The organism is Paraburkholderia sp. BL23I1N1 (assembly GCF_003610295.1).
Taxonomy (GTDB): Bacteria; Pseudomonadota; Gammaproteobacteria; order Burkholderiales; family Burkholderiaceae; genus Paraburkholderia.
This window is the reverse complement of sequence record NZ_RAPV01000004.1, coordinates 57672-173014: the sequence shown is the minus strand read 5'-3', so window position 1 is coordinate 173014 and position 115343 is coordinate 57672. Positions and strand designations below refer to the sequence as shown.

Sequence of the window (115343 nt, the reverse complement as noted above, 5' to 3'; positions counted from 1 at the left end):
TCCGGCACCACGCCGTGATGCTCCATCGCGAACATACGCCCGGTTCGACCCACGCCGGTCTGAATCTCATCGGCAATCAGCACGATTTCGTGCTTGTCGCAAATTTCGCGTAGGCCTTTCAGGAACGCAGCGGGTGCGGGCGTATAGCCGCCTTCGCCCTGTACAGGCTCTACGATGATTGCGGCTACGCGATGCGGATCCACCGTGTACTTGAACAGACGTTCGACACTATGAAGCGCGCATTCCGTCGAGACCCCTTCGAGCTCCGACGGGTAAAGCGCCTGATACACTTCGGCGGCCATCGGGCCAAAGCCGGCCTTGTATGGGGCGACTTTCCCGGTCAGCGCCATCGCCATGAAAGTGCGACCGTGGAACGCGCCGTCGAACGAAATGACAGCGGAACGCTTTGTATGATGGCGTGCGACCTTGATAGCGTTTTCCACGGCTTCCGCACCCGTGGTCATGAAGAACGCCTTCTTCTCGAAATTCCCGGGCGCGAGGGCCGACAGTCGCTCTGCAAGCTCGACGTACGATTCATACGCGACCACCTGGAAGCAGGTATGCGAAAACTTTTCCGCCTGCTGGGCGACAGCCGCCGAGATTTTGGGATGACGGTGGCCCGTGTTCAGAACAGCAATCCCCGCGCAAAAATCGATATAGCGATTACCTTCAACGTCCCAGATTTCACCGTTCCTGGCACGCTCCGCAAAAACGGGGTGAGCATTTCCAATCCCTCTGGGCACTGCTTTCGCTCGTCGTGCCATCAGGGCATTGTTAGTTTGCTCTTTACTCGACATTTTCTAGTCCTAAAAGATATTGATCTTGGCTTAACTTGCAATGTGCTTCCATCACCCTCGATTAACGAAGAAAATCGGACGCCGAACATCTTCTGCCCCCTCCGGTAACGGGGCACTGTTTCAGAAAATTATTCATCGACGCGAGAAGCGCGAACCTAAGGTACGCGCCCCTTCACGTGAAGTATCGTTCAGTTCACAGGATCCGAAGCGCCGCCGTGTCGACGAGCCTGATCTGCCGCATATCCCTTCCATGCCTGGGATTCGATGTAAACCTTCAGATCCGAGAGTTCCTGGGCAGTCATATCCGAGAAGGCTGGCATACCGGCCTGCTTGAAAGCGCCATCAATCACGATCTGGTGCATAGCTGACTCCGTACCGGCCGACATCATGCGAAGATCGGGAATGATGCTGGCACCCGGACCCACTGCGTTTAAGCCGTGGCATGCGGAACAACTATTTTTCGAAAAGACCAGCCCACCGCGGGCTGCCGCAAGCTCATCGGCCGGTTTCGGCAAGCTTGGCTTGGGGAACGCGGCAGGAGATGCAATCGGCAACCTCAAAGCACCGCCCAGCCTGAAGGCAAGCAGGCGCGCCGGACCTTGGCTGCGCAAGGTATTCATCAGGCGGGGAATTCCACGCATGCCCGACGCACCTCCATTGCCGCTGGCGATGATCAGGTATTCCGTACCATCCACCGTCACCACGGTTGGTGCAGCAAGCACGCACCCACCGACATCGTATGTCCAGAGCAACTTCCCTGAATCGGCAGCAAAAGCCTGCACCTTACCGTCGCCCGTCCCCTCAAAAACCAGACCACTCGCGGTAGCCAACACACCACCATTCACCGGCAACGGTCGATCAGCCTTCCACCGCGCTGTTTGAGTTTGCGGATCCCAAGCAATCAACTCGCCATGAGTCTTCATCTTGGCATCAGCCCGGAAACCGTAATAGTAGTCAGCAGCAACACCACCGAAAGAATCCTTACTTGGATACATGGAAACTGGCACGATCGAGGCCGGGATGAAAACGAGATGATTCTTGGGGTCGTAAGCCATCGGCTCCCAGCTATGCGCGCCTACATCACCAGGCAAAGGAATCACATTATCTGTCCTGCCGTCCCAGTAATTCCCTTCATCAGACGGGATCGCCCGGCCGGTCTTCGGATCAAGGCCCTTGGTCCAATTCACTGGCACATAGTTCTTGGCGCTGATGAATTGACCCGTCTTGGCGTCCAGCACATAAAAGAAGCCGTTCTTGGGCGCAGTCATCACCACACGGCGACTACCGCCATCCGCAGAAGGCAAATCAGCCAGCATGATGTGCATGGTCGCAGCCAAGTTCCAACCATCGTGCTGGACCGTTTGGAAATGCCATTTGTACTCCCCGGTCGTTGCATCGACGGCAAGAATCGAGTCAGTAAACAATTCGTCGCCAGCATCCGGCGCACGATCCTTCGGCGACCAAGGAGCAGGACCATCCGTCCCGAAATAAACAGTATTGGATTTGTCGTCGTAAGTAATGGCATCCCACGGGCTCGTACCACCTTGGGTATATTTCCAATAATTCGTACCCCAAGTTTTGGCCGCCTTCGCCATGATCTCGCTTTCGAACGGCTTAGAAGGATCGCCAGGCTGCGTGTAAAAGCGCCACAGATGCTTGCCGGTTTTTCCATCAAAGGCATCCAGAAAACCTCGGTCAGTCCCCATATCGCCCGACGCATTGCCGATGAACACCTTGCCGCCACCGACACGCGGAGCGCCGGTAATGCCCTGCATCTTTGTCATATCGCAGGACGGAACGGACCACACCAGCTTGTGTGTAGTGCGGCTGACCGCCAAAAGATTGCAGTAGGCACCAACATACAGATTGTCCCCATCCATCGCCAGACCGCGATTGACATGGGAGGCCCAATATGCGGTCCAGCTACTATTTGCCGGATAGGAAGTCTGCGGCGTGAACGTCCAGAGCGACTTCCCGGTTTTCAGATCGTTGGCGTAAATTCGGCCGGGCGGCCCGCTTTGATAGATAACGCCGTCCGCGATCAGCGGCTGACCGACGAGACCATCACCCGCATCCATGTTTACATACCAGGCCAACCCGAGCTTGCCAACATTTCCCTGATCAATTTGAGCTGCGGAGCTATGGAACTGCTGATCATTACCGCCGCCAAGCAAGCGCCAGTCTGCGGCTGCATCGGTCTCGCCCGCTTTCGCCAACATCGACACACCCTGCAGCGTCGCCAAGGCCACGAATGCGACAGCAACCTTCCTTACTCTCATGCCCATAAAACATCCCCAATGTAATGCAGCGATACTAGGCTGCGCACAAACACCAAAACGATATATTTTTTTCCAAGTTCAATTGAAAGCGGCAGAACCGTTGAGGGCGCGCCTCGCAAAATGCCAAATCTCATCAAAATCCGGCGCCGCCGCTGGCAAGCTCAGGCCTTGGCCAGACCCGAAGCTCAATCCGATAATTGATCGGTCCGCTCCTGTCGATTTGCCAAAAACTCAAAAACACGCTCTGCACGCCCAAGATTTTGATATACCTCCGGCATTGCGCAGCGGAAATAGAACGCAACGAGGCTTCCGAGCGCGAATGCCGCAAGCAGGAAATACGTAACCCACTCATATTCCCCTGGTTTTCCGCCGACTACCAGATCAAGATGGATAACTCCGAAAATCGCGGTCAGCGTAAGAAGAATGGCGGATATTCCGGGTGCAATTAATGTCTTGAAGGCATTTTCTTCTTTCGGCATGCCATTTCTGACAAACCACGCGACGGCGGAATAACTCACCATTGCCATCAGCACGACAACACCGAGCCCACCAATACCCGCAGCCATCCCATACGTCTCCGCACTATTGGCATGGGTAAATACGAGCGATCCAATGAGCAGTAACGCAACGAACGCAATCAGATTGGAAGCCGCATGCGGCGAGCGATGTTGGGAGTGCACACTTGAAAAGTATTTCGGAAATGCCCGGTCTGCGGCCAAATTGAAAACATAGCGGGAAAGCACATTGTGGATCGAGATCAACGAAGCGAGCACAGACATGATCACGAACACTTGAGTCACTTGCGCCATGGTCCGACCAGCATAGATGCCGATCGCATGGGCAAACATCGAAGCCGGATCATTTTTCGCGATATCCCATACATGCTGGCCGTAAGCCGACACGAGCGCATAGCACGAAAGTGTATACAAAAGTCCGACCAAAATTACCGCGCCATATGTAGCACGTGGGATAGTCCGATCCGGCTCGACCAGTTCATCCCTGAACAGCGCAGTTGCCTCGAATCCGACAAACAGCAGAATCGCGTACAGCAAAGTGACGCCGACATCTCCCCGAATAAAGGCTGACGGCGTAAATGGTTCGACCGACAGTCCATCCGCGCCCCCGGAGTGAATCACGGCCACATTGAAAATCATCACGATGGCAATTTCTATCATCATAGAAACTGACAGAACCTTGGCAGACAATTCAATGTGCAAATACCCCAACGCACTGACGGCAATCCAACCGAGCAGCGACCATTCCCACCATTCCGCTTGGACTCCGCCCACACTAACAATTGCCGAACTCACGCTAATTCCGAAAAAGACGTAGCCCCCGAGCAAAAGTGCCACATAGGATATAACAGCCAGAAATGCGGCTCCCAATCCGGATACGTTGCCCAAGCCCGAGCTAATGAACGCATAAAAGTCCCCGGGCTTCGGAACGTGCCGCGTCATGGTTACATAGCCCACTGTAAACAAGAGCAGAATTGCGGTTGTCAAACACAAAGCCAGACTTGCACCGGGTCCATCGGCGACAATCGTAAATGGCAGATATCCTGCGACCACGGCCATTGGTGCAGCAAAAGCAAGCACGGTCAACATAAGTGATGTCGTGCCCATGCGGCCGGAAAGTCGCGCTTGTTTACTAGAGTTGCTTACCGCATCCTCGAGAGCCTGACTGTTCGTAACGTTATCCACAAATACTCCGAATTTTATAAGTGGCCCTCGATGAAGTAGATACCCATCAGGCAATTATCTCCAGCAGAACCGCTTAATCAGAATCTAATGGCTTTCACCACCGGCGAGTCCAACATGCTGCACACGTCCGGCAGCTCGTTTATATACAACCATCGCCAACCAGAGACAAATAGGTGAAGTAACAATCGCTATCAAATCAATTTTCAATACACCCGATATATTGGTTTCAGATACCAACTTGGAGACAAGCATTGGACCAATACTCGACGTCAGCATCTGCACACCCGGAAATAAAATTACCGCACGGTTAGTCGGATCTGCTTTGTTGAGAACCTTGATATAAAAAGCAACGAGGAAATATCCGAGGAATCCATAAATCCCTGTCCACATCACAAAACCGATACCATCCACACCAGCAAGAATCGCAACAATCTGAATGATAGAAATGCAAAGACCAATACTCAGCACCAGAATCGCGGGAATTTTTTCGACGAACAATGCCGATAATGCAGCACCGAAAATCTGGCAGACAAGCGAAATGGTTAGCCAATTTTTGGCCACCGATCCAGGAATATTTTTCGCAATTGGATCAGCATAAACCCAAAAAGTCATCATGAAAAATGACCACATCCCCACACTGCAAAGAATCAATACCGACGATAACGCAAGCTTCTCATTTTTTGAAGCGATTAACGTGGCGTCAGTCGAGTCTTTGACAATATTTTCGTCGGGACAAAACCTTAAGAAAATAAGTGCAACAAATGAAAAGAAAGTGAGAAAAAGGAAAATTTCTGAATACCCAAAAAACGGCACTACGACTTTAGGCAAAACCAGCGACCAGACCACTCCCGTGACCATTAAACTTGTCGTGTACACTGCCACTGTCCGCCCCGGAAGTGCCGACTGAGCCAAGTGAATATATGCAATTGACACCAGTACTCCACTAGCTGTGCCATAAAGAAAGCGGCAAATAATCAGCATCCCCGGTGGAAATTTTGTCATGGCATATGCCATCAACAAATGGATGACGAGGCAAATACCTGCCGTCAACCTGAGCTTACGTTGTGGCAAATATCGCCCCGCCAACAAGAGCGCGGCGCCAAAAGCCAGAAATTCTGCTGTAGCAAAATCCCCAATACTCACATCACGTAGCCGGGCAGTATTGGCAATGGCATCCACAAAACTCGGATAAATCGAGTTGCTCATGTAACCCGCCACAAACAACAGACCAGCAGCTAGCGTTCTGCCGATCTCCCGCTTACTTGATGAAGCACTGACCTGGTTGTCAGAAGACATGCTGTTTACCTTGCGTTCATTAGCGGAAATCGATCCGCGACAGCGGCAAATAATTGACCACCGGCAGATCAATCCTCCAACGCTTTCTACTTCACGAGAACAGAGATAGGCTGTTCAACTTGCGGTGCCAAATCCGAGGTATGCAACACTTTCCGTAAAGGCCTCAAATCCCGCTGCACCAAATTCCTTGCCATTCCCCGACATCTTCCGGCCCCCAAACGGTACCGTGACGTCCAACAGATTCATATCTCCGTTAATGTAGATCTGGCCGGACACAATTCGGCTCGCGACCTGCATCGCAGCATCATGGCGCGCGGAATGCACATACGCAGCAAGCCCGAATTCACTATCATTAGCCATCGAGATTGCGTCCTCAACCGAGTCATATGGAATGATGGATAGCACCGGGCCAAAAATTTCCTCCTGAGCGATGGCCATCTGATTGCTCACATCACTAAAAATTGTTGGCCTAACGAAATACCCACGCTCCACGCCTTCCGGCCGCCCAGTGCCGCCTAATACCAGCCTCGCTCCCTCGTCGATTCCTCGCTGGATCATATGCTGCACACGCTCCCACTGCTGCTTGTTCGCCACAGGACCAATCATTGCCTCAGCCTCCGGAGGCCCAACCTTCATTCCCTTAGCCACTTTCATTGCGATGGCTTCCGCCTCGTCCAGGCGACTTCTAGGAACCAGCAGCCTCGTTGGCGACGTGCAATTCTGTCCCGAGTTCAGCATGACATATTGCACACCCGACGTAATTGCCGTCTCGAAATCAGCGTCTTCCAGGAGGATGTTTGGCCCCTTTCCGCCCAGTTCTTGATGAACTCGCTTGACCGTAAGGGCAGCCTGACGGGCAACTTCAATACCGGCCCTGGTAGAACCCGTGACAGACACCATCGCCACGTCCGCATGCGAGCTGATGGCGTGGCCCACGCAGCTACCGTCACCGAATACCATATTGAAGACACCAGGCGGAACAGCAGCCGCGTCCAGAACCTCCGCCAGAATCTGCGCCGAAAAAGGCGAGTACTCCGAGGGCTTCCATACCACTGTACAGCCCGTCGCAAGAGCCGGCGCGAGCTTGATCATGATTTGCAGAATCGGCCAGTTCCACGGCGTAATCAGACCGCATACACCAACCGGTTGTTGCCGGATTAAAGTGGTACCTTGCGTGTGCTCGAACTGATAGGAATCCAGTAAATCAATGCCTGCTTTCAGGTGCATTTCTGGCAAAGTAAATTGCCCATCCTTGGCCAGCCAAGGCGGACATCCGATTTCTTCCGCCACTGCTTCGCTAAAGTCGTCATGTCGTCTCCGATACTCTTCTGCAATTCGCCGCAACAATTCGATCCGCTCAAGCTTCGAAGTGGCGGAAAAACTCTCAAGCGCCTTTTTGGCAGCACGAACAGCGTTGTCGACATCGCCCGAACTGCCAAGCAATACTTGCCCAGAAAGCTGCTCCGTTACTGGACTGTAGACATCGAACACTTTCGATTCCGACCCGGTCAGAGGGGTGACCCAGTGACCGTCAATGTAGAAACGGGATAACTTACGCATTTAAATCTGCTCCCAGATCAACCACAGTTGATTTTCGAATAAATTGCGCTATAAATATCGATTTACTACTTGACCAGTCAAATTTTTAAATATTTGCTTTATTAAAGACAGTCCAGCAAATGACAAGTCAATGGTCGAATCATTTATGCCGTCAACCAGCCGCCATCAATTACAAGTGATTGGCCGGTTATGTATCCAGCACTTCCTCCTGCGAGGTAGGCCACCAGATCACCAACTTCGCCGACCGTGCCCTGGCGACCAACCGGAACCCATTTTTTCCATCCATCTCCATTCATGATGTCCTGCGACAGCGCGGGAACACAGTTCCCAATAATATTTTTCGTATTGGAAACGATATCCGTTTCAATGATGCCGGGGCATACGCAATTTGCAGTGATGCCATCCTTTCCATATCGGCGCGCAATGTGCTTAGTCAGCCCGACCATGCCGTGCTTGGACACGGTATACGGAAATCCATCAGCACTTGCATTGAATGAAGCAATAGATCCAATATTGACGATTCGTCCCCAGCCACGCTTGACCATGATTTCAAGCGCAGCCTTATTGGCAAGGAAACAACCCTTTAGATTAATATCCATCAGTTGATTCCAAAGCTCTTCGGAAGTATCAGTGCAACCAGCAAGATTATCAAAAACCCCTGCAGAATAGACCAGAATATCGTGCCCTTCCGCTCGCCCTTGCTGCACCACCTCTGTGACCTTTTTGGAATCGCGAACATCCAGATGCACGAAAATCGCGTCACCGCCACGAGCATTGATTACCTCAGCAGTTTCATGACCTTTTGCAGCGATGATCCCAGCGATAGTTACTGACAGACCAGACTTCGCCAGGGCTTCAGCGGATGCACGACCAATGCCAGTTTCCCCGCCGATAATCACTGCACTTTTAGCTTTGAATTCAGTCATCAGCCACATCCATTAAAATATTAGACTTCAGGTAACTTTAGGATTACTTATCTAGCGAGAAAGTAATTTTCTTAATCGCACGTAACCAATCTAAATAAAAACCGAATTACTTACTCGATTTCATTGCAACCGGCCAAAGTAATCTGACGACATGTGTGATTAGCGAAAGATCTCAGCCAATTTTCCGTAAAGCCCAAGCTCGTACTGAAACATTTCCTTAGTTGCTGGCCCTTCGGGCCGCGACGTCTGCTTTACTATTACAACGCCTCGCGTCGGGTCAATATAGATCCAGTGTCCGTAAATTCCCGCTGCGAAATAGGCATTATTTTTATTATTGGTCAGCCACCACTGATTTTTATACCCACCACCCGGAATCCAATCCGCCATGGCGCCAGCCTTCCAAGCCTGACTGTCGGTTCGTTGTATGGTGCGCTCAATCCACGAAGCGGGAATGATCTGGCGCCCATCAATGTTTCCGTCATTACGCATACACTCGCCGAATCGTGCCATATCCCGCAGAGTGCATCCAAAACCACCCGCCGCTCGAGGCGCTCCAAGGCTATCTACCGTAATGTAAGCACTAGACTCAGCCTGAAGAGGCTGCCAGATGTGCGAAGACAACAAAGCGGCCAATGAGCCATTAGCTGCTCGTTCGCAAACCCAGCCTAAAACATCCGAGTTTGGCGAAAGATAATCAAAGGAGCTTCCATGAGGCTGGTTTTTTAGCGGAATTTCTGTCAAAAATGCGTGCATACCCGAATGCGTCGAATCGATCTCAGAACCGCTCCAACCAACCGAACGCCGGTAACGGGCATACGCGCCACTCGGGTCGAGATAAGACTCCGTGAAGTCAAGGCTCACAGTCATGTCAAGCAGATGCTGAACACGGACTTGATCAAATGCCGTGCCCCGCAACTCCGGCACGTAGTGAGGCACAAATTCCGACGGATCGATCTTTCCCTGATCAATAAGGACCCCAACTAGCGACCCCACCACCGATTTGGTCACCGAAAATACTATATGCCTATCGCTATTGGATTGTGTCGGGGTATACCATTCGTATGCGATTTTTCCGCTATGCAAAATCAAAAAACCATCGGTATAAGTATCTTCGAGGAATTTCTCAATACTAAACACGCCCGTGGAATCTTGAAAACTCAAGAATTCCGACGGGATCAAGCGTTGCTCAAAATTCTTTTGCGACGACAGCCCATTATCAATTTTCGCGATCGGCAACACGTCTTCAATTTTACGAAACGCAATCCGGTTCGTCGGTACATCAAGCCAGTCCGCCGATGTAATTGCTTTACCAAGGTGATTCAGTGGTTTCATAAATTAAAAGTACGCAAAATAAAATTTACATGGGACCGCAATGCCACAGATGCTATTTGGCCCCATCAGAATCAATTCGAGCCCTGATAGTACCATTATCAAAGAGCGTCATCGTGACCACGTGCTAACCTCTTTTACCATGGTGAGATAATGCGCAATATATTTTCGCGCATCATCCTCGAGAGGGATTTGATAAGGGCCGGGAACATAAGCGGGCGAATTCACGCCCTGCTGTTGAAGCTCAACGATTTTCTTGTCTTCAATATTGGTCAGATCAGTAAGCTCAATGACCGTATCAACGTCATAATCGACCCCCTCAACGGCATCGGCATGAACCAGCCATCGGGTCCTGAAAAGCGTCTCCTGCGCCGAGACCGGAATCCAGTCAACAACAACAGCAAAGTCCGGCCAAGCACCAACGGAAAAATTCGGGAACCAAGACAATAATTTGGCCGCCTGCGGCTCCGGGCCATCACCCATCAGCCGCTTCGTCACGAATTGACCATCCATGGTCTCGGTCTTAACACCCGGAGCAAATTGCCCGTCGGTCAAGTTGTCCGAAAAAATCATATACTCCCTATCGTTCCCGACCCCCGGCGCCACATCGTCATAAGCCGTATAAGTCGTAATGGGATTGATAATGTTCCCGAGCGTGGCCTTGTGAACAATTGCGCAGTGATAGCACTCCTGGAAAGTTTCGCCATTTATCTTCCAGTTAGCCTTGGTTACATAATCCTTTTCGGCAATAACCTTGGCGCTCTCCAAGCGGTGTCCACGGAAATCAGCATTCTGAAGGTAATCAGCGACCGATTTCGGCTTTTCGGTTTGAAGATTAATGAAAATCATGCCATTCCAAACTTCGCTCCAAACACTCTTCGCGTTATAACATGCCTTATCAAGATCAGGCATGTGGGGAGCTAGGCGAAGTGTGCCGTCAGTGTTGTATGACCACGCATGAAATTGGCATGTAAATACACGCGCATTACCTTTACCCGATTCACGCAGACGCGTTCCCTTATGCCGACACACGTTGTGGAAGGCATGGACTTCACCGGTCTGCCCGCGGGATACGATGATGCTGATTTTTCCCAACTCGAAAGTCGTGTAATCTCCGGAATTTGGCAACTCCGAAATATGACACACAAAGAGCCATCTGCGACTAAACACTCGTTCAATATCCCGCTCATACCACAATTCCGAGCTGTAGAATTCTTGCGTTAATGGCGTCAACGGTAACCCATCGGGTCCAGTCTCCGGATACAGAACAGCATCCATCTCTGCTTTAACATTCATTCCAAGCCTCAATCAAATTTATCATCACGCTATCGCAGATCAGATAGACTCATACAGATCAGATCATTTATTGCTCACGTACTCAGCCACTTGACCAAGCGTCGCGAACCAGACATCATTCCTTGATTTTATATAACTAATCAATTGATCCAAAATGACAAGCCTCGATCGCCGCCCGATGACTTGGGGGTGCAATACAAGATTGAAAATCGTGCCCTCATTGTATGCAACATCAAAATCGCTCTTATAAACATCCAATACAGCCGTCGGCCAAGGCAGAGAACCTTGCCAAAATTCGTCGTTGTGCAGGAAAAGATAATCGGTGCCTTCCCAAGACATCGGGATCTCCACAAGCGAAGACTTCCTGCCCCGCAGAACAAGCTCGTGAGGCTCGTCCCGCCCGGATAAAGTGCTGTCGTAGTGCACACCATGTTCTTCGAGCAATTCCAGCGTGTGCTCACTGATAGCCGCATTAGGCGCGCGATAACCGACAGGCCTGACCCCGCCCGCCGCTTCGGTCAGCACCTCGATAGCTCGAGAGATCATCCTAGACTCTTCTTCCCGGTCTCGAAGATCGGGAGCCCGCTCATGAACCCAGCCATGGAGACCGACCTCATGACGACCGTCAGACAGAATCTCGGGCACAGTCGTGGGATGGATCCTCTGCACCATTCCCGGAACAAAAAAGGTCGCGGGAACTTCGTGCTTCTTCAGCAGCGTCAGGATTCTCGGTAACGCGGTTGTCGCGCCGTACTGGCCCAACGAAAGTATCGCGGGATCCAATTTGGATACCGGAAATTCGTGATCCACGTCGAACGTGATAGCGACCGCTACTCGAGCACCATTTGGCCATGCAGATGGATTCAGAGAATCGCCTGCTCGGACGACCGAGATGGCATCCCGAATCGCATCCTCGGAATCTTCCGTAAAAAGACATCCAGCTCGCAGCTCAGTACTGACGTTTGCCATTGTGTTCCGCTCCTGTCACGTTGAAAACGGACCTACGTTATATTTGTTTAGGCTACGCGCGATCCTCGGAGACTTCGTTATGCAAATTCGAATGTTGAATTTAGCAACGCGACGACCTAGGATAAGGGCTTTCCCGCATCGACTGCGCCAGATCCAATCGCTCTTGCCACACTGAAACCGTGACCGCTAAGGAACCGCTGAACAAAGCGTCAGCGCGCAGCGTTGCCGGAGTGATGCCGATTTTTTTCGTCATCCAACGGCAGATTTGACGACTTGCCAGCTCGATATTTTCATTTTCCGGCGCTTTTACCCCGGTGTTCGTGCCTCATGCCGCCTTGCAGACGGAGTTATCCATTGATTGCAGCAACGCTTTCTTTGCAATCACCAGATCGGCCAGCGCAAACAACGTGCCGCACTGCGCACCATTTTTGGCCAATCCACGGTAGCGAGCCTTCTTGTGCCTGAACAGATTCTTCACCACGTGATACGGATGTTCAACCCGGGCACGGACTTGCGCCTTGACCTTTTCCAAAGCCTGCGTCAATTGCTTCAGCGGCCCTTCGGCAATGCCCTTGAGCCTGGAGCGCTTCATGGCCACCGACCACCGCACATCCGTCTTGACGGCACCCTCTGCCTGCGCCTTTAGAATCTCTCCGCGCTTGTGTACGCCGGTGTAGCCCGCATCGAGAAAGACGTCATCCTCCTGCCCGTGCAGCACCTCATGGGTGTGCGCCACATCAGACTCGTTGGCCGCGGTGTAGTGAGTGCTGTGCACCAAGCCCGATTCAGCATCGGCTCCAATGTCGGGTAGCTCTTACGTTGTCGCCGGAACAGATTCAATGCGGAACCCCAGCCTGGCGGCGCGACGTTTGAGGGCAGCGATACTTCGTTGGCGTTGCTGCTCCTCGTAACGCTGCTGTCCCTGGTCGACGAAGGCCTCGCCGCGTGTCAGCATGAATACACCATGCGCGCGAGCTTGTGCGCCACTGCGGTGTTGGCGCGTGGCTTGTCCATCCGGGCACACAGCCGGCGGTAAAAAGCGCCCAGCGCAGAGTCGCTATGGGAAAGGGTCATGGCCGCCATCTTGAGCGCTTGCCGCGCCCGGTTGGCCGAGCGTTTCGTGCCTGAGGACAATACCTTGCCGCCGCTGATCTTCGTGCCTGGCGTCAGCCCCAGCCAGGAACAGAAATGCTTCACGCTGGCAAAGCGGCTCAGGTCCGGGCCGATCTCGGACAGCAGTGTTAGGACGGTGGACACACCCAGGCCGTTGATGCGCGTGAGATCGACACCCGCCCACTTGGCGAGTCGCTGCCGCTGGTCGAAGTTGCCTCGCAGCCTGGTGCCGGCCCTCGGCCCGGTACCCATGTCAACGTGGTGGCGGCCACTCTCGTCCACGAGCGTCTGCAGGCGGGCATCGCATTCGCCAAGGTGACGGGCGATGTCGTCGTACATCTATAGCGCCTGCTTCAGCACGAACAGGTGCTCTTCGCGCCAGTTGCCTGTCAATGCGCGGGCGATATCGTCGGCACTGCGCCTGATCCGGCCGTGACGGTAGCGGGCCAGAACCTTCGGATCGCGTTCGCCCGCGACGATCGCGCGGATGATCGCCTGTCCCGTCGCCCCCATGATGTCGCTCAGCACCTCGCTGAGCTGGATATTCATCTGCACCAGCGTCTTCTGCATGCGCTGTACCCAGCTGCCCTGCTCGGTAAGCAGCACCTCGCGCTGGCGCGCCACCGCACGCACCACGCAGACCTCGTCGCCGGGGCGCCAGGCCGCCCGCAGCAGCCCTAGGCTCATCAGCTTCTGCAGCCACTGGCAGTCGAGCACATCGCTTTTGCGGCCAGGCACGTACTTCATCTGCCGCGCGTCGACCAGCCACACCGCCAGCCCGCGCCGCTCCAGCACCTCGTATACCGGTCCCGTAGGCTCCGGTCGATTCGAGTGCCACCGTATCGACACCGCACGCCAGCAGCCAGTCGGCCATCGCGTTCAGATCGTCGGTCATCGTGCCGAATTCCCGCACCGGCTTATCGTCCGCGGTCCTGGGTACCGCTACCCAGTGGCTCGAACCACCTATATCGATGCCCGCTGCGTTTGGAAACACTTCGGGACAGTCTTCCCGCTTACGCATCGCCATGGTTTGTCTCGCTATGGTTGATGGATGGCAGCGTCATGGGATGCTACATCGCGCAACAAAAATTTGATGCGCGAAGATATACTGCAAGTAACGAAAACGGAAGTATATAGAGAGTGACAACAGCCTATAGCTGTATATTTTCAAAACTGTATTTTACTCAACTGGTAACGATCCTCGACTCGCTCACGTACAGAATTCGGCACCATGTCATATGAAATCTACCGCGGAGATTCAACATGCAAGTAAGGACTCCACATCAAATATCCATGGTACAGCGCCAGGATCTGGAGGATACCGTTAAAAACCTTACCACCCCGAGTGATTCCAGCGAGAAGCAAATTTGGGTAAACGACGAGTTGACCGAGCAAGAGCGTAGTAATTTGGCGATGCTAAATAATTTCTGGCTGTGTTGGAAAACACTTCCTTTCGACATTAACAGACTTGGCCATTTCTTTGCCCCTGACGTTACCGTTCGCACAGGCTGGCGCGGTGAGCACGTCGTACACGGGCGAGAGCAGGTCCTGGATATGTATGCTCAGGAAATCGAGCGCCAAACTGCCCATGGCGAGATTTCAGATTTCCGGTTTCCGGTGGTAGTGGCGAAAGGGCCCATCATATTTCATACTTGGATTTGGATTGCCCAGTCAAAACAGCTTGGTTACCACATCGAACGACCTATGGCCGCGTCCTATCTGATTACAAATGGACAAATCGAGCGCTGGGATAGTTATTGTACAGGCCTCGAGTCTGAACCCGGCTATACCGGCGGGAACGGGCCTGACGGTCTATGACCGTCCATACGACAACACGGGGCCCAGTGCCGAGAGAAGAAGCTGATCGCGCAAAAGTCCACGCAGTTACAAGGGCTCGCTTCAACGTAAGCGTTGCTCGCGTACCGCCTAGTCTGACTGTGTCATAAACAATATTGGCGATGGAATGATACCTGGTACTATTGAATAATACAAACCCCGGGTGATCGCGATGAGAGAAGATGTCGACGAATTTGATTCGTATCTTAACCATCTGACGCAAGTGCTGGGTCACGCCGATCGTCATGCCGGCCTCAAGGGTTACTGTTCAGGTCTGGTGTTGCCGTTGTCACGCAAGAGCGTCGAGCCAATGGCCGCGCATATTGACCCGCTTCACGCGAGTGCAAAGCACCAGTCACTCCATCATTTTGTGGCCAAGGCTGACTGGTCAGACCGTGCGGTCCTGCAGCGGATACGCGAATGGGTGATGCCCGCGTTAGACGCGCACGCCGCTGAAGAAAGCGGCTATTACTGGATTATTGACGACACCGGTTTTCCAAAGCAGGGACGTCATTCGGTCGGGGTGGCACGTCAGTATTGTGGCCAGCTCGGCAAACAGGACAACTGTCAGGTCGCAGTGAGCCTGTCGATCGCGACGCAACGCGGCAGCCTGCCGATTGCCTCGCAGCTGTATGTCCCCAAGGAATGGATTGACGACCGGGAGCGTGCCTGTCGCGCCGGCATTCCCGACGATCTTGCTTTTCAGACGAAGCCCCAGATTGCGCTGGCCCAACTTCGCGAGGCGATAGCATCCGGCGTTGCGCCGGGCATCGTGCTGGCCGATGCTGGTTACGGCGACGAAACCGCCTTCCGGGAGGGCGTAACTGAACTGGGTTTGTTGTACGCGGTAGGGATCCGGCCGGGCACCTCTGTGTGGGCGCCAGGTACGGCGCCGCTTCCGCCCGGGCCCTGGAGCGGGCGCGGCAAGCCACCGACATTGTTGCGCCGTGGGCCCGGCCACGAACCGATCGCGGTAAAGGAGCTGGCCATGCAATTACCCGTGAACGCCTGGCACACCGTCACCTGGCGGGAAGGCAGCAACGCAGCACTTTCCTCCCGCTTTGCCGCCGTACGGGTTCGTCCCGCACATCGCGACAATGAGCGAAGTACCGTTCGTGACGAAGAATGGCTGCTCGTTGAATGGCCCGATGGCGATACGGAGCCGCTCAAGTACTTTCTCACGACTGCCCCCGGGGAGGCGACACTTGAACAGCTTGTGTTCGTAACCAAGATGCGCTGGCGCATCGAGCGCGACTACCAGGATCTGAAGCAGGAGTTCGGACTGGGTCATTAGTCGGACCTGCAAAATTCAGTTTGCTTGATGCACGACGCCGATGGGACATTTTGTCGGAGCGGGCAGGCTAAGCGGCCGGAAGCATTGCCGGTGCGCAAGCAGCGGATGCGACGGGACTTTGACGATCCAATGGAGCCAGGCGAGGATAAAAAAGATGGGCCGCAGACCCAGGCGAACAATCGCACGCAACAGCCAGCGCAGATTGTAGCCCGTGGCGCACAGCACGGCATGCAGCGCATCGCCGGTTTGCCCTTTGAGCCAGCAACGACGCATACCGTGGTCGTGCTTCACATGGCCGATGATCGGTTCAATCGCCTGTCGTCGCTTGAGCCAGCGACGCTGCGTGCTGGTCAGCGTCTTGTGTTTGCCGCGATGAATCAGGTGTACTGACGATAATTCCGCGTCGACGCCGCGAAACCCGAGATCGACCAATATGGTCTTCGGCTGCGGTGTACCGGGCAGATCCTGCAGCAGAATGGAGCTCTGTTCGAGTTGCTCGGCAAGCGTATGGCCGTCATAGGGGTTGCCGGGGAACGCCCGGGCACCGACGATCAACCCGTGTTTCTCCGTGATCGCGAGGCTCACCTTGACGCCGAACTCGTAGGGCTGGCGTGCCTTTCCTTTCCCAATGCATTCAACTTCAGGCGCATGCAGTGCGTAGAGCTTGTTCTTGTCCTTTGGACGTTGGCGGCAAATGCGCCAGGCCCGCTCAAGCCAGACGCGCAGTTGTGCCTGCCGTTCGTCCGAAGCTCCGGAGAGCTTGCGTTCGATATCGCGCAGCAACCGTCCCAATACTGTGCGCTGACGTTTGAGTACACGACGCAGGCGCTTGAACTGCTTCGCATGGGCATAGCCGCCTGCGCGGCGCCGCAGCCGCTTGCCCTCACGCTCGTAAGTTTGCTTCAACGCCAACCCGGCGCGTTGCGCCAACTGAACGAGTCTGGCCCGCGCCACCTCCAGCAGACGGCTGTCGGTCGGATACGCAATCGCCTTCTCTTGCACCGTGGTGTCGACAATCACGCGCTCGAATTCGACCGGCGTCACCGCCTTCATCTGCACCGCAGCCGCGATCGTCGCCGCGAGCAGCTCCTCGACACCGGCTTCGCCCAGCGCCTGCCGAAAGCGCACCAGGTTGGTCGGGTCGCACGGCAGACGCGGCTGGAAATACTCCTCGCCACAGAAGAACTGGAAGTACACGTCCTGCGCCCAGCGCTCGCACACGGTTTCGTCACTCTCGTTGTAGGCGTGCTTCAGGTACAGCAGACCCACCATCAGCCGCATAGGCAAGCGCGGACGTCCAGCCGCACTGACGCCACCGGCAAATTCCAGCGAGTTCGAGCCAAACAGGTCAAGCCCTTCGCTTACCCGTCCATCGCGTGAGCGCCGCTCGAACAGGGGACCAAGCGTCGCTTCGATTGAAGCCCACGACATCTTCGTTGCCAACACGGCAAGCGGGTGACGTAAATCAATCATCGCGTCCAGACGGCTACGAAAGAAATCAGGCGTGCTCATTGGCGACCACTCCAAAACTCCCAGAATTTTTATCAGATCGATATTCGTTCTGGGAGTTCTATTACCCGCCAACTAGCTGCATCGCCAAGCCAGGCGAGGCCTCATGAACTTCTGCAAGGCCGACTCATTACGAAGGGCGTGGCTGGCGCGGCTTTCACCACCACGCCACACTGAGTATCGCTGCGTATGGGTTTCTGATGGCTCAGCGACTCAGAATGCAATCAGACGGACGCGATAAAAAAACTTCGTTGAACGCGCGCTGCCTTCCCTTCCCCCGGATTACATCCCCCGGGGCAGTCCAGCGCGCTCAACGTCACGTTCCTGATTCCATAACTACGTTGCGCATCCTGCTTGGACTAAGGCTCATGCAACGATGGCTCTCTCTTCCTGCACGGCAATAGAGCGCGCAACCAATTATAAGAGGGTAGCCCCATGTCCTCCCGGACATAGGGCCCCCGAAGAACTGTACGTGCAAGTTTCCCTGCATACAGCTCGTGCACAGCGTTAAGCGTCGTACTGACGCCGGTCTCACAACGGCCCGTGAGACCTTCGCAAGCATCACCTTGTCGATTCGTCTCATCGCTGGGACGAGGGGCGCTGAACCGTAGTGCAACCGGTCTCTCTCAAGCTTCCCCCCAATGAATCTCGAACGTGGACTTGCGACAGCTACACCACGCGGAAGTCTGCATCCTTTCGGATCAGGGCAAATCCTGAACCCTTATGCGGACTATTACTGCCCACCATTCGCTTTCTCCGCGTTCTCATATCCACTCACCCAACAGCTTCCCTCGCGGGTCACCTGCCTTAGCCAGTATGTCGGCGTGGGCGGGCAATTGGACTTACCGTGTTCCGCATGAAGGACACGAGCAGGTTAGGTTCTGCCTCTTCGCCGGCAGCCATTTGTCCGTGTGCCCCGAGTGTCAAGCGGGACATCCGGCTGCTTGCCTTTTGGCTCAAGCCTGACAGCGCCTTTGGCTTGCCTCTTATGACGACGTTTATCAGCAGTTCGCATCCGCTAACCGATACTGCCCAACCTGGCACCCCATCCGCCTCGACGCTGGCAGACAACGCCACCCTCTCGCGAGCGTGCCGTCGTTCAATGAACGGGTACGTTGTTCCGGTGGCTTCACACCAGGCCGTTACCAGCCCAGCATGCACCGGTAGGTTACGATTGACGGAACAATTGGTTCCTCTTCCGGGCGACCCCGGATGGAACAATCCTCCACGCGACTTCACGTCGCACTGACACAGTATGACTAGCAGGCTGCCGAAATACCTCACCCCGAAGTCACCCAAAAGGTCAGTTCAAACGTTGTTAGTAAAGACCCCACAACTGTGAGAAGCGATGCGCGGCGCCGATACCTTTACCGAGAACTTGTTCACATTGCGTAAGCTGGAGGACTTTGTTCCAGCCGATCATCCGCTGCGCTCGATTCGCAAGATGGCCAACGCAGCTTTGGCCAAGATGGATCGCTTGTTTGCCGGCATGTACGAGGCTGATATCAAAGGTGGGCGGCCCAGCATTGCCCCGGAGAAGCTGCTGCGCGCGATGCTGTTGCAGGTGCTCTATAGCGTTCGCTCGGAGCGCCAGTTGATGGAGCAGGTTCAATATAACCTGCTGTTTCGTTGGTTTATCGGGCTCTCGATGGACGATGCCGTATGGGTGCCCACCGTCTTCACCAAGAACCGCGAGCGCCTGATCAAGCATGACGCGGTCATCGAGTTCTTCAACGAGGTTGTGGGCATTGCCGAGAAGAAGTGCTGGCTTTCCGGTGAGCACTTCAGCGTCGATGGCACGTTAATTCAAGCACGGGCCGGCCATAAAAGCTTTGTGCGCCGCGACGATGATCAGGACCCCGAAGACGGTGGGAGCTTCAAGGGCGAGACGCGCAACAATGAGACGCATGAATCGACGAGCGACCCGGATTCGCGGCTGTATAAGGGCAAAACGGCAAGCGAGCTACGCTACATGGGCCACACGTTGAGTGACAACCGCCATGGGCTGATCGCCAGCGCCGTGGTGACGCTGGCCGATGGCTATGCCGAGCGCGAAGCGGCCAAAGTGATGATCGACGATGCCCGTCAAGCGCTTGGCGACCCGACACGCGAGATCACGCTGGGGGCAGACAAAGGCTATGACCCGGCAGAGTTCATCGAGGCCTGCAAGGCCATGAAAGTCACCCCTCACGTGGCGCAAAACAAGTCAGGTCGCCAGTCGGCGGTGCCTGAATCAATCGCCCAGAGTGCGGGCTACGCGGTTTCCCAGCAAAAGCGCAAGCTCATCGAACAGGGTTTCGGCTAGGCCAAGAGCATCGGCGGTATGCGCCAGGTGATGGTGCGCGGCGTGAAGAAGGTCGATCAGATGTTCGTGCTGACGATGGCCGCGTACAACCTCGTGCGCATGCGCACCTTGCGACAACTCCGTCCGTTGCAGCCGCAGTGAACCAAAAACGCGCAAGAGAACGTCATAAACAGGTCCAAAAACTGAAATCAACCGGTTCATATTCCAAACTATGAGAAATCCCCCGCTGAAAATTCTGATCAAGCTCATGGCTCAGTAAAGTCGGCCTGTATTTCCGCAGCCTGCTAGACCGATAAGGCCAAACTGGACACAGTAGCCCCAACAAACGAGTGGTGCACACCACTTTGTCACCCGAGATAGCGACGACAATGGACCTGATCGCCTGTGATTTGCTTGCCCAACAACAATATCAGCAGGCCAAGTAATGCACGCTAGGAGGAGGCTAGCACACGACAATGAACGTCAGTGACAAAAGCTCGCTTTAGCTCGTGCACCATCTGCTTACACAAAGTATTCGAAGCTATCTCGCTCCGAACCACTGCATAATATTTCTGCTTGGAAGCAATTTTGACTCGACGAATTTCCCTCAGGCGTCCAGAGGCCACCCATTCCGCAGCAAAATCTCTTGGCAGCAGCGTGACCCACTTTCCCGAAAGCACCAACAGAAGCCTAGCCATAGCCTGTCCAGATCTAGCCGTCACGCTGAATGAATTCATCGCCGCTTCAAATTCTGAATCCTGATAAGCCCAGAAATCGACCCCTTCGCATTTCGCGAGTTCACTGTCAGTAATTTCATCCTCGTTTTTATGAAAAAGAGGATGCTTTGCACCACAATATAGGGCCAAAGACTCTTCGTATAACAAATAAGCTTTAGTTTCCGGAATCTCCCGTGGCACCGCACCTATACCAATATCCGCCTCTCCATCCGCAAGCATCTTCAGGACCCGCTCCGGCGAGGTGAAATATACTTCAAGAAATTTAGTAGTCGCCCCATTATTAATCTTCTCAAAAACATTTTCGAGTACCGGGAAATGACCATAGATGGTATCGTCCAAGGCAACCCTGAGAACTCCGCCGACAAGCGACGACACGTGATTGAGACGTTCGCGATACCCGTTAAGATCTGAAAATAAATCTTGGCAGATCTTATATATCTGCTCGCCCTCCGGGGTTAATGAAAAACCCGAACGCCCTCGGTGGCAAAGTGTTTTTCCAAGCCGCGCTTCGAGCGTTGAGATATGTATGCTAATTGCCGATTTGCTTTTGTTAAGACAAGCTTCTGCCGCCGTGTACCCGCCAGCTCGTACAACAGATTCAAAAATTTTCAACAGGAGAATATCTTTCTCAGAGAGATTTAACAGCCTATCTTGTTGTGACATGGCATGTACTTCGTAATCAAATATTTAGTCGATTAATTCTAATTAATTATCAGAGCATGAAAAATGTCTCAGCGCTGATCATCCTTCTATAGCCTATACAGTATTTGGCGTCACCAGCTTTTCATACACAAAAATGTCCGAAGCGGGAACACTTACATTTTTAGAACAGTAAGCCAACAAAAAAAAACCGTCAATTGGTAGAGACGCTAGTCGAGGGCCTATACAATTGAAATAGCCTAGCCTCGCTCCCCAGTTGTCAGGCGACATTCAGACGTTTCGGCGAAAGATGCTCGAGCCATGCTCGAATGAGAAGATGTACAGCAATCGGCGAAAGGGTACGCTTGGCGCCGGGCGGCAGTTCCTAGCGATCGCAATTCTGTCGGAGTCGGTCGGCGTTTGTTCGTATTTCGATAATCGTTCAGCGGGTTTCCTGCCGGCACCTTCTGGTCGCAAGCCGCAGGGCGCTATCGTTCGACGCCGCCGAGGCTTATCGATGCGCAATGAACAGGACAAGGTGCAATATGAAACGTACGCCTTAATTTGCGGCGAACGAACAGGCGTAGTCAACGGCTCCAGACCCAACTCGCGAGCAAAGCTGCGCGTGCGATGGTCGATGTGAGCCGAGCCGTTGTCCGAGAGCCATTTGATGGGCGCATCTGTCCGAGTCGTGCCGAAGCGTTGCTCGACTGCTGCGAGCATCACATCACGCACAACGTCGCCGCTATGGCCGCCAGTAGTTGCGGCCCAACTGATGGCTTCCCGGTCATGGCAATCCAACGCGAACGTCACGCGCAACGGCGAGCCATCGTCACAACGGAACTGGAAGCCGTCTGAGCACCAGCGAACAAACGGCTATGCGCCATCATGCCGGCGGGAATCGCGACGCTGGCCAGGACGTCGCAGCAGCAACTGATGGTCGCGCATGACGCGATAGATCCGCTTGGCGTTCACGCATGGCGCGCCAGCCATTTCGTGACTACGTCCCAGCAGTGGCCAGACTCTCCGATACCCATTCGTCGGCAAGACTGCCACATGCTAGTGGATTGCAGCGACCAGTTCGGCGTCGTCGGTATGCCGGGCGCGGCGACCATCCTCCCAGTCCGGGAAGCGGGCTCTTCTGACTGCCAAAGCAGAGCGCGCCACGCCGAGAACATCGCAGACCGTTTTCATCGGTCGTCCCCGGGCAGTAAGGGCGAGCGCGCAATCCAGTTTTTTGAGCGGCCATATTCGACTGCTTCTTTCAGGATTTCCACCTCCTGCGTCTTCTTGCCAAGAGACGCTGCAGTTCGCGGATTTCCTTCATCGCTGTGGCTAACTGCGAGGCTGGCACCACGGTTTCTCCAGCTTTCACCGCCGCCAGGCTGCCGTCCTGATATTGCTTGCGCCACGCAAGCACCTGGTTTGGGTTCACCTCGTGTCGTCGGGCTACCGCTGAAACCGTTGCTCCCGGCTCCAGGGTTTCCTGCACGATGGCCACTTTCTCTTGTACCGAACGCCGACGACGGCGCTCCAGTTCGGTCAGAACTTCAATGCTTTCCACGATTTGCCTAGGCTTGAAACTAGTCACAAGACTATCTCCTATTTTAAGAGATGCCGTGTGTCCTGAGAATCAAGGGGCTACTCCACGGCCCGATAGGATGATTCGCACCCAGTTTCATTCCGGCGTCGATCTCCTGTACACCGGCCAGACCTTCGTGCAGTGCAAAAATCGCTTCGTTAATCGTGGGCACCAGAATCCGGTTCACCACGAAACCCGGGGAATTTCTCACGGTGATCGGTGTCTTGCCCAAGCGCCTCGCAAATTCGACGGTCGCACCGAACATCCGTCTGCATCCGGTCATACGAGGATCGAAGCCGTGAGGTCTTCAACGGAAGTTGCACCAACCATCGCCATGTTTCTATCGACCTCGTCGCGAAGTAGCGTGATCGCGTGTCTGACACCTGATTCACCAGCGACAGCGGCGGCATACATGAAGGGCCGCCCGAGGAACACAAACGCAGCGCCGAGCGCTAACGCTTTCAAGACATCACTTCCGCGACGGATGCCGCTGTCCATCATCACTACGATGCTGTCCTGAACGGCTTCTTTGATGAGGGGCAGAACGGTCAGTGGAGAAACTGCACCATCGAGTTGTCGACCACCGTGATTCGATACGATTATCCCGTCGACGCCCGACAGTGCCGCTCTTTTGGCATCATCCGGGTGAAGGATGCCTTTAAGGACTAACCTTCCTTTCCATCGGCGCCTTATACGCTCGATGTTGTCCCAGCAAAGGTGATCACGCCCGGTTGTATCGCGGACCGCCGATGCTGACAACATTGGCGCTCCGCGCGTCGAGAAGGAGTTTTCGAAGTGAGGCATCCCATGCCGTAGCATGGTCTGAAGGAAAGTCCCGAACAGCCAGCGTGGATGAGTGATGCCATCAAACGCCAAACGCACGCTAGGGCGCAACGGCAATGAAAATCCGGTGCGGATGTTGTTCTCCCGGTTCGCCCACACGGGAATGTCAACGGTGATCACGAGTGTTGAGAATTTCGCGCTCTCAACGCGGTCAATCAGTGCATCGATACGCCCGCTGTCACCGGGAAGATACGCTTGAAACCACGTCGCGGGCGCGGCATCATGAACCTCCTCCATTCGAATGAGAGAAGATCCGCTCATGATGGCCGGGATGTTCAACTTTTGAGCCGCGCTTGCGAGAACGATGTCACCACGATAGGCCGAGATCGCACTAATGCCAACAGGAGCGATTCCAAAAGGGCACGAGTACTTGTGACCGAACAGATCCGTACTTTGCGATCGCCGTGACACATTGATCATCACTTTCGGGCAAAACTCATGGCGCGCGAAAGCGAGACGGTTTGCCGTAAGTGACGTGGAGTCCTCCGCCGCACCTGCAATGTATCCAAAGAGCGGCCGCGGGAGAAGCGATCGTGCTTCGTTTTCGAAGTCGTTTAATGATAGAACCCTGCGGAGACGTTTTGGAAGGTCGGCTCGTACCTCATAGGCCGCTTTTGCGAGCGCTTTTGCATCTGCAGCCTCGTGAGGGTTGATAGCTTTAACAGTACTCTTCATGGGGATCCTGCCAAAAATACGCGACGGCGCGCAAGCGTCGGCGCAGCAAAGCTGAAGTATTAAGAGACCAGCATTCCGCGTATCCGCATGAGCTCACGGTGAAGGGATTCATTACGCTCAAATGGTGCACGACCGTGCAGATAAAAATAGTTGTTCAAAACGACAAGTTCACCGACGGGCAAAGCGACTTCCTTTGTTCCTCCAGACGCTTCCATCGAGTTAGACAGTTCGCGCAAGAAGAGGGCTTCTTCGAGATTCGTCGGCTGCACAAACTGATCGATGAAGGACATTGAAAGACCAAATTCTCCATGGAAGAAGAGAGGACGCTCGATAACTTCGGAGACATTCTTCGACCCAGGGGATTTATAGAGAAACGGCTTGGAGCCGAGGCGATGATAGGCAAACTGATCAACCTCATTCCAGTCGTCGAGATGCAGGAAGCGTGATTCCCCACCGACAGCGTTTTTTTCTTCAAACTTCATCATCAGCAGCCAGTCAGTGGCGTCTGAAACAAATGTCCCGTCAGTATGAAGAGTGAAGAGGCGGTATGCCTGCCGGAGGTACGAGTCGCTATCGTCGGTATGTTTGACGAGGAAGCGGGCGTAATAATTTCCCGACATCGCATCGTGATTAGCCGGTCCCAAAAGGTGCCCGATGGCCGAGCCAAACCGGACGAAATCATCAGGATCTTCTGTCGAATTCTTCAGTCCTACGGTGAATCCTCCGAACCGTCGATCACGGACAAGAGTGAGAAGTGTTGATGCGAAGGTGTCGCCTGCATGTCTAGCGAGAAGCCCTCCCAGGTAAAACCGCATGAAGGGAACGTAGTCGAGGTTCTGAACGTCGACGTGACGGGCTTCGTCCAGAAAGAGGCGAAGTGCCTTATCGTCGATATCGATCACCTGGATACGATGATGTGTCTCGTGCCTACGAACTTCGAAGTTGTCGACTGTGGTCGCGAAGGCTGTTGCGGAAAGAGGAGCGTTCATGGTGGCACCCAGCGTCTGGAAAGACTTCATTGGACACGAATAGTTTGATATGATAAAGCTTCAAAAACCGAATCTTTAATGCATCAGGGTGATTAAATGACTGACACGCGTCAGCTCCGATACTTTGTTGCGCTGGCGGATCATTTGCACTTTGCCAAGGCCGCGGACGAACTGGGCATCGCGCAGTCGGCCCTTAGCGTGCAAGTCCTAAAACTTGAAAAGGAAGTCGGGGCGCGGCTGCTGAATCGCAATAAGCGGCAGCCGGTGTCTTTGACCGAAGTGGGGCGCATGGTGTACGAAGAAGCCACGGCCGCGTTGCAACATGTCACGCGGGTGGGTCAGGTCGGCCGCCTTGCGGCGCGCGGTCAGTTAGGTTTCATCAGGATAGGTTCGGTCGCGTCCGGCGTAAGTAGTGGTCTGGTCAACCGGATGCTGAAGGATTTTCGATCGACACATCCAGACGTCGTGGTCGAACTGGTGGGAATGGACACGCCGCGTCAACTAGAGGCACTTGCTGCAGGGGAAATTGACCTAGCGATCCTCAGACCGAGACGCAAATATCCATCCGGCCTGAGTGCTACCATCATTCATAATGAGCGACTGATGGTAGCGATCGCCGAGGATCATCCGTTGAACTCAAAAGTTAAGCTAAATGTCAGTGATCTGGCGAATGAGACGTTCATTACCCCACAATTGAGGGAAGACGAGGGCTTCAGCTTGACATTAGAACGACTTGCCGTTTCCGGTGGGTTTTCAGTGGCGACCGAGATTCGTGTTCAGGATTTCATCAGTGCGCTCACGATGGCATCCGCTGGATATGGGCTTGTGCTTGTGCCCGAGTCGATGCAATTTCTCATGTCACGCGCTCTGCGATACCGTCCGGTAAGTGGATTGGAAGAGAATGTGTATCTGGCACTTGCAAGACGAAGCCGAGAGTATTCCCCTGCGACCCGTGCGCTCTTGGATTCTGCGCTGGCGAACGTCAAAATTAGTGCGAGTCGTGCGTAGGTTAGCATTAGCGATTTCCTTGGTGTGATTCAAAATCCACGTTTTTTTGCGTTACGCAGCCAAGCTGAATCACCCTGCCCACACAGCTGCAGAATGGGAATGCGAAGCAAAAAGAGGCCTTCTACGCCCCCTTGCATCAGATTTGCTTAGGCTGCAGCGGGCCGAGTTCGAGTAGCGTGGACTCCTCGCGGCCGATGGCGGCATGCAACCGGTTCCACGCTTGCCGGAACGCGAGGGAGGTTTCTCGCTTGCGGTGTAAAAGACACATCTGTCGCACGAAATGCTCTGGGATAGCGGTGGCGCGTGGGATGGCATCGAGCTTCTGTCCAGCACGCACGCGAAGGCGAGCAAATCCTCGCGCTGGTTTTGCGAAGCGATGCGCATCGTACCGATGCGTGATATACGATGATCAACCTGCGGCAATACTGCTAGGTGTCATCGCGGGTACAGGCTGTTGTCCGATGGCGCATCGCGTCATGAGCGGCCACGTCGTTTCAATCTGCATTCCTGATAATAATGCAGACATCGACATATCAATACCCATCAGTTTCCGCAACCATCCATTCAGTTTCGCGTGTTTGCCGATGTTGCTCACTAACCACCGGCTTGCACTGGACTGAAACGCGCAACCAGTTGAATGAAAGTTCTGAAGGCCAACCTCAAACCGGGTTTGATCGAAATGAGAAACTCCCTGTTCAAAGGTGGCTACCTGAAACAGGTGCAAAAATACTGCCCGAGCATCAATAAGGAAGATCTGCGGCGGCCATACCCAGCAGGCGTTCGCGCTCAGGTCGTGTCAAAGGAAGGCAAGTTGATCGACGACTTTTTATTCGTCAACACCAAACGCAGCGTCAACGTCTGCAATGACCGTCCCCCGCCGCCACCTCTGCGATCCCTATCGGTGCCGACCCAGCCAGCAACCGACTAACCGGCTCGCACCGGCTGAGCAAGCATCAGGCCGTGCACGCACTCAGGGCTGACGGACAAGGCTGACAACTCAGGCGCTGTCGTGAGCAACTTCTACCCGCGCGCGCAACGCCTGAACGGCGCACCCCGGCGTGGTCAGCACCCGAACCGAAACCATTGCTCGCACAGCGCTGGCAGCACGCGCCAGCGAGAACTGGCCCAGCACCAACGCATCGACTGCTGTCAAACCTTCGCACGCTCTGGCTGCGAGTTGATCGTGAAGTTCACCCTTCCCACGTTTGAGAGCGTCGAGCGCACCCTGCGCCAGAATCGCCGTGACCTCAATACTGCGACCTCGCGCCCTGCCCATACTGACCAATTCATCTCGCAGGGCGGCCAGAGAAGGTGCATAAGTGACCAGCAAGCCAATTCGGTCACCCCATTCAAGCGCCGCCTCGAAAGCCGCTTCATTAGGACGCAGCACCGGAATCGGCAGCGCCGCCTTGAGCGCATCAATCGCCGGACCAAACGCCGAGCAGGTAAACAGAATGGCCTGCGTACTGCCGGCTTTCCCTGCATACGCCAGGCAATACAGGGCCAAGGTTTCGAAACGAGTTACCATTGAATGTTCAAGCCGCCCTGCAACCGCAAGCTCGATCGCCAGCGAAGTATCCAGTAGATCGAAATAGAAGGCCTCCGGCCAGCCCTCCGCGAAAGCCTCGCGCGCAGGCCCAATCGACTCCTCCAGGGCATGGACCAGAGCAATACGTACCGGCTCAGTGGATGCCATCAGCCACTCCTCGCCCCTGCAGGGCTTTGATCAACAGACTGTCGCGCAGAGACTCCAACTCATTGACTGAACGGCCAGCGGCGGCCTCTTCCACGCCCTTGATCAGCGATTGGCAAACCGTCTCGCTGAGCACCGGCGTACCGAGTGACGCCCAGCGGCGCTCCTGGCTCGGCCCAAGGTGATGCAGATAATGCGAGATGCCTCCCTGACCTCCGCCTAAATGATAAGTCATGTGCGCACCCGTGACTGACCAGCGCAGCCCCGGACCGCTGACCAGTGCAGCGTCTACCTCTGCGACATCAGCAATGCCTTCGGCAACAATATGCACCGCCTCACGCCAGAGCGCAGAGGCCAGCCGGTTGGCAATATGCCCTACCGCATCTTTCTTGAGCCGGACCGGACGGCGACCGACGCTGCGATAAATCGCCTCGGCGCTGTCCAGCACCACTGTTGCAATACCGAACAGCTCCACTAATGGCACCAGATGCGGCGGGTTGAACGGATGCGCGGTAATCAACCGTTCGGGATGGCGCATCCCGGGAGAGAGGTCCGACCAAGTAAGCGCCGAAGTGCTCGAGGCAATGATTGTTTCAACCGCGACGATGGCCTCAATATCGGCATACAGGGCGCGCTTAAGCGCAATGTTTTCAGGTGCATTTTCTTGCACCAGGCAGGCTCCCTGCACCGCCTCGCCCAACGTCTGCGTAAGCGACAAACGGCCCTGCCTGGCCGGGTCACACCCAAGCGAAGCAAGTTGTGCCAAGGGCCGTTCGAGCCGCCCAAGAAAACCGTCGAGTACTGCCTTCGAAGGGTCCCAGGCCTGCACGTCGTAACCATGTGCAAGAAAGAGCGCTGCCCAGCTCTCGCCAATCAAGCCGCATCCCAGTACTGCTACTGAGGTATAACTTCTCATCACCAGCGTCTCCTTAGTATTTTCGAACCTGTCCCGCGCCTGGCACAGATGATCGCCGACAGTTTCTTCCTCTCACTGTATTTCACTAAAACGCCCCAAAAAGGATGTCCAACTTCTTGGGGTAAGTTCATTATGGAATGGACACGCAAACAACCTGGTATGAACCTAGCCTGTTTCACATAGGCGGCTACCCCGGTGTCGGCAGACGTTGGGAAAGGCATTGATCTGGCTGCGCCGATCACGCGCAACCACGACGCTATCCTTGGCCAGCTCGAACGTGGTGAAGTCGCCAGGTTCGGCGATCTCGGAAATATGACATGCAAAGAGCCTGCGACGCCTGAAGACCAGCGCGATATTTCGTTCGAACCATTTTTCAGAGATGTAAAATTCCTGAGGCAATGAGGTCAATGGGAAGCCATCCGAGCCCATTTCAGGAAAGTTCAAGTCAGCATCATTACCCATCATCATCACACTCTTATTTTTGGAATGATCGAGTCACCACAGCCTTTAGTCCAGCTTAGGCTTGCCCAAACCCATTTCCTCACGTTTCTGCAAGCGCACGGCGTAAGCCGGATCATCTTTCCACTGGTTAATGGAATCGATCAACAGCTTGTGCTTGGCCTCAAGCGAAGGGATGTATTCCGGGTACGGGAAGATCCACAGGTCATTGCGCTTCATGCCCATCAGCGTACGCTCGGCCAGGTCCAGAGGGTCAAAACCAGCCTCGAGGTGAACCTTGACTCGGGCAACAGCCTCAGCATCCTCGACAAAGCCTGATTGCGCGTATTTCTGTGTGCGGGTGACACCCACCTCCATGAAATTGGTGTTAACCGAGCCCGGGCAAAGGCAGGAGACTCCGATATCGAACTGGCTTAGTTCGATTCGCAGCGACTCCGACAGCCCACGGATGGCAAACTTGGTGGTGCTATAAAGGGCTGCGGTGGGAATCACAAAGAACGACGAGATCGAGGCCGTATTGACGATATGGCCGCCGTCGCCGTGCTCGATCATGTGTGGCAAAAACGCCTGAATGCCGTTGATCACGCCGCGCAAATTGACGTCGATGTGCCAGTCCCAGTCGTCCGCGGTGGCCAGCTCTAGCGGGCCACGGGCGCTGACGCCGGCGGTGTTCATCAGCACCTGCACCGGGCCAAACTTCTTTTCCACTTCCAGGGCGGCAGCGGCGTAAGCTGTGCGATCGGTCACATCGAGATGCATGATGTGCACCTGTACATCCTTGTCCTTGAAATAAGCGGCTGCCTCTTCGAGATGCTTGGCTTGAACGTCGGCGATTACCACTTTCATACCGGCCTGCTCCGCCAAGACTTTAGCTTGGCCCAGACCAATGCCCGATGCACCCCCGGTGATAAATGCAACTTTGCCTTTAAAATCGAACATCAACTGTCTCCTTGATTGCCCTGAGGTGGGCTTATTCTTATGAAAGCAAAATTATCGTTGTTGTTGGTTTTGCATCTGCCAATGTAGACATTCGACTACTGCAACTGGTTGCGGGTTCTCTGATGGGGCTAAATTCGTCTGCGACCCGCATCAGGACTGGATCTAGCATCTGCGGTGGCAAAGATCGACTCAATGGGATTGGTCGTTCGCAAATGCTGCCGGTGTTCGGCAGGGAGTCATAGAAGGCAAGCAGTTCATCGCTGTCTTTCGTGAGTTTCCCGTCGCCTTTGGATACTTGGCCGAATAAGTGCAGGACAACCCTCATTACACGAAACCCAAGGCCTACCGGGTGCTACCGGGTGCTGTTCACGCGCATCAGCGACCCCGTCTAGACGCTACAAGCTGCGCAACAAAGCCTGCAGTTACCTTCAGCTCTTGCCAAGCTGGAACGATCCGGCCTGAGGGTTTGACTGCACAGATTCCGTTAATTCCGCAGCTTGCCCGAGAATCCCACGGTAGAACGCGTATTCTGCCTGGAGCGCGTGCGCGAGATTCACTTCCTTTCGAAATCCGTGGCGCTCATCGACATAATAGTGCGCCTGGACGGTCACACCGTTCGCCTTTAACGCAGCCACCATGCTGCGCGTCTGGTCGGGCGTCACGACGGCATCGAGTTCGCCCTGAAAGAAGATCACCGGCACCTCGATCCGATGCGCATGCAGCAATGGCGTGCGCGCCAGATAGCGCTCGCGGTCAGCAACCGCATCGCCGATCAGCCAGGCCAGATAATCGGCTTCGAACTTGTGCGTCCGACGGCCGAGCGTGAGTGGATCGCTGACGCCGTACAGGCTACCCCCGCCGCAGAACACTCTGCGAAACGCGAGCGCACAAAGCGCTGTGTAGCCACCCGCACTACTGCCGCGGATGAACGCACGCGCGGGGTCAATGCGCTGCTGCGCAGCGAGATGGGCGACGGATTCGCACGCGTCGTCGACATCGATTATGCCCCAACTCCCCCGGAGCGACTCCCGAAAGTCGCGGCCATATCCGGTGCTCCCGCGATAGTTCAGATTGACGACTGCAAACCCTCGTTGCGTCCAGTACGCAATGCGGGAGTCGAACACCGGATAGCAGGCGGAGGTAGGGCCACCGTGAATGAATACGATGACTGGCGGCAACCTTTGAGCAAACTCCGACGCGTAGAAGTACGCATGCGCCTCACTGCTGCCACTCGGAAACCGCAGGACTTCTGGCTGCGGAATGCGTTCTTCGGGCATCATCGGCGAGACTTCGGCTAGCACTTTCACTTGATGCCCGCGGCGTTCGATTGCCAGCACGGCGGCGGGGCAAGTAGGCGAAGCCGCGATGCAGTAGAAGCACTCCTTGCCGGCGGCGAGACTGCGGAAGCGGCTAAATTTCGAGGCAAGTGGGCGACGTGTGCCGTCAGCGTCGATGTGAGCGAGCATGCCCCAGCCATCCTTTATCCACGCGCCAAGAAAAGAGCCGTCGTCAAGTGCGATCCAGCTATGCTCGCCAAGCTGCCACGGTGCAGAAGCATGATCGGCTTCTGCCGCGGGCAGCGCTTCGAGCACGTCGTCCTGCAGCTGCCAAGGTCGCCAAAAGCCGCTGCGGTCGCTCAGGTAATGGAGTGCGCCCCATGCATCGAAATGCGGTTGCTGTAACGCCTCCACGCGATCGCCGCCGGCCAGCGTACGGGGCGCGGACCAGACCCCATCCGCGTCTCGCTCGCAGCTACGCAATAGCGTAGAGGTCCACGGCTGATGCGGGCGGTACCATTCGATCCATGCAAGCCGCGAACCATTGAAACTCAGGCAGGGCGCCGCGTAGAAGTCTGCCCCTTGCGCGAGCACCTCTCGCGCACCGTCGGCGAGTGCGATCGAGACAATGCGATGTGTGCTGCACTCTTCTTCCACCGCGACGATCAAGCCGTGGCTATGGCGAAGGTCGCCATAGCGGCGATCCCCGTGCGTGAGTTCGACGGGCTCGCCGCTCGCAACGTCGGTATCATCGTGGATTCGCTGGCGATAAAGCTGCTGGTCCTTTTCGTTTACGAACACCACCTGATGATCCGCAATGCAAAACGAACCCCCACCGTACTCGTAAACACGGCCGCGCACACTGAAGCCCTTCGGTGTGACGCAGCGCGGCGGGGACCCCTGTTGCCATTGCCAAACACTGCAAGCGGCATCATTCGGATCGTATGTACTCCAGAACACGCCGCTCAACCCCGCCACGAGTTCCACGAAATTTTTGCATGCCGCGACCGCCTGTTCGGCCGACATGCAGTCAGGACTTGTCGAGCTTTCGCGAGTTTCGGTCATTGCGGAAGATCAGTCGGTTTATTGGTTGGACAGGCTGTGAGGACTCGTTGCGGGCTTGCACTATGATACGGTGCTCAGGCGACTTCCCGCATACCGGGTCAGCGTTGGCTGCGTCGCCAGTCAGCATGAAGGCTTGGCAGCGACAGCCGCCGAAGTCCTTTTCCTTTTCCTCGCAGGAACGGCATGGCTCAGGCATCCACCTGTCGCCGCGAAAGCGGTTAAAGCCGAACGAGTCGTACCAAATGTGGCGCAGATCGTGAACGCGCACGTTCGGAAACTCGATCGGCAACTGGCGAGCGCTGTGGCACGGCAATGCGGTGCCGTCGGGCGTGACGAGGAGAAAGATAGCGCCCCAGCCGGCCATGCATGGCTTAGGGCGTTCCTCGTAGTAATCAGGCGCCACGAAAATGAGCTTGCACGGACTGCCGATCGCCTCCATCTTGGTTCGGTACTCGTTGGTGATGCGCTCAGCCTTTTCGAGCTGAGCGCGTGTGGGCAGCAGTAGCGCACTGTTGAGTTTGGCCCAACCATAGAACTGGCAGGTGGCGAGTTCGACGAAATCCGCCTCGAGCTCGATGCACATCTCGATAATGCGGCCCACGTCATCGATGTTGTAGCGGTGCATGACGAAGTTCAGCACCATCGGATAACCGTGCGCCTTCACTGCCCGTGCCATCGCGAGCTTATGAGCGTACGCTTTGCCCGAACCCGCGAGCATGTTATTCATATCTTCGTCGCTCGCCTGGAAGCTGATCTGTATGTGATCAAGTCCGGCGTGCTGGAGATCGGCGACCTTCTGCTCGGTCAGGCCGATGCCTGACGTAATCAGGTTCGTGTAGTAGCCGAGCCTGCGCGCCTCACCGATCAATTGCGCGATATCGCTGCGCACCAGTGGCTCGCCCCCCGAAAAGCCGATCTGCGCCGCCCCCATCGCACGCGCCTCGGTCATCACGCGAATCCATTGCTCTGTGGTAAGTTCCTCGCCTTGTCGCGCAAAGTCGATGGGATTTGAGCAGTACGGACACTGAAGCGGGCAGCGGTACGTGAGTTCTGCAAGGAGCCAGAGCGGCAGCCCGACCTTGGTTTTATCGGCCGCCCCTGTGGATGCATGCAAGTCGGCGCGCGTGGTGTCTTCGTCAGACAAGATCGATCCAGTGCTTGTCGCGCGCGACCAACATGAACTGTTCAACATCCTCGCCAAGCTCCAGCGCGCCGGGATACTGCATGCTCAGACAGTCGATGATGGCGGCTATGCTGAGCGCTCCGTCGATTAGCCCACCAATCGCGCCTGCGCTTTCATTCAGCTTGATCATGCCCTCGGGATAGAGCACCACGTAGGCATTTTGGGCGATTTCAAACTGAAAGCGGTAGCCCCGCCGCCAAGCTGGCGTTAATTTGCGGTGAAAGGTCACAGTGCAATTCCTTTGTGCCAGGCACGTTTGTCTGTCACCGTATGATAAGGTGGGCGGCCGAGTTCGTATGCCATCGACATCGCGTCGAGCATGGTCCAGAGAATGTCGAGTTTGAACTGAAGGATTTCGAGCATGCGCTGCTGGCTTTCATAGGTCGTGCAATGCTGCAGCGTGATTTGCAGGCCGTGGTCGACGTCGCGCCGCGCCTGGTTCAGTCGCGAGCGGAAATATTCGTAGCCGCGTGGATCAATCCACGGGTAGTGCTGGGGCCAGGTGTCGAGGCGCGACTGGTGAATCTGCGGTGCAAACAGTTCCGTGAGCGAACTGCTGGCCGCTTCCTGCCAGTTCGCACGCCGTGCGAAGTTGACATAGGCGTCCACCGCGAAGCGCACGCCGGGCAACACCAGCTCCTGCGCGCGCAACTGGTCGGGATCGAGCCCGACGGCCTTCCCCAGATGGAGCCATGCGTCGATACCGCCATCTTGGCCGGGTGCGCCATCGTGGTCGAGGAGACGCTGGATCCACAACCGGCGCACTTCGCGATCGGGACAATTGGCGAGAATCGCCGCGTCTTTCGCAGGAATATTGACCTGATAGTAGAAGCGGTTAGCCACCCACCCTTGGATTTGCTCCCGGGTCGCGCGACCTTCGTACATCGCCACGTGATAAGGATGGTGAATGTGATAGTACGTGCCTTTCGCGCGCAGGGCCAGTTCGAACTGTTCGGTTGTGAGGGCGGGTTTTGTCATGAATCTCTCTTGTGGCTTTGCGACAGAATTGCGGCAGCCTGGTAATACGCCGCACGCGTTTGCAGCAAATATCTATAGCACGATGCTCATGCCGTCGAAAGCGACTTCCACGTTGCGTCGTACGAGTTCCGCGCGCTCGGACGAGTCCTCGTCAAGAATCGGATTCGTGTTGTTGATGTGCGTGAGAATCTTGCGCACGTGTGGAAACTGATCGAGCACCTCGAGCATGCCACCGGCGCCGATTTGCGCGAGATGTCCCATTTCGCGGCCCGTGCGTGCGCCTACGCCGCAGCCCCGCATTTCGTCGTCGGTCCAGAGCGTGCCATCGATCAGCAGGCAATCGGTACCACGCATGCGGCCGAGCAGGGCGTCGTCCACCTCGCCAAGTCCGGGCGCATAGAACAGCTTGCCGCCTGTGCGCAAGTCCTCGATCACGAGGCCGATGTTGTCGCCCGGATGCGGGTCGTTGCGATGCGGCGAAAACGGCGGGGCCGCACTGCGCAGCGCAAACGGCATGAAGCGCAGGTTGGGGCATACGGGAATGACGAATGCTGTGCCCGAGACGATCGGGTTCCAGCGCAGGCCGCCGTTCCAGTGTGAGAGCATTGGAAAGAGCGGAAAACCAGTGCTCAGATCCTCGTGAACCGTGTTGGTGCACCAGACCTCGTGTGGGCAGCCTTCACGCAGGCTTAGCAGGCCGGTCGTATGATCGATCTGGCTGTCCATCAGCACGATAGCGCCGATGCCTGTATCGCGCGGCGCGCGGCCTGGCTGCATCGGCGCGAAGCCTGACAGCTGTGCTCGGATGTCTGGCGAGGCGTTGCACAGTACCCATGCCACGCCTTCGTCCGAAATAGCGATCGACGACTGGGTACGCGCAGAGGCGCGTATGCGGCCTTCACGAAAGCCCGCGCAATTCACGCAATTGCAGTTCCATTGAGGAAAGCCGCCGCCTGCCGCGGAGCCGAGAATTTGAATATGCATGCTTGCCCAGAAACTGCGCACGGCGTGAATCAGAGGAAAGCCCCGGCATAGCGGGGCTCTCGCAACCTTCGATGCTACGGATCAACGGTTCGAAATGTACATCGTGACTTCAAAGCCGAGACGCAGATCGGTAAATGCGGGCTTGGTCCACATGGTTGAACTCCTCTAAGTAGATGGAAAGAACGGAAGTACCGTGAAATGCACAAACCACAGACAACAAAAAAGCAAACACGAAGCGCATCGTGCAGCCGTTGGACGTGGTCCAGACAACGCTCAGCATGCACAATTCGTCCCGACTTGACAGTACCACATCTAAAATCGTTCGAGCTATATAGTTAGCAATCCTACTATACTAAATGTTTCATTCCATTCATGCGAGGGTTTGACTACCTAGCGGCGAATGACGCTGTGTGGGACCGCTTATCCTTAGAAAATCGGACGGCACACGAATCAGTCAGCCACGCTCGCTGCGCCACCGGCGTATACGTCAAGTTATCCAACCAGAATGACGAATCGCTTGCTTAGGGCGTCCGCAGCACGCCTTCGTGTGAAAACAGAATCGGATTTCCGCCCGCGCCCAAGAGGGCCGCGGTCAGCGTCGCGCGATCCGGGCGCTGAGAAACCTCGAATGTCGTCGCGCCGGATTTCCGCAACATCAGCATCCCGTCAAGCCCGACGCCCATCAGACCGTCAGCGGTTACAACGAGATCTGTGATTGAATTCTTTGTACCCGTGGCTACCGACGACCAGGTCGCCCCGCCATCGCTGCTTTCGAACAGGCTGCCGAGCAGTCCGCCGACGACGATGCGTCCGTCCGGCATCGCCACCCCGCTCCACAGGGTGCCCTTGCCGCCCGTGGCCAGATAGCTCCAGTTCATACCGCCATCCGTCGACTTGAGCACCATGCCTTGCTCCGAGTCGATATACAGTGCACCTTGGCGATCCGCAAAGACGTGATACAGATTGCGATCCCCATGCGCGCCGCCCGGCGGCTTCGGCACGGCCACCTTGCTCCACGTCGCTCCTCCATCGTGCGTTGCGAGCATCAGCGACCAAAGGCCCACGGCCAACCCGTCCTTTTCACTTCTGAAGTACACCGAGAACAGCGGCTGGTCCACCGAAACGTCCATGCGCTGCTTCTTCCATGTCTCACCGCCGTCGCTCGTCGCGAGTATCGCGCCCCACTGGCCCACCGCCCAACCATGCTGCGCATCCACGAAGGTGACGGCGGAGAGCGTCGCCGACAACGGCACCTGACGTGCCTGTCGCCAGCTCTTTCCATCGTCGTCCGACAGCACAACGAGGCCTTGCTCGCCCACTGCGACGATTCGCTTGCCGGCCCGAGTGGCATCCATCATCATCATGTGCGTTGGGTCTGCCCATGCATGAGCCGAGTTCGCACTCCAGATTGCGACCGCGCCCGGCGACGCTGCGAATGCGACTGCGGCATTGCACAGCGCGGCGCACACAACAAGTAGCTTGATCATGACTGTCTTCCTTTAGTCGTGGTCGTCAAAACCTAATGGCTGAAGAGGCCGGGCGCACGCGCCGGCTTGCTGCGCGGGAACCACCGTTCGAGCGCCGACGCCAATGCTGGCAACGCCGTCATCGCCATCACCAGGTTGACGATGAACATGAAGGCCAGCAGCTTGCCCATGTCCGCTTGAAACTTGAGCGCCGAGAAGCTCCACGTTGCCACGCCGATCGCCAGAGTGATCGCCGTGAAGATCGTAGCAACGCCGACTTCCAGGATCGCGTGCTGCACCGCTTTCACAATGGGTTGACCGCTCGCAAGGTGAAGTTGAAGGCGGTTGTAGATATAGAACGCGTAGTCGACGCCGATACCCACCGCCAAAACCATTACCGGCAGCGTCGCTACCGTGAGCCCGATCTTCAATTCCTTCATGAACCAGTAGCCGATGAAGGTCGCGACCGACAAGGGCACGCAACAGGCCAGCATTGCGCGCCAATCGCGGTACGCAAGGAAAACCAAGATCAGAATCGCGGCATAGACGTAGAGCATCATTGGCAACTCGCTCTTCGCCACTTCGTCGTTGGTCGCCGCGATAACGCCCGCATTGCCGGCGGCAAGGCGAACCGTGATGCCCGGGAACGGATGCGATAGGCGGTATGCCTTCACATCATCAAGCACCCGGTTGATCGTCGTGGCCTTGTGATCTTTCAGAAACAGATGGACTGCGGTCATACTGCAGTCGACCTTCATGAAGCCCTTCACACGATTCACGTCAACCGAAATAGCCCCGTAGTTCTCCGGGTCAATCGGTACGACGTTCATTTTTGGATAGTCTTCGTTGTATCCTTGGTTGTACGCTCGCAGCAACGTGGTATAGGACTTCACCGACACCACTCCCGGTTCAGTCCGCATTGCCGTGGAGAAATCGTCTTCATATAATCCGACTGCGGGATTGTTGCACGCTCCGCTATCCGATTCCACCACGACTGTAAGCCAATCGAGACCCATGTCATAGTTGTTTGTGATTGACGTGGCATCGAGGTTGAAGCGTGCGTCCGCGCGAAGCTCCGGGGCGCCAGGCTGCAGTGTGCCGATTACGCGATCCCGGCTTTGCCACACCGCCAAACCTAGCACCATCGCCGTCACTGCAAGCGTCAGCATCGCATACTTCGGCTCCGCCACCCGTGCGAGCAAGCGCAACGGCCTGGCGCGCTGCTGACTGCGCTTCAGCGCTTTATCGGCGTAGAGCTTACTAAAGTTGAAGCACGACGCCGCAACAGGCAAGAGAATCAGGTTCGTCACGATCTTGTACGCAACACCGAGCGACGCGGTGATCGAAAGTTCGCGTACCATCGGAATTGGGATCGACAGCAGCGTGATGAATGAAACGAACGCCGTGATGAGTGCGAGCACACCCGGAATCAGCAAGCCACTGAAACTGTGGCGTGCAGCAGCGAATGAACTATTGCCATGCGCAATCTCCCGCACGATTGAGTTGACCTGCTGCACTCCGTGCGACACTCCGATCGCAAATACCAAAAACGGCACGAGCACCCCTAGCGGATCCAGTCCGAAACCCAACAGCTTTAACGTTCCAAACTGCCAGACAAGGGAGGTCAGCGAGCAGCAGATCAGCAACATCGTGAAACGAACAGAATGGCAGTACCAGTACACTGCAAGGGCGGTCAGTAGCAGTGCAATTGCGCAAAAGCTGAGCACGGCTTTTGCCCCGTCGGCAATGTCGCCGATCTGCTTCGCGAAACCAATAATCTGGATTTCATACCCAGCGTCCTCGAAGGGCTTGCGTACGCTGGAATCGAGCAGATGATTGAACGCTACATAGTCGAGCATCTTGCCTGACGCGTCTCGCTCGTTCAATTCGGCTGTGATCATCGCACTGTCTTCGTCATGCGAGACCAGCGTCCCCACATAGCCACCTCCGGCGGTTGCTCTGCGAATATTGGCGATATTGTCAGGTGTCAGTTGATCCGGCGTGATGGTTCCCGAAATGATCGGCTCAGCACGAAAGCCCTCATCCGTCACCTCGTTGACGTACGAGTTCGGCGTCCAGAGCGACCTGACACCACTGCGATCAACGTTCGGCAAGTAGGTGACAGCCCGCGTCACGTTGTAGAGACGCGTCAACCCGTCCTTTGTCCAGATCGTTCCCTTCCGTGCTCGTACGACGACGGTAATTCGGTTTGCACCAAACAAGTCCGCCCGGTACTTCTGAAACGTCCGGATATATTCGTGGCCGATTGGCATCTGCTTCTCGAAGCCAGCGTCCATTCGCAACTGCACCGCAAACACCGCCATCACCACGGTAAAGACCGCGACCACGCCGAGCACGACCGCACGATGGCCGAAAAAATATCTTTCCAACCCGCTGACTAGACGATTTAACACGACATTACCCCTTAAGTAACACAACGGCGTACAACGTACGCGGTTCGCCGTCCTTCACCAGTCCATCGGTCAAAAGTTCCGAGTGGCGAATATCCCGACGAAATTTCGGTCTGTGTATGGTTGACCAACGTTGTTGTGGCCACCGAAGAACGCGGTGAAATTAACGCCCGCCTGCCACACCGTGGGATTCTGATTAAATAGGACGTAAAGGTTCACAGATTTGGCGCCCTGCGAATAGTTTGCGCTCCACGAAGGCGTGTACCCATAAAGGCCGTCCGTGAAAGTCACACCCGGCGTCACCTGCCAGCCGGGGATCAACGTCCCGTCGTAGGTCCAGTTGAAATCGATCGTCGCGCCCACTGAACTGGATGTGCCCTGCGCCATTCCGATCGGGTACCCCAGGCTTGAGCCATTATTCAGCCACGGCCAATAGGCCGCCGACGGAACCTGCATGACGGTTTGGCCGTTCATCGTCCGCGTAAAGCTGCTTCCGGTCACTCCCGGGTAATAGATCCAAGTCAGTTCCCACGTCAGCGCGGCCGCATCAGCTCCGAACAGCTTGAGGAACGGGTAGTCGCTACGCGATAGTGAGAGGATGCCGTTGACGTCGAACTGGAATTTCTTCTTGTCGATCCACTGCTGGCAATTGATGCCCGACACGCCGTTGGTGTTCAGATCGAGTGGTCCACCAGCGCCATAACAGGCCGACAGTGAGACGGCGTCACGCGGCCGATACGACGCTTCTGTACCAATCGCCCAGTCGCCAATCCCGAAGTTCGAACTCAGACCGAAAAGCTGGCGGTTATCGAGATACGAGTAGTGCGTAGTCCCATCCGCAGACGACGACACTACGGGCGACTTATCGGTATAGTTCAGGTAATAGAACGCAAAGTTCGCGCCGAACGAACTTGGCGCGAAGTTGAATTTGAAGCCGAATTGCGGCTTGTACTTCGATGGCGCCTGCCAATCAGTAGGATAGCCTTGAGAGAAAAACGGTGCCCCGGCATACACACCATTAACAAGACCACCGTTGATCGAATTGACTGTATCCTGATTGCCCGCTGCACTCGGGCCGCCGATCGTACTCGCAATCGTGCCCGCACTGGGCCCGCCTACGTTGTAATTGTTCGTGTTGGCCGTCGCCGGGCCCGCGCCACGGCCAAAACTGTTCGAGGTCGCCCAGAACGACCCCACAGGGGGGTAACGGTTTCCGTTCCATTGAAACTGGTAGTAGGCTTCTGTGCTGAGCCCATGTGAGAGATCCGCAGCAAAACTCACCATCGGCGCGGGCAGCAGCGCCTGCTTTAGTTGAGTGCCGGGAACCAACAACTTCTGGATGTCAAGTGAGTTGGTGGCGTTGATACCACCTGATGCATATATGCTTTCACCCCAATTGATCACCTGGTTACCCAGTCGTACGTGAGCGCCGCGCCCGTCTATAGTGAAGTCTTTTTCACCCCACAGGTCGAGCAGTTCAGCGTTGTAGACGACCTGTGCCGCAGCGGTGCTGCTCAAAGCCGTTCGGTCGGTATGTCCAGCTGCAAAGTCATACATCCCCGTGCCGCGGATCATGAACTTCAGCCCTTGGCTCGGCATCTTCAGCAGCAGTTCGCTAGTTAGGCTCAAGGACGCGCTGTACGGCTGCCCCTTGCGGTAATTCAGATCGCCGTCATTGCCGGCCCATTGATTGATGTTCGCCCCCGCGCCGCAATCGAAGGCGTTCGGGTCACCTGTGAGAAAACAGGCCGGGTTTTTCGTTCGGATCCCCATGCCTGCCGTGACGTTACTCACCCACGATCCGGTCAGATCGCTAACTCCTGTCGTGAAATCGTAGCCGTACGCATTTGACGTTGCCGCTGCAACGACAGCAAGCGACATTGTGCTCAGTTTGAAACTCCGCTTCATCATTGCCTCCCCTCCTCATCCGCCGTGCGCGCCGACGCGCGTATCGGGCGCGTCGACTCACTTTTTTAATTAACGCAACGACTTTCAGCGCTCGCTGACTGACCGCAGCGATTCCGCGGTGTAGAAGCTCGCCTTGAAACGTGGATCGTTGATCTGCTGATACCAGTGAAGGTCTTTACCTTGACCCGTGGTGGATGAATCGAATACGTAACGCCCATCGATCAAGTCGTATTGCACCATCGGTTGGTTATCGCAGGCGCCACCCAATTCCCACACAGGGATCGGGTAGCTTTCACGTACCTTCCACAGCTTGCCTTGCGCGTCGTAGTCCTCACCGACGAGCGCCAACCAGCTGTCCTCGTCCAGATAGAAGACTTTTTTCGAATCGACGTGGCGGGCGCTCGGCTTGAGCGTCGCTTCGACGACCCAGACGCGATGCGCTTCGTAGCGCCGATGATCGGCCGCGATACCGTCCAGCGTAGCGACGTCGCGCGGCTTGTCGTTGAATCTGTACATTCCGAAGTCGTTGTAGGGGACAATCATCTCCCGCTTCCCGACGAGCTTCCAGTTAAACCGGTCGATCGAACCCTGGAACATGTTGAATTCATCCATCAGATACTGATTTTCGAAACCGATAATCGGCGCATCGTGCGTATAGGCCGGCATCCGCCTCACGCGACGCTGTCCGGTGAAGTAGTAATATGATTCTGCATCCTTGTCGAAATACTGGCGCTGAACCAACGCCTCGCCCGCCAATGCCGCCGGCGTAACAACCACACCGTACTGCCCCGTATTCAGCTGATCGACTTCCTGCGGCGTCGTCTTGCCAAGCTTTCCTGACGGGAAATACATGGTTTGAGGACCGGTTTCCTCGATCCATTCGCTGCCGCCCGGGCGCGGAGAAGTAGCCGTGTAATCCATCGGCCATTCCATGCCCTCGCCCCGATACCGCGACGTAAAGTTCAAGATCGCCTCGGCGCCGTTCTTCGGCTGCGGAAACGCGACGCCGGGAAAGGTTGCTGTCTGAATCGTCTCGCCATCCGCAGCGAGTTTTGCCGTCGTGAGATTTGCCTTGGAATTTTCGGCTGCGACCTCCGGTAACTGGCATTCGCGGTGTGACGGATAGACGTCCATCCGATAGCCCTTCTTCTGCTTGATCAGCTGGATCTGACCTGTCGAAAGCATATTGGCGTACTTGTCGACATTCGACGCGTCAATCGAATAAAGCGGCTTCTCATCCTTGTGCTTCCAGAAATCCCCGCGGACTTTCCCCCACTCCCAGCCGGGTGCCGGCGACTGCTTTCCTGCATAGGCCGGCACGGCACCGTCCGTGCTCGCTGCGCGTTCAGCGCCCTCGGGCGTGAGATCTTCCGCTGCGACAGCAGTCCCGACCGCGAGCAATACAGCGGCTGCGATAGCGGACACAACTTTAACTCTGCACTTCTTCATCACAATTCTCCTTTCGATTCGTGCTTTACTCGCCCGTCTCCTTGCTGCTCGAGATCACAACGTGTCTCGGTCGGCCTATCAACTCAGGTCATTGGCAACATCTATGCTTAACGTCATTTCAGTTCACAAAACTTCTCTTCGCACGGTTGCTCCGTAGCGTCGAGCGCAACTTCGAAATCGCACGCGGTCATCGTCGACTTCACGTTAATATTTGTAGCGACTTGCCCCCGCACCGATAGACCAAAATTAGATACCTCGCACTACTAATAACATTTTCAAATGCCTGATAGTTGGTTTTCTTTTGCGTCGAGCCACTACCTTTTGACAGCTGAGCAGCGGAGTCTAAAACAATAGGCAAGAGGAAAGTCGGACCTCCGCGACGAAACAAGTGCTTTGATCGAACCGCTGTTATCGCTACCTGACTTCGGTGCGAGTAGAACCAGCGACCGCTTACGGCAACCAATCTTGCAGCGCCTACCGGAGTGCTGTTTGTCTTCAAGACACAATTCCGTTGGGGCGACCTGGCCATCGACATGGGATGCGGTTCCGATACAGCCTGCTGACGACGTCTGCAAGACCGGCGGGCGGCTACAGTCGCGCCGGTCCGGCTGCATGAGTTGCTGCTCACAACGTCGCCGCAGGCGGTCCGGGAAATTCCCGCTGGACCGGAGAGCGCATTTATGCCTGGTTGCATTACTTCCACTGTCTCCACCCGTCCGAACGTCGCGCCGACATCCGTGCACCGTTCTTCGACCTCCGCTTCTGTTCGTTCAACTGGAACGCTCTGCTACGTCCTGAGCAGCTTGATGAACCCGTCTCTAAGTTTTAGTAATCAACCCAGTTGCTACTACAGTAGCAAGCGATCCCTAGCCTTTAGGCGATACTAGGTTCCAACTCAGCGCTGTAACAATATGTCTTTTGCTAACTTCAATTGCAGAAAGCAGAACCTGTCTGTGGTACGTGTGACTACTTCACCGACAGCGCCCCGCCTCCCTCTCATGCAAGTCTTTTCTTAATGAGGTTTCGAGCGGACGAGGCCCTACAACGGCGTCTTGGCGCTATTCTCAGGACAGAGGCGGCGTAGATTGCTCTATCGCCCCAATCTAGTCCTCGCTAACCGATTGCGGCAAACTGCGTTGCACGCACACCGAGAACGACGCGTCGGCTGAACCGCTCAGTGAGATTTCCGGCAGAAATCCCGAAGAGCAGCAACATCGGTCCAATCGCAAAATCCAGAATCGCTACTCCCGTGTCCAATAAGTTCGAACGCATACCGAATTGGTTGCAGAAGCGTCGAGGAAGTTGAACGATCAGGAACAATAAGTCCGAAGATCGCGGTAGCGGCCACCGACGTCGTCCATACCTGCGCGCCAACCCTCGTTGGTATAGCACGTGAGGGCGGCGCTCCAGCCTCTCGATGCGGAACAGGGTTAATCGATTTTCTCCTCGAAGGACTAATTTTTGACTCTTTGGCCTATTTTTATGCCGCGCTTGCACCAAAGTCAATGCGTCAAAATAAGTTTTCGACTCAAGGGTCAAATTCTCATACGATTGAACTGCCCCGGATTTGGTGGAGGCTCCAACTCTTGAGAAAATGGGGCCATAACAAGTCGAACAAATTTTCTGCTGAAGTCCGGGAAAGTGCAGGGCGCATGGTGGAAGAGCATCGGGGCGAGTATCCGTCACAGTGGGCAGCGATCGAATCCATCGCCCCCAAGATCGGCTGCACGAGCCAGATATTGCTGGGGTGGCTCAAACGAGATGAGGTCGATAACCGCGAGCGCGATGGCGTGACACGTCGGAACGCGAACGTCGAGTTCAAGTAGGCACCTCGCGGTGTGTTGCCGTTCAAAGGCTCGTCCAGCAAGGATGTGTCAAGGGGCTGTTGCTTTTGAAATTCCCGGGGTGTTGCGTTTCAACGATCCGCCTCAATGCCTCTTGCCGGACCCATGCCCGATCGTCACGTGGCACACGAAAGGAGCAGTTCAGCCGGGCGGGTCGCGTCGGAACATTGATCGAGGAAACATGTGGAGAAGCCGGGCCAATGCCGGCGTGGGTCTAGATGGCGCTTTTTATAGCGCCCCCGTCGGCCCGCAACGCAGCTCCCGTCGTGGCCGGCAAAAGCGGGCTGACGATATAGGCCACGAGCGGCGCGATTTGCGGAGGCGAACCAAATCGCTTGATGAGCGATGTGGGGCGGATCTTCTTGAAGAACCCCTTTTTTTAGCGCTTCAAACGATTTGCCGTTTGCCTTTGCAAGGGTCTCCACGAACTCACCCACTCCCCGCGATTTCGTTGGACCCGGCAGCACGCTATTGACTGTAATGCTCGTGCCGGCAACGGCTTCAGTGAGCCCGCCCGAGACCACCAGCGGCGCGGGTTTCGTCATCCCGTAGTGGATCACTTCAGCTGGAATCTGCACCGCGCTTTCGCTCGAAATGAAAATGATGCGCCCCCAGTTTGCCTGCCTCATCGCACGCAAAAACAGGCGGGCTAGGCGTACCCCACTCAAGACATTGACGTCGAAGAACCGATGCCGGGCCGCGTCGGGGATCTCTTCAAACGGCTTGGGCTCGGAGATGCCCAGGTTGTTGACCAGAATTTCCACGTCCGGATAGCGTCGCGCTAGCTCTTCTGCTGAAGCGGCCGCACTGAGATCGCCGGCAAAATCCTGCTGCCCGACCAGGTCGTCCATAGATGACCGGGAGCGACGTCTACGATCACACGAGCGCCTTCGTGCGCCAAGGTGCTGGCGGGTAGCAATTACATGCGGCAACAGCCGCAGCTTGGTAGCAGAAATCCTGAGTCAATGCGCCCGCAGGCCATGTGTCAGTTCCTGTGGTATGTCGTGAATTCGGCGGCAGGAACGCGTTCCGTTCGCAGTCTGTTTTCATTGGCCGAACAGTCCTCGTAGCCGAGGGCCATGCCCGAAAGCAGGATCTGCTCCTCTGCGATACCGAGGACCCTGTGGACAATGCTGCCGTACTCGCACCATGCCTGCTGTGGGCATGAAGCGAGTCCGATGGATTGCGCCGCAATCATGACGTTTTGCATGAACATACCGCTATCAAGCCAGGAGCCGGCAAGAAGGTATCGATCCATCGTGAAAAACAGACCGACTGGCGCACCGAAAAAGGCGAAATTCCTAAGCATCGCTTCTTTCCTGGCTGCACGATCGCCTTGGTCGATGCCGTAAAGTCCGTAGAGATCGAGGCCCACCTTGCGCCGACGTGCAAGGTGGATGTCCTTCAATGTTTCGGGCATGTACGCATACTCATCACAACGCTTGCCTTCCCGAGCTGCGGCAGTCACAGCATTGGAGAGTCGGGTCTTCGCGTTACCTGTCACTACATGCACATGCCACGGCTGGATATTGGTGCCGGATGGTGCCCTGGCGGCCAGGTTAAGGATGGCTTCCACGTCCGCGTCAGCAACACTCGTGTCGAGGAATCTCCTAACGGAGCGACGTCGCGCGATTGCGTCGGCTGCATTAAACGAGGGCGCTGCATTCATCGTCGCTATATACCGTGCTGGGATTGTCAGACCAGCGTCGTACCGGACCGAGCGTCTGCGATCTCCTTCTTGCGTGCCTCGCGCAATACAAATCGCTGGACCTTCCCGCTCGGTGTTTTTGGGAGTTGGTCTACAAAATGAACGCGGCGAGGATAGGCGTGAGCTGCATAGTGCGTCTTTACCCATTGCTGGATTTCCGCCTCAATGACAGGCGCCGGCGTGTACGAATGGCGCAGGACGACATAAACCTCGAGGACTTCTCCCCGAACCTTGTCAGGTACCGCGATCACGGCGCACTCTCCAACGGCCGGATGCGCCGCAATGACGGACTCCACTTCAAACGGACCAATCCGATATCCCGCCATGATGATGACGTCGTCCTCGCGCGAGGAGAAGAAAAAGTAGCCGTCCTCGTCTGCACGGCCCAGGTCGCCCGACAGGTACCATTTGCCATCGCCGGTGAACTTCTCGGCGCTCTTCGAAGGGTCTTTTTCATAACCTCGAAACCATGCCAGGGGACTATCCTCCACGACGAAGGCAACGCGGCCGACCTCACCAGTTGCAATCTCGGTGTCTTCATCCCGGTCAAGCACAACCGCCTTCCACCCTGGAAGTGGAATGCCCATGGACCCCTCCTTGACCGGGCCAGCCAGGCGTTCGTCATGATGGTTATTGATGAGCATGCCTGCCTCCGTCTGCCCGTAATGATCGAAGACCTGCACACCAAGTGCACCCACTGCCCATCCGTTCACGTCCGGAGTGAGCGGTTCTCCTGCGCTGGAGGCGCACCGCAATTTCAGGCCAGCGGGCGGTTGATGTTCGGAACAGAGCAGAGACCGGTAGACCGTCGGCGCTGCAGCGAAGTTGGTGACATTCCGCTCGGTAAGGACTCGATAGGTGGTCTGCGCATCAAAACCAGCCTTAAGAAGAACGCTCTGGACGCCGGTGCAAAGCGAACCCAGAATGCCAAAATAGAGCCCGTATGCCCAACCCGGGTCGGCGGCGCACCAATAGACATCGTCGTGCCGCAGGCCTATGCCGAACTCGACATAGGCGTGAAACGATGCAAGCGCGCGGGTTGGAACGACCACGCCCTTTGGGCGACCGGTCGTGCCTGATGTACAGATATGAATGAACGGAGCATCTCCGCCGAGCGCAGCCGGCGTTACCTGCGGACTGTCAGCCTCGACTACTGACTGGAAGCTGCAGAAGAGTCCGTTCGTTATATCCCCGTCTGAACCGCCAATTACAATCACCCGATAGGCCGGGGTTTCCGGAACGTTCTCATCTGGCAGCAGTTTGGATAGCTGCGTTGCGTCGCAAATAACTACCTTCGTGTTGCTGCCCGACAACCGCAGAGCGATGGCAGGGGTGGCAAACGCGGTGAAGAGCGGAACATGTACTGCGCCGATTCTCCAGATACCCATCAAAGCGATAAGGTATTCCCTGCTTTTCCCGGCAAGTGTTGCGACACGATCCCCGGGGCTCACGCCAAGCGATGCGAGTCCCGCAGCGAACGCTTGCGACTCCCGTTTCAGATCGTTGTACGTCAATCGTTCCACCGTGAGGTTTGCGTCGACAATCTCATACGCGACACTTTCAGGATCGTGTCGGTCGCACAGTAACCAGGCAAGGCTCGCGTTCCCATCGCCGTAGGTGCCACGCAGTTCATGTATTCGTTTTGCTGTGTCCGTGTGCGACGCGCTTAGATCCATCTCTATCTCCTGACGTTTGCCCCGACATTCGTGATAGCGGTGTTTGCTATTAAGCGAATCACAATTACAGTTAACGATATGTGTCGGTGGGGAAACTGTCAATTGAACCGGCATCAGTATTAACACCGAGCGAAGACTCCCGCAAAGCCGAAGTCGTTTTCGGGATCGGGCGACCCGTCATGACATAATGCGCAGGCGACTCCCGCCCGTCATAGGGTCGTGCCGCTTTGTCGCGGTCCAACGCCGGAAAGCCCGAGATAGAGAAAAACTGCGGAACTGGAATGCAACACTTAGCTGGCGTGCCGCGCGTGCGCATCCGTCGTCGCGGAGCAGACAAATATCCGTTGATCCTCAAAGCGGCGCGAGGGCTTGTTGCCGAAGCTGGATTCCGCGAAGCTCAGATGTCGTCCATCGCCGACGCGGCAGGGATAGCAATTGGGACTCTGTATCGCTACTTTCCTTCGAAGACCGAGTTGATGGTCGAGATCGTGAAAACAACCGCGCAACGGGAGGTGGACGTTGTGGCTGGAATTGCGATGCGTGACGGCACCGCGCGTGAACGACTTGGCGCTGCAGCGTGGACGTTCGCCTCTAGAGCTTTGCGTGGTCGACGCCTCGCCTACGCATTGGTAGCCGAGCCGGTCGAACCGGATGTCGAAGCAGCCCGTCTGATCTATCACCGTGCATTGTCACGGGTCTTCAAGACCATCATCGAACAGGGAATATCGGCCGGAGAATTCCCCCTCCAAAGCGCGGGATCGTCAGCGGACTGCATCGTCGGCTGTCTGTTTGAGGGCCTGGTGGTACCGCTGACCAATAACCCGCCCAACGATGGTCAGGAGATGACCACTCATGCAACTGCGATCATTAGCTTCTGCCTGCGGGGCGTCTCCGGCAGTCCGTTAGCTTTCGAGCCTGTGGACGATACGATCGCCCTCGTTCCGCGTTCCAGCCGCCCTTAGGCGAACCTGAATCCCGCCGTTCTGCTGGCTTGGCGACGGCGGTCCTCGGGCACGCTCGAGCAACGGTTCGCGACGATCCGCGCGCGCAGTGGAGGCCCGGGGAAGTCAAGCCAGCGCACCGAATGGTCGGTGAGCGCGAAAATGACTGAGCCTCCAGCGAGGTTATCGGGTACGGCAGCCCTAAATAGGCAACCCATACGTGCCCTGCGGTCGGCGCGTCATCGTTTGCGCCTGACGTTCCGCGAGCATATCGCTTCCAGACTCAGTGAAACGAGCCGTCGCACCTGCGTTTTCTCTCTCCTGCTCCCCTCCAAAGGATGCACCCATCGGCCTTGCGTCCGCACCCTGTTTCTTTGCGGCTCGCCGTTAAACAGATCCCTCCGGACATCAGGCGAGTTCAGCGCGGACGCAATCAAATAGCGCATCCTCGCTCGATGTGGACCGAAACCCCGCTGAATCTCTCCCATGCAGGCGGATGACTCATATTCTGGCGCGTCCGTGCGTATCAGAAGCAGAAAGTCGGTGGCCAGTCACGGGTTTGCCCCAACTCGGATTTTCTTGACACTTAACGAGTCGCCTCGTACCTTAAATGAACGCAGGCTCGCTTAAGAGCGTGAAATGACTGACACTGCTTCTGCATTCACTGGCTCGAACAGGCGAAAAATTAATAAACCCGTGGCAGGAAGTCACGGTTAGAACTATTTGGAGACGTGAATGAAAACTCGGTTAGGAATCGACCGTACCTGGGCGATTGTTAGTGCCCTGGCAGTGGTATCAGCTGTGATTACAGCGGGCTGCGGCGGCGGCAATGACTCCAGCTTGGCTAGCACGGCTGTAAAAACGCCCGCATCGATGTGCAGTGAGTTGGCTGGCATGACCGTTCCACCGGCCTCGATCGGGTTGCCCACGACCGGAGCGACCATCTCGTCCGCGACATTCGTATCAGCAACGGCCTCCGGTAATACGAGCGGCGAGTACTGCAAAGTGCTCGGCAATATACATCCGGTGGATTTCCAGGCGCCCGATATTCGCGTGGAGATCGACCTGCCGACCAACTTTAACGGCAAGTCCGTTCACTTCGGAGGCGGGGGCTTTGACGGGTCCATTCCGGCTACAGCGGGCGCGCCCGTCGATGGGTTCTCGCGCTCAGCCGAACCCGCAGGTGTTACAACCCCATTGCGCAGAGGTTATGTGACTTTCGGGAGCGACGGTGGCCACGTCGGAAACTCCTTCGATGGTTCCTTTGCAGCAAATGATGAGGCACTCGCCAACTACTCCGTGGACCACATTAAGAAAACGCACGACTTTGCAGCCTACGTCGCGAAGGCACGGTACGGCTCGGCGTTTGCCCATAGTTATTTCATCGGGGGATCAGGCGGCGGCCGCCAGGCTCTGATCGCTGCGCAGCGGTTTCCAATGGACTACGACGGCATTATTGCGACGTACCCCGCGTCCGGAATCACGGGACTATGGCTTCAGATGGGCAGAATTTCCAAAGCATTCCTGTCCCCGGGCGGATACGTCAACGCTGCCAAGGGGGCGGTACTTCGGGCAGCGGTCATGAAGCAGTGTGATGCGCTGGACGGCGCCACCGATGGTCTGATCAGTAACCCGTCAGCTTGCGTCTTTGACCCGAAGATCATCCGCTGCCCGGGCGGAGCCGATACCGGTGACGCCTGCCTGTCCGACACGCAGATTGCTACGGTGACGACTGCCGGAACACCCTTAAGCACCAGTTTTGATCTGGCAAACGGAATCCGGTCTTTCCCGGCATACAACGTCTTCTCCGGGTCGGACTTCTGGTCCAGCGGTGCATGGGGCGCCTCGGCTGCCGATGCCACGATCGAACCCGGCGTGAACGGCAAAACTTCTTTTTTCTATACGTTCTCTAACGATATGCTCAGGTTTGCAATTGCTCGCGATCCTAGCTTGAGCATTCTCGGGTTCGACCCTGCGGATCCTGGGCCACTGACAGCACGTGTCCAGGCCATAAGTGCGCTCATGGATAGCACGAGCACTGACTTGACACAATTTCAAAGTCGCGGCGGCAAGATAATTCTGCAGCACGGGCAAGCCGATCAGTTCATTCCGGCTCAGCTGACGATTGATTACTATAACCGCCTGGTATCGCGGTTCGGTCAGGGTCCGCTCAGTCAGTTTCTTAAGTTCTACCTGGTACCAGGAGCGGCGCACGGTTCCGGCGGCCAGTTCAACGGTTCGTACGACGGTCTGACCGCCCTGGACAACTGGGTCACGAACGGGACGGAGCCGCGCAATCTGACGATTACCGACCTTAGCCCGCCATCTGCCGGACGTACTCGGCCAATGTGCGAGTATCCGCAGTGGCCAAAGTACGTCGGCGGCGACCAGAACCTTGCATCCAGTTTCATTTGCTCAAACTAGTGCGGTCGTCAATGTGACCTCGACCCATGGGTCCGAGCGGTTACCCGACCAAGACCATCGAGCGATCAAGCGTCGCCGCGACCCATGCTGGGGCTCAAGAATTTTCGCTGCGCCCGCATTCTTCTGGGCGCCATCAAGGTCATGCATATGATCAAGAAAGGGCAGATGAAAGGCGCCGGAGAACGCCGTGCTTCTGCTGCCCAGCAGTTCCACTTGCTTGCAACTTAAGAAATACCAGGCATTGCGCTTTCGTCCATCTCGATTCCCTTATCGGAACAAAACCCTTTGGGCTGTCGGCTGAGATTCGACAGGCGATGCTAGAGACACTCCTGACCGGTGGAAGTCTGGACGGAATCGTCTACGTTATTGGACACTACGCGTGCGCCGAGGCATCGATCTTGACGGACGACCTCCAATCGTTGACCGGCACCGCGGTCAGTTCAACGATCGCGTCGGTATTCCCTGCGAGGGGGAAGCACATCCACGAATCGCATGAATCCCATCAAATCGTCACGCCTCTCTCGGGGGGCGACGGATCCGGCCGCAACCGATCCTCGTATCAGGCGAAAATGTTGGCTGGGTCTGCGGAGTGCCCACCGCGCCACCGCGTGACTTTGCCACATGGCCCTCAGCGCATGTGCCGTCGCTTGTGCTCTCAGTTACCTTGAAAATCGCGCCGCCATGCAGGCTAGGGCCGAAGTAGGCGGCGAGATATTATGGGACTTGCTGGAAGGGTCGCCGAACGTAAGATTGACCGAGATTGGACGCACGAAAGGTCTACGCCGGACACCGAAGCAGAATGGGATAACAGCATGATTCGACAGACGCAGCACGTTTCTCACGAGATTCCAATGCGCTCCCTAGTTCCGGAAACCAGGTGCAACGAACTGCTCCTGTTGAAAGCATGGCGCTAGAACTTATGGCGCAGACCTACGCGCGCCGCAACCTGAGTCGACGTGCTCGATACTGACCCATAGCCGGCTTGAACCTGAGCACCATATCCGTAATCGTGGCCAAGCGCGCCAACGAGATAGACGTCCGTCTGTTTTGAAAGAAAATAGTCCGCGCTCAACGTCAATTGATTCGCGCTTCCCACGTCGTTATTCCGCTTCTGGAACTGATAGCCGGCAGCGAGCGAGAGATCGGGTCGCAGCGTATAGGCCGCGCCTCCTTCGAACGTCGTCGCTCGCTGCTTTGCTCCGCTGGAAAGTTGAACGTCGGTGACGAGCCCGAATATTCGAACTTTGCCGATCATATACGCGGCGCCCCCAGCGTATTCCACCGAATTTTCCGAGGTCGTAACATTGTGAATCGCCATGTATGCCAGTGTTGCGCTGAACGGCCCATGATCGTAGCTGACAGAGAAATTGGTGCTGCTGTTGGTCCCTAACGAGCCGGCGATATTGCCAAAGCCGTACATCGCACCAAATGAAAATCCACCAAAATTCGGCGACATGTACTTGACCGAATTGTCGACTTCGTCGCCCCACACGCGGTTGTCGAGCGTGTATCCGCCCGCCGCGTTGGTTGGCAGGCTCCACGCAAGCAATCCGGCAGGCGTATTCGATGCCACGGCATAGGCCGGGAAAATCCAGCCGATCAGGTCGTACTGGCGTCCCATGGTCAGCGCGCCCCACGGTCCTGACAAGCCGACGTAGGACTGAAGCCCGAACATGCGGCCACCTTGCCCGAGCTTGCCGTTGGCGAGCACGAATCCGTTTTCGAGCACAAAGTCCAGCCTGGTTCCCCCGCCGAGATCCTCGGCTCCTTTCAGTCCCCAGCGGTCTCCTTGCGATGAGCCGGAGATAAACTGCAGCGCGCTGCCGTTTCCTGCGGAACCGGTCAGGTTGTTGGTGTAGGTAATGCCTGCATCGATCAAACCGTAGAGCGTCACCGATGATTGCGCATGGGCCACCCCACAGAAAACAAGAGCGCAAGCCAAAGCGATTTTCTTACTCATATGTAATCCTTATTATTGAATCAAGACCAGGGCTTTTGCTACGACAATCCATTGCGTCAGGCATCCGGATTCTTCGGTCATGTCCCTGCGGAATAACCAGCCTGACAAGGGTGATTCGAGTCAATTCCGGATTCCAGGACTAACCCGCCCCTCCCCCATCAAGCGGATATTGTTCGCCGGCTGTTAGACGTCGCGATGACCTAACCGGCCTGCGGTCGGACATGACGTCCGCTCAGCCCGCAAGCGAATTAGAGTTAGCCAAAACAAATGGGGCAATCGAAAAAAGCGAATGCCTTGCATCAGTTTTTGCATGCCACGCCCCGACGGCGAGCCCGTCATTTTGTCTGGCAAAAGTATCGGCGCCGCTGACCTGCGGCTTCAGGCGGCGGGCTTTCGCGACTTGCGCGCGGGCTTCGGGGCAGTCGCGCACCCAGATTTTGCAGGCGTGCCGGCCTGAATAATCATCCAGCTCAGCATTTGCAGTTGACCGTCGATTTCTTCAGTCGACACCGTAAATACGTTCAGCACGCCCATTCCGCGCAAGCTCGCGAATACGAGGCCGGCACAATGGCGCGGATCCGGACAGGAAGCCACGATTTCGGGGAAATGCTCGACGAAACGGTCGAAAAATACCGGGTCGTTGCGTGCGCGGCCGGCCCCGATGCGGGCGAACAGTTCCGGCGAAGCTTTGCAGCCAAAGAACAGGCTCCACGCAGCGACGTAGCTGGGAGCGCCGTACATGGAATGCCATGCCGCCTGTACGAATGCCTTTGCCCGCTCTTCCAGAGGAAGCGCCGGCAAAGGCCACACGCTGCTGTCGTCGGAAAGGGGCGCCATTACCTCATCGATAAGACGCTCCATCAGTGCCTGGCGGCTGCCGAAGTGATGCTGCAACGCACCGAGTGTCACCCGGGCTCCGCGAGCAATATCCTGCAGATTGGCGCCCTGAATCCCCTTCTTTTCCAGCAACCGGAGCGCTGACCGGATGATCCGGCTTTGCGTGGCATGACTACGCTCTTCCTGCGTTCTACGCGAAGACGCCGATCGGGATGCAAGTGTTGGCACGCTGTGTTTCCTGGGCTCGGATTGCGATCCGCCCATTCTACCTTGCCATCAGGACCATGTAACACCGCGCCAAACCTCGCGCCAGGAAAGGCGCCGACACAATCCATGAACAAGTAACATTAAATTTTTATTGTTTTATTCAAGGCACGATGCCTATACTGCGAGCCATACGCAGAGTCAGAGACATTGCGGTGTGGCTGCGAGAAGTCGACCGATGCCGTCCGCAGCAAAACGGTATCGGTCGCTGCCGCTCGCTAACTAACAATAACTTTTTATTGTTAGTTGCCACCGGTCTTGCAGCGCGCCGGTTGTCCAGCACGTCCCTGTCACTGCCAGGAAGCGCCGCTCCCTTGGGATCAATGCGGCTCATCAATCATCGCAGCCCATGTGCATGGCACCAGGCAGGACCGCAATCATGACCAATGCAAACGACGCATCTTCCGTGCAGTACCTGTTTACCTTCCGATGCCCGGACCGGCTCGGCATCCTCTCGAAGGTTTCGGGTTTGCTTTTCGAGCAAGGCGCCTTCGTCACCGAGTCATTCCATTACGGTGATCCGCAAACCGGGACTTTCTTTGCCCGGATGGTGTTCAACGACCAGTTGCTGAAATCCTCGATCGACCATTTGAATGATGCATTGACTGAACTCGCGTCGGACCTGGACATGAGCTTCGCAATCCGGCGCGCGGATTACCGGCCGAAAGTGCTCATCGCCGTGTCACGATACGATCATTGCCTGAACCTGCTACTCACAAAGTGGCGGGCGGGCGCACTCAAGGTTGAAATTGTCGGGGTTGTCTCGAACCACGACGATTGTCGTGGCCTTGTCCAATGGTATGGCATCCCCTTCCATCATCTTCCGGTCACGCCGGCGACCAAGGCGGAGCAGGAAGCGAAAATTCTCGAGCTTTTCGACGAAAAGTATGCGGAGTTGCTGGTACTCGCCCGCTACATGCAGATCCTGTCCGACGGCATGAGCCGCCGCCTCGCCGGCCGCGCAATCAATATCCATCACTCGTTCCTGCCTGGCTTCAAGGGGGCACGGCCGTATCACCAGGCGCACGAACGCGGCGTCAAGGTAATCGGCGCCACGGCACACTATGTGACTGAAGACCTCGACGAAGGCCCCATTATCGCGCAGGAAGTCAAGCCGATCGACCACGCCTATACGGCAGAAAACATGGTGCTCGTTGGCCAGGACACGGAGGCGGTGGCGCTCGCCAGCGCGGTGCGTCTGTTCAGCGAAGGCCGCATCTTTCTGAACGGCAATCGTACTGTGATTCTGTAAGCGACGCCGTCCGGCGTCACGCTCCTGAGGTATTGCGTGGAAAAATATTCATTCTGGGCTATCGCCAAACATGCGCTGTCAGGGCATCGCAAATGGGCACCGGCGTGGCACACCCGGCCGCCCAAGGCGCACTACGATGTGGTGATCATCGGTGGCGGCGGCCAAGGTCTTGCCACGGCCTATTACCTCGCCAAAAAGCATGGCATTACGAATGTCGCCATCCTCGAAAAGGGCTGGCTCGGCGGCGGCAATACGGGGCGCAACACCACGGCGATCCGCTCGAACTACTTTTATCCCGAAAGCACCAATTTTTTCGAGCATTCACTGCGCCTCTACGAAGGCCTGAGCCGTGAACTGAACTACAACGTGATGCTAAGCCAGCGTGGCGCGCTGACGCTTGCTCACAGTCCTCATCAGATGGACATGCTGGAGCGCTGGTCGAATTCGATCCAGTTGCAGGGCATCGACGCGCAGATGATGGATATCGGCCAGGTCAAGGACTTCATGCCCTTGCTCGACACCAGCGCTGGCGCCCGCTTACCGATTCTCGGCGGATTCGTTCAGCGCCGAGCCGGCGTAGCGCGCCATGATGCTGTCGCGTGGGGTTATGCGCGTGCGGCCGACGCGCTCGGCGTGGACATCGTGCAGAACTGCGAGGTGACGGGGATCGTCCGTTCCGGCAACCGGGTGCGCGGCGTCGAGACGAAAAGTGGTGTGATCACGGCGGACAAAGTAGCCATCGCAGTAGCCGGTCATTCTTCGCTGCTCGCGAGAATGGCCGGCATGACGCTCCCGATCACCAGCGGTGTGCTGCAGGCCATGGTCAGTGAGCCGGTCAAGCCAGCACTGGGCGGACTGGTGGTGTCGCCGGTCGTTCACACCTATGTGAGCCAGTCGGATCGCGGCGAAATCCTGATCGGCGGGCGCGCCGACAGCTACCCCTCGTATGGCCAGCGCGGCAATCTCCCCGCCCTGGAGGATACGCTGAGCGCGGTGCTGAACCTCTTTCCCTCATTCAGCCGCCTCAAGCTGATGCGCCAGTGGGCCGGCATTGTCGACATTTCTCCGGATTCGAGTCCCATCGTCGGCAAGACACCGGTGAGCGGCCTTTACATCAGCACGGGCTGGGGCACTGGCGGCTTCAAGGCGATTCCGGCCGGTGGCGACACCTTCGCTTACACCATCGCGAACGATCGCCCCCACCACCTGATCGCACCATTCGGACTCGATCGCTTTGCCAGCGGCCGCTTCATCAACGAAGCGGCCGCAGCCGGCGTCGACCATTGAAGGGAGAGACGCATGTTACGCATTCCGTGTCCCTACTGCGGCACTACCCGCGACGAGGAAGAGTTCACCTTTGGCGGTCCGTTCGATCGCACGCGTCCGGCTGATCCGCAGCAATTGAGTGATGAAGACTGGGCCGACTATCTGTTCACGCGCGACAACGTGCGCGGCCCGGCGCCCGAGCGCTGGCGGCATACGTTCGGTTGCCGCCGCTGGTTCGGCATCGAGCGCGATACCGCCAGTCACAAGATCACACGCGTCCTGCCGATAGCGCGCGCCAGTGCCAAGGACACGACTTTGCAGGGAGGCATTCATGAAGCAGCGTAAGCGCATTGCGCCGTACGATGCGCCCGCGGGAGTCGCGCGCAAGCCACTGGGATTTACGTTCGACGGACGTCACTACGTCGGCCTTGAAGGCGACACCCTGGCTTCCGCGTTACTGGCTAACGGAATCGACATCGTGGGCCGCAGTTTCAAACTGCACCGGCCGCGCGGCGTCTTCAGCGCAGGCGTCGAGGAATGCAACGCACTGGTGCAACTCGAAGCGGGCGGCCTGGACGAACCTAACGCGCGTGCCACCCTGGTCATGCTTTATGAAGGCCTGCGCGCCACCAGCCAGAACGCGTGGCCTTCAGTTCGCTGGGATCTGCTCGGCTTGCTCGATTTGTTTCAACGGGTCTTGCCGGCTTCGTTCTATTACAAGTCGATGATCTGGCCGAACTGGCATATGTATGAGCGTGTGGTACGCAGAATCGCAGGGCTCGGCAGGGCCCCGACCTCCCGCGATGCGCAAACCTATCAGAAGCGCAATCTCCACTGCGATGTGCTGATCTGCGGCGGCGGCCCGGCTGGCCTTTCGGCTGCGCTCGCGGCCGGGCAACGCGGCGTACGCGTGGTGCTAGTCGACGATCGAGATGCACCCGGCGGCGCGCTCCTGCACGAGCAGATGCGGATCAACGGTGAATCGGCAGGCCGTTGGGTTGAACGGGTCGTGGAGCAACTGCGGGCACTACCGAACGTACAACTGTTGACTCGCACCACGGTCAGCGGCTATTACGAAAACAATTTTCTGGCTGCCGCAGAGCGCATTGCCGCTCCCGTGCGGGCGCAAGATCGCACTGGCACGCTGCGTGAGCGCCTGTGGCGGATCCGCGCCTCAGCGGTCATTCTCGCCACAGGCGCCCTTGAACGGCCACTCGTCTTTCCGAACAATGACCGCCCCGGCGTGATGCTCGCGGCAGCGGTACGGGCCTATGTGAACCGCTTCGGCGTTGTGTGCGGTCAGCGCGTGGTGATCGTGACGAACCATGACGACGCATATCGCACCGCGATCGATCTGCACGAAGCCGGCGTGCGCGAACTTTCGGTCGTCGATACGCGGGCGAACGTCGACGAGAAGCTGCAGCAGTGTCTTCACGAGCGAGGCATCGCTCACTATCCGGCACATGGCATCGTCGCCACTCAAGGCCGTCGCAAGATCACAGCTGTACGACTCGCACGACACCTCGGTGGCGGGCAGCTGGGCGCCGCCATCGTCACCCTTCCCTGCGATCTGCTCGCGATGTCGGGTGGCTGGACCCCGACCGTGCATCTTTTCAGCCAGGCCGGCGGCAAGCTGCGCTACGACGAAGCGAATCTGTGCCTCGTGCCGGACGGTTGTGAGCAGCAGGTGCGCGTCGTCGGCGCAGCAAACGGGAAGTTCACACTGGCCGGCTGCCTCGCCGACGGAGCGCGCGCCGGCCGGGAAATGGCAGAGCCGTCCGGCGGCGCCCACGACCTGTCGACCGGCGCGCCTGTCGTCGATACCGGCCTCGACGAGACGTTGCGCATCGAGCCGTACTGGTACACACGCGGCGCCCGCACCGACAAACAGTGGCTCGATTTTCAATACGACGTCAAGGTGTCGGACGTGGAACTCGCGCTTCGCGAGAACTACGTGTCGGTGGAACACGTGAAGCGCTATACGACCGGCGGCATGAGCATCGATCAGGGCAAGTCGGGCAACTTCAATATTCTCGCCGTGATGGCGGAATTGACCGGCAAGCCGATACCGCAGGTCGGCACGACCCGGTTCCGCCCGCCTTATCAGCCTGTCACGCTCGGCACGTTTGCCGGGCCGACCGTCGGCGAACGTTACGCGCCGTGGCAGACGTTGCCCGCCCACGCGTGGCACGCGGCACAGGCGGCGCATTTCGGCGACTACGGCTGGCGCAGACCGGAATACTATCCGCGCGAAGACGAAGGGATTGCCACGGCAACGCTGCGCGAGGTGCTGGCCGTGCGTCACGGCGTCGGACTGTTCGACGGCTCGCCGCTCGGCAAGATCGAACTCAAGGGGCCAGACGCCGCCGCGTTTCTCAACCGCGTCTACGTCAATAATCTGGCAACGCTCAAGCCGGGCTTTGCGCGCTATGCCATGCTGAGCAACGACAACGGCGTCCTCATCGACGACGGTGTTATCGTTCGCCTCGCCGACGATGATTTTCTCGTGCACGCCACGAGCGGCGCGGTCGCACGGGTCTTTCTGCTTTTCGAAGAGTATCTGCAGTGCGAGTGGCCGGAACTTCGCGTACACGTCACCAACGTGACGACGCAATGGGCTAACGTCACCGTCTCGGGTCCCAAGGCGCGCCAGGTGCTGCAGAAGATCGAGTCGGATATCGATTTCGACGCAGACGCCTTCGTGCATATGCAGTTCCGCTCCGGCCATTTTGCAGGTGCGCCCGCCCGCATATTGCGGGCGAGTTTTACCGGCGAGGTCACATTCGAAGTGTCGGTGCCCGCGCGTTACGCGCAGTCCTTGTGGCAATGCATAAGCAACGCGGGCGCCGAGTTTGGCATCACACCCTATGGCATCGAGGCGCTTGAAGTCATGCGTACCGAGAAAGGCTACCTGCATATCGGCAGCGATACCGACGGCAGCTCCAACGCACTCGACATTGGCTGGGGCAAGATCATCGACAAAAAGACCACCGACTTCATTGGGCGCCGCTCGTTGCAACGGGCTGCCGATTGTGGCGACGCGCGCCTCCAGTTCGTGGGGCTCGAATCGCTAGTGCCCGACGTGCCGCTGCCGGTGGGCGGCCATTTTATCGACGAAGCCACGCCGCACATGCCGGTCAAATCCCACGGTTACGTAACTGCCGCCTGCATCAGTCCGATGCTCGGCAAGGCAATCGGGCTCGGCATTCTGCGCAACGGCTCCGCTCGCCTCGGCGAGCAGGTCCACATCTATGCCAAGGGCAAAGTGACGACCGCGCGCGTCGTGCCGCCCGCCCATTTTGATCCGCAGGGAGAGCGTCTGCATGGCTAAGCTCGAAGCAGCAATCTACGTGACACGCCAATGGGCGCCACCTGAGCGGTTTCCCGTCCGCGGCCCGACGCTTTGCGTCGACGAACAGCCGCTTGGCGGCATCGTTCGACTGCAAGGCGATGCTCATGACGCCGATTTCGCCGAGGCCATTGGCGACGCCACGGGTCTGGCGCTGCCCACGCCAGAGCGTTTCGCCACGCGCGGCGAAACCTGTCTTGCCTGGTCCGGACCGACCGAATGGCTCTATTTCTGCCCGCTCGACGATGAACAAGCGCATCTGCGCGCACTGCGCGCAGCATGCGACGGCCGCTTCGCGACGGCCACGCTCATCTCCGACAGCCGCACCGGGTTCCTGGTGAGTGGCGCAGATTCGGCATCGCTGCTTGCCAAAGGCAGCGCAGTCGACTTTTCCTCCGTGGCCTGTCCCATCGGACGCGTGGTGACGACACGCTTCGCCGGTTTGCCGACGATGCTCCTGCATCAGGGCAACAACGACTATCTGGTCTACGTCGATGCCTCTTACGCCGCCTTTCTGGTGCACTGGCTGATCGACGCCGCGTCCGAATTCTTGCCTGGCCAGGCATGACGGTGTAGGTCTGTTATTCGGCCTTGCGTCTAACCGCGTCAGCTCTTTTACTTCTGGACTCCTCATCCCCATGATCATCGACGGAAAGGCATGCGCCGCGCGCCTCAATGCGGCCACCCGTGCAGCAGTCACGACTTTGACCGGGCTGCATCGCATTCAGCCCGCTCTCGCGGTCGTGCTGGTCGGCGAGGACCCGGCAAGCCAGGTCTATGTGCGCAACAAGGTTCGCCAGGCCGGCGAGGCGGGCATTCGCAGCGTCGAGCACCGCTTGCCGCCCGACACGTCGAGCGACGTGTTGCTCGCACTCGTTCGCACGCTGAATGACGACCCCGCGGTACACGGCATCCTCGTGCAATTGCCGCTGCCCGCACATATCGACGAAGCACGGGTGATCGCGACGATCGCGGCTGAAAAAGACGTGGACGGCTTCCATGCGCTCAATGCCGGTGGCCTGCTGAACGGCGCGCCACACGCTCTCGTGCCCTGTACGCCGCAGGGTTGCGTCATGCTCGCGAAACAACAGCTAGGCGAGTCGCTCGCGGGCTTGCATGCGGTGGTCGTAGGCCGCTCCAACATTGTCGGCAAACCGCTGGCGGTTTTGTTATTACAGGAAAACTGCACCGTGACGATCGCGCACTCGCGTACGCGTGACATCGAAGCAATTTGCCGCCAGGCCGATATCCTGTTTGTTGCCGTAGGTCGCGCCGAACTCGTGAATGAGAACTGGATCAAGCCAGGGGCGACGGTGATCGACGTCGGCATTAACCGGACCGGTTCGGAACAGCAAGGGTTCCGGCTGGTAGGCGATGTCGACTTCAAATCGGCCACTTCGCGCGCCGGCGCGATTACGCCGGTCCCAGGCGGAGTGGGCCCCATGACGATCGCTTGCCTGCTTCGCAATACCGTGCTTGCCGCATGTCACCAGAACGGCATCGATCGCCAGCTTGTGCCAGAAACGGTGGTCCGATAAAACCGTACGTGCAAGTGGCGCCGTGCCTGGCGCCTGGTCTCGTAGACCTGCCCTGCCATTTGTCCGTGTCAAGGCACGGTTCTCGTCGCGGCTGTCGCAAACGCTGAATCTGCATCTCGTAGAAAATAGCTGTCGACCGGCGCGACGAAAGGCAAGTGTATCGCGATCCGCACGGCAGCGATCCTGGGATCCTTCATCAGGTGCGCCGCGACTGCACGGCTGTATTCCCGCGCAGCTACGAAAGGATGCAAATGCAGGATGTGATACACCGCTTCGTAATCGACCACATCGGCGAGATCGTCGAACGTCGACGGGGAATCCGCGAGCGGAACATACAAACTGACGTCCGCACGCGGTGCTGCCGCTTCCGGACCCGGGCGCCAGCCCCGCACGAATACGCGCCGGCATTCGCATAGCAACGTGGCATTCAACAGCGCATCGAACGCATCAGCGGCGTATTCGTGTAGAAACGAGCCAGGCGTCACCGGGCATCGACAAAGCGCCGCACGTAGTCGTTCGCCGGATTCGTGCGAATCTGCTCGGGTGTGCCGACCTGAATGACTGCGCCATCCTTCATGATGGCGATACGCGAGCCGATCTTCATCGCTTCGTCCAGATCGTGCGTGATGAAGACAATCGTGCGCCGCAGGTCGGCCTGCATTTCGAGCAGGATGTCCTGCATTTCCGCGCGAATCAGCGGATCGAGCGCGCTGAAGGCTTCGTCCATCAATAGCACGTCAGGTTCGGCAACGAGCGCACGGGCCAGCCCGACACGTTGACGCATGCCGCCCGACAGCTCGTCCGGATAGCGATCGTCGTAGCCCCGCAAACCGAGCCGGCCATTGATCCACGCGCGTGCCGCCTCGCGCGACGCCGCCGCGTCGTCGCCACGAATCCAGCGCCCGAAGGTCACGTTCTCCAGCACGGTCTTGTGCGGCAGCAGTGCAAAGCTCTGAAAGACCATGCCCATGTGGAAGCGCCGCATTTCGCGCAACTGCCGGGCATTGAGCTTCAGTACGTCGGTGCCGCGAAACAGCAGTTGTCCCGCGGTCGGCTCGACCAGACGGTTGAAGTGCCGCACGAGTGTCGACTTGCCCGAACCCGAAAGCCCCATGATGACGAAGATCTCACCCGGATACACCGACAGCGACACATCGCGCACCGCGACGTTGCACCCGGTCGCGGAAAGAATCTGTTCCTTGGATATGCCTGCCCGGGCCTGTTCAAGTGCCTCGCGAATCTGCCGTGAATGCGGTCCGAACACCTTGTAAAGCCCGCGCAGTTCGAGCAGCGCCGAGGTTTCGGCCATAGCAGCGAACCCCGCCGTGTTTGTGGTTTCCATGGCCGACGGCACCGCGCTCTTCAGCGGCGCCGTGCCAGATTCAAGACCACGCACAATGTTGCGCAGTGAAGAAATGTTCATCGAAGACTCTCACTTTGACCGCGCCGCGCGCGCTTGCCGATGCCGAACGACTGGGTGATGCGGTCGAATACGATCGCCAGAATCACGATCGCTACGCCGCCGACTACACCCTGTCCCATATCCAGATTGTTGATGCCCGCGAGCACATCCTCTCCGAGTCCGCGCGCACCGATCATCGACGCAATGACGACCATTGCAAGCGACATCATCACGGCCTGGTTAATGCCCGCCATAATGGAAGGCAACGCGAGCGGCAGCTCCACAGCAAGCAGTTGCTGGCCCGGTGTCGCGCCGAAAGCCCTCGCGGCCTCCAGCACGTCGCCCGGCACCTGCCGCAAGCCAAGGTCGGTCAGCCGGACCAGGGGTGGCAACGCGTAAATCATCGTAGCGAAGATCGCCGGTACGCGGCCGAGGCCAAACAGCATCACGACCGGAATCAGATACACGAACGAAGGCAGTGTCTGCATCATGTCGAGGATCGGATTGATCACCCGAGCCAACCAGCGGCTGCGCGAGATTGCGATACCGAGCGGGAGGCCGATCAGCACCGTCAGTATCATCGCGGTCAGCATGATCGCGCAGGTCTGCATCAGCTTGTCCCATAGCCCGAGGCAGCCTATCAGGTACGTCATCGCGGCGAGCAGCACCGTGAGTGCGATCTTGCGCGAACCGAGCCACGTGATCGCGCCTACGACGCCGATCACGACAAGCGGCGGCGCACCCTTGAGCATCGTCTCGACGGGATTGAGCGCATAACCCAGCAGGAGCGCGCTGATGCGGTGGAACAGGTCGCCATATTGCGCCACGAGCCCCATGAAGAAGCGGTTGATCGGGTCGCCCAGATCGAGTTGCAAGAATATTCCATTCACACGGCACCTGTACTGTGAGTCGCGCCGGCGCAGCATGGCGGCGCCGGCATCCATCCAATGCGATACACGGAAGAGCGCGGCCGTTTCCGGCGCGCACCGCGTGCAATGTCACTGCAGACTGCTGCGTACCTTGCTCGACACATCGGCCGGCACCCAGTGCGACAGCATATCGGGGTTGGCCTTCAGGAAGTCGATCGCGGCCTGGCGCGGCGGCGTTTTTGCGCTTGCCATGCGTGCAAGAACCGCATTGATCGATTCCATCGGGAACTGCACTTTCTCGAAGAGTCCGACGATCTGCGGATCGGCTGAGTACAGCGCGTTCGACACCACAATGCGCAGCGCCGTGGGCGGCGAGGCCGATCCGCACGGATTCCCATCCTTGCTGCCGTTGATGGTTTTCCAGCATGCTTCGTTGAACGCGGGCTCGACGAGACGGACGGCCTTGAAACGGCCAAGGATCGTCGACGGCTCCCAATAGTAGAACAGGATCGGCTTGCCGCGCGTGTACGCCGATTCAATGGCCGAATCGAGCGCTGGCCCGGAACCAGGATGAAAGTCGGTGAACGCGCTGTCGAGCCTGTAGGCTTTCATCTTCTGCACCGTGTCCGCCTCGCATTGCCAGCCAATCGGGCAGTTATAGAGCCGTCCTTTCGATGGGTCCTCGTCGTCGGCGAACAGATCCTTGTATTTCGGCAGATCAGTAATGCTCCGCAAGTCCGGCGCGACCGGCTTGATACCTCGGGCAGGGTCACCCTTGATGACATATTCCGGCACGTAATAACCCTCCACGCTGCCACCAGAGATCAGCGAGCCGAGAATCCTGACCTTGCCCTCACGCGCCGCGCTTTCGTATGCCGGTGTGCGTCCGGACCAGTATTCGACCATCACGTTCAGGTCGTTCATCACCACGCCTTGCAGGGCAATGGCGTTGGTGCCCGGTGTCTGATCGGTCTTGCAGCCGTAGCCCTTCTCGAGCACATATCGAATCACCTCGGTCATGAATCTGGCACTGTCCCAGCCCATTTCGGCGAATTTCACCGGCTTGCCAGATGCACACCAGGCAGACTCCGTGGCTGCGGCATTGGCATGCTGCGCCAGAGCGGCCGCGCCCAACACGAGTCCGACGACTATACGTCTTGCGATGCAGTTGAACATGTTTTTCTCCGTTCCCTTTGCGGACTACGAGTGGTTGTTATAACGCAGCTGTCATCTCGGGCACTGCGACGAACAGATCGGCTTCGAGCGCGTAATCCGCGATGGCGAAAATCGGCGCCTCCGGGTCTTTGTTGATTGCAACAATGACCTTGGCATCTTTCATCCCTGCGAGATGCTGGATCGCGCCGGAAATACCCACGGCCACATACAGTTGCGGCGCGACTATCTTGCCCGTCTGACCAACCTGATAGTCATTCGGGACGAATCCTGCGTCCACCGCGGCGCGAGAGGCGCCGAGTGCGGCGTTGAGCTTGTCCGCCAACGGCGTGAGTATTTTCGCGTAGTTCTCCGCGCTGCCGAGTCCCCGGCCGCCGGAGACGACGATAGCCGCGGACGTCAATTCAGGCCGGTCCTGCCTGGTCAACTCGCGGCTGACCAACCGTGAGATGCCGGTATCCGGTGCCGCTTCGATTCTCTCCACCGTCGCGCCCCCGCCGTCATCGGCGGCGGGATCGAACGCCGTGGTCCGCACGGTGACGACCTTGACCGGATCGCACGATTGCACGGTGGCGATAGCGTTGCCAGCATAGATCGGCCGGTCGAAAGTATCGGCTCCCACGATCGCGATAATGTCGCTGATCTGCGCGACATCGAGCCTGGCGGCAAGGCGGGGCGCGATGTTCTTGCCGTAGGCGGTGGCGGCCACCAGCACATGCGAGTAAATCCCGCTCTCGCGGCGCAGCAACGCCAGTGCCGTCGCGTCAAGGTTCTCCGCCAGTCCCGCCGCGAGTTGTGGCGCATCGGCGAGCAATACCCGGCTCACACCAGCGATCCTCGACGCGGCGTCAGCGACGCCTTGTGCCTGATAGCCCGCTACCAGCAAATGAATCGGCTGGCCGGTGAACGTGGCGATTACCGCCGCCGCAGTCACTGCATTGAGCGTTGAAGTTTTGATCGCGCCGCCGTCGTGTTCGGCGATAACCAGAATCGTCATGTCATTGTCTCCTCGTGCTGCTCAGATCACTCTGGCTTCAGTCTTAAGCTTGTCGAGTAAAGTCTGCACGTCCGGCACCCTGACACCGGCGGCACGCCTGGGCGGCTCCACGACCTTCAGCGTTTTCAGCCGGGGCGTCACGTCCACGCCGAGCTCGCCGGGCGTCAGTGTCTGCAGTGGCTTTTTCTTCGCCTTCATGATGCTCGGCAAGGTTACATAGCGCGGCTCGTTCAGACGCAGATCCGTCGTAATGACGGCGGGCAAACTGAGCGACACAGTCTCGGTACCGCCGTCCACTTCACGGCAAACGAGCGCCGCGCCATCCACCAGATCCACCTTCGCCGCGAAGGTGGCCTGCGGCCAGCCTGTCAGCGCTGCGAGCATCTGACCGGTCTGGTTCGAGTCGTCGTCGATTGCCTGCTTGCCGAGAATCACGAGTTGCGGGTTTTCTCGCTCGATGACCGCATGCAGCAGTCTGGCTACCGCCAGCGGCTGAATTTCTTCATTCGACTCGATCAGGATTGCCCGATCCGCGCCGATCGCCAGCGCCGTGCGCAGTGTTTCCTGCGCCTGCGTAACACCGGCCGACACAGCAATCACTTCGGTCGCGACACCCGCTTCCTTCAGGCGCACGGCTTCCTCGACGGCGATCTCGTCGAATGGATTCATCGACATCTTCACGTTCGTCATATCGACTCCCGTCTGGTCCGCGCGCACCCGCGGCTTCACGTTCGAATCGATCACGCGCTTGACTGCCACCACGATTTTCATAGTCACCCTGCTCATTGAATGATCACTGCCCCCACGGCTGGCATGCGCCGAAGCCGTCGTACTATCCGCGCATACGCGCGCCATCCGGATCGTATGCTGGCGCTGTCAGTATCCTTGCTGGCTGGCGCTCGCCGAGAATCTGGATCTCGAATGCGTTCGCACCGACGAGGTATTCGCTCTTCACGTAACCCATGGCGAGACTCTTGCCCGTCGTATGGCCATAGCCCCCCGATGTGGTGTAGCCCGCAACCGCGTCGCCCACCCAGACCGGTTCGAAACCGCTCGCGTCTGCGTCGATAGCATCGATTTCGAATGTGATGAGCCGATGCACAGGCGTCACGCCGCGTTGCGCGAGCACGGCCTCGCGCCCGATGAAGTCGCCCTTGTCGAAGGCAATGAAGCGTTCGAGATCCGCCATGGCCGGCGTGTATTCGGGGCCGAATTCGCGTGACCAGATGCCGAAGCCCTTTTCGAGGCGCGTCGACAGCAACGCCCATACGCCGTACTGACGCAGCCCAAAAGCGCCGCCCGCCGCGAGTAACCGTTGGTAGACGCTGCGCAGATAGTGGTTCTCGACGTAGATCTCGTAGCCCAGTTCACCGGTCAGCGACAGACGTGCGATCCACGCCGGGGCAAAGCCCGCATCGATCCGGGCGACCGACATGAAGCGCTGGGCCGCAGCAGTTGCCGCGGTGCCGAAGACTTCGCCAACCAGTGCTTTTGCATTGGGACCGGCGATCGCGAGCATCGCCAGCGACTCGCTGCGGTTGTCGATGCGCACACTTCCGTCTGCCGGCAGATGGTCCTCGAACCAGCGCAGATGCCACTCCTGCAGGTAACCGGACCCCGTCACGAGGAACCGCTGCGCCGCGAGCCGCAGAATCGTCAGATCGCCCTTGAGACGGCCCGACGGCGAAAGGAGCGGCGCAAGCCGGGCACGGCCGACTTCCGGCAGACAGCTGGCGAACAACCGGTCGACCCACAGTTCTGCGCCAGGTCCGCTGATTTCGTACTTCGCATAACTACTTGCATCGAACAGACCCACCTGCTCGCGAATGGCGCGGCATTCCGCGGCTACGGTGTCGAAGGCATTCGACCGGCGAAACGTCGGCGTTTCATGAGCGGGCTGACCGGCCGGCGCAAACCACATCGGCGTTTCAAGTCCGTAGTTGACACCGAATACGGCATTCGCCTGCTCCTGCAGGTCGTATAGCGGCGTGGTCTTGAGTGGGCGGCCCGCGGGCCACTGCTCATTCGGCCGCGCGAGGTAGAAACGGTGCTCGTAAAATTCCCGTGCTTTGGCCGCGACGTAGGTCTGTGTGAGGTCTGGAAAACGCGCCACATCCATCGCGAACACGTTGTCTTGCGGTTCGCCCTCGATCATCCACTGCGCCAGTGCCAGGCCGACGCCGCCACCCTGACTGAAACCCGCCATGCAGCCACAAGCCGCCCAGTAGTTGCGCAAACCGCGCACGGGGCCGACGAGCGGATTGCCGTCTGGCGTAAATGTGAAGGGCCCATTGACGACGCGTTTGATACCGGCGTTCCCCACGCTCGGAAAGCGTTCGAAGCCGCGCATCAGTTCGTCTTCGATACGCTCGAGCCGCGGCGGCAACAGATCGGTCTCGCCGTATTCCCACGGAGTCCCGTCCAGCGACCATGGTGTCGAGCGTTTCTCGTACACGCCGAACAGAACACCGTGGTGTTCCTGGCGCATGTAAATTTCGCCATCGAGGTCGACCATCACCGGTATCTCCCGTCCGAGCGTGACGAGCTCCGGAATGTCTTCCGTGATGAGATAGTGATGTTCCATCGGAATGAGCGGCAGCTTCACACCAGCCATAGCACCGACTTCCCGCGCCCACAGTCCCGCTGCGTTGACCACATGCTCGGCATGAATCACCCCCTGATCGGTAATGACCGTCCAGCTGCCATCCGCACGCGGTTCGAGCGCCTCTACCCGCGTATGCTGATAGATCTCCGCGCCGCGTCTTCGCGCGGCGCGCGCATAGGCCTGAGTACATCCGTAAGGGTCCAGGTGGCCTTCGTTCGGCGCCCACAGGCCTCCCTTCACCTCGCTCACGTCGACCAGCGGACACATTGCCTTGATCTCGGACGGCGTGATCAACTCGGTGTCGAGACCCATGAAACGGTGCCGTGACCACTCGGTGCGCAGAAACTCCCAGCGCTCAGGCGTTGCCGCCATGGTGATGCCGCCAGGCACATGCAGGCCGACATTCTGATCTCCCTCTTCCTCAATTTCCTTGTAGAGCGAGATCGTGTAACTCTGCAGCCTGACGACGTTGGGATCGCCGTTAAACGCATGGAAGCCGGCGGCCGCATGCCATGTCGACCCGGCGGTGAGAACCTTGCGCTCAAGCATCACGACGTCGGTCCAGCCGAATTTCGTTAAGTGGTACAGCACCGAGGCGCCAACAACACCTCCGCCGATAATCGCCACCTGACAATGACTTTTCATGAATTCCCTTTCATTCGTGTGTGCGTGTATCGAAAAGCGACAGAACCGGCATCTCGTCCATCATGTCGCGATTGAATGCTTCAGCGCGTGTGACATGCATGCTAAGAAGCGTTAATTCTTTTCTCAAACGAATTTAGAACATGGTTTTCATGCAATTTCGCATGTGAAAAACCGCACCGCAACGACATTAGGCATACTGATTGTTTTACGAATTCATCCACCATAGAATCGAATCTGTCAGCCTAACAGTCCAGTTCTATGTCCGTTAGCGGGCGTGCACAACAGGTCAGGATCCATCCCTCTGCTATCTCTTCATCGGTGATGCCGCCGTTGTGCGCCATCTCGACCTGGCCCGCAATCACACGTGTCTTGCAGGTGCCGCACATACCGGCGCGGCACGCACTCGGGATCACGACACCCACGGACTGGGCGGCGTCTATCAGCACATCGTTCGTTGACGCGACACACTCGAGTCTCGACGCTGCAAGCATCACACTGACCTGCGCCGTCGGCACTACTGCTTCAAACGCGTTCGCGGCGAGCGGCAGCACGAAACTCTCCTGGTGATACCGTTGCGGTGCAACGCCAAGGCTCACCGCAGCCTCGTAGACAGTCTTCATGAATGCATCGGGGCCGCAGCAATAAATCGTGCGCTTCGCGATATCGGGAATCCATTGGGCCAATTTGGCGCGTTCAAGCCGGCCAGCGAGAAGCGGTACAGCGGCCTCGCGCGATACCGTCAGCTTGACTTGCAGACTCGGCCAGGATGCCGCCATCTCCTCCAGATCCTTGCGAAAGAGAAGATCTTCCTGCGTGCTCGCACATTGCAGGAAGACAAGATCGATCTCGGCGCGCGCGTCGTATAACGCCCTTGTCATCGACAGGAGCGGTGTAATGCCCACACCTCCAGCGACGAATAAATACGCGCCTCCGGTTGCTTCAGGAGCGATGAACGCGCCTGAAGGTGGGGAGATACGAAAGCGAGCGCCTGGCGCAATTTCCTGATGCAACCATGCGGACACCGGACCATGAGGCGCGGCTTTCGCCGTTATCGCGAAGCGCCCTGCACGCGTCGGCGTCGACGACAACGTGTAGCAGCGGTACAGAATGCCGCTGAGGGTCGGCGCTTCAACTGTGATGTGCTGCCCCGCGGCATAGTCGAGCGATCTTCCGTCAACGGCGACGAACTCGAACGTTTTCACGTTCACGGATTCGTCGGCCACTGCCACGCACTGCGCCAGGAAGAAGCCATCATCGCGCGTTGACGGTAAGGAGCCTGCCTGCTTCGCGGCCACTGTCAACACACCTTGAGCGGCACGGTCCTCGGCATCTGCGCGAGGCCTTCTCTGAGTGCATCCATGTACCAGTCCACGAATGCCATGACGCCGGACTCCACCTGTTCCGAATAGACTCCTGGCTCGTAGCCAATTGAATTGATGCCGAGCTGATTCGTTTCGACCAGTCGCTGGTCCTGTGCGTTGGTCGCTTTCCAGACTTCGGTCAGCGTGTCGAGGTCGTAGTCGACGCCTTCGACCGCGTCCTTGTGCACGATCCATTTTGTCGTGACTTGTGTCTCGCGAGGGCCGAGCGGCAAGAGACGGAATGCCAGCGCGTGATCACCCAGCGCATGATTCCACGTATTGGGAAAACGCAACAGACGCAACGCGCCGACGTCCCGCTCGGGAAGCATCCCCATGACCTTGCTGCAGGCCGCCTCGCCCGTCATCGTGAAAGACACGCCCCGCTCCAGCGCGGCTCGCACCATCCGATACACCGGTTCTTCTTCGACGGGTGCATACGGCAGGCCGACCTGCCTCCAGCGCGCTTCGTCGCGTTCGCTCTTCGCCGCAAACTCGCCGCCATAGCGCGGATCGGTCGGACCATCGAACTCGGAAATCGTGCGCAGCAATTCCGGATGATTGGCGCTGCAGTGGTAGCACTCGCGATTATTTTCGAGTACAAGTTTCCAGTTGCCTTTCTCGACAATTGTGGATTCGTAGGCGATCTTCGCATCTTCGATGCCGTGCGGCGCGAGGTACGGTTCAACGCGGCGGCGAAAGCCGCTGAAATCGTCGGGCGTACTGGACAGGCAGATAAACACATAGCCCGCTACGACCTCGCATGCAACCGGCTTCAGGGAGAAGGTCGACAGGTCAAACGACTCGCCCATGTTGCGCGCGAACATCAGCTTGCCATCGAGGCCATAGGTCCATTGATGGTACGGGCAGGCGAATGCGCCTGACTTGCCCTTCTCACCCGCACAGATGCGCGAGCCTCGATGACGGCAGGTGTTAAAGAAGGCGCGCACGGCACCTGCACGATCCCGCACGACGATAACCGACGTCTCGCCAATCTGCACCGTGAACCACTCGCCGGTCTGCCTGATCTCGCAGCTCAAGCCGGCAAACAGCCACTTTCGCTGCCAGATGAGTGCGAGGTCCGCCTCGAATAGTTCTGCGTCCTTGTAAAACGCCTGCTCAAGAGGGCGTCCCGGCGTATAGGCCGCCAGCAAAGCATCGAGTTTTTTATGGTCGAACATGTCCCATCCTGATGTTTCCAGAAAATCCCATGTGCACCCTGAGGTATGCGGCAGCGACGGCCCTCTCAGGGCTTGGTTTCATTAGAGGACTCCAATTTTGACGGGACAAGCCATTTTTACTGATGCCAGACATGCGTTTTTGCATGCGAGAGCGGCGCGCGCGACAATGTTTGCACTGACGGTGAAACAAATGTAAACGCTGACCCGGCGGCCTAGTGAGGATTTACCCGGATTCCAAGCAGATTGTTTTTTGACTAACGTTTTTTCATGACAGCATTCTGAACAAAGCGTGACCGACAGGACGCGGAACGCCCGCAAACGCCGCCGTTCTCACAGGGAAGCACGATGATCAAGCCGAGGAAACGTCTGCCTCCCCTCAACGCAGTTGGCGCGTTCGAAGCCTCGGCGCGGCTCCTGAGCTTCACGCGCGCGGCCGAAGAACTAAACCTGTCGCAAGGTGCGGTGAGCCGGCAGATTCAGATGCTGGAAGAAAGGATTGGCGTTCTGCTTTTCAATCGGCGGCACCGCGAAATCGAGCTGACCAAAGCCGGCATGGTCTTTCAACAAGCAATCGCGCAAAGCCTGATGTCGATTCGCCGCGCGGTGGCCATCATCGAGAATCTCGAATCGACCAGCGTGACGATCGCTGCGAGCGTGGCGATGTCGAGCTTCTGGCTGATGCCGGCCATCATCCGGTTCCGCGAACGCCATCCGGAAGTCGATATCCGCGTACTCGCCAGCGATCAGCCGGTCGATCCGCGCCGTGAGGCCGTCGATCTCGCTATCCACTATGGAGACGGCCACTGGCCCGGTCTCGTCAAATACAAGCTGTTCGATGAAGAAATTTTTCCGGTCTGCAGCCCGTCTTACCTTGAGCAACACTCCATCCAGAGCGCATGCGATTTACAGAACGAAGTGCTGATCGACGTTGAAGCCGGTCTGTCGATATGCAACTGCTGGGACGACTGGTTCGAACTGGCGGGCGTCGAGCCGCGCGATCATCACAGCTCGATCCGTGTCAGCAATTTCGATCTGGCTTACCGCGCGGCGTGTGCCGGAAAAGGTGTCGCGCTCGCCTGGTCCTACGGCTGCACGGAAATGATCGAAGACGGGCGCCTCGTCAGACCGCTCGCTATCAGCGTGCGTACCCGACTATCTGAGTACATCGTGACGGCTGACAATTATGAACTCAGCCACGCGGCGAAGGAGGTGCTCGATACGCTGATGGACTACGCCGCCGCTACCAATAGCAGTTGGGGTGCGCAATCCGCTGCTTGACGCTGGTCCCGCCGTGTACTGACATACACCGTCGCTGCCGGGCCTCGTCACATCCCCGACGCATCCGTCCGCGATACGAGGGAGACCCCCGGATAGCAGACGGCCCGACAGCCCCGCCCCGCCTGGCTTATCGCGCAATGCACGTAGGATCGTTAGCCTTGGGCAACGAATACGTCGCAAAGGTGATTGAACCGGTTTACCTCCCTTCTTAGACTCGCCTCACGTCTTGAGCAGAAGTACACATGTCCAGCTACGTCCATCGCAGTCCCGCCGGGCCACGCGTCGTGCGGAAAAAACCCTCGGTGGCTTGCGCAAGTTGCTTCGATAGCCGATGGCGTGATCCTGCCCACCGAGCGCATCGTCGATGTTCTGCAAAGCCTGATCGCACCAGGTGACTGGATGGTCGTCGGGTAATAACCTGAAGCAGGCGGACTTCCTGCTCTCGCTGAGGTCGACGCGAGCGCTAGTCCGTGACATCCCACGCCACAGGCGCCGGGAACCGTAGCCTCAACAGCCGACCTCGCGCTACCCATGCATTTCATTCACCATTCGAGGTCTTCGAACGTATGCTCGCAACCGCGTCGATAACCTCAGCTTCCATTCATTAGCCCACTGTTGCGCTTCACTCTTGAAACCGCCCAGTCTCAAGTTCGATTCCCTCAGGTGGGAGGCACCGGCAGCTTGCGCTACCGTGCTGAAGCCACGCAACAGTTCCGCCTTTACGCGTGAGGACAGCGACCGGATGGCGCGGCCCGTTGTGTTGAACGGATAGTCCGCAGCCGTCAGGCCCGGTTGCCGACACTCCTGCAGGAATCTTTCGGGGAGCGCACGCAAGCCACGCAGGCAGATGCGAAGACCGTCATCGCAAGGGATCTGATGCAGGCTGACGCGGCGCGGCCTGATTTGCACGACCAGCCACGCCGCAAGCATCGGATACTGCTCAAACAACAACGATAGCGCGCCGACGGCGCCGCTTCGTTCACCGCGTAACGTTACGGGCGACATGCGCGTGTATTGCGTTACGTGAGAGATAAGCGCCCGAAAGCCACAAATACACCCGTCCATCAAAAGTTGCCGTCTGGGGTACGCAGCACAGAGATCCCTGAAGTACCTTGAGAAGCGGCAGTCATAGTCCCAGGAACGCGAGTGCATTGTTGCCGCACCAGTCGTCGCGCACTGCGTCCGGCAATGAGAGCGCGTCGAATTCACTCAATGCGTTTTCAATCGACATCATCGGAAAAGCGGAACCGAAAATCATGCGCTTTTTCAACACCGTTCTGCCGTATTGCAGAAGCGGTTCGTATCCCGAATGCGCGGTGGCCAGCAGTTTTGGACGGACCGCCAGCGTGCCGATCCAGACGTTCGAATGCCGCCATGCCACCGCGAGCAGTTCCTGCACCCACGGCCAGCCCGGCGGCGACGCGCACACCCGCAGATCGGGCAGGTCCATCATCACGCGGTCGAGCGCGGCGGGATGGCCCAACATCATCGACGTATGCGTGGAAAAATTGGTGCCGCAATGAATATTCGCCGGTACGTTCAGCTCCACACACTTGCGATAGAGCGGAAATAGCAACGGGTCGTCGATCGGCAGCCTGTGTTCGAAACCTTGGACGTTCAGACCGCGCAAACCGAGATCACGCACCGCCGCTTCGAACTCCACAACCGCCGCGGCGCCCTTGTGCGGGTCGACGCCCGCAAAGCCGATGTATCGCTCGCCGTGCGTTCGGCAAAACGCAGCCACGTCCTCATTCGAGATTTTTACGCCAAACGTGCTGGTCAGATCGCGCGCTTTCAGCACAACGTGACGCGCGTTCAGGCGCTCGTAAGTGGCAAGATAGTCGGTTAGCGGATCATCACTGCCCAAATCGGCCACCTGGCGTTCCGTGCCTTCATAAACACGCCGATAGTTCGCCAGATGACTGGCAGGTCCGTCGAACTGGAGAGAGGGCGGACGACTCGAAAAATCCACGAACATGAGAAACTCCAGCAAACAAGGCGTCAGCGCCAGCGCGATTCCTGGCGATCGAAAGTCCCCGCGAATGGGTCTGCCGTTTCGGCGATCAATCGCTTCTTTGCAATCTTTCGCGAAGGCGTGCGTGGGAAATCGCCCTCGATATATTGCAGATAGCGCGGCACCTTGAACGGCGCGAGATGCCGCGCGCAATGCTCGAATACCACTTCGGGCGGCAAATCTCCCAGCGCAAGCCCATCGCGCAACTTCAGATAAGCCTTCACCTCTTCACGCCGCAGCGGATCGGGCACGGCCACCACGGCTGCTTCGTCGATCGCGTCCATGCTACGCAGAACGGTCTCCACTTCGGTTGCCGAAACATTCTCGCCCGCGCGCTTGATCATCTCCTTGATGCGTCCGACGATGAAATAGAAGCCTTGCTCGTCGCGCCTGAACAGATCGCCTGTGCGAAACCAGTCACCGTCGAAGCTCTCGGCGTTGGCTTCGGGGCGTTTGTAATAACCCCATAGAATGCCGCGACCGCGAATCCACAATTCGCCAGTTTCATCGACCTCGGCGAGGCTGCCGTCCTCTCGCCGGATCTGTAGCTCGCGAAACGGTGCGGGCAGACCACAGGTGCGCTCCAGTGCCTCGTCATGCGCCCATGCCGGCACGAGCGCGCCCGTGCCCACTTCGGTCATGCCGAAGCCTTCACGCGCAATCACGTTAAAGCGCGCCTGAACTTCTTCTCGTGCGGGTCTGGTCCAACCGTAGATGCTGATGTACTTCAGGCACACGTCCGCATCGCGCGCGCTGCGTGGATGCTGGCTCAGCGCAGGCTCGGGAAAGATGCAGTAGTGAATGCGATAGTCGACCAGCCACGACATAAAGCGCGTGAGACTCATGCGCTCCGCAATGTACGCGGTGCCGCCGAGTTTCATCGTCATGAGAAACTGCCACATCGGGTCCATGTAAAAGAATGGCGCCCAGATCAGCACATTCTCGATTCCCGCGTCCGGCCCACGCCGATGCCGCGCCGCACCGTGGCAATGAATCATCCAGTAGTCGTGGCTCAGCATGCAGCCTTTCGGAAAACCAGTGGTGCCTGATGTGTACTGCAGATTCAGCAGATCGTGGCGGGAAATCGCGCTCGACGCCATAAAATCCGCGCTGCCGGCATCGAGTAGCGTTTGCCAGTTAAGCGGATGTTCGCTCTCTCCACACACGATCACGCGCTCCCACGAGAGCAAACTCGGCAATGCGGGCGCTTCGGCAATGCGCGGCAGGAATTCAGCGTCGATCACGAGGTATTGAGCGTCCGCGTCAGTGAGCACGAACGTCATTTCATCCGGTGTATAGGCCGTATTCACCGGCACCATCACGGCGCCGATCCGACCAAGCGCAATCCACGTAATCGGAAACTCAGGCGCATTCTTCAGCATCAGCGCAACGTGGCAACCCTTGCGAATGCCGCGCCTCACGAGCGAGTCAGCCAGTTGCGAAGCCGCGCGGTCGATCTGCGCATACGTCATGCTGATGCCGCGGTCGAACCACACCGCCGCGATCCTGTCGCCGTGAAGGGCGGCCTGCTCGTGCACGAACTCCCCAAGCGATTCAGGCAATGCGAGTTGCTCCTGACCTTTTCGACGAGCGAGTTCGTCCTCCACGGTCGGCGACTGTGTCTTCATACTGTTCCCCAGAAATATCGAAGCTTCGCGCGGCAAGGCGCGCGTTTTGCGTGGCTCAGTCCTGCAAGATGATCTGGCAATCCTCGGGCAGCCAGTCAAGCAGAACCGGCGCACCGCGTTCCTGCGTGATCTGCCGCCGGTTGCCCTGCTGCTGCACAACGATCTGCATATCGCACGCCAAACGCACGTGATGACGCACCACGCTGCCGAGCGTGATCGAATCTTCCAGCATGCCTGCGTGGCGCAATCCGCTCGCGGTATCCACATCCGGCGAATGAAGAGCGCATGTCATGCGTACGCTTTCCGGACGCACCAGCAGCTTCACGGCTGCACCACGCGACACCGCACCAGACCTCATCGTGGCGGGCAGCAAGCCGAGCGGCGTGGACACAACCGTATGCTCGCCCGCGTTGTCCTGCACGGTGCCGGAAATCAGATTGGCCGCGCCGATGAAACTCGCCGCAAACGCTGTGCGTGGCGAGCGATAGAGTTCGTCCGGCGTCGCGACCTGCTCAATGCGGCCCTGATTCATCAGAACGATGCGATCCGACATTGACAGCGCCTCGTCCTGATCGTGCGTGACGTTCAGCATCGTGATGCCCAGTTGCGCGTGCAGGCGGCGGATTTCGAGCTGCATCTGCTCGCGCAACTTCTTGTCGAGTGCGCCGAGCGGCTCATCCAGCAGAATCAGCGCGGGGTTGTACACGATGCAACGCGCGAGCGATACGCGCTGCTGCTGGCCGCCCGAGAGTTCCTTCGGCTTGCGCGCCGCGATGTCGGGCAATCGCACCATGTCCAGCACGTCTTTCACCTTGCGGCGAATCTCCTCCTTCGGCATCTTGCGAACGTGCAGCGGAAACGCAATGTTGTCGAACACTGTCATATGCGGCATCAGCGCATAGTTCTGAAAGACCATACCGAGGCCGCGCGAGCTGGGCGGCGCATTCGTGATGTCGACCCCACGCACGAATATCTGCCCCGACGACGGGCTAACCATGCCCGCAATCAGGTTCAGCAGCGTGGTCTTGCCCGAACCGCTCGGCCCGAGCAGGGTAACGAACTCGCCCTGCTTCACGCTGAAGTCGAGTGGCGCGAGTGCTTCCACTGCGCCGTAGCGCCGTGAGACCTGTTTCAGTTCGATCATGTTCATCATGCAATCCTTGATCTGTCCGATCAATGCCGCTCGCCGCGCATCACCATTGTCGCCGCGTTGTGTCCCGGCACACCCGTTACACCGCCGCCCGGATGCACCGATGCGCCACATTGATAAAGCCCCTTGATTGGCGTGCGATAGTCCGCCGCGCCTTGCACGGGACGCCTGAAGAAAATCTGGTCGGCGCTCAATTCGCCGTGATGCACGTGGCCACCGGGCAGCGCGAAAATCCGTTCGAGGTCAGCAGGCGAAAGCACCTGTGCATCGTCGATGCAATCGCGTATGTCGGGCACGTACGCAGAAAGCGTGTCGAGCACGATGTCGTACAGATGCTCACGCTGCGTATCCCACGAGCCCTCGCGCAGCGCGTAAGGCGCATGCTGGCCAAAAATGCTCATCAGGTGCTTGCCTTCTGGCGTCACGCTCGGGTCCACCGCGCTCGGACTCAACACGACGAGCGGTGGCCGCGGCGAGATTTCGCCGTATTTCGCGGCGTCCCATGCGCGTTCGAGATATTCCACCGAAGGTCCGATACGCACTTGCGCCGGATACGCAAACCCTGCTGTTTGCGCGTCGAAGTCCTTGAATGTGGGTAACCGCTTGAGCGCGAGGTTGACCTTGAAGGCCGTGGAGCGGTCGCGTATCTGCGCAACTCTCGAGAGAAATTCGGGCGATACATTCTCCGCACTCACGAGCTGCTGAAACAGCACCTTGGTGGCCACATTCGAAATCACGCAACCCGCTTCGATCTCTTCGCCCGAAGCAAGCCGCACGCCGGTTGCGCGCTCGCCTTTAACGATGACCGAGGCAACCGGCGCATCGCAGCGCACTTCCATGCCATGCGCCTTGCCGGATGCGGCGATCGCTTCAGAGATCGAGCCCATGCCGCCGCGCACGAAGCCCGCCGGCCCCGCATTGGTGCTGTGATCGCGAATGAAGCCGCGCAGCAGAACATAAGCCGAACCGGGCGAACAGATGCTCGTCGCGGCGCCGCCGCACGACGCGTAGAAACCCATTGCGGTAATCATCTCGTCAGACTCGAACCAGCGCGCCAGAAAATCGCGTGCGCTCAGCGTGAGGACGTCGTAGAGGTCGTAGAACTGCTCGCCGATGTCGCGAAAACGCCAGGCGAAGCCGAGCAGCCGGCTGCGCGCGCCAAGGCCGCTATCGGAGGGATCGGGCGGAACTTCCCACAGCATCTCGGACACCACTTTGCCAAGTCGTGCCATATACGCCCGATATCGGCCATATGAGTCCGCATCGGCCTTGCTGAAGCGGGCAATGTCCGCACGCAGTTGCTCGCCGTCCGCGCGAAATGCGAGGCTGCGTCCCTGCCCGTAAAGATGCAGCATGGGCGGTGGGACTATGATCTCGTAGCCGTACTTCGCCAGCTCCAGTTCCTGGATGATGCGCGGTTGCAGCAGCGCCATTGTGTAAGACGCTGTGGAAACGCGGTATCCCGGCCATAAGGCCTCGCTCACGGCCGCGCCGCCCACGAGTTCGCGCCGCTCCAGCAGACAGACCTTGAAGCCCTTGCGCGCCAGATAAGCGCCGCACACGAGCCCATTATGTCCCGCACCAATGATCACTGCGTCGTAGTGGTTCGCCATGTTCGTCGCGTTCGCTATGTTTTGTTATGGTCGAATGTCATTCGGCGGAGGCGTCGCGTCGTTGCAATGCCATGATGCCGAGACACACCAGAAGCGAGATGACGGTGAGCAGCGTGGACACGGCTGCGAGCACCGGCGACACTTCCCAGCGGATCGCGCTATACATCTTGACCGGCAGCGTCGTGGTTTGCGGCCCGGAGATGAAATAGGCGACCACCACTTCGTCGAACGAGAGCAGGAACGCAAAGAGCACGCTCACTGCTACCGAAGCGCGAATCTGCGGCAGCACTACCTGAAAGAAAATACGCAGGCGGCTCGCCCCCATGACGAGCGCGACAGCTTCGAGCGACACATCCGCATGACGCAACCCCGAGCCCACCGCGATGATCACGAACGGCACCACCAGCACGGCGTGCGCGAGCGCGAGACCCCAGATGGTGTTGACCAGCGCCAACATGGAGAACTGCTTGTAGACGCCGAGTCCGAGCACGACGACCGGCACGAGCAACGGTGTGATGGCGAACGTTTCGAACACGCGTTTGCCGGGAAAACGACCGCGCGCAAGTGCATAGGCACCGGGCACGCCCACCGTGATCGAAATGGCCGACGCCAGCAAGGCCACCGTCACGCTGGTGACGCATGCGCCCCGCCACGCCGGATCGGCGAGAAATTGCTGGAACAGCGCGAAAGAAAACGTTTTGGGCGGAAAGCTCAGTTCGGTGCCACCACCGAACGAAATCGGCACGATCACGAGGCTCGGCAGCAGCAGGAACAGATAGCCGCACCAGCCACCGACCGCACCGAGTACGCGCATCGCTGCGTGCCAGTCGTGGCGTCTGGGTGCGGGCTTCACGAAGTCGTTGCCCACGCGGGTTGCGGTGTCCATCATGCGAGCACCTCCTTGCCCTGCTGCACACGGCCCAGCATGGCGATGAGCACGCCAGAGAGGACCAGCAGCATCATCGCGATCGAAGCCGCGAGCGTCCAGTCGAGCGTCTGGCGCGTGTAGAAATCGATCAGGTTCGCGAGCATCATGTCGCGCGGACCGCCGAGCAACGCTGGAGTGATGTACATACCCATCGAGAGCGTGAAACACATCAGCACGCCCGCGATCACACCGGGCATGGAAAGTGGCAATGTGATGCGCGCGAAAATCATGAACGGGCCCGCGCCCATCAACTCGGCGGCAAACTTGAGATTACGGTTCTGCGTGGTGAGGCTCGTGAGAATCGGCAGCACCATGAACGGCAGCAGATAATTGGTCATGCCGATCACCACGCTGGTACGATTAAAAATCAGATCCGGATGCCACGCATCGCCGCTCAGCCAGCCCGCCAGCTTCGCGATAATGCCCGCGCTGCCCAGAATCACGGTAAACGCGTAGCTTTTGACGAGAATGCTGGTCCAGAACGGCAACATCACCATCACGAGATACGGGGCGCGTTTCGACATTGGCATTCGCGCCAGATGCAGCGCAATGATGTAGCCGAGCACGAGACTCGTGGCCGTGGCGAGCACGCTGATGCTCATGGTATTGCCGAGCACGCGACGAATCAGCGGATTGGTGAGCACCTGCTCGTAGCCGCGCAGCGTGAACGCGTGCTCGTAGATACTCGACCACCCCACCACGCCCAGCGGCCAGAGAAAGAACACCGCCAGCAGGCCGTAAAGCGGCAGCAACATCACGACCACGGCCTTCAGGTTCAGCGTGTAATTCATCGCGCGCTCCGGGTTCTTTTACGTCAGCATCCATGTCGTGAAGCGGTTCTGGAGTGCATCGTAGTGATCGCCCCACCATGTGTCGTTGATGATGATGCTGTTGGGATCGTGCATATCCGGCATGCGCGCCTTCGCGGCGGCGGAAACGAGCGGCAAGGCTTGCACGGCATTCGGCGCGAATTCCACCATTTCACAGAACGCCGCCTGCCGGTCGGGACGCAGACAGAACGCCACGTACTGCATCGCCGCCTGCGTGTTCTTGCCGTACTTCGGCACCGCCAGATATTCGAGGCTGTTGAGCGTCTGCTTCATCGACATCTGGATCGACGTACCCGCGCGTTGCGCCGGCAGCACGCGGCTCAGATACGTGTAGGTGAAATCGAGCTCGTTGCTCGCGATGAGCGTGACCGTTTCCGGCGTCGTCTCGATCCATTTGCGCACGGAAGGCTTGATGCGGTCCATCGCCTTGAACGCGCGTTCCACGTCGAGCGGATAGAGTTTGCCCGGCGCGACGCCATCCGCCAGCAGCGCCATCTCCAGGTTTTCGCTCACTCGCGGGCGCAAACCACGGCGGCCGGGAAACGCCTTCACGTCCCAGAACTCGGCATACGTACTGGGATGTTTGCCACCGCCGCGCTTCGGGTCGTAGCCGATACCACCTGCGTACGAATACGTACCTACGAAGTCCGCGCCCGTTTTCGTGACGAGACCATCGGACTTGACGATAGCCGGATCGAGCTTTTCCCACATGCCTTGACGCGAGCCGGCGACGATCTGCGGACCGATGCTGTCGAACACGTCCCACGAAACATTCTTCGAGTCCACCTGCACTTTCATGCGCGCGAGGTCGGCGCTATTGACGAGATTGACCGCGATGCCCGTTTCCTTCGTGAAGGGCTCAGCGAACGCGGCCCGCACCGCCGCCTCGTATGCGCCGCCCCAGCACGTCACGCTAATGCTCTTCGATTGCGCGCGCACGATAGCCGGCGCGCCAAGCAGCGCGGCACCCGCCAACGCGCCCGCCTGCTGCAGAAATGCACGACGCGGGCGCGACGGGGAATCGGCTGCGGCGTCGGTCTTGAGGTTGTTGATCGGACTGCGAGAAGTAGGCGTTTTCATGTTGGTCTCCATGCGTGATCGGGGCAGTGCGTCATCCGGCGATCCAGATCGCCTTCCAGTCCATGTATTTGTCGAAGGCGTGCATCGACTTGTCGCGGCCGAAACCGGATTGTTTGAAGCCGCCGAATGGCGAGGACATCGTGCCGCGATCAAAGCAGTTGACCCACACTACACCCGCTTTCAATTGCCGCGACACCTGCTGTGCGCGCGCCACGTTCGAGGTCCACACGGCGGCGGCCAGGCCATAAATCGTATCGTTGGCGACCCGCACCGCCTCTTCAGGCGTCCCGACCGTAATCGCCGACAACACCGGGCCGAAAATCTCCTCACGTGCGATACGCATGTCGTTGCTCACCTGGTCGAACACGGTAGGCTCGATGAAATAGCCGCCCGATTCAGGCCGCGCGGCACGTCCGCCCGCGATGACCCGCGCGCCGTCCGCACGTCCCGCGTCGATAAAGGACATCACCGTGTCGTGCTGCGTCTGGCTGACGATCGCACCCATCTTCGTCGCGGGATCGAGTGGATCGCCCGGCACGAGTTCTCGCGCAATCGCTGCGACTTTCTCCAGCAGTTCGTCACGCACCGCCGCCTGCACGATGAGCCGCGAGCCAGCGTTGCACACCTGGCCGCTATTGGCGAAGATGCCGGCCGCCACGGCGCGGGCGGCGGCGTCGAGATCGGGGCAATCGTCAAGGACGATATGCGGGCTCTTGCCACCGCATTCGAGCCCCACGCGCTTGATATTCGATTGCCCTGAGTACTGCATGAAAAGTTTGCCAACGGCCGTGGAGCCGGTGAAACCGACCGCGTCCACGTCCATGTGCAGCCCGAGCGCACGACCGGCGGTCTCGCCATAGCCCGGCAATACATTGAGCACGCCGGGCGGCAAGCCAGCCTCTGTTGCAAGCGCGGCAATGCGGATCGCGCTGAGCGGCGACTGTTCGGCGGGCTTGAGCACGACGGAATTGCCTGCCGCCAGCGCGGGACCGAGCTTCCAGCTCGCCATGGAAAGCGGATAGTTCCAGGGCACCACGGCCGCCACCACGCCGAGCGGTTCGCGCACGATCACGGTTGTCATATCCGGCGCGGCGGGCGCGGTCTCGCCATAAAGCTTGTCGATAGCCTCGCCATACCACTGAATGCATGTGGCAGAGCTAACGATGTCGCCGTTATAGGCGCTGGCGATGGGTTTGCCGACATCGAGCGATTCGAGCAGCGCCAGTTCCTCGCGATGCTCCAGCATGAGTTGCGCGAAACGCAGCATCACGGCCTTGCGCTCGGCCGGTGCGCGACGCGACCATACGCCAGACTCAAACGCCTTTCGGGCACTTGCAACAGCAAGATCCACGTCCTCCTGTCCGCACTCGGCCACTTCTGCGATTACGCGGCCCGTGGCGGGATTGAGAGTCTCGAAGGTCTTGCCCGACAGCGCGCTCACATAGCGTCCGTCGATGAACGCCCGGCCCTCTGGCCGAATCTCCTGGGCGCGGGCGCGCCACACCGATGCGTCGGGAATGCTCACAGCAAAGCTCCTTGAATGATGAGTGAATTGCGTGCTTCCTCATACCACTGAAACGCAGTGTAAAGTGTCAAGATTATGAAAACCAATACATTCTGATAAGCTTATTCCTTCCAGAAAGTTATACTTTCCAAGCGTCCACGATGCTCAAAGTGCGCCATCTCGAGATTTTCCGCGCAGTAGTGAAGGCGGGCAGCGTGTCGGCAGCGGCGCGTCTTCTCTATGTGTCGCAGCCTGCTGTCACCAAGACATTGCGCATACTGGAAGAAGAAATCGGCCTCACACTCTTTCTGCGCGTGAAGGGGCGGCTCGTCTGCACGCCCGAAGCCGAGGCCATCCTGCCCGAGATCGAACGGCTCTTTGGCAGCGTTCAATCCATCGCCGAAACGGCACGCGAAATCCAGCAAGGTCAGCGTGGATCGATACGTGTGGCCACGGTGTCGATGCTGGCCACCACTATCGTGGCGCGCGCTGTTGGCGAGTTCCGCAACACGCATCCGTATGTTGAGTTTGATATTCGCGCGTTGCCTACGCGACATGTCGTCGAATACGTGAACAACAATCAGGCGGATTTCGGCATCCTCGACGTGGCCGCACCTTCCGGCACGCTCGAAGTGGAAGAGTTTTGTAGCGCAGAGTTGCGCTGCGTGATGCGCGCCGGGCACCCGCTCGCGTCACGTAAGACGATCACACCGCGCCTGCTCGATAATGAGATGCTAGCTACGTTTGGCGAGGACACGCTCACTGGTTGGCGCCTGCGCGAGGCTTTTCGCGCGCAGGGTCGAAGCTTTGCCAGCGTGTTCGTCTCAAATAGTACGCCCGTGCTCTGCGCGCTAGTGAGAGAGGCTAACGCTGTAGCGCTAGTGGATCCTTTCGCGCTGATGAGTCGGTCTTTTCCCGATCTGATTTCTCGGAAACTCTCGCCAGCGGTGCCAGTGGAGCCTCGCTTTCTATTCGCACCGGGCCGGCCGCACTCGTTAATCGTGAATCAGTTCGTCGCACAATTGAAGCAAACCGCCAAGGAAATGGCTACGGGCTGATGAACATCCTGTCGCCCGGTATATCGCCCCTGCGATGCACACAAAGATGGCTTCGCTCTTGCACGATAGGAAACGCTTATGAAGCGGATACTCGCCGTTAGGCGGTCACGTTCAGGACTGTGAGCTCTCTCACTCACCCAGCGGCATGCGGAGCCATCTTCCACAGTTCAGAACCACACGGGTCGTGCAGTTGAAGTTTGCTAATTCCGCTAATGGCCTGCGTGAGCGTACTGATCGTGTCCATTAATTGCTGGCGCGGCTACGAAAGTCGGTCGCCGCTGCTGCCTGCCGTTCCGGATGAGATTGCGCATTTCACTATGAATACTTGCAGGATGATTGCTTCGATTAGCGCAGATCGCTGCACGGCAGCGCACCGCATCGACGGGAAAATGGTGAACCCTGCGCGGCCTCATCCCGGCGTCGGACAAGAAGAGTTGCCGACGCTATGTCGATGCGCACATGCCCCATCGCTCACAAGGGTGTCCGCACACCAATCCGTGAAGATGCGTTTGCAAAAAACGCATCGCAAAATCCGGCTATAAAGATAAGTTTTCTTATCTAAAGGTGTCTGTTTTCAGGCTAAACTTGGGCCTATGAAAACACGCCTCGCCCTGCCCTCCGCGCCTGCTGCTGACGTTGAATCTTCCGAGTCCGGTTTTCCCGGTGCCGACGAGCTTGCCGTGCTGCGCGCGTGGTACGCCGGGATGTCTGTGCGGCAGGCCGTGGCGCGTTACCTGCCCTCCGCACTCGGTGGCGGGAAATCGGCGCGCGGCATGCTCGGGCGCATCCGGAGCAAACTGCTGGACATTGCGCGCGCGGCCCATCGCGACGATCTCGTCGCACGCCTCACTCATCCGATAGCGGGACGTGAGCAGCACGCGAAAGGCGTGGCGCAGGCGATCGATGTGCTGCGCACAGCGCGCCCTCCGGAACCCCAGACCGCCGACGACGTCGCGCAGTGGTTTTCCCCGCGCGTGGTGCGCGTGCTGCATGCACACGGCATCAGGACACTCGCCGATCTCACGGTGCGCATTCCGCGCCGGCGCCAATGGTGGAAGGCCGTGCCGGGACTCGGCATGGCGAGCGCCCGTGCGATCGAGTCGTTCTTCGCCGCCCGGCCCGCGCTCACGGATCGGGCGCGGGCGCTGGTGGCCGCGAGCCGGCGCGGCGACGTCGTGCCGTGGGAAACCCTCAAGCTGCCGCACGAGGTCGACGGCTCCGCCGGCACGTTCCGCGCACCAGCAGCCACCTGCACGCTCGACGCGTCCAACGACTACGAGGCCGTGCAGACGTGGCTGTCCCTGCATGAGTCGCCTGCCACGCAGCGGACTTACCGCAAGGAAGCCGAGCGGCTGATCCTCTGGGCCATCGTCGAGCGCGGCCGCGCGCTGTCGTCGCTCACGACCGAGGACGCGATCGCGTACCGGACGTTCCTGCGCCATCCGGCGCCGCGGGGACGCTGGATCGGCCCGGTGCGCCCGCGCACGTCACCGGACTGGCGGCCGTTTAACGGCACCCTGTCGGCGCGGTCGGTCGCGCACGCGCTGTCGATTCTCGGCGCCCTGTTCCGCTGGCTGGTCGAACAGCGCTACGTACTGGCCAATCCGTTTGCGGGCATCAAGGTGCGCGGCGGCAAGACGGCAGCGGCGCTCGACGCGTCGCGTGCCTTTACCGACGGAGAATGGGCACTGGTTCGTACAATGGCCGACGGGCTGGAATGGTCTCACGGCTGGACGGTTCCGGCCGCGCAGCGCTTGCGGTTCCTGCTCGATTTCGGCTTTGCGACAGGTTTGCGCGCGAGTGAGCTGGTCGGCGCGACGCTCGGCCACGTCGAGACGGACGCACGCGGCGAGCACTGGCTGCGCGTCACCGGCAAAGGCGGCAAGATGGCGCGGGTGGCGCTGCCGCCGCTCGCGTGGGACGCACTGGCCCGCTATCTGGCCGGGCGCCAGTTGCCGACTACTACGGCGCGCTGGCGGCCGCACACACCGGTCATCGGCAGCCTGGAAGCGGACAGTGACGCGGCCATCAGCAGTGTGCGGCTGTGGACCGTGCTCGAGCGCTTTCTCGTCCTTGCCGCCAATGCCATCGAGGCCGATCACCCGCCGCTCGCTGAGAAGCTGCGCCGCGCGAGCCTGCACTGGATGCGGCACACCCACGCCACCTACGCGCTGGGGCACGGCGCCGAACTCACCACGGTGCGCGACAACCTGCGGCACGCTTCTGTCTCCACGACCTCGATTTACCTGCACAGCGACGAAGTGAAGCGCGCGCGACAGATCGGCGAGGCTTTTACCATCCGGCGGTGAGAGTAACCGCTCGTGTCACGGACGCGCCTGTCAACAGCCGTCCGTTATGCCCGCCTGCGCGCTTCGCGATGCCCCGCAGCCTGTATCCTGATGCCACCGGCAATCGCCAACCTCATCAGAACGATACGCATGCCGCTTTACGCGCGCAAACGACAACGCCCTGAAACCAGCCATGGAAAAACCTGAATTCGAGCCGCAGATTCTGGCAAACCGGCAAGGCGTGTCATTCCGCCTCGTCAGAGGGCAGACCCTCGTCGAATGCATCATCACGACGACAGCACTCGAGGCCCACTTCTGGCTCGAAGACAAGGCCGACGACCTCCGGATCCTCAGGACCTTTCGCGACGGATACAGCCGCATCCGCGCGATCGCTGAACGCAAGCAGCTCGCGCACCCGGGCGCACGCGTCGAACTGACACCTGACGATTTCAGGCGCTACTGATCAAGGCGGGCAAGGCAGGTTACATCCTTCTGCCAGACGGGGTTGCGGCGAAGCTCAGCGAGAGGCCGTGAGCGCTTGACCGTTAGTTGCATCACAAGCATCGGACGCCTTGAGTACGCACGGGCTGCTGCGCTAACTCTGGCGCATAGCTGAAACGGAAAAAAGACGGACGTTGCGGCTGCGCCTTGTACCGAGCCGTTCGCCTGCGACGATAAGCTGCCGTGAAAAAGGTCCGTTGCGGGGCCTATGAGCCTATGAGCGACACGCCGCGATGCGTCGCGTTCGCATGGCGTCGACTGGAGATCTGCGTCTGCCCGTCAGCAGTCTGAGGCGGAGCACATTTCGGTTTTTCTGAAGGACGGTCATCGAGGCCGTGACGGTTTTGCGCGTGACACCGACGCGCAGACGAACCACCTATTCCTCCCTGAACGATAGCTCTATGCCAATCCCACTCTCTGCCGACGATCGCGTTTCTCGCGATTCGGAGGGCGGGTAACGGAGCAGTCCGGTCCTCGGCGCCAGCTTCCCGAGTGCGGCATTTCGGCCATAGCGGACGCTCAGCTACCGCCCTCATCGGGCGGCTGCACGCTGCTAACCGGCCTTTTGTCGGGTGCGCCCTTTTTTGCGCTTTTAGAGCGCTCTCACGAAAGTGCGGACTTTTTTGTATGTCGATAGTTACCCATAAACCGCTTTGAAATCAGCGATCTAGAGGACGTTTTCGGAACTTGCCGGAATGCCCGGGAAGCATTGACTGGCGGAAGGCAGCCGATTCCAACAGATGCTCGCAAAGCCCCGCCAGGTTTGGATTCCACACGCCCGAGCCACGACGTACCCACCACCCTACCCATACTTCGTGGCGACACACCAAGACCAGCATTTAATCTGGTTCCCGTCGGAACAGTCGGCCCCATCTAAGAACCTCAGATACCCTCAATTGGGTTTGAAGCCAGATCTTTTGGCCCATCCTGCGATGGGTTCTGCGGCCCCGAGTAGCATTACAGTGTCATTCGCTGGAAAGCCACGGCTGAAACCAGCCCGGCTTAGTGCTGTGTGGGTAGAATCGTTGCCGGTTGATCGGAAAACCGGCGATACTGCTTTAGCAAGACACGGATGCCGACCACGTCGCATTCCGCGAGTCAGCCACAATGTTGGCAGCGCGGCAACCCGGAAAGTGCGAGGGTATCTATATCTGCGCCATCCATCAGGTCGACTGAGTCCCATATCGCGCCGCCGCACGGCTCACCGTATTGCGGAAGTTGGTCGAGCCGTGGCACTGCACGAACCGCTCTTAGTCGAAACCGGCTCTCCGGAAATGACCATCGACGTTGCTCGTGAAGACAAATGAACCGTGGCGAGTGTACGTCTCGCCCGTCCGCCAGCTCTCGCCAACCGGCCGCTCGCGGCGGCGAAACGCTTTCTCCAGCGCCGGCAACAGCTTGATGGCCCAGCGATGCACCGTCGAATCCACCAAGGGCACCTCCTTCGGGGCGTGATCGACCGAAACGCCGCGCTCAGTCATCATGTCTTCGGGGTGCCGCAGGCTCAGCGGATAGGCCAAACGAGTCAGGAGCACGTCGAAGGGATAACGCAGGCGTTTGTCCACTCGGACCGGTGCGGGATTCAATGTCCTCATCGAGCTTTCAGCCGTTCAACGTGTTCCGCACATCATCACGGACCGCCTCTCTGCCACAGAACCCCGACGTTTAGCCCTGAGGAGGGAGCATTTGGCCCCCTCTCTTCAGGACGGGTCTGCTCTCATGCCATGTTCGGTCAACATGTTGACCAATTCCGCCGCTTGCGTCCGCCACATGTTCCGTTCGAATAAGCTCCGCTTCGGTCTTTCGAGGGGGCTTCTCTGAGGCAACCCCACCCCTCGATCTTTTAACCTGCCGCTCCCTTGGGCGGCAGGTTTTTTTTCGTGGACCTCTTCTGTACCAGGCGGTATGGATGACGTCGGGAACTACTCGTGTGGAGGTTCGCGAAACACCAGAGATACTGTCGCTCAGGAAACGAGATGATCAGATCGGCACACACTCTGGACAGTCAACGATTGCGACTGCCGTCCACGGCGATGGACGATCAGTTTCGGCGGGAGAAACGCAAGACGCTTTCGAGGAACGCATGCAGTTACCGAACATAGACAATTTCATCAAAGACCGGGAGCACGGCGTCACGTACAACATTTGCGCCTATCGCAAACTTTCAAGTCAAGAGATGGCGCGCGCAATGCAAGTCTTCATTCAGCAACAAGGTGGGCGTCAACCGAAACCAGGAACAGTCGTCAAGATATTTTCCCTGGTTGGTTTTGGCGACCAGTAGTCATCGTGAAGCGCCGGACGCTAATCGACGGACATCGAGTACGCCCGCAATCGCGAGCCACGCGGCCAATTGTGCCGCAAGCTGTGGAGATGTCTCGCTTGAGCCCTGTCGACGATGTCGTCTAATCGAACATTGACAGCAGATCAGCAATGTTCGTGTTAGGGAGCCGCTTGGCAAGCATGTCCCAAAAGATCACATCGCGCATCGCGCTGGCATCTTCGGCCGTCTTCCACTCGCGCGCACCGACGATCGAATCGGCCGTTTCGCGAGCCGCGGAAACAATTGTCTGAATGTCTTGTTTGTGCATGAATCCGTTAACGGTCGCGCGCAGAGCTTATTTAGGTTCACGCGCAATCGTTTGCTAAAAATTTTTTATCCCCGCACCCTCGCCCGCAACGATGCCAGTGCGGCAAACGACTTAAACATCACATGACACAAGCGTTCCCCGTGCGCAAGTCGGCGGGAAACGCCTTTCGTGAAAATCCGGCCGCATCGCAAACGAACGCCTGCTGAACGGCAGCAGACCACATACGCCAAAAAAGCCACCATTCGGCCGCTGGTGTTGCTCCAGAGTATTGACCAATCCGCAAGGCGATCGGCACGTTCAAAGCCCGCGGCCCGAACGACGCCAAGTCCCACGAACCCTGATCGTTAGATTCCGGCGTGACGGCAAAGTAGAGTCGGCTCGCGAGGTATCGCACTGAGTTAACGTGCAGATGCACCCTATCCCTGGATGTATCGTGACGCAGTACCTTCGAAATCGGCACACGGTCGCTGCCATACGGCGTAGCCGGGCAACGACACGCGTGGCGCGCCTTTGCAAGCGCGTATTCTGAGCGACCGACCAAAATTTTACATCTTCCCGTGTGTCGCACCGTTTTGAGGCGTTTTTCGGAAAACTTCTGTCCGAAACGACCAAGCAGCTGGACGTCGCCCCGCGAATGGCCTGAGGCGTCTACTTTACCGGCGTCGGCAGTGGTGTTTTGTAAAAGCCTACGACGCGATATAGCGAATGCACCAGGTTGGGTCGACATGGCTCCAAATAGAATTACTTACGAGATGTTTCGCTTGCAATGGTCAATTCAGCGATTTTGACAAACAATTATTGGCTACCACATATAAATATAAAACAGATCCGCTATACATTCCGTCTCAATTTGGTGATATATGCACTACGCATATGAAATATTGCCAATTCACCGGTTAAAATCACAACCCCAGCAAGGCTACCAACTATCTCGCCGCTCAGTGTCCTCAACAGCCAATGTATTGGCTAATTCGGCCATTAAATACTGGTAAGAGAATCATATGTATAGGATGATCCAATAAGAAAAAGACAGAGTCTTGGGGAGAAGACTTTGCAGACCACATATTTCCGGGGAAAACTAAATGGATTTGGTACATACTCTGCCGCGCATCTCGCGGCAAAGTGCCGCGCCGATGCAAACGAACGCTTTGACTCGCATCGACATCGCGCTGTTCAACGGATTTGCACTGCCTACGGTCGCAGCAATCATCGAAATCTTCCAGAAGGCAAACTCGCTCGTCGCCGCGCAGCGATCTGGCAGTGCACGCTACGACGTCTCGCTGCTTTCCGCCGCGGGCGGGCGCATCGCCAGTTCGTCATCGGTATTTGTCTGGACCGACGACGTCCAGTCGCACCGAGGCACGAACCAGACACATCTGTTGTTCATCGCCGGCGGTGCGGGCGTACAGCAGGCGTGCCGCGACGAGCGGTTGAGCAACTGGCTACGCCGCAGGCATCCGTTCAGCGAGATCGTGCATCCGATCGCAGAAGGCCTGTTGCTGCTGCAAGCGGCCGGGCTGCCCAGTCGCTACTGCCCGCTTCTCTATGGCGGCAACGAAGCGCACGGCCTGTATCCGGCGAAGTCGCTGACGGAAGCGCCGGGCGCCGTATCCACGGCGTTACGCATCGTCGAGGAGGATCTCGGGGCCGATTTGGCGCAGCAGGTTGCAGAGTCGATCGCGCCCCAATCCAATGCACCGTTCACCTCGTCGGTCACGCTTGGCGCGGCGCCGCAAATCAGCGAGAAGATTCTGGCGTCGGCGCGCTGGCTGGAAGCGAACGTCGATCGTGCCATCTCGATCGACGATGCTGCGCAGGTCGCGGCGATGAGCGAGCGCAACTTCCTGCGCCGTTTCAAGAGCGAGATCGGCATGACGCCCTCCGACTATCTACTCCGTGCACGATTAAACATGAGTTGTCGGATGCTCATTGAATCGCGTTTGCCAGTCGACAAGATCGCGCGCCGCTGTGGTATCAGCAGCGGCGGGCAGTTGTCGAAACTCTTCAGAAAATATCTGGCGACGACACCGACGGACTATCGGATGCGCAACGAAGTGGCACTGTAGAAGGCCTCAAGCACAGGTGCCGGATCACCGGCACCAGCCCATTCCGGGGAGCACTGCGGCAGCCCCTAATCCAAGCGGACGCCACAGATTGCCCTCGCCAATTACTACCCGTGACAGTCTGCCGAGACGAATGAGTCCCTTCGCAGTCGCGTTGACAGTCAAAGCAGACACGGCCAACACGACCGTAGATATTGAAAAGCAGGGCCGCGCACGGATAACGCGCGCCCGTTTTACTGAACGTAGCGCTTGACTATATCGGCCAATATAGTGGTTCATTCAGCCGTGCTTTCATTGTCCCGGGACGGTTTCGATAACATCAAAACCGGTCAACTCATTTCTGAATTCCGAAGACTGATTGTCCTGAGCGGCCGGCATTCGATGGCAACGTTCGAATTGGCGGCTTTCAATTTCAGATGGTTCTGGTGGTTTAACGTTCCAGGTGAACGGGAAGTTATGGGCGAGTTTATTCCAGAGTATTTGCTCCGCGAACAGGCTGCTGTGGGTGCGCTTGTATTGTTCGGCGTTCTGCGCGTTGTCGCCGCTGCTGTCGCTTTCGAGAAAGGCTGGCGCATATCGGTCACGCAAGGTTATTGCATTGTGATCGCAGCGTTCTACTGCCTACCTCAGCTATTTGATCTATCCACGCACATGTACGGAATGCAGGCCGCTGCTGCGGCCGCGGTGCTCGAGGGTAAAGCAGCGGGCTCTGCGATAGCACTCTTTTTCGCGCCCATTCTGAGTCATAGGCTCGGCTACGAATAGTTGCCTTTCACGTCTCAAGCCCTTGTAGTTCCGTTCATGGATATTGGCGGCAGAATCGCAAAGACCCTCGTTATCCAATCCAGACCATCGCGATACGAAGCCTCAAATACCCTCCAGGCTTGTTAGAGCGATTTCGTATTGGACAAAGGTTCTTTAGCGAGCGGCCGGCCCAGTTCCGTTGAGGACCTGAACCGGTCCGGCAGCCCGATTCTCTGCTTCCGCGCGTGAAAGCTATTTCGTTGTGGTTCCCGTGCCACCGGTGCCGCCCGTCCCACCCGTTGCTCCACCGCTGTTACCCCCGCCGGAGATCGGCGCTGCCGCCCCCGCCGCTGTCGCAGCGGCTGTCAACGACGCCGCTGGCTGACCATTCGCGGTAATCGCGCCAGCGGTCAGCAAAGTGTCCAAATCCGCATCCGCGCCGGGCTGCCCTGGCGTGAACGAAACCGTCAAGAACGAAGATGACGAAAGCGTGATCCCGTACCGGGTCTTGATCAACTGGGCGACTGCCGCCTCTGCGTTCGCGATTACCGTGCTGTTGGACAGCGCACTCTGAAACGCTGTGTTGCTCGAGATTCCCGACAGCAATCCGCTAACGGTGGTTCCGAGCTGCCCGGCCAGATAGCTCAAAAGCAATTCGGTCAAGGGCGTCACGTTGTAAGTGCCCGCGCTGACCGCAAACGAATGGAGCGCGGTGGCGCCGCTCGACGCAGTGATCGCACACGGTCCGTCAAACTTAAAAGTCGCAGAATACACGCCGTTTGCGTTAGCCGTTGCACTCCCCGTACCGTTCTTGCAAGTCAGGACAATGCTTGCGTTTGCCATCGCTGCGCCCACCGCAGCCGTACCGCTCACCGTCGCGCCCGGCGAGTCCCCGCTGCCACCGCATGCAACCAGCGCACTGGTCGCAAGCACTATCGATCCGAACTGCAGCGCGCGCTGCATAGCGCCGTTTAGAAGCTTCATCGCCTATCTCCAAAGAAAGTCATTCACAATTGACCGGCACCATCGCCCGTCCGTCGCTTACACCCTGCAAACCGTTTCCGCAGACGCCATGTGAAAGCGCCGCGCCCGTGGATACAGCAGGCACACTCACTTGCGACTTCGGCTTTGTTTCGTCACTACCAGGCCGCCCGTAACGCAGATACGCATCACGCATCCGGTAGAGCTGAGTGGAGAAGTACTCACCGCTAAAACGGCCCTGATTCAGCAAGTACTGCTGTGTGCTATACGGGAACGTCATGTTCTCCGTCGCATTGGTCGTCAGATAATTCGTCGATCCCACTCGCGTGCGGAAATCAAGCCCAAACTCTTCAGAGCCGTACACCTGACTGATCCCCGGCTTCATCCCCTGACGCAACGTCAGCGGGAAGCTGATTGCGGCGCCCACAAACGTGCCCTGCCCGCTATGCTCGCCATGCACGCTCACCGAAACATCGTCGAACCAGCGCGTCAGTGTCGCGACCGGCCCTTTGTCTCCACCCACAAAGCGCGCCACGCCCGCTTCGATCCACAACTTCCAGGACGGCTGCACCCAGCGGTAAGTCAACTCGGCATTCTTCTCACTCGGCAATTCGTCATGGCCCGGCTCATGGTGCAAATAGGCAAGCCGCAAGCGAATCAGATCGGGGCGCCCCGGCACGAACACGGTTGTTTCGTTTTGCACGCCGACATACGAGTAATCAAACTTCCCGACCGATGCCACGTTGAACACTTGCGGCACGATCCAGAAGCTTTGTGCCAACGCGACTGCATTCAGGCCGCCGCGCAAGCGGTAATTGCTGAATACGCGGCCGTCGTCCATGTTCTTCGTGTTGTAGATCGGTGCGATATAACTGGCGTACAACTCCGCGCCACGCCACAGCGGCACGAACCCTTCAATGTTGGCGCCGAGCGAAATGTCGAAGTTGCCGTACTCGGTTCCGTACAGGTAACTGACGATCGGTTCGATCTGAATCCGCGTCAGTCCATGCGTGTGCTCGTTGCCATGCCATGCGATCGAATCCGCGTCGTAAGTCGGACGCGTGCGCATCGTCATTGACGCGCTTGCAGCCGTCGGCGCACCACCCGCAACGAACTGCGCAAACGCATCGCGATCGACAATGACTTCGCCTAACGGCTCATTGGCCTTCTTGATCACCACATGAATCTTGTCCGTGCCGTGCGGTGCATTCACACTCGCCACCCCAAGCACAATGCCGAGCGCGTCGGCTTCGTTCTGGTTGTATCGGTGGTTCTCGTACTCAACCACCAGATCGCGACCGCTCATCCCGACACGCACACGCTCGAGGCCGGCTGCAAAGAGTTGCGCGGCGATTTCGTCAAGCGCGGAGGTGTCCAGCACTTCCGGAATGGTGGGTGATTGCGCATCCGACGATTTGGCCGCCGTCACATCACTCAACATCACAGACGCATACGACTGCAGCGGCGGCACATACGTAATCGGCGCTGCGGCCAGCGGGTTGGTGTTAGCGGTAGCGGCACGCATGTCCACCGGTTGCAGGCTCGCGAGGCGAATCGGACCGTCATCGTCGGCGTCCGCAGTCTGCGCGACCGGCACTTGCGGGCCCGCGCACAAACCGTCTGCACAACGCGCACTGCTAAAGCGTTTGCCCAGCGGAATCTGAATGCCCACTGAGAACGACGTGCGCGGCGACACACCATCCGTCGAGCGAATCGAACGCATGAACGTACCAATCACGTTCGCATCGGCTAGCCAGCTAATCCGCGGAGACTGATAGCGCACGCCGGCATAGGGCGTCTTCGAATCGTCTTCTGCAAGCAGCGACAAACCCGTGTTCCACAGCGAGACCTGCGCGCCGCCGAACAAACCATCGAGGCGATCGCCCTGGCCATAACCGGCGGTCAACGTCACCGGTCCAAAGGCTTGCGACACCACGCCGTATTTCGAACGGAAGAAATGTGTCTGGCCGCTGACATCCGTCACACCGAACGCAATGCTCGGTTGGTACTTGAAGAACTTCGGCACTTCTACTTTAACGTCCGCCATCAGATGACGAAGAACAGTGCGATCCTCATTCGAAAACGGAACGTGCACGATAGCCGGATAGTTTGCTAGCCCAGCAGACAATTCCACGTAGGGCAACAAACCCACAGCGCCCCAGTAAACCTGCGAACCCGTCGCCTGCTTTCCGTAGCGCGGATCGATGTAGTTGTTGTACTGCGCCTCCACCGTCTCTTCCGGCAGTGCAAACGCATAGGGAATCACCAAACCACCAGCCTGCCCGAGCGCATTGAGTGCAGGGTCCGTCGCCTCCGCCGAAGCGGAGAACGCTAAAGCCGCAGCAAGCGCAAGCACGCGCGGTGCCGATCGGAGACGTTGTCCGCGCAAATTCTGAGTCATATTTTTAATTGCTTGTATCAGTTCGCGCTGCTGTCGACCAACCCGTCGCGATCGCAGCGATTACCAGCCTATCTTGATGATTGATACCCGACGTATCCATCGCCAGCCCACTCGCTAATACATCACGCCACGTTCAGTTCAGCCGCCTCGTGTTGTTTTTCGCTAATTCTGGACGATGCCTCTCTTTTCATCCCACGCGCTTTCACAAAGCCCTATGGCAGGATCGCGTCATAAGAATCTCCCTCGTATGTCGGGCTAATTTACCGAGCCAATAAATAAGCATACCAAATTAATTACGACGATCGTATTGGTTTATTTCAGTACGATGTGCCGATTTACTACGCTCCGAAATTACCGATTTTACGTTGATCAGCAAAGGATATTTAAATGTCTGTCGCAATAGTTTCCACGATTCGTGACAGCGCGGGAAAAAACTATTTAGATTGCAGTGCATCATATCCAGATTACTGCATGGCGGAATGCCACTGACGGAAAAAGCTAACATGTTGGCGGAATACCCCATTTCTCAACTCTATGCGAAGGGATCAGAGGTGAGTCTTCAAGACTGGATCTATGCCTTGTACTCTCCAAAATATGCCTAAATTTCTCCCGCTTATACCAATCTCTGCCCAATCCCTCCTCTCAAAGGACCTGTTCAGCCCGCCGGCCTCAATCTGCCGACTATTTTTTCCCTCACTAAACGTCCACCGCCGACCGATCAGCTTGCAGAGTCGGGCACTCACTTCGGATGGTTCGCCACAGCTTTTCACATGCGAGCCACTCGCTGATCATCGCTGTGCGTGACTACCAGCCGGCTTGCACTCAGCCCGCGCAATAGCAGCGAATGCCCGATTCGGACAAAATCTTAACTCTCACCGCCATTTGTGCGCCGCGCCATTCTTACCGCTCGATACTGGCGACTGGCCGATTCGAGGGGTTATCCCGGTCCGACGACACCCCTCGATTCTTTTTGCCCGCCGACACCTCGTGCGGCGGGCTTCTTTTTATCTCCTTGAAATAACGTACGCGATTGCGAGCGCTTCAAGCTGCCCCTGTCCACTCTCTCATCGCCGATGATCCCCCTGCAATTACTCGACGGCCAAGCCACGCCACTGAGCTAGCAAGTAGGTGTTGGACAGGGATACCGACGGCAGCGACGACGTGTCGTAGCCGGGGATAAAATGCAGCGTAAGCGTCGCCCTTCATCTCGCGCACTGCGCGGTGAGACGCCACACGGCCGTCCAGCGTTTGCCTCCATGACGCGCCGCGGTTGCGGTTCACTTAGGCGTGGCCGCCTTGTGTCACCGTTTCCGGCCTGATCGGCCACCCTAATACGCCGTTGGTCAGCACAACGGTTAGGATGCTCGGCCGAGCCGGTTCTTCGGCCGCAATCGTTGTCGCATACTCGTGCGCCGTTTCGGCATCCCCGGCTTCTACTGCGGCCCGGAATGCCTCGAGTTGGGCATTGCGTCGGATGTCCCCCTCGATGTTCGGAAGGTTCACCTCGATGAGGTCGATCGCTTCCCGATATTTGCCTTGACCACGCAGCGCGGCCGACTCCTGGATGAGTTCATTCTCCGTCATCGATCATTCCCCCGCTTACCAATCCCGTTTCCAATTAATTCCGCCCCTGTGAGTCCTGTGCGCTACCAGTACGCTTTAACCCTTTGCGGTGTTCGTGTCATTCCTTGACGACCGGCGCCCGGGGTTCGCCATCCCTTCCGTTGAAGTGGGCCTCGCCTCCAATTCACTGGCCACTAACGCCAGTTAGAGGGTTCCAGTGCGCGCCGAGAAAATACCTCGCCTTGGTCTCTCGAACTATTCTCTTTTTTCCTCCATCTCAACCGACTATCGGCCGGTGTGCGGGCATTTCGTAGACTTTTGCTTTCCGACAACAAATCGGTCTTGTTGTCCGCAGGTTCAAACATCTGACTACACGCATATTTCACGATGCGCGTTGTCCGCCCCCGCCCGACATTTCGACGATGGATCAGAAAAGAGCCCACGTATTGGGCAGGCAGGAAAGATGAGATTTCGAAGGCACAGAAGCACTCACCGAGGTCAATTGAGAATGGAAGTATGAGCGACCACCGGCGCGCCTGGAGCCAGGCTGGCAGATATCAACCAGACTCTGACGTTAGCGGACACAATAAATCTGGGATTCACCGCCGTGTGCATGCGTCGGCTAACTCTTCTGCCAACGAATTCGCCCGCTCGACGAAACAGTCGCCCCCGGATCCGAGGAGGGCGTCCATATCATATTGAAAAGCGGTCTCCGCACCGTAGCGCGGGACCACCGAAATAAACTTGCGTGTTCAGATGAACCTCCGCATCGGTCGTGATCTCTTCCTTCGTGGCCCAACGGTACGCTGTGTGTTGCAGGTCCGGCAGGCTCGCAAGTTCAATAGTGCCCCGCAGCTTGTACCCGAGTACAACGTAATGAGTCGAGATACCGGATTGACCACTAAAATTGTCCTCGTACAAATGCTCGTACACGCCAAGAAGGTCGGCATCGGCCCGTCTAAGGTCGGTTCGACCAAGTTCCTCGCTTGCGATCCGGTGAAAGGCGTCGTCAAGGCGCTCGTTCTTGCGAATGCGACCGCCTGGGACAAACCAGAAGCCTTGAGCGGGTTTGTTAACGCGGCGCCCGAGAAGATAACCGCCCATCTCGTTCTCGATGATAAGGTCGATGGCTACCAGTGGTGTTACATCGACGACATTCAAGAACATAAGGGTTGGAAGCATGGCCATTCAGCAGAAAATGATCGAGAAGAACGTTGTTACTAGAGAGGAACTCATGACAGATTGCGTGTGAAAGCACCGATCAACGCGCGTGCCCTGTGCCGGTACGTCTTCGAGATAGTTATCGCACGCATACTTCCCGCTCGTCGAATAGCCGTGCACATTCTAAGAAGGATACGTTGCGAGATTTGGCTCTGTCCGACAATCTTGGGACGTTATCCGACGTCTTCTTAGAGGCGCCCTCTCCACAAACGGCGCGCCATTCACCAGGCCTCTCCAATCGTCGGTTTCCAACTAGCGAAGCAGATACGCTCGTTTCGCTCCCGCCGGGCTCGACATGTCGATCAAACCTTGACGAAAAGAGAAATTACATTGTCGCCTTGCGCCAGGTATTCCCCAAACAGGTTTCGTTGAGTAACGATGCGAGCTCGTCGGACCCTTATGCCTTCGGACAAGCCGATCAGGCTAGCATTTACATGCCGACTCGCAGAATATTTCCACTTTCCACGCGCACCAGAATCCATGAAAGTCACTATCGTCGGAACAGGTTATGTCGGTCTTGTCACCGGAGCATGCCTCGCGGAGTTGGGCAATGATGTGCTGTGTCTCGATATTGATGCAGCGAAGATCGAAGAGCTAAACAGCGGCGGTGTACCCATCTACGAACCTGGTCTATCGGAAGTGATCGTGCGTAATCGCGACGCCGGTCGTCTGACGTTTTCCATTGACATCGCGAAAGGGGTTGCACACGGCGATATCCAGTTCATCGCGGTCGGAACCCCGCCGGATGAGGACGGCTCCGCAGACTTGAAGTACGTGCTTGCTGCTGCACGCAGCATCGGCCAGCACATGGACTCGTTCAAGGTCATTGTAGATAAGTCGACCGTGCCAGTGGGTACCGCGGACAAGGTGCGTGATGCGATCTCGGAGGAATTGGCGGCACGCGGCCACGATGCACAGTTCGCCGTGGTTTCAAATCCGGAGTTTCTCAAAGAAGGCGCTGCTGTAGAGGACTTCATGCGACCAGATCGAATCGTCCTGGGATACGATTCCGACGTCCCAGGGCTGCGCGCGAAGAGCCTGATGGAACAGCTTTACGCACCGTTTAACCGCAATCATCAACGCACCCTGTGCATGGATGTGCGATCGGCCGAGTTCACCAAATACGCGGCCAATGCAATGCTCGCCACACGGATTTCCTTCATCAATGAACTCGCGAACCTGGCGGATCGCGTCGGCGCGGATATCGAACATGTCCGGCGCGGCATCGGTTCTGATCCACGCATCGGTTACAGCTTCCTGTACGCTGGCTGCGGATACGGTGGCTCCTGTTTTCCGAAAGACGTGCAGGCGCTGATGCATACCGCCAACGAAAACGGCATGGAGTTGAACATTCTGGCTTCGGTCGAGTATGTGAACACACTGCAAAAGACGGTACTGTTTGACAAGATCAAACAGCACTTCAATAACGCACTTAATGGCAAACGCTTTGCCATTTGGGGGCTTGCCTTCAAGCCGAACACTGACGACATGCGAGCGGCAACCAGCCGGCAACTGATTGCAGCATTGATTCGCGGTGGAGCGTCGGTCAACGTGTACGACCCCGTTGCCCTTGACGAAGCCCGTCGGCGCCTGGCGGAAGACCTCGGCCCCGACGACTACGAGCATGTGACCTTTGCGAAAGAGCGCGACGTGGCGCTCCGAAACGCCGATGCGTTGGTGATCCTGACTGAATGGAAGGAGTTCCGCAGTCCCGACTTCGAGCAGGTGAAGGAAGCCCTCAACGACACGGTTATATTCGACGGACGCAACCTGTACGAGCCCAGTGTGATGAGGGATAGTGGCTGGAAGTACTACACGATCGGGCGCGATGCGGCCCACTCTACTTCCTGGTGACGTATTGGCCATGATTCGTAGTAGGCTCAATGCGTTTGCGCTGCTTCTCCACGGCATCGCGTGGGTCTGCACGTATACAGATGCAGGCCGACTGCAAGTTCGCGTGGGCGGCTTTGATCTGTTTTGGCGCCACGCTGCCGCTGCAGAGCAGCGCCGGCATTTTGGCCTGCGCATGGATAGGTGTTTCGTGAAAATTCCCCTGATTACTACAGTGGCGGCCGCGGTGGCTGTCATCACCTGCTCGTCGGCGTATGCGCAAAGCAGCCTGGGCTCAATGCGAGCCCAATATTCAAGCGGTAATCCGCCGCGCGGTGGGCAGGCGGGTTCGGATTCGTCCTTGAGTCCCCTGCTTGGATCACCTCCGGACTACGAGACGAACTATCTCTCAGGTGATGACGCATCGAGTTCAATCCGAAGCCAAACGTCCGCGCGCGATAGTCAAACGCGTAATACCAAGCCACTGCAGAGTGCTCACACTAGCCCCCTGTACGGCGCGCCCAAGGATTTCGAGGATAGCTACTCAGCGCACTTTGGAAGCCAGTCTGGAAAGATGGATAGCGCCCATCATTTGACGAGCTACGGGCTCGCGGCGGTTGAGGGTTTGTCGTCGCCTGGAGCAAGGAGCGGCGGGAGGGCTTCGGCTGGGAAGGGGACGTTGCGCCGGAGTACTGGAGGCGTACGCAGCGGTCAGTCGGGAAACAGCGATATGTCCGGCTCTCAGAGCGCTGCGCCGGCATCATCTTTCGTTACACGGACTGATTTATCTGGCGGCCGGGATCCGGTTACCAGCTTCTATAGGTCGCCATGGTAATTTTCTAGCGCGCGTCAGTCACGCGTCGCCGGAAAACGAATTAGCATATTCGAAGCTCCAATCCTGCTTTCCTCCATCATCCCGACATTAATGGGCGGCACGTTGGCGCGGTAGGTGCAACTATCGCCGCACATATGCTGCCGAAACGCCTGGCGAGAATTTCCGAAACCGGGCGCTTCTCGAGAATTGACCCGATATGCGTTACGGAAAGCCAGATCGCACAAGGACCTGAACTGCTATTGGAAGGCTGCCCCGATATTGGGGGTTGTTTCCAATACTCGCTGGGACGCCCTGTTGACAGTCTCCGTTTGACGCGCTATCGAAGTCCGAGCGTGCGCGGAGACAAGCAGACCAAGTGCGAGTCCATATATCAATCCCGAGTAGCGGGGTCCGAGCGGGTTCCCGCCGATAGTCGTTGCCAGCATAGCAGCCACCGTCATCAGATATCGGCCCATTTCTCCAACGGGGCCGGCATCTTCCAGCAAGCCGCGAAAGCGGCGATAAGCTTTAGTACAGCGGTACAAAACGTATCCCAGTGCCAAAGGAAGAGCGACACCAAAGAGGACTCCGCCAGCGAAGAGTTGGTATACCCAGAAATTGTGCCCAGCCGCCCAGGAGTGTATCGCTTCGAGATCGCTACGACGTGAAAACTCAAGCATCTGAAGGATGTATTTCTCTCCATAGTGAAATTCGTGCCCGTAGCCTCTGCCTATGATCAGTGATGTGACATCGGCTGTAACCTGAGAAACCTGATCATCAACTTCTGCCAGACGGCTGAGAGTCGTTGGGTCTTGACCGCTTTGCGTGCCCGCTGCGAAGAACAACCGCTGAGTCCAATGATCAAGTACGGAGGGAAATATCCAAAACGCACCCGCGGTGATCAATCCACCAAACCCTGCGATAGCGATAAACGTACGCAGCAGCGACTTCGCAAGATGACTTACAGTAGGAGCGGCGAGCCACGTTGCTAGAATAAATAACAAAATCGTGCCAACTAGCAAACTTCTTGTCACACTCAATAGCTCAACGATCAAAGTCGCCGCGAAGAACACCCCTGCCACCTTGGCGTGTTGTCGCCGCACGACAATGTCATAGAGCAGCATCCCTTGAAAGCCCAACAGAACCGGAGATACAACCTTGTACCGTACCTCATCAATCGAGCCTCCTGTCAACATTCCATAAGCGAAACTCGCAGCCATCGATAGCGCCATGCCGACGAAGATATAACGATTGAACGCCTTCAACCTGCGCTCGTTCCATGGGTGACAACCTACTAGATACGCGACTAGAAATAGAATGAACGGCAATATCACCCGAAGATAGTTCCCGATGTCGTTTCCCTGCACTAGCTGGGTGACTATGCTGCCCGCTACGGTCACAATTAACGCCGCAGTCACGAATGTTCGAAGCTGGGACCTGCCTCCAAATCGAGGGCCTGCAAGCGCCAGTAGCGCACCCGCGATTAGCGCAGGTGCAACGAGCAAGATCTGGAGCAAATGCCCTTGACTGTCATCTACATTCCGATAGTCGAACGCCAGCGGCAGCAGAAACAGCATTGTCATTAGCGATCCATTTTTCACACGCATGATTGCCCTTGTTACTACTTCATTTCTTGAAACAGATTGATCGCCCTATTGCCAGAAGACGACGAGTTCAAGGCAACGGCTCGTACCCGGTCATAATCCAGCCGGAAGCAGCGTTGGCATCTCGGCGCCATGCAAAGCGGATCAAGGTCTTGTCGACGCTCGCGACAAATTTCACCGAACTTCCGCATTGAATCGCCAGGTTGTTATCGCGGTTGACCGCACCGTACAATCGGACCACATAGTAGAGACCGTTGAACATGCTGTTCGCAGCATTGGGGAGCCGCAGCGTGCGCGGGGATGTGAATGGCGTCTCGAACGACAGAATATTCGGATCTCCAAGTGCCACAGCGTAGTCGGCATCCCCGAGGTTCCTCGAGACGCGATCGTTCTTGTACTGATCGAGGACCAGCGTGTCGCCAGTCGCTGACAAACCGTTGTCGCAGAGCTGCCATTTATGACCATCGAGCGACATGTTTCTAATCCGCATTGGGCCCTTGGCGCCACTTATCACGAAGACATCACCGTGCAACTCGGTTGCGGTCGCAACAAGGGTGTCGATTTCGAAACTCCCCGTCGGCCCTCCGATTCCCGTCGCGAAAAGCGTTATTGCACCCTGTTCAGAACGCAACACCATGGCATTTCCACCAATGTGAAATTGTCCGACTGTGACGTGTGCGCCTGCGCCGATTTCGAACAGGTTGACCGATCTTCGATAGACGCCGTTCTCGAGTTTTATCGCCCTGATCGAACACATACTTCCAGCTGCGATCGAGAAAAGTTGGGCGCCTTGCTGTGCAGCAATGAATTCAATGGTGTCCACAACCCAGTTGTAGCCACGAACGTCCTTGAAGACGGGACCGATCATACGGTGGCAATCTACGAAAAACCGTCCCCATCTATTATTCGGGACACCGTTAACGCATCCAGTCCACTGCATTGCGCCGGCGCTCAAACCACCTTCAAACACAAGTTCATCCCAGACACCACCCCAAGGCCCGCCAATGCCAGGCTTCACCTTGATTGCGTAGGATCCACGCGCGAAACGTAAGCCTGTTAGTGAAAACTCACACACCATCTGAGAAAACAGAATTGGGTTTGCGTTCTCGTGAGAAGCCGGCTGCTCGTTCGCGTAATCGAACTCGATGTTAGAGATGCGCCACGTGTGCGTTAGCGGCTTGGGACTATTCGGTGCAATATCGAGGATCGGTACGTTGTCGGTCGTCTGCAGAATACGGGTGCCCCCGGCAATGTCACCAATTATCGCCCACTCAAATCCGGCCGGAATGACGAGCGGCGCACTAATGCAATAGGTGCCGGCACCGAGTGTGCCCCGCTTCTGATTGGCCACCAGGAAATTGATCCAGGACTGTAGCGCTATCGTGTCATCAGACTTGCCGTCACCCCGCGCGCCACCCCGCGCACGCGCGCTGAAATCTTCCTGCTGGAGCGCCTCCAACCGGCTGCGAGAAGCGAGCAGTCCACTATGCTCAGCCCGTGCACCGTGCAATTTCATGGTGCACGCCAGCCCCATCCCGATTCGACCGATCCGCGATAGTGTCGTCCGGCGCGTCGAGTTCATTTTCAGCCAGCCGTCGGTGGATAGGCTTTGGATCGTATCAAGTCGATTCGCCAATATGCCGCGTTTGTCGGAATCTGCCAAAGGATCAGCCGAATAAACCACATCGTCTACCGCCTAGACCTGTTCAGAGATCGAGCGCCGCCGACCCGCTTATACAAAGCCCCCTCAAGTAAGAACCGACCGCCCCCTAACCCGATCGCACAGCATCTGAAACTTGCCATCGAGCCGTTCCATCACCGCCCGGCGCGACAACTCCGTCTCAGCGTAGGCGCGTGCAGCAGCGCCAAGCCGAGCCCGCTTGTCCTTGTCGTCTGCCAGGTTTTCTATCGCCGCCACCAGCGCCTCAACATCCTCTGGCGGAACCGTCACGCCCCGCGGAGACACCACGTCGAAGAGTTCGGTCCCTGCGCGAGCCATTGCGATGACGGAGCGGCCGCTTGCAAGCATGCCAGTCAGCTTCGAAGGCATGACCAGATCAGCTGCATCCGCTCGCTGCGGCAGGACATGGATATCCGCAACGTTGAGCAGATCGTTAAGATTCTCAAACGGCTGCAAAGAAAGAAATGTACAGTTCGCCAGATGCCCGCACTGATCAACAAGACTTCCTTTGCATGGCCCGTCTCCGCAAAGCACGAAATGGATGTTTTCTCTGTGTGCAAGAACAGCGGCCGCCTGCGCCAACACCTCGATACCCTGCTTGGCGCCCATGTTCCCGGAATACAGAACGACGACGGAATCCTCGGCGATATTCAGCGCCGTCCGGTACAGACTTGGGCGTTCCAGCGGAAAGATGACGTTCACATCGACCCAATTGGGTAAAGCAAATAATCGCGGGCAAGCCACACCTTTATTGCGGCCGTGCTCGATCATTTTCGCGGAAATCGTCGATACGACGTCGAAGCGCTGCATTAACCAACTTTCGACACCCAAGGCGAACCGCCTCAACCGCTTGCCTTTCAACATCCCAAGCTCGAAAGCCGCATCGACTTCATAGTCCTGAATGTGAAGCCACGTGCGAGCCTTTGTAAGCCTGCCGAACATCAAGGTAGCCGGAATGTTCATCAGACTCGGGGCAACGGCGATCACAATGTCGGGGCGCCACAGCAACTGTGCGAACACCGTCGGTAGACTCGCGACGGCGAAACTCGCGAGATGCAGGAGACGCTTCAACCCGCTGGGACGACTCGGCACCCACACGGGCGCACGCTGCACGCGCACGGCCGCATGTTGCTCAGTGCGATAGCGCCAGGCCGAGTGACCGGCACCAATCTGCCACTCCGGATAATACGGCGGCGCGCATACAACGCGCACCTCGTATCCTGCCTCGGCCAGCGATTCCGCCATCTCGGCACTGTACTTTCCAATGCCGGTGAGCTCGGGTGCATAGTTGAGGCCATAGATCAGGACCTTCCTGGAGGACCACCGATCGGCGGTGGCCGCGCTGGACCGGGTGAGCGAGTTCTTCATGCTTTCGGCGCCTTCAGACGCTCCTGCACCTTCAACACGATGAAATATTCGTAGATGGACTGCAACACGGCGTAAACGAATCCGGGTTTTCCATCCAGAAACCCCCTTCGAACCCCGTATAGCACAAAGAATTTGACCAGCGGGCGCAGCGGCAATTTGTAAAACAAGCCCTTTTGATGATAACGGCGCACCTGAAAATCCGCGGCCAGCAGCGCCTTCGACACCTTGAACTTCTCGCCGTTGCTAGCGTTGATCAGGAATTGGTCGGCCTCTAGTGAACTATACGAATTGTGCCGCGCCAGCCAGTGCGAGACACCTTTGCTAAACGGGTGATGGTCGAGATATCCGTCAATCCTGCCTGTCTTGCCATTGACCACGGTGACCGGATTCACCATCCGCTCGTACCGAATGTACGCCGGTTTTGAAAAGGCGAACATAGTAGGGCGACACCTGGACATGTTTCAGCCATCGCTCGCTAAAGAAGTCACGACGCTGTACCTCGAAAGCAACACAGTCGGTCGAGGAGGTGGCCATCTCGCGTACCGAACGGGCCAGATCTTTAGTCACGCGTTCATCGGCGTCGATATACAACACCCAATCGTGCTTAAACTTGATGTTGGCTAGTCCCCAGTTCTGGTGACTAGCCCAGTTATCGAATTCCCTCTGCGTAACCTTCGCGCCGAGCACCCTGGCAAGCTCAACCGTGCGGTCGGTGCTGTACGAGTCATAGACATGGATGTCGTCGCACCATTCGATAACGCTCTCCAGGCAGCCTGGAAGATCCTTTTCTTCGTTCTTTGTCAGAATTAGGACTGAGACATTGCTCATCGTTTTTCTCCAGATCCAGTTCGAATGGATATCTTTCTCGCAGGCATGCCTGCATATACCGTCCAGCTCTCGCGCAGACTGCGGGTCACCACCGATCGAGCACCCACAACAACCCCCTCAGCGATCTCCGCACCAGGGCAAATAAACGCTTCCGCGCAAATCCATGCCTCGCGCCCAATGGATATTGACTGTGCCGTGAGCTGAAACATAGGATCATTGAAATCGTGGCTGCCGGTGCACAGATGCGCACCCTGTGAGATCACACAACGTTCCCCCAGAACAATCTTTTCCATGGAGTAAAGCGTGACGCCGTTGGCAACGCCCGCAAGCGCTCCAATCGAGAGATTCCACGGCGCCCAGATCCTGACTCGCGGATAAATGTGCGCCCCTGCCCCGACCTTAGCACCGAACGCTCGCAGAATGCCTCGACGCCACGCATGACAGGGGCGAGGCGTCGGAAGAAAAAACGCTACGTAGACGATCCCCCATAGCACGCGTGCCACGCGATTTTTGAGCGAGAAGGAAGGAGCATTCTTGGAATCGACACCTTGCAAAATCATTGTTCACGCCTCCTGGTGAGCCGCTACGGGAGCGCAATACTGACCCGAAACAACAGGCGTTTCGAGCATTTTTCTGTGTATCAATTCATCCCTCAAGATCGGGAAGCGGCGTCTCATAAGACGTGCCGGTACGCCGCCGACCACCGTGAACGGTTGGACGTCGTGGGTAACAACCGCCCCGGACGCCACCACTGCGCCGTCGCCAATGGTCATTCCGCAGAGAATGGTCGCGCCGGCCCCGATCCAAACGTCCTTGCCGATACGGGTCGGACGAAACGCAGGTCTGCCGCAAAAAATGATCGGGACACCCGGAATATCGAAGACGTGGTCGTTGCCCACAATTTGCACGTCTGGACCCAGCATCGAATAACTGCCGACACGAACGCCAGGATTGATCCGGCAGCCGGGACCCACGTAGACATATTCGTCCGCATGAAAGTCCCGGCTGATATCGCCATAGCCGCCGAATAGCACCGTTGGATGCACGTCGTTCAACCTGAGCAGCGTCCGCCAGAACAACCTCCTGGCGCTGCGCAGCGCGACTCTAAGCTCGGCCTTCATACGCATCTCCATAGAGTACTTGCATGTCGTTGCCCTGCCCAGCCGCCTTGCCATGGATCGCATCCGAGAGCACTTCGCATTGCCTAAAAGGGTTGTATATTTCGTCAATAATCCTGAAGCAGTTCTCTCGCGTCTGGCGTCGGTCACGAAATACGTCCGGAACCGAAATCAGACACCTCGACAGGTCAACCCTGTCGCCGTAACGGAATAAGATTCCCGAGATACCCGGCGCAACCGCCTCCACTTCGGGCATCTGCTGGTTCATGTTGGAGTGGCTAATGACCGGTGTACCGAACATGAGCGAATGCATTGCGGTCAAACCGATTTTTCCGGGCGACACGACAACATCGGAATCAAATATGTAGCCGGCCACCGCTTCCTCGTCGTACAGCTCACCAACGAAGTCGATGTCCAGCTTCAATTGCGCGGCAAGCGCCTCAAGCTTGCTCTTCGCGGGGCCTCCGCCTATCAACGTCAACTTGAATCGCCGCTCCGACGTTTCTTGCGCCAATGACACCGCATGCATCAATATGTCGTATGCGCACTTGTCCGTCAATCTGGACACACCGAGGACGCGAATTTCAGAGGATTGCCGAGGCTCTTCAGGACGCTCCAACAACGCACGTCGTGTCCGCAACTGAGACTGGTAGTCCAGGCTGTTGAACCCTACGTAGAGGTCCCTCGAGCGAAAACCAAAACTTTCCGCAATGCATTTGGCGCGGTAGCCGTACAGATACTGTGCGTGTCCGAGCGAGAAGAAGATACGCCTGATGTAATTTTTCAAAGACCGATCGTCCGACAGGAATCCGTGCCCCCAGAAAAGCACGCGTTTGCCAGTCAAGCGCCCGATTGCCGCCGCCAGCCAGGTCGTAAAGAAATTCGGATTGGCGAGCAATACCAATACGTCGAACTCGCTCGATAAGGCTGCGTGTACCGCGGCCCATTGAAACGAGATGTCCTTTACCACCTTGACGGCGGCCGGCCTGAAATCCGCGTCGATTTCGAAACGCAACGCAGGGATGCCCTGGTAGCGTTCTACCGGGTCGCCAAAGAACGTCACGTCAAAATCGTCCTGGCTGATCGCATCGAGAACGCCTTTTCGGTAATGCGGGAAAAAGTGGTACACGATAGCGACGCGCAGACGTTCATTCGCGATGCCGTCCTTGTTCGATCGGTGCATGGTGTGCGGTGAACCGGCACGCTGGCCCCGCAATCTGCGCATCAGGTTAACGATAGTCACGCGCGCCCTCCATCGGATGAACGCGGTCGATCGTATCCAAGACGTTGCGTCCGAAATTTTTGGGGCTGTGCTGGAGCGCAAAGTCGGCGAGCTGAGGCGAGTCCTTAAGGAAATGCACGATCGACTCCAATTTTCCCCAGTCAAAGTGCGGTACGGGCGACGCCGCGAGAAGAAAATCGTCCCATCGCAGGCCGAGAGAATTTTTTGCCCGATTGTGGTCGATAAGGCCGTAGTTCGAGGTGATCACAGGCACACCCACTTGAGCCGACTGGATCAGCACGCCGCTCATTCCACTGAAATTCTCGTAGCACAGCCACATCGTATCGGCGGCCGCGAATACCAAACCTTCTTCAAGCGCGGAGCAAAACCTGTTCATCAAGACCACTTGCGACCGGCACGCCCCAGCCTCCGACATAAAAGACTGGATCAATTGGACGGCCTCGCCATCTTGTACGCCGGCAAGCACGAGCCTGAAGTGCCTGGGAAGGTCAGCCGCTGAAAACATGCTCAATAGCCGGGCGAGGCCTTTTCTCGGACTGAGAGAGCCGTAGGACGCGATAACAAAGTGGTCTTTCTCCAACCCTAGCGCATGTCGAGCCCTCTGCCTTTGCGCAGGTTTGCTGACGAACGAAACGTCTGGGACATATCTGATTTTGGGCGCCAATGCGGGCATGTTCTGCGTGACGTACTTCGGCAACGGTTCATCTATCGTGGTAGCGAGCACTAGTGCCCGCAAGCGCAGCATTCTTTGAAACAGCACTCTATTGACGACATCCATCTTCCCTCCCGGCCCCGCGATACCGCACGCCTGATGATGAAACTTCGCGGCAAGGATCATGCCGCCGAAGGGTGTCGTGCCAAAGGGCGAGCCATACAATCCGACGATCTTGTCGATGTAGTTGAGGTAAGGGACATAGACGAAATCAGCGGCACCCGTCTTACGGTATTCACGATAGGCCTGCTTGAACGCACGCAGGTAGGCGCGCTGCCCGAACAACAACTGGAGCTTTCCATAGCGGGCTTCCCTTGCAATCTCCGGCATTTTTGCAACGTCCAGATCGGGTCCCAAGGCCGATATCACACTTTGCGTCGCGGCATGAGCGAGCGCCGACGCTGTCGTCATTAACGTGACTTTCCATCCACGCCGCAGTGCCTCTTCTGCTATCAGACGGACATACAGCACCATGCGGTGCCCCGTCGCCTCGGGTTCCACCAAAAGCAGCCTCGTCATGTCGCACCTTCCTGGGCCGTGCCAGTACCGAATCTCGGGCGCGACGTGACGTCGCCGAATAGCGCGGCATAGCGTTCAGCGACGCGCTCGATCGAATAGGCGCTCAAGTCGCGCTGTTGACGAATCTTCGCTTGCGCGAGTACCTTTGTGATTGACGCCGCGTAATCTCGATGACTTGCCGGATCAACCGTCACGACACCCGAGAAACGCGTGGCGAACTCGAAAACGGGAATAGCCGAAGCGACAATGGGCACGCCACTCGCGAGTGCCTCGATCATCGCGACACTGTGTGCTTCGCGTCCGGAAGGCATGACGTACACGTCCGCTGCGCACAGCAACGCCGCAACGTCCGGCCGGCTCCCTAGAAATCGTACCTTGCTGGATAAACCGTGCTGCTCGACCAATCGCTTCAACGCGTCGCCGTAGGACGGGTCTTCCGTCAGTCCTGCCAGCCACAATTCGACTGACTGGCCTGCGAGCAACATGTCGTTCAGAGCCAGCACGCTAGCCGCCTGATTCTTCACCGGCGACAGGCGCCCGACTTGAAGTACGACTGACACACTGTCGTCAACCTTAAATTCGCCCCGCAGCCGGCATCTGGCGTTTTCATCGAATGCGAAGCGATCAAGATCAGTACCGTTTGGAATGATGAGAAGCCGGCGAGGCGCGCCGCACCGCGAACGGTAATTGTTGGCAGCTGTCTCGGTGACGGTGACCACAGCCGCCGCGTCCCCTTTGAGAATGCGCTCACTTAGCCTGAGAAGACCACCTGCGTAGTCGTCGTTGGTGGCCGCATGCATGACGGTGACGACTGGAATAGCCGATGTCGTCAGTTTCATGGCGAGGCGTGCGTAAGCCGCCGGAATGACCGAATGCGCAACGATGACGTCAGGGCGAAACTCGCGCAGTGTCGCGCGAATAAAGCGCAAGCGTCCCAGACGCCCCAGCAATCGTGCAGGCGACGCGCACCAGACGCCCTTCTCCTCCAGTTTCGACCAAACCGGCCGGAAGGCTACCTCGCAAGGGTTGATTCCCATGACTCCAGCCACGCCGTTTTTTTTGCTCGTGTGCACCTCCGCCAACGTGGCGGCGAGCATTTCGGCTCCGGAATGCCGTGGCGTCAGGACCACGTGCATGACGCGCATAACGTTCTCTCTCCGGACGGTCAGTGAAATTCCAGCTCGCAGCCGTTGTAGAGGCAACACCAGAGCGACAGCACAGACGAACCCGAGTCCCACTGCGTGATACGGAAACGACGAGAACACCTGCGCCAGGATCACGATCAACGCCGTAACCGGCACGCCCACTGTGGCGAGTGGAAGCAACTGCCGGATCTGCTCACGGTCGTCCGACACGACGTCCCAGAGCATCAACGCTGCACAGACAAACACCGAAATCGTTGCGGCGAACGCGACGCCAATGGGGCCGAGCCACGGCACTAGAACCGCCGATGAAGCCAGCAGGCACGCCAACTGCACCACCGTCGCGCGCGTCACCCGGCTCGGCCTGCCTGTGCCACGCAGGTAGGAGGTCAGCAGACCGACCAGTACACCGGCCGCCATCAGATAAACAAAGATGCGGAAAAACGGCACGGCCCCGCTCCATTGCCCACCTAGCGCCAACTGGATGATGTCGCGCGTGGCGACACAGAGAAACGTCGCGACCACGAGCGCGATCGTCCCCAATTGACTGAACAACGCCAGTGCATAATGCGCGGCGCGGCTTTTGTCCCGGCGCGCCAGTTCGGAAAAATTCGGAAAGAGATACTGACTCATCGCAATGCCGAAATCGGCCACGCCGAATTGCGCGAGGCGGCTTGCGGTCTGATACAGACCCAAAGTCTGCACGCCAAATGTCTTGACGGTGATGATCCGGTCCAACTGATTGACAACCACGGTGAGCAAGCTGCTGGCCCACACCCAGCGACCAAACCCCATGACCTCGCCCAATGGTTTGGTGTCGAAGTTCAACCGCGGCTTCGTCTTGAACACAATGTATGAGGCGATGGCCTTGAGAAACTCCGACAACGGCAACGCTGCGAGCACCCAGAACACATCACGATAGGTCAGCGCAGCGACCGCTGACATCACGAAATCGACCACGACAAAGCTGCTCGTCAACAATGCGACCGTACGAAAACGCCGCTCTCGCTGCGCGACCACGACGCGCACGCTGGCGATGCACCTCGCGAGCGGTACCAGCGCGACCATCTGCAATACGGCGGTGCCTTCCGGGATATTCATTAACCGCGCAATCAAGCCAGACGCTGCGAACAAAACGACCGTCAGCAACAAGCCCCGCAGCGCGGTTGCGGTCCACAGTGCGTCAAGGCCACGCTGATCCAGCAACTCCCGCCGCTGGATCAGCGCATGGCTCATCCCCATCTCGGTCAACGACTCCGCGATCGACAAGGCCATCAGGCAAGCCGCAATCAGACCGATCGATTGCGGCCCCAACAGGCGCGCAAGCAGGAAGAACTTGAACGCCACCAGCAGGCGCGACACAGCCTGTTGTGCAAAGACCCACGTCACGCTGCTTTCGCCGAATCGCATCATTTTCATTGGTTGGCAGATGCGCTTAGGCCCGTTCCAGGACTTGCGTTTCGTAGCTCTGCAAGAAATCCTCGTAGGTCCCGGCCAATCCTTCCTGCAGGCCGATCTTCGCCCGCCAGCCGAACTCCGCCAGCTTGCTGACGTCGAGTAGCTTTTGCGGTGTGCCGTCAGGTTTGCTTACGTCGAACTCGATACGGCCATCTAAGCCAACGGCATGCATCGCAGCACGGGCCAGCTCCTCAATCGTGACGTCCACGCCGCAGCCGACGTTGTACCAGCCGCCCCCAAGCCCACGCTCGAGCATGAATACAGCCGCATCCGCCATGTCGTCGACGTGCAGAAACTCGCGGCGCGCGCGTCCTGTTCCCCACACCGAGATACTGTCCGCACCGCTCACTTTCGCTTCATGGGCTTTGCGCAACAACGCCGGCAACACATGACTCGTCTTCAGGTCGTAGTTGTCGTTCGGTCCATAGAGGTTGGTCGGCATCAGCGAAACATATTGCGTGCCGAACTGCCGGTTGAAAGCCTCACAAAGCTTGATGCCCGCGATTTTTGCGATCGCGTAGCACTCGTTCGTGCTCTCCAGAGGACCGGTCAGCAGGTAATCCTCCTTGATCGGCTGCGGCGCCTCGCGCGGATAAATGCACGACGACCCGAGAAACACCAGCCGCTGAATGCCCGCGCGATACGCCGAATGAATCACGTTGGCTTCGATGATCAGGTTCAGATACAGGAAGTCCGCGGGATATGTATCGTTAGCCAGGATGCCGCCGACCTTTGCGGCAGCCAGTATGACCACATCGATCGCCTCGTCGCGGAAGAATCGCTCGACGGCAGCCTGGTCGGCCAGGTCAAGTTCGGCGCGGCTCCGCGTCACCACATTGTCGTGGCCGCGTGAAGCGAGATTGCGTAGCAATGCCGAGCCGGCCATCCCACGGTGTCCGGCGACGAAGATTCGAG

Annotated in this window: 84 protein-coding genes and 11 pseudogenes (2 of these 95 cut by a window edge); 24 read left to right on the top strand and 71 right to left on the bottom strand. The window is 57.8% G+C overall.

Annotation, left to right across the window (positions count from 1 at the left end):
• The 11 genes and pseudogenes from gabT to B0G76_RS41910 form a co-directional block, all read right to left on the bottom strand.
• Positions 1-764, bottom strand: the 5' portion of a protein-coding gene (gabT, locus tag B0G76_RS41960) for a 4-aminobutyrate--2-oxoglutarate transaminase (RefSeq protein ID WP_120298575.1). 529 nt of this gene lie to the left of the window's left edge; 764 of the gene's 1293 nt are visible here — the first part of the coding sequence; its start codon is at positions 762-764; the stop codon falls past the left edge of the window.
• Positions 765-985: 221 nt separating this feature from the next.
• The gene (locus B0G76_RS41955; protein ID WP_183082334.1) at positions 986-3016 is read right to left on the bottom strand and encodes a PQQ-binding-like beta-propeller repeat protein; all 2031 of its coding nucleotides are present in this window, start codon (positions 3014-3016) and stop codon (positions 986-988) included.
• Between the two features lie 245 nt (positions 3017-3261).
• Complete coding sequence (locus B0G76_RS41950; protein ID WP_220700831.1) at positions 3262-4776, bottom strand: APC family permease; 1515 nt, start codon at positions 4774-4776, stop codon at positions 3262-3264.
• Between the two features lie 84 nt (positions 4777-4860).
• Positions 4861-6072, bottom strand: a complete 1212-nt coding sequence (locus B0G76_RS41945; RefSeq protein ID WP_120298572.1) for a hypothetical protein — start codon at positions 6070-6072, stop codon at positions 4861-4863.
• A 114-nt stretch (positions 6073-6186) separates the two neighbouring features.
• Positions 6187-7632, bottom strand: coding sequence for an aldehyde dehydrogenase family protein (locus tag B0G76_RS41940; RefSeq protein WP_120298571.1), 1446 nt, complete (start codon positions 7630-7632; stop codon positions 6187-6189).
• A 143-nt stretch (positions 7633-7775) separates the two neighbouring features.
• Positions 7776-8558, bottom strand: a complete 783-nt coding sequence (locus B0G76_RS41935) for an SDR family NAD(P)-dependent oxidoreductase (protein ID WP_166679213.1) — start codon at positions 8556-8558, stop codon at positions 7776-7778.
• A gap of 159 nt (positions 8559-8717) precedes the next feature.
• Entirely contained in the window at positions 8718-9890 is a 1173-nt protein-coding gene (locus B0G76_RS41930) for a serine hydrolase (protein WP_120298569.1), read from the bottom strand.
• Between the two features lie 108 nt (positions 9891-9998).
• Entirely contained in the window at positions 9999-11183 is a 1185-nt protein-coding gene (locus tag B0G76_RS41925) for an aromatic ring-hydroxylating dioxygenase subunit alpha (RefSeq protein WP_120298568.1), read from the bottom strand.
• Between the two features lie 63 nt (positions 11184-11246).
• Positions 11247-12152, bottom strand: coding sequence for a polysaccharide deacetylase (locus B0G76_RS41920; protein WP_120298567.1), 906 nt, complete (start codon positions 12150-12152; stop codon positions 11247-11249).
• A 325-nt stretch (positions 12153-12477) separates the two neighbouring features.
• Positions 12478-12954: pseudogene (locus B0G76_RS41915) on the bottom strand (transposase); the annotation flags it as partial.
• 12 nt (positions 12955-12966) lie between these two features.
• Positions 12967-14292 (bottom strand): annotated as a pseudogene (locus B0G76_RS41910) (IS110 family transposase).
• A gap of 236 nt (positions 14293-14528) precedes the next feature.
• Between B0G76_RS41910 and B0G76_RS41905 the strand changes: the two are divergent.
• Together B0G76_RS41905 and B0G76_RS41900 are read left to right on the top strand one after the other, a co-directional pair.
• Positions 14529-15083: a hypothetical protein gene (locus B0G76_RS41905; protein WP_147394167.1), complete on the top strand. Its 555-nt coding sequence runs from the start codon at positions 14529-14531 to the stop codon at positions 15081-15083.
• Positions 15084-15273: 190 nt separating this feature from the next.
• A pseudogene (locus tag B0G76_RS41900) lies at positions 15274-16392 on the top strand (IS701 family transposase); the annotation flags it as partial.
• Positions 16393-16410: 18 nt separating this feature from the next.
• Here B0G76_RS41900 and B0G76_RS41895 read toward each other — a convergent pair.
• Positions 16411-17907, bottom strand: a complete 1497-nt coding sequence (locus B0G76_RS41895; protein WP_243856640.1) for an IS5 family transposase — start codon at positions 17905-17907, stop codon at positions 16411-16413.
• Positions 17908-18032: 125 nt separating this feature from the next.
• On the opposite strand from B0G76_RS41895, the pseudogene B0G76_RS43425 reads away from it, so the two are divergent.
• Positions 18033-18232, top strand: a pseudogene (locus tag B0G76_RS43425) (IS701 family transposase); the annotation flags it as partial.
• A gap of 1020 nt (positions 18233-19252) precedes the next feature.
• Positions 19253-20350, top strand: a pseudogene (locus tag B0G76_RS41880) (IS5 family transposase).
• A gap of 290 nt (positions 20351-20640) precedes the next feature.
• Here B0G76_RS41880 and B0G76_RS41875 read toward each other — a convergent pair.
• The 5 genes and pseudogenes from B0G76_RS41875 to glaH form a co-directional block, all read right to left on the bottom strand.
• Complete coding sequence (locus B0G76_RS41875) at positions 20641-21588, bottom strand: LysR family transcriptional regulator (RefSeq protein WP_120298563.1); 948 nt, start codon at positions 21586-21588, stop codon at positions 20641-20643.
• A gap of 540 nt (positions 21589-22128) precedes the next feature.
• Positions 22129-23119, bottom strand: a pseudogene (locus B0G76_RS41870) (IS3 family transposase); the annotation flags it as partial.
• Between the two features lie 94 nt (positions 23120-23213).
• Positions 23214-23402, bottom strand: a pseudogene (locus tag B0G76_RS41865) (3-hydroxyacyl-CoA dehydrogenase family protein); the annotation flags it as partial.
• 23 nt (positions 23403-23425) lie between these two features.
• Positions 23426-24664, bottom strand: a complete 1239-nt coding sequence (locus B0G76_RS41860) for an alpha-hydroxy acid oxidase (protein ID WP_120298562.1) — start codon at positions 24662-24664, stop codon at positions 23426-23428.
• A gap of 59 nt (positions 24665-24723) precedes the next feature.
• The gene (glaH, locus tag B0G76_RS41855) at positions 24724-25683 is read right to left on the bottom strand and encodes a glutarate dioxygenase GlaH (RefSeq protein WP_259461003.1); all 960 of its coding nucleotides are present in this window, start codon (positions 25681-25683) and stop codon (positions 24724-24726) included.
• A 66-nt stretch (positions 25684-25749) separates the two neighbouring features.
• Here glaH and B0G76_RS41850 point away from each other — a divergent pair, with 66 nt between their 5' ends.
• Together B0G76_RS41850 and B0G76_RS41845 are read left to right on the top strand one after the other, a co-directional pair.
• Positions 25750-26661 carry a LysR family transcriptional regulator gene (locus B0G76_RS41850; protein ID WP_120298561.1) on the top strand — a complete coding sequence of 304 codons (912 nt, stop codon included), beginning with the start codon at positions 25750-25752 and terminating at the stop codon, positions 26659-26661.
• A gap of 637 nt (positions 26662-27298) precedes the next feature.
• Positions 27299-27589, top strand: coding sequence for a hypothetical protein (locus tag B0G76_RS41845; RefSeq protein WP_220700830.1), 291 nt, complete (start codon positions 27299-27301; stop codon positions 27587-27589).
• 69 nt (positions 27590-27658) lie between these two features.
• Here the strand turns inward: B0G76_RS41845 and B0G76_RS41840 are convergent, their stop codons facing one another.
• From B0G76_RS41840 to B0G76_RS41775, 15 genes and pseudogenes are all read right to left on the bottom strand, one after another.
• Positions 27659-28357: an aspartate/glutamate racemase family protein gene (locus tag B0G76_RS41840; protein ID WP_120298560.1), complete on the bottom strand. Its 699-nt coding sequence runs from the start codon at positions 28355-28357 to the stop codon at positions 27659-27661.
• Positions 28344-29270: a 3-hydroxyacyl-CoA dehydrogenase NAD-binding domain-containing protein gene (locus B0G76_RS41835; RefSeq protein WP_120298559.1), complete on the bottom strand. Its 927-nt coding sequence runs from the start codon at positions 29268-29270 to the stop codon at positions 28344-28346. Before B0G76_RS41835 ends, B0G76_RS41840 begins: the two co-directional genes overlap by 14 nt.
• 165 nt (positions 29271-29435) lie before the next feature.
• Positions 29436-29738: a Rieske 2Fe-2S domain-containing protein gene (locus tag B0G76_RS41830; RefSeq protein WP_120298558.1), complete on the bottom strand. Its 303-nt coding sequence runs from the start codon at positions 29736-29738 to the stop codon at positions 29436-29438.
• A 39-nt stretch (positions 29739-29777) separates the two neighbouring features.
• Positions 29778-30668 carry an SDR family oxidoreductase gene (locus B0G76_RS41825; RefSeq protein WP_120298557.1) on the bottom strand — a complete coding sequence of 297 codons (891 nt, stop codon included), beginning with the start codon at positions 30666-30668 and terminating at the stop codon, positions 29778-29780.
• A gap of 143 nt (positions 30669-30811) precedes the next feature.
• Positions 30812-30974, bottom strand: a pseudogene (locus tag B0G76_RS43240) (transposase); the annotation flags it as partial.
• Between the two features lie 122 nt (positions 30975-31096).
• On the bottom strand, positions 31097-33010 hold the full coding sequence (locus tag B0G76_RS41820) for a S9 family peptidase (RefSeq protein ID WP_120298556.1): 1914 nt from the start codon (positions 33008-33010) through the stop codon (positions 31097-31099).
• On the bottom strand, positions 32976-34154 hold the full coding sequence (gene pqqE / locus B0G76_RS41815) for a pyrroloquinoline quinone biosynthesis protein PqqE (RefSeq protein ID WP_409076789.1): 1179 nt from the start codon (positions 34152-34154) through the stop codon (positions 32976-32978). Before pqqE ends, B0G76_RS41820 begins: the two co-directional genes overlap by 35 nt.
• Complete coding sequence (gene pqqD, locus B0G76_RS41810; protein ID WP_120298554.1) at positions 34147-34422, bottom strand: pyrroloquinoline quinone biosynthesis peptide chaperone PqqD; 276 nt, start codon at positions 34420-34422, stop codon at positions 34147-34149. The genes pqqE and pqqD overlap by 8 nt, the downstream gene beginning before the upstream one ends.
• On the bottom strand, positions 34419-35171 hold the full coding sequence (gene pqqC / locus B0G76_RS41805) for a pyrroloquinoline-quinone synthase PqqC (protein WP_120298553.1): 753 nt from the start codon (positions 35169-35171) through the stop codon (positions 34419-34421). Before pqqC ends, pqqD begins: the two co-directional genes overlap by 4 nt.
• 72 nt (positions 35172-35243) lie before the next feature.
• The gene (gene pqqB / locus B0G76_RS41800; protein ID WP_120298552.1) at positions 35244-36155 is read right to left on the bottom strand and encodes a pyrroloquinoline quinone biosynthesis protein PqqB; all 912 of its coding nucleotides are present in this window, start codon (positions 36153-36155) and stop codon (positions 35244-35246) included.
• A gap of 81 nt (positions 36156-36236) precedes the next feature.
• Positions 36237-36308, bottom strand: a complete 72-nt coding sequence (pqqA, locus tag B0G76_RS41795; protein ID WP_082194460.1) for a pyrroloquinoline quinone precursor peptide PqqA — start codon at positions 36306-36308, stop codon at positions 36237-36239.
• 368 nt (positions 36309-36676) lie between these two features.
• Complete coding sequence (locus B0G76_RS41790) at positions 36677-37642, bottom strand: YCF48-related protein (RefSeq protein WP_120298551.1); 966 nt, start codon at positions 37640-37642, stop codon at positions 36677-36679.
• Between the two features lie 32 nt (positions 37643-37674).
• Entirely contained in the window at positions 37675-40035 is a 2361-nt protein-coding gene (locus tag B0G76_RS41785; RefSeq protein WP_120298550.1) for an RND family transporter, read from the bottom strand.
• A gap of 69 nt (positions 40036-40104) precedes the next feature.
• Positions 40105-41943: a DUF1302 domain-containing protein gene (locus B0G76_RS41780; RefSeq protein WP_409076788.1), complete on the bottom strand. Its 1839-nt coding sequence runs from the start codon at positions 41941-41943 to the stop codon at positions 40105-40107.
• Positions 41944-42024: 81 nt separating this feature from the next.
• A complete protein-coding gene (locus B0G76_RS41775; protein ID WP_120298549.1) occupies positions 42025-43389 on the bottom strand; it encodes a DUF1329 domain-containing protein in 1365 nt (454 codons plus the stop codon).
• 1652 nt (positions 43390-45041) lie between these two features.
• Between B0G76_RS41775 and B0G76_RS41770 the strand changes: the two are divergent.
• Positions 45042-45185, top strand: a pseudogene (locus tag B0G76_RS41770) (IS3 family transposase); the annotation flags it as partial.
• A 164-nt stretch (positions 45186-45349) separates the two neighbouring features.
• Here the strand turns inward: B0G76_RS41770 and B0G76_RS41765 are convergent.
• From B0G76_RS41765 to B0G76_RS41755, 3 genes are all read right to left on the bottom strand, one after another.
• Positions 45350-46084, bottom strand: coding sequence for an SDR family oxidoreductase (locus B0G76_RS41765; RefSeq protein WP_259461002.1), 735 nt, complete (start codon positions 46082-46084; stop codon positions 45350-45352).
• Between the two features lie 134 nt (positions 46085-46218).
• Positions 46219-46902: a nitroreductase gene (locus tag B0G76_RS41760; RefSeq protein WP_120298548.1), complete on the bottom strand. Its 684-nt coding sequence runs from the start codon at positions 46900-46902 to the stop codon at positions 46219-46221.
• A gap of 26 nt (positions 46903-46928) precedes the next feature.
• A complete protein-coding gene (locus tag B0G76_RS41755) occupies positions 46929-48617 on the bottom strand; it encodes an AMP-binding protein (protein ID WP_120298547.1) in 1689 nt (562 codons plus the stop codon).
• 281 nt (positions 48618-48898) lie between these two features.
• On the opposite strand from B0G76_RS41755, the gene B0G76_RS41750 reads away from it, so the two are divergent.
• The 3 genes and pseudogenes from B0G76_RS41750 to B0G76_RS41740 form a co-directional block, all read left to right on the top strand.
• Positions 48899-49579 (top strand): TetR/AcrR family transcriptional regulator, encoded by a 681-nt coding sequence (locus B0G76_RS41750; protein WP_120298546.1) that lies wholly within the window; start codon positions 48899-48901, stop codon positions 49577-49579.
• A 714-nt stretch (positions 49580-50293) separates the two neighbouring features.
• Complete coding sequence (locus tag B0G76_RS41745) at positions 50294-51982, top strand: tannase/feruloyl esterase family alpha/beta hydrolase (protein ID WP_120298545.1); 1689 nt, start codon at positions 50294-50296, stop codon at positions 51980-51982.
• A 46-nt stretch (positions 51983-52028) separates the two neighbouring features.
• Positions 52029-52210 (top strand): annotated as a pseudogene (locus B0G76_RS41740) (IS6 family transposase); the annotation flags it as partial.
• 682 nt (positions 52211-52892) lie between these two features.
• Here B0G76_RS41740 and B0G76_RS41735 read toward each other — a convergent pair.
• Both B0G76_RS41735 and B0G76_RS41730 read right to left on the bottom strand, forming a co-directional pair.
• Positions 52893-53942, bottom strand: coding sequence for a porin (locus B0G76_RS41735; RefSeq protein WP_120298544.1), 1050 nt, complete (start codon positions 53940-53942; stop codon positions 52893-52895).
• A gap of 378 nt (positions 53943-54320) precedes the next feature.
• The gene (locus B0G76_RS41730) at positions 54321-55007 is read right to left on the bottom strand and encodes a TetR/AcrR family transcriptional regulator (RefSeq protein WP_259461001.1); all 687 of its coding nucleotides are present in this window, start codon (positions 55005-55007) and stop codon (positions 54321-54323) included.
• Positions 55008-55422: 415 nt separating this feature from the next.
• Between B0G76_RS41730 and purU the strand changes: the two genes are divergently transcribed.
• From purU to B0G76_RS41700, 6 genes are all read left to right on the top strand, one after another.
• Positions 55423-56295, top strand: a complete 873-nt coding sequence (purU, locus tag B0G76_RS41725; protein ID WP_120298659.1) for a formyltetrahydrofolate deformylase — start codon at positions 55423-55425, stop codon at positions 56293-56295.
• Between the two features lie 36 nt (positions 56296-56331).
• Positions 56332-57582 (top strand): sarcosine oxidase subunit beta family protein, encoded by a 1251-nt coding sequence (locus B0G76_RS41720; protein ID WP_120298542.1) that lies wholly within the window; start codon positions 56332-56334, stop codon positions 57580-57582.
• 12 nt (positions 57583-57594) lie between these two features.
• Positions 57595-57906, top strand: a complete 312-nt coding sequence (locus tag B0G76_RS41715; protein WP_106286184.1) for a sarcosine oxidase subunit delta — start codon at positions 57595-57597, stop codon at positions 57904-57906.
• A complete protein-coding gene (locus B0G76_RS41710) occupies positions 57893-60892 on the top strand; it encodes a sarcosine oxidase subunit alpha family protein (protein ID WP_120298541.1) in 3000 nt (999 codons plus the stop codon). Before B0G76_RS41715 ends, B0G76_RS41710 begins: the two co-directional genes overlap by 14 nt.
• Positions 60885-61478 carry a sarcosine oxidase subunit gamma gene (locus B0G76_RS41705; RefSeq protein ID WP_120298540.1) on the top strand — a complete coding sequence of 198 codons (594 nt, stop codon included), beginning with the start codon at positions 60885-60887 and terminating at the stop codon, positions 61476-61478. Before B0G76_RS41710 ends, B0G76_RS41705 begins: the two co-directional genes overlap by 8 nt.
• Positions 61479-61548: 70 nt before the next feature.
• A complete protein-coding gene (locus tag B0G76_RS41700; protein WP_120298539.1) occupies positions 61549-62448 on the top strand; it encodes a bifunctional 5,10-methylenetetrahydrofolate dehydrogenase/5,10-methenyltetrahydrofolate cyclohydrolase in 900 nt (299 codons plus the stop codon).
• A gap of 68 nt (positions 62449-62516) precedes the next feature.
• On the opposite strand, the gene B0G76_RS41695 is transcribed toward B0G76_RS41700, so the two are convergent.
• The 9 genes from B0G76_RS41695 to B0G76_RS41645 form a co-directional block, all read right to left on the bottom strand.
• On the bottom strand, positions 62517-62933 hold the full coding sequence (locus B0G76_RS41695) for a hypothetical protein (protein WP_120298538.1): 417 nt from the start codon (positions 62931-62933) through the stop codon (positions 62517-62519).
• Positions 62930-63871, bottom strand: coding sequence for a glycine betaine/L-proline ABC transporter ATP-binding protein (locus tag B0G76_RS41690; protein WP_243856927.1), 942 nt, complete (start codon positions 63869-63871; stop codon positions 62930-62932). The genes B0G76_RS41695 and B0G76_RS41690 overlap by 4 nt, the downstream gene beginning before the upstream one ends.
• Complete coding sequence (locus B0G76_RS41685) at positions 63868-64686, bottom strand: proline/glycine betaine ABC transporter permease (RefSeq protein ID WP_106286204.1); 819 nt, start codon at positions 64684-64686, stop codon at positions 63868-63870. The genes B0G76_RS41690 and B0G76_RS41685 overlap by 4 nt, the downstream gene beginning before the upstream one ends.
• A gap of 162 nt (positions 64687-64848) precedes the next feature.
• Complete coding sequence (locus tag B0G76_RS41680) at positions 64849-65895, bottom strand: ABC transporter substrate-binding protein (RefSeq protein WP_120298537.1); 1047 nt, start codon at positions 65893-65895, stop codon at positions 64849-64851.
• A gap of 37 nt (positions 65896-65932) precedes the next feature.
• Positions 65933-66889, bottom strand: a complete 957-nt coding sequence (locus B0G76_RS41675; RefSeq protein WP_120298536.1) for an electron transfer flavoprotein subunit alpha/FixB family protein — start codon at positions 66887-66889, stop codon at positions 65933-65935.
• A gap of 21 nt (positions 66890-66910) precedes the next feature.
• Positions 66911-67660 carry an electron transfer flavoprotein subunit beta/FixA family protein gene (locus B0G76_RS41670; protein WP_120298535.1) on the bottom strand — a complete coding sequence of 250 codons (750 nt, stop codon included), beginning with the start codon at positions 67658-67660 and terminating at the stop codon, positions 66911-66913.
• A 61-nt stretch (positions 67661-67721) separates the two neighbouring features.
• Positions 67722-70139 carry an FAD-dependent oxidoreductase gene (locus B0G76_RS41665; RefSeq protein ID WP_120298534.1) on the bottom strand — a complete coding sequence of 806 codons (2418 nt, stop codon included), beginning with the start codon at positions 70137-70139 and terminating at the stop codon, positions 67722-67724.
• Positions 70140-70381: 242 nt separating this feature from the next.
• Positions 70382-71434 (bottom strand): flavin reductase family protein, encoded by a 1053-nt coding sequence (locus B0G76_RS42685; RefSeq protein WP_183082333.1) that lies wholly within the window; start codon positions 71432-71434, stop codon positions 70382-70384.
• Positions 71435-71436: 2 nt separating this feature from the next.
• Positions 71437-72678, bottom strand: coding sequence for an aromatic ring-hydroxylating dioxygenase subunit alpha (locus tag B0G76_RS41645; protein ID WP_120298532.1), 1242 nt, complete (start codon positions 72676-72678; stop codon positions 71437-71439).
• A gap of 345 nt (positions 72679-73023) precedes the next feature.
• On the opposite strand from B0G76_RS41645, the gene B0G76_RS41640 reads away from it, so the two are divergent.
• Positions 73024-73956 carry a LysR substrate-binding domain-containing protein gene (locus tag B0G76_RS41640; RefSeq protein ID WP_120298531.1) on the top strand — a complete coding sequence of 311 codons (933 nt, stop codon included), beginning with the start codon at positions 73024-73026 and terminating at the stop codon, positions 73954-73956.
• Positions 73957-75082: 1126 nt separating this feature from the next.
• Here B0G76_RS41640 and B0G76_RS41625 read toward each other — a convergent pair.
• From B0G76_RS41625 to B0G76_RS41590, 8 genes are read right to left on the bottom strand one after another with little or no spacing between them, the layout of a single operon-like run.
• Positions 75083-75934, bottom strand: a complete 852-nt coding sequence (locus B0G76_RS41625; protein ID WP_120298530.1) for an amidohydrolase family protein — start codon at positions 75932-75934, stop codon at positions 75083-75085.
• Positions 75935-75957: 23 nt separating this feature from the next.
• Positions 75958-77598, bottom strand: coding sequence for a class I adenylate-forming enzyme family protein (locus B0G76_RS41620; RefSeq protein ID WP_120298529.1), 1641 nt, complete (start codon positions 77596-77598; stop codon positions 75958-75960).
• Positions 77599-77653: 55 nt separating this feature from the next.
• Positions 77654-78751: an ABC transporter ATP-binding protein gene (locus B0G76_RS41615; protein WP_259461000.1), complete on the bottom strand. Its 1098-nt coding sequence runs from the start codon at positions 78749-78751 to the stop codon at positions 77654-77656.
• A gap of 20 nt (positions 78752-78771) precedes the next feature.
• On the bottom strand, positions 78772-80361 hold the full coding sequence (locus tag B0G76_RS41610) for an NAD(P)/FAD-dependent oxidoreductase (protein ID WP_120298528.1): 1590 nt from the start codon (positions 80359-80361) through the stop codon (positions 78772-78774).
• Between the two features lie 37 nt (positions 80362-80398).
• Entirely contained in the window at positions 80399-81250 is an 852-nt protein-coding gene (locus B0G76_RS41605) for an ABC transporter permease (protein ID WP_120298527.1), read from the bottom strand.
• Positions 81247-82080, bottom strand: a complete 834-nt coding sequence (locus B0G76_RS41600) for an ABC transporter permease (RefSeq protein ID WP_120298526.1) — start codon at positions 82078-82080, stop codon at positions 81247-81249. The genes B0G76_RS41605 and B0G76_RS41600 overlap by 4 nt, the downstream gene beginning before the upstream one ends.
• Before the next feature lie 18 nt (positions 82081-82098).
• Positions 82099-83199: an ABC transporter substrate-binding protein gene (locus B0G76_RS41595; RefSeq protein WP_259460999.1), complete on the bottom strand. Its 1101-nt coding sequence runs from the start codon at positions 83197-83199 to the stop codon at positions 82099-82101.
• Positions 83200-83230: 31 nt separating this feature from the next.
• Positions 83231-84724, bottom strand: a complete 1494-nt coding sequence (locus B0G76_RS41590; protein WP_220700829.1) for an aldehyde dehydrogenase — start codon at positions 84722-84724, stop codon at positions 83231-83233.
• Positions 84725-84864: 140 nt separating this feature from the next.
• Here B0G76_RS41590 and B0G76_RS41585 point away from each other — a divergent pair, with 140 nt between their 5' ends.
• The 3 genes from B0G76_RS41585 to B0G76_RS41575 all read left to right on the top strand — a co-directional run bounded on the left by B0G76_RS41585 (position 84865) and on the right by B0G76_RS41575 (position 88512).
• Positions 84865-85761: a LysR family transcriptional regulator gene (locus B0G76_RS41585; RefSeq protein ID WP_120298524.1), complete on the top strand. Its 897-nt coding sequence runs from the start codon at positions 84865-84867 to the stop codon at positions 85759-85761.
• Between the two features lie 593 nt (positions 85762-86354).
• Positions 86355-88070 carry a phage integrase family protein gene (locus tag B0G76_RS41580; protein ID WP_120298523.1) on the top strand — a complete coding sequence of 572 codons (1716 nt, stop codon included), beginning with the start codon at positions 86355-86357 and terminating at the stop codon, positions 88068-88070.
• A gap of 172 nt (positions 88071-88242) precedes the next feature.
• Positions 88243-88512 (top strand): DUF1488 family protein, encoded by a 270-nt coding sequence (locus B0G76_RS41575; RefSeq protein ID WP_120298522.1) that lies wholly within the window; start codon positions 88243-88245, stop codon positions 88510-88512.
• Positions 88513-89863: 1351 nt separating this feature from the next.
• Here the strand turns inward: B0G76_RS41575 and B0G76_RS41570 are convergent.
• A pseudogene (locus B0G76_RS41570) lies at positions 89864-90145 on the bottom strand (IS6 family transposase); the annotation flags it as partial.
• 314 nt (positions 90146-90459) lie between these two features.
• Between B0G76_RS41570 and B0G76_RS44485 the strand changes: the two are divergent.
• Complete coding sequence (locus B0G76_RS44485) at positions 90460-90831, top strand: hypothetical protein (RefSeq protein WP_259460998.1); 372 nt, start codon at positions 90460-90462, stop codon at positions 90829-90831.
• Positions 90832-90952: 121 nt separating this feature from the next.
• Here the strand turns inward: B0G76_RS44485 and B0G76_RS41560 are convergent, their stop codons facing one another.
• The gene (locus B0G76_RS41560; RefSeq protein WP_120298521.1) at positions 90953-91138 is read right to left on the bottom strand and encodes a hypothetical protein; all 186 of its coding nucleotides are present in this window, start codon (positions 91136-91138) and stop codon (positions 90953-90955) included.
• Between the two features lie 1082 nt (positions 91139-92220).
• Between B0G76_RS41560 and B0G76_RS41555 the strand changes: the two genes are divergently transcribed.
• Together B0G76_RS41555 and B0G76_RS41550 are read left to right on the top strand one after the other, a co-directional pair.
• Positions 92221-93204 (top strand): GlxA family transcriptional regulator, encoded by a 984-nt coding sequence (locus B0G76_RS41555; protein WP_120298520.1) that lies wholly within the window; start codon positions 92221-92223, stop codon positions 93202-93204.
• Positions 93205-93657: 453 nt separating this feature from the next.
• The gene (locus B0G76_RS41550) at positions 93658-93966 is read left to right on the top strand and encodes a hypothetical protein (protein ID WP_120298652.1); all 309 of its coding nucleotides are present in this window, start codon (positions 93658-93660) and stop codon (positions 93964-93966) included.
• A gap of 231 nt (positions 93967-94197) precedes the next feature.
• On the opposite strand, the gene B0G76_RS41545 is transcribed toward B0G76_RS41550, so the two are convergent.
• The 4 genes from B0G76_RS41545 to B0G76_RS41530 form a co-directional block, all read right to left on the bottom strand.
• Positions 94198-94929, bottom strand: coding sequence for a carboxypeptidase regulatory-like domain-containing protein (locus B0G76_RS41545; protein WP_120298519.1), 732 nt, complete (start codon positions 94927-94929; stop codon positions 94198-94200).
• Between the two features lie 19 nt (positions 94930-94948).
• Positions 94949-97327, bottom strand: coding sequence for a YjbH domain-containing protein (locus tag B0G76_RS41540; protein WP_120298518.1), 2379 nt, complete (start codon positions 97325-97327; stop codon positions 94949-94951).
• Between the two features lie 1281 nt (positions 97328-98608).
• Positions 98609-98911, bottom strand: a complete 303-nt coding sequence (locus B0G76_RS41535; protein ID WP_120298517.1) for a hypothetical protein — start codon at positions 98909-98911, stop codon at positions 98609-98611.
• A 672-nt stretch (positions 98912-99583) separates the two neighbouring features.
• The gene (locus B0G76_RS41530; RefSeq protein ID WP_120298651.1) at positions 99584-100072 is read right to left on the bottom strand and encodes a GDP-mannose mannosyl hydrolase; all 489 of its coding nucleotides are present in this window, start codon (positions 100070-100072) and stop codon (positions 99584-99586) included.
• A gap of 519 nt (positions 100073-100591) precedes the next feature.
• On the opposite strand from B0G76_RS41530, the gene B0G76_RS41525 reads away from it, so the two are divergent.
• Entirely contained in the window at positions 100592-101965 is a 1374-nt protein-coding gene (locus B0G76_RS41525) for a UDP-glucose/GDP-mannose dehydrogenase family protein (protein ID WP_120298516.1), read from the top strand.
• Between the two features lie 1047 nt (positions 101966-103012).
• Here B0G76_RS41525 and B0G76_RS41520 read toward each other — a convergent pair.
• The 11 genes from B0G76_RS41520 to B0G76_RS41475 form a co-directional block, all read right to left on the bottom strand.
• On the bottom strand, positions 103013-104338 hold the full coding sequence (locus tag B0G76_RS41520) for a hypothetical protein (protein WP_120298515.1): 1326 nt from the start codon (positions 104336-104338) through the stop codon (positions 103013-103015).
• A 91-nt stretch (positions 104339-104429) separates the two neighbouring features.
• Complete coding sequence (locus tag B0G76_RS41515) at positions 104430-106022, bottom strand: hypothetical protein (RefSeq protein WP_147394164.1); 1593 nt, start codon at positions 106020-106022, stop codon at positions 104430-104432.
• A gap of 84 nt (positions 106023-106106) precedes the next feature.
• The gene (locus tag B0G76_RS41510) at positions 106107-107408 is read right to left on the bottom strand and encodes a glycosyltransferase WbuB (protein WP_120298513.1); all 1302 of its coding nucleotides are present in this window, start codon (positions 107406-107408) and stop codon (positions 106107-106109) included.
• Positions 107405-107803, bottom strand: coding sequence for a hypothetical protein (locus tag B0G76_RS44480; protein ID WP_259460997.1), 399 nt, complete (start codon positions 107801-107803; stop codon positions 107405-107407). The genes B0G76_RS41510 and B0G76_RS44480 overlap by 4 nt, the downstream gene beginning before the upstream one ends.
• Entirely contained in the window at positions 107757-108236 is a 480-nt protein-coding gene (locus B0G76_RS44475) for a glycosyltransferase family 2 protein (protein ID WP_259460996.1), read from the bottom strand. Before B0G76_RS44475 ends, B0G76_RS44480 begins: the two co-directional genes overlap by 47 nt.
• Entirely contained in the window at positions 108233-108796 is a 564-nt protein-coding gene (locus B0G76_RS41500) for a putative colanic acid biosynthesis acetyltransferase (protein ID WP_120298512.1), read from the bottom strand. Before B0G76_RS41500 ends, B0G76_RS44475 begins: the two co-directional genes overlap by 4 nt.
• A gap of 3 nt (positions 108797-108799) precedes the next feature.
• Positions 108800-109357, bottom strand: coding sequence for a DapH/DapD/GlmU-related protein (locus B0G76_RS41495; protein WP_259460995.1), 558 nt, complete (start codon positions 109355-109357; stop codon positions 108800-108802).
• The gene (locus B0G76_RS41490) at positions 109341-110597 is read right to left on the bottom strand and encodes a glycosyltransferase (RefSeq protein WP_147394163.1); all 1257 of its coding nucleotides are present in this window, start codon (positions 110595-110597) and stop codon (positions 109341-109343) included. Before B0G76_RS41490 ends, B0G76_RS41495 begins: the two co-directional genes overlap by 17 nt.
• Entirely contained in the window at positions 110584-111828 is a 1245-nt protein-coding gene (locus tag B0G76_RS41485; RefSeq protein WP_120298510.1) for a glycosyltransferase, read from the bottom strand. Before B0G76_RS41485 ends, B0G76_RS41490 begins: the two co-directional genes overlap by 14 nt.
• The gene (locus B0G76_RS41480; protein ID WP_259460994.1) at positions 111825-114383 is read right to left on the bottom strand and encodes an oligosaccharide flippase family protein; all 2559 of its coding nucleotides are present in this window, start codon (positions 114381-114383) and stop codon (positions 111825-111827) included. Before B0G76_RS41480 ends, B0G76_RS41485 begins: the two co-directional genes overlap by 4 nt.
• A 22-nt stretch (positions 114384-114405) precedes the next feature.
• A protein-coding gene (locus tag B0G76_RS41475; RefSeq protein ID WP_120298508.1) for a GDP-L-fucose synthase crosses the window boundary here: on the bottom strand, positions 114406-115343 show its 3' portion. It continues 13 nt past the right edge of the window; only the last 938 of its 951 coding nucleotides appear in the window; the start codon falls outside the window, past its right edge; its stop codon occupies positions 114406-114408.

Bases quoted from the DNA above. Each gene is read 5' to 3' on its own strand.
- B0G76_RS41485 (WP_120298510.1), bottom strand. From the start codon at position 111,828: ATGACGAGGCTGCTTTTGGTGGAACCCGAGGCGACGGGGCACCGCATG.
- B0G76_RS41715 (WP_106286184.1), top strand. From the start codon at position 57,595: ATGTTACGCATTCCGTGTCCCTACTGCGGCACTACCCGCGACGAGGAA.
- B0G76_RS41875 (WP_120298563.1), bottom strand. From the start codon at position 21,588: ATGTCACAACAAGATAGGCTGTTAAATCTCTCTGAGAAAGATATTCTC.
- B0G76_RS41920 (WP_120298567.1), bottom strand. From the start codon at position 12,152: ATGGCAAACGTCAGTACTGAGCTGCGAGCTGGATGTCTTTTTACGGAA.
- B0G76_RS41685 (WP_106286204.1), bottom strand. From the start codon at position 64,686: ATGGGGCTCGTGGCGCAATATGGCGACCTGTTCCACCGCATCAGCGCG.
- B0G76_RS41850 (WP_120298561.1), top strand. From the start codon at position 25,750: ATGACTGACACGCGTCAGCTCCGATACTTTGTTGCGCTGGCGGATCAT.
- B0G76_RS41745 (WP_120298545.1), top strand. From the start codon at position 50,294: ATGAAAACTCGGTTAGGAATCGACCGTACCTGGGCGATTGTTAGTGCC.
- B0G76_RS41555 (WP_120298520.1), top strand. From the start codon at position 92,221: ATGGATTTGGTACATACTCTGCCGCGCATCTCGCGGCAAAGTGCCGCG.
- B0G76_RS41780 (WP_409076788.1), bottom strand. From the start codon at position 41,943: ATGATGAAGCGGAGTTTCAAACTGAGCACAATGTCGCTTGCTGTCGTT.
- B0G76_RS41495 (WP_259460995.1), bottom strand. From the start codon at position 109,357: ATGAAGGCCGAGCTTAGAGTCGCGCTGCGCAGCGCCAGGAGGTTGTTC.
- B0G76_RS41615 (WP_259461000.1), bottom strand. From the start codon at position 78,751: ATGATGAACATGATCGAACTGAAACAGGTCTCACGGCGCTACGGCGCA.
- B0G76_RS41575 (WP_120298522.1), top strand. From the start codon at position 88,243: ATGGAAAAACCTGAATTCGAGCCGCAGATTCTGGCAAACCGGCAAGGC.
- B0G76_RS41925 (WP_120298568.1), bottom strand. From the start codon at position 11,183: ATGAATGTTAAAGCAGAGATGGATGCTGTTCTGTATCCGGAGACTGGA.
- B0G76_RS41605 (WP_120298527.1), bottom strand. From the start codon at position 81,250: ATGATGGACACCGCAACCCGCGTGGGCAACGACTTCGTGAAGCCCGCA.
- B0G76_RS41500 (WP_120298512.1), bottom strand. From the start codon at position 108,796: ATGATTTTGCAAGGTGTCGATTCCAAGAATGCTCCTTCCTTCTCGCTC.
- B0G76_RS41825 (WP_120298557.1), bottom strand. From the start codon at position 30,668: ATGTTCGATTTTAAAGGCAAAGTTGCATTTATCACCGGGGGTGCATCG.
- B0G76_RS41700 (WP_120298539.1), top strand. From the start codon at position 61,549: ATGATCATCGACGGAAAGGCATGCGCCGCGCGCCTCAATGCGGCCACC.
- B0G76_RS41775 (WP_120298549.1), bottom strand. From the start codon at position 43,389: ATGAAGAAGTGCAGAGTTAAAGTTGTGTCCGCTATCGCAGCCGCTGTA.
- B0G76_RS41750 (WP_120298546.1), top strand. From the start codon at position 48,899: ATGCAACACTTAGCTGGCGTGCCGCGCGTGCGCATCCGTCGTCGCGGA.
- B0G76_RS41675 (WP_120298536.1), bottom strand. From the start codon at position 66,889: ATGACGATTCTGGTTATCGCCGAACACGACGGCGGCGCGATCAAAACT.
- B0G76_RS41535 (WP_120298517.1), bottom strand. From the start codon at position 98,911: ATGACGGAGAATGAACTCATCCAGGAGTCGGCCGCGCTGCGTGGTCAA.
- B0G76_RS41955 (WP_183082334.1), bottom strand. From the start codon at position 3,016: ATGTTGGCGAAAGCGGGCGAGACCGATGCAGCCGCAGACTGGCGCTTG.
- B0G76_RS41790 (WP_120298551.1), bottom strand. From the start codon at position 37,642: ATGATCAAGCTACTTGTTGTGTGCGCCGCGCTGTGCAATGCCGCAGTC.
- B0G76_RS41940 (WP_120298571.1), bottom strand. From the start codon at position 7,632: ATGCGTAAGTTATCCCGTTTCTACATTGACGGTCACTGGGTCACCCCT.
- B0G76_RS41860 (WP_120298562.1), bottom strand. From the start codon at position 24,664: ATGAAGAGTACTGTTAAAGCTATCAACCCTCACGAGGCTGCAGATGCA.
- B0G76_RS41480 (WP_259460994.1), bottom strand. From the start codon at position 114,383: ATGATGCGATTCGGCGAAAGCAGCGTGACGTGGGTCTTTGCACAACAG.
- B0G76_RS41760 (WP_120298548.1), bottom strand. From the start codon at position 46,902: ATGAATGCAGCGCCCTCGTTTAATGCAGCCGACGCAATCGCGCGACGT.
- B0G76_RS41840 (WP_120298560.1), bottom strand. From the start codon at position 28,357: ATGGCATCCACTGAGCCGGTACGTATTGCTCTGGTCCATGCCCTGGAG.
- B0G76_RS41625 (WP_120298530.1), bottom strand. From the start codon at position 75,934: ATGTTCGTGGATTTTTCGAGTCGTCCGCCCTCTCTCCAGTTCGACGGA.
- B0G76_RS41620 (WP_120298529.1), bottom strand. From the start codon at position 77,598: ATGAAGACACAGTCGCCGACCGTGGAGGACGAACTCGCTCGTCGAAAA.
- B0G76_RS41895 (WP_243856640.1), bottom strand. From the start codon at position 17,907: ATGAGCACGCCTGATTTCTTTCGTAGCCGTCTGGACGCGATGATTGAT.
- pqqC (WP_120298553.1), bottom strand. From the start codon at position 35,171: ATGACAAAACCCGCCCTCACAACCGAACAGTTCGAACTGGCCCTGCGC.
- pqqB (WP_120298552.1), bottom strand. From the start codon at position 36,155: ATGCATATTCAAATTCTCGGCTCCGCGGCAGGCGGCGGCTTTCCTCAA.
- B0G76_RS41645 (WP_120298532.1), bottom strand. From the start codon at position 72,678: ATGTTCGACCATAAAAAACTCGATGCTTTGCTGGCGGCCTATACGCCG.
- B0G76_RS41530 (WP_120298651.1), bottom strand. From the start codon at position 100,072: ATGCTTCCAACCCTTATGTTCTTGAATGTCGTCGATGTAACACCACTG.
- B0G76_RS44475 (WP_259460996.1), bottom strand. From the start codon at position 108,236: ATGAGCAATGTCTCAGTCCTAATTCTGACAAAGAACGAAGAAAAGGAT.
- B0G76_RS41670 (WP_120298535.1), bottom strand. From the start codon at position 67,660: ATGAAAATCGTGGTGGCAGTCAAGCGCGTGATCGATTCGAACGTGAAG.
- B0G76_RS41935 (WP_166679213.1), bottom strand. From the start codon at position 8,558: ATGACTGAATTCAAAGCTAAAAGTGCAGTGATTATCGGCGGGGAAACT.
- B0G76_RS41835 (WP_120298559.1), bottom strand. From the start codon at position 29,270: ATGAGAAGTTATACCTCAGTAGCAGTACTGGGATGCGGCTTGATTGGC.
- B0G76_RS41830 (WP_120298558.1), bottom strand. From the start codon at position 29,738: ATGATGATGGGTAATGATGCTGACTTGAACTTTCCTGAAATGGGCTCG.
- B0G76_RS41710 (WP_120298541.1), top strand. From the start codon at position 57,893: ATGAAGCAGCGTAAGCGCATTGCGCCGTACGATGCGCCCGCGGGAGTC.
- B0G76_RS41945 (WP_120298572.1), bottom strand. From the start codon at position 6,072: ATGTCTTCTGACAACCAGGTCAGTGCTTCATCAAGTAAGCGGGAGATC.
- B0G76_RS41545 (WP_120298519.1), bottom strand. From the start codon at position 94,929: ATGAAGCTTCTAAACGGCGCTATGCAGCGCGCGCTGCAGTTCGGATCG.
- B0G76_RS44485 (WP_259460998.1), top strand. From the start codon at position 90,460: ATGACGTCGGGAACTACTCGTGTGGAGGTTCGCGAAACACCAGAGATA.
- B0G76_RS41905 (WP_147394167.1), top strand. From the start codon at position 14,529: ATGCAAGTAAGGACTCCACATCAAATATCCATGGTACAGCGCCAGGAT.
- B0G76_RS41765 (WP_259461002.1), bottom strand. From the start codon at position 46,084: ATGGACGACCTGGTCGGGCAGCAGGATTTTGCCGGCGATCTCAGTGCG.
- B0G76_RS41640 (WP_120298531.1), top strand. From the start codon at position 73,024: ATGATCAAGCCGAGGAAACGTCTGCCTCCCCTCAACGCAGTTGGCGCG.
- B0G76_RS41680 (WP_120298537.1), bottom strand. From the start codon at position 65,895: ATGTTCAACTGCATCGCAAGACGTATAGTCGTCGGACTCGTGTTGGGC.
- B0G76_RS41755 (WP_120298547.1), bottom strand. From the start codon at position 48,617: ATGGATCTAAGCGCGTCGCACACGGACACAGCAAAACGAATACATGAA.
- B0G76_RS41705 (WP_120298540.1), top strand. From the start codon at position 60,885: ATGGCTAAGCTCGAAGCAGCAATCTACGTGACACGCCAATGGGCGCCA.
- glaH (WP_259461003.1), bottom strand. From the start codon at position 25,683: ATGAAGTCTTTCCAGACGCTGGGTGCCACCATGAACGCTCCTCTTTCC.
- B0G76_RS41520 (WP_120298515.1), bottom strand. From the start codon at position 104,338: ATGACAATGCTGTTTCTGCTGCCGCTGGCGTTCGACTATCGGAATGTA.
- B0G76_RS41595 (WP_259460999.1), bottom strand. From the start codon at position 83,199: ATGAAAACGCCTACTTCTCGCAGTCCGATCAACAACCTCAAGACCGAC.
- B0G76_RS41580 (WP_120298523.1), top strand. From the start codon at position 86,355: ATGAAAACACGCCTCGCCCTGCCCTCCGCGCCTGCTGCTGACGTTGAA.
- B0G76_RS41820 (WP_120298556.1), bottom strand. From the start codon at position 33,010: ATGACCGAAACTCGCGAAAGCTCGACAAGTCCTGACTGCATGTCGGCC.
- B0G76_RS41510 (WP_120298513.1), bottom strand. From the start codon at position 107,408: ATGAAGAACTCGCTCACCCGGTCCAGCGCGGCCACCGCCGATCGGTGG.
- B0G76_RS41930 (WP_120298569.1), bottom strand. From the start codon at position 9,890: ATGAAACCACTGAATCACCTTGGTAAAGCAATTACATCGGCGGACTGG.
- B0G76_RS41540 (WP_120298518.1), bottom strand. From the start codon at position 97,327: ATGACTCAGAATTTGCGCGGACAACGTCTCCGATCGGCACCGCGCGTG.
- B0G76_RS41665 (WP_120298534.1), bottom strand. From the start codon at position 70,139: ATGAAAAGTCATTGTCAGGTGGCGATTATCGGCGGAGGTGTTGTTGGC.
- purU (WP_120298659.1), top strand. From the start codon at position 55,423: ATGACCAATGCAAACGACGCATCTTCCGTGCAGTACCTGTTTACCTTC.
- B0G76_RS41560 (WP_120298521.1), bottom strand. From the start codon at position 91,138: ATGCACAAACAAGACATTCAGACAATTGTTTCCGCGGCTCGCGAAACG.
- B0G76_RS41690 (WP_243856927.1), bottom strand. From the start codon at position 63,871: ATGAACATTTCTTCACTGCGCAACATTGTGCGTGGTCTTGAATCTGGC.
- B0G76_RS41585 (WP_120298524.1), top strand. From the start codon at position 84,865: ATGCTCAAAGTGCGCCATCTCGAGATTTTCCGCGCAGTAGTGAAGGCG.
- B0G76_RS44480 (WP_259460997.1), bottom strand. From the start codon at position 107,803: ATGGTGAATCCGGTCACCGTGGTCAATGGCAAGACAGGCAGGATTGAC.
- B0G76_RS41610 (WP_120298528.1), bottom strand. From the start codon at position 80,361: ATGGCGAACCACTACGACGCAGTGATCATTGGTGCGGGACATAATGGG.
- B0G76_RS41845 (WP_220700830.1), top strand. From the start codon at position 27,299: ATGAAAGTTCTGAAGGCCAACCTCAAACCGGGTTTGATCGAAATGAGA.
- B0G76_RS41550 (WP_120298652.1), top strand. From the start codon at position 93,658: ATGGGCGAGTTTATTCCAGAGTATTTGCTCCGCGAACAGGCTGCTGTG.
- B0G76_RS41525 (WP_120298516.1), top strand. From the start codon at position 100,592: ATGAAAGTCACTATCGTCGGAACAGGTTATGTCGGTCTTGTCACCGGA.
- B0G76_RS41735 (WP_120298544.1), bottom strand. From the start codon at position 53,942: ATGAGTAAGAAAATCGCTTTGGCTTGCGCTCTTGTTTTCTGTGGGGTG.
- B0G76_RS41600 (WP_120298526.1), bottom strand. From the start codon at position 82,080: ATGAATTACACGCTGAACCTGAAGGCCGTGGTCGTGATGTTGCTGCCG.